This is a genomic window from Streptomyces sp. CB01201 (assembly GCF_002803085.1).
Taxonomy (GTDB): domain Bacteria; phylum Actinomycetota; class Actinomycetes; order Streptomycetales; family Streptomycetaceae; genus Streptomyces; species Streptomyces hundungensis.
In genome coordinates this window covers 167,136-282,478 of record NZ_NNBJ01000009.1, presented here as the reverse complement: position 1 = coordinate 282,478, position 115,343 = coordinate 167,136, and the positions used below count along the sequence as shown (strand labels likewise).

The 115,343-nt window shown below is 70.9% G+C and carries 68 protein-coding genes, 1 tRNA gene and 4 pseudogenes (2 of these 73 cut by a window edge); 47 read left to right on the top strand and 26 right to left on the bottom strand.

The genetic code is table 11. The features are described 5' to 3' along the window. A protein-coding gene (locus CG740_RS20370) for a helix-turn-helix domain-containing protein (RefSeq protein WP_100576607.1) crosses the window boundary here: on the top strand, nucleotides 1-1,025 show its 3' portion. It extends 607 nt beyond the left edge of the window; 1,025 of the gene's 1,632 nt are visible here — the last part of the coding sequence; the start codon falls outside the window, past its left edge; it ends in the stop codon at nucleotides 1,023-1,025. On the opposite strand, the gene CG740_RS20365 is transcribed toward CG740_RS20370, so the two are convergent. From CG740_RS20365 to CG740_RS20350, 5 genes are all read right to left on the bottom strand, one after another. Then, nucleotides 1,010-2,590 carry a serine hydrolase domain-containing protein gene (locus CG740_RS20365; protein WP_100576606.1) on the bottom strand — a complete coding sequence of 527 codons (1,581 nt, stop codon included), beginning with the start codon at nucleotides 2,588-2,590 and terminating at the stop codon, nucleotides 1,010-1,012. The genes CG740_RS20370 and CG740_RS20365 overlap by 16 nt on opposite strands. Next, nucleotides 2,590-4,038: an APC family permease gene (locus CG740_RS20360; RefSeq protein WP_159030367.1), complete on the bottom strand. Its 1,449-nt coding sequence runs from the start codon at nucleotides 4,036-4,038 to the stop codon at nucleotides 2,590-2,592. Before CG740_RS20360 ends, CG740_RS20365 begins: the two co-directional genes overlap by 1 nt. Before the next feature lie 234 nt (nucleotides 4,039-4,272). Beyond that, nucleotides 4,273-4,410 (bottom strand): hypothetical protein, encoded by a 138-nt coding sequence (locus CG740_RS39775; protein ID WP_159030366.1) that lies wholly within the window; start codon nucleotides 4,408-4,410, stop codon nucleotides 4,273-4,275. Then, nucleotides 4,407-5,936, bottom strand: a complete 1,530-nt coding sequence (locus CG740_RS20355; protein ID WP_100576604.1) for a hypothetical protein — start codon at nucleotides 5,934-5,936, stop codon at nucleotides 4,407-4,409. Before CG740_RS20355 ends, CG740_RS39775 begins: the two co-directional genes overlap by 4 nt. A 149-nt stretch (nucleotides 5,937-6,085) precedes the next feature. Beyond that, nucleotides 6,086-6,466: a hypothetical protein gene (locus CG740_RS20350; protein ID WP_159030365.1), complete on the bottom strand. Its 381-nt coding sequence runs from the start codon at nucleotides 6,464-6,466 to the stop codon at nucleotides 6,086-6,088. A gap of 1,501 nt (nucleotides 6,467-7,967) precedes the next feature. Here CG740_RS20350 and CG740_RS20335 point away from each other — a divergent pair. The 5 genes from CG740_RS20335 to CG740_RS20315 all read left to right on the top strand — a co-directional run bounded on the left by CG740_RS20335 (nucleotide 7,968) and on the right by CG740_RS20315 (nucleotide 11,227). Beyond that, nucleotides 7,968-8,225, top strand: coding sequence for a transposase (locus CG740_RS20335; protein WP_234376388.1), 258 nt, complete (start codon nucleotides 7,968-7,970; stop codon nucleotides 8,223-8,225). 507 nt (nucleotides 8,226-8,732) lie between these two features. Next, entirely contained in the window at nucleotides 8,733-9,521 is a 789-nt protein-coding gene (locus CG740_RS20330; protein ID WP_159030364.1) for a heavy metal-binding domain-containing protein, read from the top strand. A gap of 1 nt (nucleotide 9,522) precedes the next feature. Next, nucleotides 9,523-10,386 (top strand): heavy metal-binding domain-containing protein, encoded by an 864-nt coding sequence (locus CG740_RS20325; RefSeq protein WP_199846520.1) that lies wholly within the window; start codon nucleotides 9,523-9,525, stop codon nucleotides 10,384-10,386. Continuing rightward, nucleotides 10,379-10,771 (top strand): hypothetical protein, encoded by a 393-nt coding sequence (locus CG740_RS20320; protein WP_100576601.1) that lies wholly within the window; start codon nucleotides 10,379-10,381, stop codon nucleotides 10,769-10,771. The genes CG740_RS20325 and CG740_RS20320 overlap by 8 nt, the downstream gene beginning before the upstream one ends. A gap of 201 nt (nucleotides 10,772-10,972) precedes the next feature. Beyond that, the gene (locus CG740_RS20315; RefSeq protein ID WP_159030363.1) at nucleotides 10,973-11,227 is read left to right on the top strand and encodes a hypothetical protein; all 255 of its coding nucleotides are present in this window, start codon (nucleotides 10,973-10,975) and stop codon (nucleotides 11,225-11,227) included. A 31-nt stretch (nucleotides 11,228-11,258) separates the two neighbouring features. Here the strand turns inward: CG740_RS20315 and CG740_RS39770 are convergent, their stop codons facing one another. Together CG740_RS39770 and CG740_RS20310 are read right to left on the bottom strand one after the other, a co-directional pair. Next, on the bottom strand, nucleotides 11,259-11,429 hold the full coding sequence (locus CG740_RS39770) for a hypothetical protein (RefSeq protein WP_159030362.1): 171 nt from the start codon (nucleotides 11,427-11,429) through the stop codon (nucleotides 11,259-11,261). 84 nt (nucleotides 11,430-11,513) lie between these two features. After that, nucleotides 11,514-11,745, bottom strand: a pseudogene (locus CG740_RS20310) (IS5 family transposase); the annotation flags it as partial. Nucleotides 11,746-12,150: 405 nt separating this feature from the next. On the opposite strand from CG740_RS20310, the gene CG740_RS39765 reads away from it, so the two are divergent. The 5 genes from CG740_RS39765 to CG740_RS20290 all read left to right on the top strand — a co-directional run bounded on the left by CG740_RS39765 (nucleotide 12,151) and on the right by CG740_RS20290 (nucleotide 18,694). After that, nucleotides 12,151-12,312: a hypothetical protein gene (locus CG740_RS39765; protein WP_159030361.1), complete on the top strand. Its 162-nt coding sequence runs from the start codon at nucleotides 12,151-12,153 to the stop codon at nucleotides 12,310-12,312. A gap of 91 nt (nucleotides 12,313-12,403) precedes the next feature. Next, a complete protein-coding gene (locus tag CG740_RS20305; protein WP_159030360.1) occupies nucleotides 12,404-14,833 on the top strand; it encodes a DUF4135 domain-containing protein in 2,430 nt (809 codons plus the stop codon). Nucleotides 14,834-14,928: 95 nt separating this feature from the next. After that, complete coding sequence (locus CG740_RS20300) at nucleotides 14,929-16,110, top strand: hypothetical protein (protein ID WP_100576597.1); 1,182 nt, start codon at nucleotides 14,929-14,931, stop codon at nucleotides 16,108-16,110. Continuing rightward, entirely contained in the window at nucleotides 16,107-17,420 is a 1,314-nt protein-coding gene (locus CG740_RS20295; protein ID WP_100576596.1) for a JmjC domain-containing protein, read from the top strand. Before CG740_RS20300 ends, CG740_RS20295 begins: the two co-directional genes overlap by 4 nt. 578 nt (nucleotides 17,421-17,998) lie before the next feature. Further along, nucleotides 17,999-18,694 (top strand): pentapeptide repeat-containing protein, encoded by a 696-nt coding sequence (locus CG740_RS20290; protein ID WP_100576595.1) that lies wholly within the window; start codon nucleotides 17,999-18,001, stop codon nucleotides 18,692-18,694. Nucleotides 18,695-18,959: 265 nt separating this feature from the next. On the opposite strand, the gene CG740_RS20285 is transcribed toward CG740_RS20290, so the two are convergent. Beyond that, complete coding sequence (locus CG740_RS20285) at nucleotides 18,960-19,451, bottom strand: DUF6924 domain-containing protein (RefSeq protein WP_100576594.1); 492 nt, start codon at nucleotides 19,449-19,451, stop codon at nucleotides 18,960-18,962. A 913-nt stretch (nucleotides 19,452-20,364) separates the two neighbouring features. After that, a complete protein-coding gene (locus tag CG740_RS20280; RefSeq protein ID WP_100576593.1) occupies nucleotides 20,365-20,871 on the bottom strand; it encodes a hypothetical protein in 507 nt (168 codons plus the stop codon). A gap of 530 nt (nucleotides 20,872-21,401) precedes the next feature. Between CG740_RS20280 and CG740_RS20275 the strand changes: the two genes are divergently transcribed. Continuing rightward, nucleotides 21,402-21,830 carry a DUF6086 family protein gene (locus CG740_RS20275; RefSeq protein WP_100576592.1) on the top strand — a complete coding sequence of 143 codons (429 nt, stop codon included), beginning with the start codon at nucleotides 21,402-21,404 and terminating at the stop codon, nucleotides 21,828-21,830. A gap of 185 nt (nucleotides 21,831-22,015) precedes the next feature. On the opposite strand, the gene CG740_RS20270 is transcribed toward CG740_RS20275, so the two are convergent. Further along, complete coding sequence (locus tag CG740_RS20270; protein ID WP_100576675.1) at nucleotides 22,016-22,465, bottom strand: hypothetical protein; 450 nt, start codon at nucleotides 22,463-22,465, stop codon at nucleotides 22,016-22,018. A 961-nt stretch (nucleotides 22,466-23,426) separates the two neighbouring features. On the opposite strand from CG740_RS20270, the gene CG740_RS39760 reads away from it, so the two are divergent. Next, nucleotides 23,427-23,921 (top strand): hypothetical protein, encoded by a 495-nt coding sequence (locus CG740_RS39760; RefSeq protein WP_159030359.1) that lies wholly within the window; start codon nucleotides 23,427-23,429, stop codon nucleotides 23,919-23,921. An 82-nt stretch (nucleotides 23,922-24,003) separates the two neighbouring features. Here the strand turns inward: CG740_RS39760 and CG740_RS20260 are convergent. After that, a pseudogene (locus tag CG740_RS20260) lies at nucleotides 24,004-24,246 on the bottom strand (ATP-binding protein); the annotation flags it as partial. Nucleotides 24,247-24,854: 608 nt separating this feature from the next. Between CG740_RS20260 and CG740_RS41930 the strand changes: the two are divergent. Further along, a pseudogene (locus CG740_RS41930) lies at nucleotides 24,855-25,326 on the top strand (transposase); the annotation flags it as partial. Between the two features lie 201 nt (nucleotides 25,327-25,527). Continuing rightward, the gene (locus CG740_RS20240) at nucleotides 25,528-25,884 is read left to right on the top strand and encodes a hypothetical protein (RefSeq protein WP_100576589.1); all 357 of its coding nucleotides are present in this window, start codon (nucleotides 25,528-25,530) and stop codon (nucleotides 25,882-25,884) included. Here the strand turns inward: CG740_RS20240 and CG740_RS20235 are convergent. Beyond that, nucleotides 25,874-26,694 (bottom strand): annotated as a pseudogene (locus CG740_RS20235) (IS5 family transposase). The gene CG740_RS20240 and the pseudogene CG740_RS20235 sit on opposite strands and share 11 nt — an antisense overlap. Before the next feature lie 197 nt (nucleotides 26,695-26,891). Between CG740_RS20235 and CG740_RS20230 the strand changes: the two are divergent. From CG740_RS20230 to CG740_RS20200, 6 genes are all read left to right on the top strand, one after another. Beyond that, nucleotides 26,892-27,125, top strand: a complete 234-nt coding sequence (locus tag CG740_RS20230; RefSeq protein ID WP_159030358.1) for a hypothetical protein — start codon at nucleotides 26,892-26,894, stop codon at nucleotides 27,123-27,125. A gap of 174 nt (nucleotides 27,126-27,299) precedes the next feature. After that, entirely contained in the window at nucleotides 27,300-27,806 is a 507-nt protein-coding gene (locus CG740_RS20225; RefSeq protein WP_100576587.1) for a hypothetical protein, read from the top strand. Between the two features lie 357 nt (nucleotides 27,807-28,163). Continuing rightward, entirely contained in the window at nucleotides 28,164-29,471 is a 1,308-nt protein-coding gene (locus CG740_RS20220) for an MFS transporter (protein ID WP_100576586.1), read from the top strand. 3 nt (nucleotides 29,472-29,474) lie between these two features. Continuing rightward, nucleotides 29,475-30,647, top strand: a complete 1,173-nt coding sequence (locus CG740_RS20215) for an anhydro-N-acetylmuramic acid kinase (RefSeq protein ID WP_100576585.1) — start codon at nucleotides 29,475-29,477, stop codon at nucleotides 30,645-30,647. A gap of 663 nt (nucleotides 30,648-31,310) precedes the next feature. Further along, nucleotides 31,311-31,384: transfer RNA gene (locus tag CG740_RS20205), tRNA-Met, on the top strand. Between the two features lie 350 nt (nucleotides 31,385-31,734). Next, nucleotides 31,735-33,366: a molybdopterin-dependent oxidoreductase gene (locus tag CG740_RS20200; protein WP_234376387.1), complete on the top strand. Its 1,632-nt coding sequence runs from the start codon at nucleotides 31,735-31,737 to the stop codon at nucleotides 33,364-33,366. 176 nt (nucleotides 33,367-33,542) lie between these two features. Here CG740_RS20200 and CG740_RS20195 read toward each other — a convergent pair whose 3' ends face one another. Then, nucleotides 33,543-34,187: a fasciclin domain-containing protein gene (locus tag CG740_RS20195; RefSeq protein ID WP_100576583.1), complete on the bottom strand. Its 645-nt coding sequence runs from the start codon at nucleotides 34,185-34,187 to the stop codon at nucleotides 33,543-33,545. A 487-nt stretch (nucleotides 34,188-34,674) separates the two neighbouring features. Here CG740_RS20195 and CG740_RS20190 point away from each other — a divergent pair, with 487 nt between their 5' ends. Beyond that, nucleotides 34,675-35,379, top strand: a complete 705-nt coding sequence (locus tag CG740_RS20190; RefSeq protein ID WP_199846519.1) for an aminoglycoside phosphotransferase family protein — start codon at nucleotides 34,675-34,677, stop codon at nucleotides 35,377-35,379. A 449-nt stretch (nucleotides 35,380-35,828) separates the two neighbouring features. On the opposite strand, the gene CG740_RS20185 is transcribed toward CG740_RS20190, so the two are convergent. Further along, nucleotides 35,829-36,767, bottom strand: a complete 939-nt coding sequence (locus CG740_RS20185; RefSeq protein ID WP_100576581.1) for a LysR family transcriptional regulator — start codon at nucleotides 36,765-36,767, stop codon at nucleotides 35,829-35,831. A gap of 92 nt (nucleotides 36,768-36,859) precedes the next feature. On the opposite strand from CG740_RS20185, the gene CG740_RS20180 reads away from it, so the two are divergent. After that, the gene (locus CG740_RS20180; RefSeq protein ID WP_100576580.1) at nucleotides 36,860-37,714 is read left to right on the top strand and encodes an alpha/beta hydrolase; all 855 of its coding nucleotides are present in this window, start codon (nucleotides 36,860-36,862) and stop codon (nucleotides 37,712-37,714) included. Nucleotides 37,715-37,889: 175 nt separating this feature from the next. Here the strand turns inward: CG740_RS20180 and map are convergent, their stop codons facing one another. After that, on the bottom strand, nucleotides 37,890-38,672 hold the full coding sequence (map, locus tag CG740_RS20175) for a type I methionyl aminopeptidase (protein WP_100576579.1): 783 nt from the start codon (nucleotides 38,670-38,672) through the stop codon (nucleotides 37,890-37,892). A gap of 64 nt (nucleotides 38,673-38,736) precedes the next feature. On the opposite strand from map, the gene CG740_RS20170 reads away from it, so the two are divergent. Continuing rightward, complete coding sequence (locus tag CG740_RS20170; protein ID WP_100576578.1) at nucleotides 38,737-39,048, top strand: helix-turn-helix domain-containing protein; 312 nt, start codon at nucleotides 38,737-38,739, stop codon at nucleotides 39,046-39,048. A 614-nt stretch (nucleotides 39,049-39,662) separates the two neighbouring features. Further along, on the top strand, nucleotides 39,663-40,199 hold the full coding sequence (locus CG740_RS20165; RefSeq protein ID WP_100576577.1) for a hypothetical protein: 537 nt from the start codon (nucleotides 39,663-39,665) through the stop codon (nucleotides 40,197-40,199). 242 nt (nucleotides 40,200-40,441) lie between these two features. Here the strand turns inward: CG740_RS20165 and CG740_RS20160 are convergent, their stop codons facing one another. The 4 genes from CG740_RS20160 to CG740_RS20145 all read right to left on the bottom strand — a co-directional run bounded on the left by CG740_RS20160 (nucleotide 40,442) and on the right by CG740_RS20145 (nucleotide 47,157). Next, nucleotides 40,442-43,210 (bottom strand): N-acetylmuramoyl-L-alanine amidase, encoded by a 2,769-nt coding sequence (locus CG740_RS20160; RefSeq protein ID WP_234376386.1) that lies wholly within the window; start codon nucleotides 43,208-43,210, stop codon nucleotides 40,442-40,444. 553 nt (nucleotides 43,211-43,763) lie between these two features. After that, nucleotides 43,764-44,342, bottom strand: coding sequence for a GNAT family N-acetyltransferase (locus CG740_RS20155; protein WP_100576575.1), 579 nt, complete (start codon nucleotides 44,340-44,342; stop codon nucleotides 43,764-43,766). Nucleotides 44,343-44,614: 272 nt separating this feature from the next. Next, nucleotides 44,615-46,027, bottom strand: a complete 1,413-nt coding sequence (locus tag CG740_RS20150; RefSeq protein ID WP_159030357.1) for an RICIN domain-containing protein — start codon at nucleotides 46,025-46,027, stop codon at nucleotides 44,615-44,617. A gap of 206 nt (nucleotides 46,028-46,233) precedes the next feature. Then, nucleotides 46,234-47,157, bottom strand: coding sequence for a LysR family transcriptional regulator (locus tag CG740_RS20145; RefSeq protein ID WP_100576674.1), 924 nt, complete (start codon nucleotides 47,155-47,157; stop codon nucleotides 46,234-46,236). Nucleotides 47,158-47,237: 80 nt separating this feature from the next. Between CG740_RS20145 and CG740_RS20140 the strand changes: the two genes are divergently transcribed. The 3 genes from CG740_RS20140 to CG740_RS20130 all read left to right on the top strand — a co-directional run bounded on the left by CG740_RS20140 (nucleotide 47,238) and on the right by CG740_RS20130 (nucleotide 50,410). Continuing rightward, nucleotides 47,238-48,515 (top strand): MFS transporter, encoded by a 1,278-nt coding sequence (locus tag CG740_RS20140; protein WP_100576573.1) that lies wholly within the window; start codon nucleotides 47,238-47,240, stop codon nucleotides 48,513-48,515. Between the two features lie 149 nt (nucleotides 48,516-48,664). Next, nucleotides 48,665-49,315 (top strand): cyclase family protein, encoded by a 651-nt coding sequence (locus CG740_RS20135; RefSeq protein WP_234376385.1) that lies wholly within the window; start codon nucleotides 48,665-48,667, stop codon nucleotides 49,313-49,315. Nucleotides 49,316-49,405: 90 nt separating this feature from the next. Continuing rightward, nucleotides 49,406-50,410 (top strand): LysR family transcriptional regulator, encoded by a 1,005-nt coding sequence (locus tag CG740_RS20130; RefSeq protein ID WP_159030356.1) that lies wholly within the window; start codon nucleotides 49,406-49,408, stop codon nucleotides 50,408-50,410. 77 nt (nucleotides 50,411-50,487) lie between these two features. Here the strand turns inward: CG740_RS20130 and CG740_RS20125 are convergent, their stop codons facing one another. Continuing rightward, nucleotides 50,488-51,078 (bottom strand): pyridoxamine 5'-phosphate oxidase family protein, encoded by a 591-nt coding sequence (locus CG740_RS20125; RefSeq protein ID WP_100576570.1) that lies wholly within the window; start codon nucleotides 51,076-51,078, stop codon nucleotides 50,488-50,490. A gap of 329 nt (nucleotides 51,079-51,407) precedes the next feature. Here CG740_RS20125 and CG740_RS20120 point away from each other — a divergent pair, with 329 nt between their 5' ends. Genes CG740_RS20120 through CG740_RS20110 form a run of 3 tightly spaced genes read left to right on the top strand, consistent with a single transcriptional unit; the run spans nucleotide 51,408 to nucleotide 53,740 of the window. Further along, the gene (locus tag CG740_RS20120) at nucleotides 51,408-52,364 is read left to right on the top strand and encodes an iron-containing redox enzyme family protein (protein ID WP_234376384.1); all 957 of its coding nucleotides are present in this window, start codon (nucleotides 51,408-51,410) and stop codon (nucleotides 52,362-52,364) included. Between the two features lie 48 nt (nucleotides 52,365-52,412). Next, a complete protein-coding gene (locus CG740_RS20115) occupies nucleotides 52,413-53,369 on the top strand; it encodes a fatty acid desaturase family protein (RefSeq protein WP_100576672.1) in 957 nt (318 codons plus the stop codon). Continuing rightward, the gene (locus CG740_RS20110; protein ID WP_100576569.1) at nucleotides 53,366-53,740 is read left to right on the top strand and encodes a hypothetical protein; all 375 of its coding nucleotides are present in this window, start codon (nucleotides 53,366-53,368) and stop codon (nucleotides 53,738-53,740) included. The genes CG740_RS20115 and CG740_RS20110 overlap by 4 nt, the downstream gene beginning before the upstream one ends. Nucleotides 53,741-53,842: 102 nt before the next feature. Here CG740_RS20110 and CG740_RS20105 read toward each other — a convergent pair whose 3' ends face one another. Continuing rightward, on the bottom strand, nucleotides 53,843-54,838 hold the full coding sequence (locus CG740_RS20105) for an NAD(P)H-dependent flavin oxidoreductase (protein WP_100576568.1): 996 nt from the start codon (nucleotides 54,836-54,838) through the stop codon (nucleotides 53,843-53,845). Between the two features lie 307 nt (nucleotides 54,839-55,145). Here CG740_RS20105 and CG740_RS20100 point away from each other — a divergent pair, with 307 nt between their 5' ends. Continuing rightward, complete coding sequence (locus CG740_RS20100) at nucleotides 55,146-56,654, top strand: cryptochrome/photolyase family protein (protein WP_100576567.1); 1,509 nt, start codon at nucleotides 55,146-55,148, stop codon at nucleotides 56,652-56,654. Nucleotides 56,655-56,751: 97 nt separating this feature from the next. Here the strand turns inward: CG740_RS20100 and CG740_RS20095 are convergent, their stop codons facing one another. Then, nucleotides 56,752-58,344: a beta-N-acetylhexosaminidase gene (locus CG740_RS20095; RefSeq protein WP_442802840.1), complete on the bottom strand. Its 1,593-nt coding sequence runs from the start codon at nucleotides 58,342-58,344 to the stop codon at nucleotides 56,752-56,754. Between the two features lie 459 nt (nucleotides 58,345-58,803). Between CG740_RS20095 and CG740_RS20090 the strand changes: the two genes are divergently transcribed. Continuing rightward, nucleotides 58,804-60,063 carry a phospholipase D-like domain-containing protein gene (locus tag CG740_RS20090; protein WP_100576565.1) on the top strand — a complete coding sequence of 420 codons (1,260 nt, stop codon included), beginning with the start codon at nucleotides 58,804-58,806 and terminating at the stop codon, nucleotides 60,061-60,063. 75 nt (nucleotides 60,064-60,138) lie between these two features. Here CG740_RS20090 and CG740_RS20085 read toward each other — a convergent pair whose 3' ends face one another. Continuing rightward, the gene (locus CG740_RS20085) at nucleotides 60,139-60,867 is read right to left on the bottom strand and encodes a hypothetical protein (RefSeq protein WP_234376383.1); all 729 of its coding nucleotides are present in this window, start codon (nucleotides 60,865-60,867) and stop codon (nucleotides 60,139-60,141) included. A 1,873-nt stretch (nucleotides 60,868-62,740) separates the two neighbouring features. On the opposite strand from CG740_RS20085, the gene CG740_RS20080 reads away from it, so the two are divergent. The 11 genes from CG740_RS20080 (at nucleotide 62,741) to CG740_RS20030 (ending at nucleotide 107,555) form a co-directional block, all read left to right on the top strand. Further along, nucleotides 62,741-63,952 (top strand): cytochrome P450, encoded by a 1,212-nt coding sequence (locus CG740_RS20080; protein WP_100576564.1) that lies wholly within the window; start codon nucleotides 62,741-62,743, stop codon nucleotides 63,950-63,952. Nucleotides 63,953-64,054: 102 nt separating this feature from the next. After that, nucleotides 64,055-65,410 carry a serine hydrolase domain-containing protein gene (locus CG740_RS20075; RefSeq protein WP_100576563.1) on the top strand — a complete coding sequence of 452 codons (1,356 nt, stop codon included), beginning with the start codon at nucleotides 64,055-64,057 and terminating at the stop codon, nucleotides 65,408-65,410. Between the two features lie 235 nt (nucleotides 65,411-65,645). Then, nucleotides 65,646-84,197 (top strand): non-ribosomal peptide synthetase, encoded by an 18,552-nt coding sequence (locus tag CG740_RS20070; protein WP_100576562.1) that lies wholly within the window; start codon nucleotides 65,646-65,648, stop codon nucleotides 84,195-84,197. A gap of 13 nt (nucleotides 84,198-84,210) precedes the next feature. Next, nucleotides 84,211-104,157, top strand: a complete 19,947-nt coding sequence (locus CG740_RS20065) for a non-ribosomal peptide synthetase (RefSeq protein WP_100576670.1) — start codon at nucleotides 84,211-84,213, stop codon at nucleotides 104,155-104,157. Between the two features lie 140 nt (nucleotides 104,158-104,297). Continuing rightward, a complete protein-coding gene (locus tag CG740_RS20060; RefSeq protein ID WP_100576561.1) occupies nucleotides 104,298-104,501 on the top strand; it encodes an MbtH family protein in 204 nt (67 codons plus the stop codon). A 140-nt stretch (nucleotides 104,502-104,641) separates the two neighbouring features. Beyond that, entirely contained in the window at nucleotides 104,642-105,196 is a 555-nt protein-coding gene (locus tag CG740_RS20055) for a GNAT family N-acetyltransferase (RefSeq protein ID WP_100576560.1), read from the top strand. Between the two features lie 108 nt (nucleotides 105,197-105,304). Beyond that, on the top strand, nucleotides 105,305-105,511 hold the full coding sequence (locus CG740_RS20050) for a hypothetical protein (protein ID WP_100576559.1): 207 nt from the start codon (nucleotides 105,305-105,307) through the stop codon (nucleotides 105,509-105,511). Nucleotides 105,512-105,666: 155 nt separating this feature from the next. After that, complete coding sequence (locus CG740_RS20045; RefSeq protein ID WP_100576558.1) at nucleotides 105,667-105,999, top strand: hypothetical protein; 333 nt, start codon at nucleotides 105,667-105,669, stop codon at nucleotides 105,997-105,999. A 175-nt stretch (nucleotides 106,000-106,174) separates the two neighbouring features. Beyond that, on the top strand, nucleotides 106,175-106,594 hold the full coding sequence (locus CG740_RS20040) for an ATP-binding protein (protein ID WP_100576557.1): 420 nt from the start codon (nucleotides 106,175-106,177) through the stop codon (nucleotides 106,592-106,594). Between the two features lie 83 nt (nucleotides 106,595-106,677). Continuing rightward, on the top strand, nucleotides 106,678-107,028 hold the full coding sequence (locus tag CG740_RS20035; protein WP_100576556.1) for an STAS domain-containing protein: 351 nt from the start codon (nucleotides 106,678-106,680) through the stop codon (nucleotides 107,026-107,028). Nucleotides 107,029-107,129: 101 nt separating this feature from the next. Further along, on the top strand, nucleotides 107,130-107,555 hold the full coding sequence (locus CG740_RS20030; RefSeq protein ID WP_100576555.1) for an ATP-binding protein: 426 nt from the start codon (nucleotides 107,130-107,132) through the stop codon (nucleotides 107,553-107,555). Between the two features lie 117 nt (nucleotides 107,556-107,672). On the opposite strand, the gene CG740_RS20025 is transcribed toward CG740_RS20030, so the two are convergent. Beyond that, nucleotides 107,673-109,310, bottom strand: coding sequence for a PP2C family protein-serine/threonine phosphatase (locus CG740_RS20025; RefSeq protein WP_442802835.1), 1,638 nt, complete (start codon nucleotides 109,308-109,310; stop codon nucleotides 107,673-107,675). Between the two features lie 720 nt (nucleotides 109,311-110,030). Next, complete coding sequence (locus CG740_RS20020; RefSeq protein ID WP_100576553.1) at nucleotides 110,031-111,203, bottom strand: PP2C family protein-serine/threonine phosphatase; 1,173 nt, start codon at nucleotides 111,201-111,203, stop codon at nucleotides 110,031-110,033. A 57-nt stretch (nucleotides 111,204-111,260) separates the two neighbouring features. Between CG740_RS20020 and CG740_RS20015 the strand changes: the two genes are divergently transcribed. From CG740_RS20015 to CG740_RS20005, 3 genes are all read left to right on the top strand, one after another. Beyond that, nucleotides 111,261-111,797: a MarR family winged helix-turn-helix transcriptional regulator gene (locus tag CG740_RS20015; RefSeq protein WP_100576552.1), complete on the top strand. Its 537-nt coding sequence runs from the start codon at nucleotides 111,261-111,263 to the stop codon at nucleotides 111,795-111,797. 786 nt (nucleotides 111,798-112,583) lie between these two features. Further along, a complete protein-coding gene (locus CG740_RS20010; RefSeq protein ID WP_100576551.1) occupies nucleotides 112,584-113,840 on the top strand; it encodes a PP2C family protein-serine/threonine phosphatase in 1,257 nt (418 codons plus the stop codon). A gap of 202 nt (nucleotides 113,841-114,042) precedes the next feature. Beyond that, nucleotides 114,043-115,242, top strand: a complete 1,200-nt coding sequence (locus CG740_RS20005; protein WP_234376381.1) for a PP2C family protein-serine/threonine phosphatase — start codon at nucleotides 114,043-114,045, stop codon at nucleotides 115,240-115,242. A gap of 50 nt (nucleotides 115,243-115,292) precedes the next feature. Here CG740_RS20005 and CG740_RS20000 read toward each other — a convergent pair whose 3' ends face one another. Then, nucleotides 115,293-115,343: the end of a MarR family winged helix-turn-helix transcriptional regulator gene (locus tag CG740_RS20000; protein WP_159030355.1), read on the bottom strand. It continues 384 nt past the right edge of the window; 51 of the gene's 435 nt are visible here — the last part of the coding sequence; its start codon lies beyond the right edge, outside the window; it ends in the stop codon at nucleotides 115,293-115,295.

Sequence of the window (115,343 nt, the reverse complement as noted above, 5' to 3'; positions counted from 1 at the left end):
AACGGCTCCATGCCAGCTCCGAACCGGTGTACATGGAGGCGACCGGCGCCGGTCAGCTGGCCCGGGTCGCCATCGCGGTGCGGGCCGGTTCGGACGTCCTCGGCTACATCTGGGCCGCCGTCCCCGGACCGCTCAGCGAGGCGGCCACCGCCCGGCTGCGCGAATTCGCGCCCGTGGTCGCGCTACAGCTGGTCGCCCTGCGCACAGAGACCAGCTACGCCCGCCGCCAGCGCGGCGAGCTGGCCGCCGCGGTCCTCGGCGGGGCGGCCGACCCGGTGGAGGCGAGCCGGTTGCAGTTGGGCTCCGGGCCGGTCTGCGTCCTGGCCGCGGCCCCGCGGATGGCCGGGAGCCGGCGGTCCGACGCGCTGGACGCCGCCGGACTGCGCCGGTTCGCGGACACGCTGGAGTACTTCCTGGCGGCCGTACACCCCCGTTCTGCCGTGGTGGCGGGCACCGGAGCGGTGTACGTCCTGGCCGCCTGGCCTTCGGAACACGCCACGCCGCTGGCGTCGGCCGTCGCCCTGGCCCGCGACTTCCTCGCGCGGACCCCGCTGGCCGGCGACTACGTGGTCGCCGTCGGCGGCCCGGCCGGATCGATGGGCCGGATCGCCGACGTACGGGCTCAGACGGACGCGGCGCTGCGGGCCCTGCGGCACCCGGCCGTTCGTGGACCGGTCGTGCGCACCGTGGAGGACATGGCGCTGGCGGTGCTCCTGCTGCACCTCGCGGACGTGACCGAGACGCTCGGTCTGTCGGACGCCGGCGGCGCGCTGCACCGGCTGCGCCAGAACGAGGGCCAGGACGGTCCGCTGGCCGCGACCCTGGCCGCCTACCTCGCCGCCGCGGGAGCCACCGACAGTGCGGCGGAGGCCCTGCACATCCACCCCAACACCATGCGCTACCGGCTGCGCCGTATCCGCGAGGTCTCGGGACTGGACTTCGCGGATGCCGACGCCGTGCTGCTCGCGCACCTCCAGCTCAGGGTGCGCGAGCTGCGGACGGGCGCCGCTCAGGGCTTCGTGTGATCCCGGAACGAGCGCGTGTAGCGGCACCCGTCCAGGTCGACCCAGAGCACGGCGCCGGCCGGGGCGGGCCCCGACGTCAGACGCTCCGGCAGCCGGGGGTCGGCTCCTACGCGGAACGTCCCGTCGTCGAGCGGAACGAGTTCCGGTTCGTCGCAGGGCGCTTCCACGCCGGTCGCGGCGATCATGTGCAGTCGTCCCGCCCGCTGCACGATGCTGAAGCTGGGATACCAGGGGGTGTAGCTGCGGTAGTGGCCGGTCAGCGGATGCGGGGGAGTGGTCGGACCGGCGGAGCCGGGACCCAGTGACTCGGGCCCGTAGAGCCAACGTCCGTCCAGGGAGTGGTGGTAGGCGGACCATCCCGGGTGATCGCACACCAGCCGGCCGTCCCCCGCGTCGTACAGCCTGCCGCTCACGCCGTCCGCCGTCAGGGAGAGCCGGTCGTCCCCCCTGGCCTCGACGCGGATCTGACGCGGCGCCGTTCCGTGGACCCCGACGTAGCGCTGGGCATCGGGGATCCGCTCCGGGTCGAACAGCGCCGGGTCCGCCGGGGCTCCCTGGACGACGTCGAGCACGTGGCGGGCGAAGCGGTCGATGATCTGGCACTCGCCGGGCGCGTTGGTCAGCACGGCGACACCGTGCCCGCCGTCGATGTCGGCGGCCAGGTACGAGCGGTATCCGACCATCCCGCCGGCATGCGTGAGCCAGGTGCGGCCGTCGATCAGTTCCACGTCCACGCCGAGCGCGTAGCCGGAACCGACCTCTCCGGCCGGCAGCGTGACGATCTGCCGGAAGAGCTCAGGCCCGACGATCCGGGTTCCGTCCAGGGTGCCCCGGCCCAGCAGCATGCGGGCGAACAGACCCAGGTCGGAAGCGGTTGCCAGCACGTTTCCATCGGCCGACGAGTACTCGAAGAAGCCGGCCGGCGCGAGTGGGGCCGAGGGCAGGGGCGGGCGGTCGTCGCGCAGGAACCGGTACCCGGCCGCGAGTTCGGCGATGTCCTCATGGGTGATCCGTGCCGCCGATTCGCTCATGCCCAGGGGCCGCAGCAGCCGCCCGGCCATGGCGTCCGCCAGCGATTCCCCCGTCGCCTGCTCGACGATCAGTCCGAGCAGGTTGTAACCCTCGTTGGAGTAGTGGAACAGCTCACCGGGTTCGGCCCAGGTCCTGGCATCGCGCAGCGCGTAGCCGCGTGCGGCGGCATCGGGCAGCGCGTCGGCGCCGGCCACCAGGCCGGAGGTGTGCTGGAGAAGGTGCCGGACGGTGATCGCGCGGGAGCCGCCGTTCGGGGCGAACCAGGGGAGGTGGTCGGCGACCGCCGCGTCGAGGTCCACCTTCCCCTCCTCCGCCAGTCTGCCGAGCAGGAAAGAGGTGAAGGTCTTGCTGACGGAACCGATCTCGAACCGCGTGCGAGGGGAGACCGGCACCAGTCGCTCCGCGTTCGCGAACCCTGCTGTGACGAACGCCGACTCGCCGGTCCTGTCGACAACGCTGATCGCGATTCCCGGCACCGGCCACCAGGTCCGCACCTGCTCCGCAAGTCCAGTGAGTACCTGTTGCACATCCATCAGACGCCCGCCTTCCGCGAACCGAATCCCGCGAACCGGTCCGGACCCAGTTCGAACCGGGACGAGTCGATCTCCGCGTCCGGCCGGTCGCCCTTGACGAACCGCTGGCACAGCGGGTACATGAGCACGGCCAGCAGGGCCACCGCGAGACTCGTACCGAATGTCACGGCCTCGTCGACCGCGGTACTCCACACCAGGTACACGATCATCGCCGTGGGAAGCACGACGACCAGGACCGCGCCGGGCCAGCCGCCCGGCACCCGAACGGGCCGGAGCATCTGGGGATACCTCCAGCGCAGCACGAGGAAGGCCACGAACTCCAGCAGGATCGAGGCCAGGGTCAGCAGCACCGTGGCCCGCAGGATCGAGCTGAAGTCGACGGCAGAGAGCACGATGACGATGGTGGTGCTCGCCACCAGCGCACCCACCGGCGTGTTGAACCGCCGGCTGTCCCGGGCCATCCAGCGGGGCAGGTACGCGTCCGCGGCCAGTGCCCGCGGGACCCGGGTGCTCGTCAGCAGGATGGCCATGAACAGCCCCACCAGGGAGAGCGCCGATCCCAGGGAGATCAGCACCTTCAGCCAGAGGCCGCCCAGTGCGTCCCCGACCACGATGAAGTCCCCCTGCACCCAGTCGCCGGGCGAGCCGTGGTGCAGTCCGCTGCCGATGGCGGCCACGGTGGGCAGCAGATAGGCGGCGATGATCAGCGGAACCGAGACCATCAGGGCCCGGGTATAGGTCCGATGCGCGTCGGCGACCTCACCCAGCACCGTGCTCGGGCCGTCGAAGCCGAGGTACAGCCACACGATCACGCTGAGCGCACCGGCCACCGACGAGTGGACGCTCTGCCCCGGCACCATGAAGGGCGAGAGCACATTGATCCCGTTGCCGACCGCGTGCCAGATGCCGAGGACCGACAGCACCGCGAACGGTGCGAGGATCAGCACCATCATCCCGACCGAGTACTCACCCACCGCTTTGGAGCCACGGTAGTTCAGGTACGCCATCGGGACGACGAGGGCGACGGTGACGACCCAGTGCAGGTCCACGACGAAACCGCCGTGGAAGAGATCCACGATCACCAGCCCCTTGCCGCGGGCGATGTCCGGGACCCAGGTGCCCAGGTAGTCGACCAGCAGAATCGGATAGAGGGCAAGGTTCAGCACAGAGCCGATCGAATTCCAGGCCCCGAACACGAAGGCCGCGCCTCTGCCGAGCGCGATCTTCGTCCAGTAGTAGTAGCCACCGTCGACAGGTATCGCGGCACTCAACTCCGCTGCCACCAGTGCGTTCGGGACGCCGAAGACCACCGGGACCAGGACGATCATCAACACGGTCATGCCCGGACCCGCGCTGGAAAGCGAGGCTTCGAGCCCGAAGGGGCCACCGGACACCGTGAAGAAGAAGATTCCGACCAGGGCCAGCACGCCGAGCTTGCGTTTGCTCACCCCGGGCGCCGACCGTGTGACTTCCGACGGCATCAGTTCGGACATCTGGGCCCCACTCTCCGTTCGTGCCCTCTGGTCGGCACAACGTACGAGGCATCACCGGGACCGTCCTCGTCGCGGGCGTCAAAGCCGGGGGCCGTCGCTTGTTGCGACCGTCAACATCGCCCTGCCTCGCCCGTTCTCGGGGCACCCAGACCTCGACGTCGAGCGGCCTGGAGATGAGGAACGCGGCCGTCAGTAGCAGACCCCGACCGCTGCCTTGGCTCCGCACCCATTGATGTGCAGGGCGGTGATCGCGTCGTGCGCCGAGTCGAAGGTGAAGGTGAGCGGGCCGGCGGGCAGCAGCGGACCGTCATGGGTGGCGGTGATCACGCCCGTGGCGACGGTGCCCGAGACGGTGCCGAACCTGCCGCTCGCCTGAGCCCCGTCGGTGATCTGCCCGACACCGCCGGCATCGCCGCGAACCGGTGCTCGGAGCGGCGCCACAACCGGACCCGGCCGTCGGCCACGACAGCGAGCAGAGCATTGCTGACCGCCACGTGCAGCACGCCGGGCGCGGCGATCGTCCCGGGCAGGCGGACACCGGTGGTCAGGGCGTCGAAGGCCTCGACGGTGGGAGCGGTGCGGAACGCTGCGATCCGCAGCTGCTTGGCGACGTCCGGCTGGGACTGGTCCAGCAGGGCCGCCTGGGCGGCCAGTTGCCGCGACCGGGCCTCCGCGTGCTGCCGGGCGCTGTTGCCGTGCTCGTGGACGGCCACCCCCGTACCGGTACTGCCGACGGCGACCAGGGCCAGGGCGACCGCGAGGCGACCCATGCGGTACCGGCGTGCGTAACGGTCGGCCTGACGCACCGTCCGGGCGAACCTGACATCACCGGGCTCGGGCGCCTTGACGACGTCCAGCCGGTCCGCCTCGGGGACCACGAGCCGCAGACCACCGCGGCGAGCGGCCAGCAGTTTGGCCTCCAAGTCGCCGATCCTGACGAGGTGTTCACTTCCGTCGAGAGCACCGGTGACCGCCGTCCGGGGCCGCAGCCCGCGGAAGAGCCGGCGCAGCCCGCCGAAACCGGGCCGTCCGGGCCGCCGGTTGCGCATCAGCTCGCGCAGGCCCAACGCGAAGGCCAGGCCGAGCGACGGGCCTTCGAGCCGGGCCGGGGCCACCTGCCCGTCGGACAGGACGACGCGCCACAGTACGCAGCGCCGCTCCCCGGCGAACCGCCAGGCATGGCCCAGCGCGGCGGCGAACTCACCGTTCGGGCTGCGCACGCCGTCCATCGTCCGCGGGTCGGGATACAACCCGGGCGGTCCGGCGGGGAATTCCCTCAGCTCCAGGACGCCGGTCACCCCCTGCGGGCCCTGCGGGTCGGAGGCAGGTGCGTCCACCGTGGCGGTTCCGGACGATCGGGCGAAGACGACAGCAACCCGAACGGCCCGCTGCCCGCGCGGTTCGACCCCTGCCAGCATGAGCGCGGCGATCGTGAGTACGCCCTTGGCGGCCAGGCCCGCGCCTGCGGTCTGCTGGATCAGGTCCAGCATGGAACTCAACGAGTTGGCCAGCCGCGGGCTGAGCCCGGCCAGCCCACTACCCGAGGGACGGAACGGCCCCGGCGCTGCGTCGGCGCAGAGCAGACCGCTCCGCTCCCAGGCCGTGGTCAGCTCCCACACGCCCGGGTCGTGCTCGGAGACCCGGCCCGCGGGCGCTGCGAGCGCCCGGGCCAGCAGGAGCGGATGATCGACCGACCCGACGGACCCGGCGCCCGAGTCCGGTGCCGTCGCGTTCAGCCAGTCACGCAGCTCCGCGCAGCGCGAGCCCGACAGCCATCCGGGGTCGACCCGTGCCGCCTCGCCGCAACAGCTCCACCACAGTGGCGGATCCCCCAGCAGCACGTGCCGGATCACGGACTGCGGGCTGGTGGCACCTCTCAGCAGGCGCTCCAGCGCCGGTCGGGCCGCGCGTTGCCGGGCAGAGCCCGCCGGCCTGTGCCACGGTCGGTCCGGCTCCGGTCTGCCGCCGGGCGGCTCGGCGCGCGGGCCGCCCGCCCCACTGCTCACCGCAGCCCCCGGTCGACCACGGCTCGCAGGCCCTCATCCACGAGCACCTCCCGTACTTGCCGCCAGGCCTCGCGCGTCGCCTCGTTGAGTGCGGCCCCGACCGAGGCCGCGACCCGCGCCGCGGCCCAGGAGCTGTCCGAGGTGACCGGGACGGCTTGGGAGGCTGTCAGAGTCGACGCGCCGTCGAAGCCCAGCAGGCGCACGTACGAGGCGGGCGGCCCGAACCGTCCGCGTATTACCGGCACGAGCAGTGACTGCTCGGTGCCGTCCGGCCGGGTATACCTGACCACCGTCATCGAAGGACGGCCATCGCCAATGGTCTCCAGGACCAGCTCCAACCGGTAGTCGAGGCTGGTGCTGCCAGGCCCGCGCACCAAGAACCTAACGTGGCTATCCAGGACGGCTCCGACGCCGTGATCACACCAGCCACGCCAAGATCATCTCAGTCGCCCTATCATCCGATCCAACGAGATGAGCACCGTGAGGGGGCCGATAGAGATGACTGCAGCACGCATGGCAGCAGCCGTGCTGGCCACATGGGCCACACTGATCTTGCTCCTACTCGCGCCGTCGCCTCTGCCAGAGCATTGGCGCTGCTACATCTACTCTCCAGCGAGCGTGGGCCTGTGGCTGTTGGCCATGCTCGTTGCCCCTGTCGTGGTCTGCATCGTCAAATGGCCATGGATCAAGTCGGGCGGCAGGTGAACCCAGACTTGCATACGAGCTCGCGGACTACCCCTTAGCACCGGTTCTTCAATTACGGGACAGCCCTTAGCAGGAGTGGTTCGACCGGCCGTGGGCCAACTGCGATCAGGCCGTGAAGGTGGCCGACGAAGAAACCGCCGCCAGCTACGAGCGCCAGCGGAGCTCCACGGTCGGACATTTCAAGAACCTTAATCCGGGCCTGTCGAGGATAGCTCTCGAAACGGTGTAAACCACAGCTCGAACTGTGATCCTCTCTTGAGGATCACTCATTGAATGCGTTGAACGCGCACAAAACACGTCGTCTATAGGCCCGACACCGAAAGGCCCGCCGCTGAGGCTCCCATACGGGAACTCGTCGACTGCGACGTCTGTATCGTCCACGGCGGTTTGAGGACTCCGGACTGTCTACTTCCTCAAATAGGCCGAGACCGCGCTCGAAATCCGTATCGTTGAGACGAACCATTTCGGTTACGGCGCCTCGGTCCCCGCCGACGGATTCGTCACGCCGACCATCGGCAAGGACGGCCAGGCTCTGTATTCGGCGGGGTGGTGCGGGTGCATGCGGGTTGCGGCCAGGCAGTACCGGATGGTGGGACGGATGAAGCGGCCTCAGTTGGCGGAGGCGCGTCATGTTCGAGCGGTAGAACTGCGCGAGGAGAGCCTCTCGAATATGAAGGTCGCGCGGGCAGCGGGGGTGTGCGCGGAGAGTGTGTGGCGTTGGCGTCGGTGTGGGAGCAGGGCGGCATTGCGGCGGCGTGCGGCGATCGGGCGGCCGCCCAAGGTGGACGACACACAGGTCGAGGTGGCCGGGCCGCGCTGGAACAGGGTGCCCGGGCGCATGGTTTTGAGGTTGACTCGTGGCCCCTGGAGCGGGTCGGGGCCGTCGTGGAGCGGGAGGAGGGGGGGTGGTGTTGTCGCGGGCGTCGTGTGGCCGCTGCTGACCGGCCGGCTGGGATGGAGTGTTCAGCGGCCCGAGCGTCGGGTGGTGGAATGGGACGAGTCGGAGATCGCCTGATGGGTCTCCCACGAGTGATCGCGTTTCAAATGAGGGCGGTGCACACACGTTTCTGGATTTCGTTCCTCGATGAATCAGACGTCTCATTGTCGCCTCGGGTCCGTCGCATCTAAGTGGGTCCGGTCTGGGACGGCCTGTCGGCCCACTGGAGCCGGGTGATGCGGGCGTGGGTCGCCGAGCAGGACTGGCTCACACTTGAGCGATTACCCGCCTACGCACCCGAGCTGAACCCGGTGGAACTGCTGTGGTCCTCACTCAAGAAGCGTGAACTCGCCAACCTCGCCAGCGACCACCTCGCCGATGTCGCCGACGCCACCGAACAAGGCATCCACCGCATCAACAACAACCCACAACTCCCCTGGTCATTTCTCACCCACACCGGACTCACCATCCACCCATCACACCCATCGAATTGACGAAAAGATCGGCAGTATACGAACTGCACCGTCGACACCGCGGCCGGTACGGAAATGGAGGTCCAGAAGGCATCTGAATGCGGACGTACGATCCCGAGCGCCACAACGAATTCCTCGCCGGGCTGCGGCAGTTCTCGGCTTCCGCGTCACATTCGGTCTAAGGCGCGCAAGACCGGCTCGCATGCACTCGCTGCGATCAGCTTTCGGCCGCGGTGGCGCCTCCTGATCGGGAGCGCAGGGCGCGGCTGCCCGTCGCCATCACAGGGGCGCCTGAACTGTGGCGTCCATGCCCCAACTTGAGCCAGTAGGGACAAGGCCGCTGGAGCCCAAGGCCACCGTTCCGCTGATTTCCTCGATGGCATACGCTGCCGAACGGCGACGCGATCCGCGCGGTGAGCCGAGAGGTCAGTGGCACGGGAGTCGATGACGTACTCAAGGGGAAACGCCGGTACGCCGGGGGCTGCTGCCGACGGGATGGTGGAGCCCCGGGACGGCACATGGGACTCGGTGCTGTCGGCGGAGGAATTCGCCGCGGTCAAGGGTGTCGGGTTCGAGCCGGTAAGCCAGGTCCTCGGCACGGCCGTGTTCAACATCGGGTACTCCGGCGTCTGGGGCTGCCCGGGCACGTGGTCGGCCGCGGACGGCAAGAAAGCGCAGTCCTCGGCATGGGGGTCGTCGTTCGCCCCGTTGGTGAGGACGATGTACACGGCGCGCAGGCTGGCGCTGTCCCGCGCGGTGGACGAGTGCCGGGCGCTCGGCGGTGACGGGATCGTCGGAGTGAACCTGAAAGTCGGCGCGTTTCCGGCGGGGGGTCTTGAGTTCACCGCGCTGGGCACCGCGGTGCGGGCCCACTCGCGTGTCCGGCCGCGTCAGCCCTTCACGTCACACCTCAGCGGCCAGGACTTCGCCAAGCTCCTGCACAGCGGATGGGTGCCCACCGGTCTCGCCTTCGGTATCGCTCTCGCGACGCGGCACGACGACTGGCGTACCTCCAGCCGGGTCCCTTGGACAGCGGGGAATCAGGAGGTCGATGGCTACACCCTGCTGATCAATCATGTCCGCCACGATGCCCGGGAACAGCTGGCCCTGGATGCGTCGAAGCACGGCGGCGACGGGATCGTGGTGGATGACATGACGTTGCGGGTGTGGGAGCGCGACTGCCTCACGATCGGAAGCACGCGCGACCTCAGCGCGGAAGCGGTCTTCGTCGGCACCTCGATTGCCAAGTTCGACCACACCGAGCGGCACGGTGGACCAAGACCACTGACCATCATGAGATTGGAGCGCGAGAGCTGACATGACCGAGCGAACGGGACAGGAACCGACCGGGGCAGCCGCACAGACGGCCAGGGACGGCGTACCCGAGGACGCGATGCGGCGGCTCGCTCAGCTCCAACCGGGAGAGAGGGGCTCACTGTTCACCTCGGACCTGACGGTCAACGAGTTCCTGCTGGTGCGCGAGGTCGGCTTCCGCCCGCTCGGGCTGGTACTCGGCTCCTCCGTCTACCACGTCGGCATCCAGCTCGGCCGTTGGTCGAAGAATCAGGAGTTGACCAAGCTGTCACAAGCCATGTACCACGCGCGCGAGCTGGCGATGAGCCGGATGGAGGCGGAGGCGAGCGCCTTGGGGGCGGATGGCATTGTCGGGGTGAGACTGGACATCGAATTCAAGGAATTCGGCTCGGACATCGCCGAGTTCATCGCCGTCGGTACGGCGGTCAAGGCGGACGGTGCGGATCCGGGGCCGACCGGAACCTGGCTCAACAACAAGGGCAAGCCGTTCACTTCCGACTTGTCGGGCCAGGACTTCTGGACACTGATCCGGGCCGGATACGCACCGCTGGACATGGTGATGGGCTCGTGTGTCTACCACGTGGCGCACCAGCGCTTCGCCCAGGCGCTGAGCACCACGGGCCGCAACGTCGAGATCGAGCCGTTCACCCAGGCGCTCTACGACGCGCGCGAGTTGGCGATGAGTCGTATGCAGGCGGAGGGGCAGGCCCTGGAGGCCGAAGGGATCGTCGCGGTCCAGCTGAGGCAGCACTCGCACACCTGGGGAACCCACACCACAGAGTTCTTCGCAATCGGCACGGCAGTGCGTCCGCTGCGCGACGACCACGTGATCGCCCGTCCGACCATGGTGCTGAGCCTCGATGCCTGAGACGGATGTGGAACTGCTGGCCGCTGCGCTCCGCCAGGACAGCGCGGACCTGAACCTGTACGCCAACGTGCTTTCGACGAACCTGGCGGGTTCACTGCCGCCCGGCACTGTGCACGTCAAGCGCAGGCGATCCCTCGCGGAACGGTTGGCCGGGCGGGAGGGTTGGGTCGCCGAACTGGACGTCGCCCTCGGGGAACAGCGGCTCACGCTGCGGACGAGCCCGGGACGGGTGGCCTGTGAGATCTGCCATGAGGTGCGGGGAATCGTACTCTCCCGGCGCCAAGTGGGCCTGGACGAGTGGATCGATGCCCTGGCACAGTCGCTGGCGGACGCGGCGGTCACGAGCGCCCGGGCCCGCGAGGCGATCGAGCGCTTCCTGACCTGACGGGCACCCATGCACGTACCAGTGCCGACTCACGTTCGCAACAGCTCTCCCGGCCGGCCTCCGGCGCTCGGATGGCGGATCACAGATCTCGGACGTCGGACGTCGGACGTCGGACGTCGGACCTCGGATCTTGGACCTCGGATCTTGGACCTCGGATCTTGGATCGGCCATGAGGCATCCCAGGGAGGCGGCAGGGGTGATTTGCAGTACCTCAGGAACTCGGTCGGACCGGGGGTGCCTCCACAGCGTGCGGAGCAGGACGAGCCGCTGGTCACGAATCTCGTCGCGGCGTGCAATCAGCTGGCGAAGGCCTGCGACAGCTATGCGGGGCATGGCCAAGACGCCAAGCGGAAGGTCGAGCAGCATCATCTTGATCCCTTCACCTTCAGCTTCAACATGCCTTGGGACCAGGCGCTGTTCGGTAGCAACGGATGTACGGAAGTGACGGCGGGCTGAAGGGCACGGTCCTTGATGACCCCTGCATTCGTCAGCTCGGTGACGTTGCCCATGCCCTGGACGCCTGAGAGGGCCGCATCATCTTGCCGCCGGGCTTGAGGTAGCCATCCCTTCCGGGGCCGCCCTTCCTTCTGCCGCTGCCCTTGCCACTGCCCATGACGATCCCGATCCCGATGGTCCTGGCCTCCTGCCAGAGCAGCATGCCGGCATCCTGCCCACCGTTTATCGGGACCCGGACCCCTCGGTGCCGTGGCGGGTTCCCCTATCGCCAGCGTTCGCGTTGGAAGATGCCGATACCGAGGCGGGCGCCGTGGTTGATGGCTATGGTGCGGTAGCCGGAGTCGGCCCCATGCTTTGGTCGCGCGAGGGTGGGGGTGGCGATGCGGGACATCAGATGTATGCCGCCGACGTCGTCGGAGAACACTCCCCGCAGTGACCCGGACGGCCAGGAGCAGAACGGCGGTTGGCTCACTATCGCGGCCTTCGGCTTCTCGCACCAGGCGACATAGAAGGCCATTGCGGGGCGTCTCGGGCCTTGGGGGGATGGGCGGGCCACGCACGACGGGGCCCGGGAATATGTGGGAGCGGCGGGTCCGGGTCTGGCCGTGCCGGTGTTTGTGTCGGCTCGCCGAGGTACGGATCGGCGCCAACTCGGTTGCACTCAGAGCCGATCGGCAGGTTCGGCCGATGAGGCAGGTGCCCCGCTTTCGTATGAGCCCGACCGATCGGGCGCCCACCGGGGCGTGTGGCCGACGCCGGTGAAGTGGGCGAACGAACCCTTGACAGGTGCATGGGCCATTGCAAGGCTGTCAGCGGCCAACGGCCTTGTGATCTCCAGCAAGTCTTGCGTACGACCCCGCTCTCCGGCCGGGACATCCGGCCGGTCGTGGTTCCGTGTGTCCTTGATATGTCGGGAGGAAACGATGAAAGCTGTTGCGGTGCAGGACCCCCAGAGCACGGCGCCGGTCGGCGACGATGAGTTCGACCTGGTGATCGGCGATCTTGAGCAGGAGCTCGTGCAGAGCCCGGCGGCCGACGCCCCGCAGGCCAGCACCTGTATACGGGTCTACTGCATCCTCGACTGACCGTCACACGACAGCACGGGCGGTGCCCTCGGCAACGGCGGCCCCGCCCGTGCCTTTATGCCAGTGCCGGGCGCGGACGGGTGGGGATGCGGTGCCGGACGTCTTGTGGGAGCTGCCCGCCCCGGGCTCGGCGGGAGCGCCGGAGGTGGAGCGGAGCCAGGGCGGTCAACTCCCGTACGGCGCAAGGAAAGTGCTGGATTCCGTGGCCGCCGGAGGCGCCCAGGGGATGTTCCCGCCCGTCGTGACGGACGGGCCGGAGGGAACCGTTGTCGTCCTGCGGCACCTGAGTGGCGCGGCGGAGGCCGAGGCGCTCGCCGACGCGCTGGCCGATGCCCGCTTCGCGCCCCTCACCGCGGCCATGGAGCGGCTCGACACCTGGTGCCTGCGGGCCGCGCCCCGGTGGGCTGAGCTGATCGCACCCCGAGTGCTCGACGTGGCCCATGGAGACCTGTTCGGCCCCCTGAGCACGGAAATCTTCGAGGCGTGCGTGACCTGGAGCAAGCGGCGGGCCGCCGACTTCGCGGCCCTGCGCGTCGCTCAGTTCCAGCATTTCCTCGATCTCTTCCTGACCCGCCTCGATCGCGATCTGGCGGCGGGGCTGCCCGATGTGCCGGGGCTCGACGGCCCGGTGAGCGGGATCTGGGCTCACGGCGATGAGACGCACAACGGCGGCGGGCGGGTCCTGCGTGTGGAGTTCGCCGGAGGGGGTCGGCTCGCCTACAAGCCCCGGCCCGCCTCCGGCGAGGTGCTGTTCCTGGCCGAAGGCGCCGACGAGGCCGATGAGGCCGACGGGGCCCCCGCCGGTTCGGTGTTCGCACTGCTCAACAGCCTGCCGATGGCTTCCGGGCCGGTCCGGCTCCCGGTGCTGCGCTGCCGGATGGGCCAGGGCCCCGGCGGGGCGGACTACAGCTGGCACGAGTGGATCGATCCGCCCGGGACCATCGGCGTCCTGCGCGCCGACCAGGAACTCGCCCTGCGGGGAACGGTGTTGGAGCCGGCGGCGGCCCGGCGCTTCTGGCACCGGGCCGGTGCGCTCGCCGCAGCCGGCTTCGCGTTCGGGATCGCCGACCTCATCGGACCTAATCTGCCGGCCGGGACGCGGCCGGGGGACGACGAGCCGCTGCTGTACCCGGTGGACCTTGAGGTGTACTTCACCGACTCGGACCGGCTGTCCGCCACCGGCCTGGTGCAGGATCCGGCCGGCGGCCCGCATCATGTGGGCCTGGAGAGCGTGCCCCGCTGGTGCGATCTGGACGGGCCGCCGACCTGCTGGACCACGGGAAGCGACGGAACTCTGCGCCTGGCACGCAGAACTCGCCCACTGGCGCGCACCTGGACGCGGTCGGTGGTCGCGGACACCCAAGGGCGCGTCGGCTACGGGCCTTACCTGGACGCGATGCTGCGCGGCATGTTCGACGCCTGGACCCTGATGTGCCGCAATCGCGAGCGCATCGCCGCATTCGTCGCGGAGCGCGCACCGCACCATGTCGTACGCGTCCTCGCCCGGCCCACCCGGGAGTACGCCGACGCCCTCACCGCGGACCGCGACGATGCCGCCGCTGTCTTCACCCCGGATGAACGTGCCCAGTTGGCGCGAGGGGACGTGCCGTACTTCTTCCGCACGGCCGCCGGAGGGCCACTGCAATTGCTCCCGGAGCCGGGTGGACCCGCCGTGCAGGCCGAGCTGCCAGACTCCACCGGCTGGACACCGACAGCCGTCGTGCGCGAGGGGCGCAGGCTCGACCTGGCCCGGCTCGGCCTCGCGCTGCGCGGCGCCGTCGAGCACGTTTTCGCGGACCTGGCCGGGCCGGATGTCTGCCTGCACGGGGACGGCGTACGGATTACCCTGCACGGCTCGCACCACGGCGAGGTGTCCTTCGACTGGGTAGGGACCGGGCGACGGATCACCTACACCTGGGACGAGACCAAGCTCCGCCTGCGGATCGACGAGATGGGTGAGACGGATGGGCCGGATGCGGACACTGCGCGAACGCCCGACGGCATCCGGGAGCGGCTGCTGCGCCTCGGCCGGGTGGACGCGGCTCTGCGCACGCCGTGGGCCGCAGGGGGCTTCGCGGACGTCGAACTGGAAGAGAAATTAGGGCGGTTGACCGCCACCGCGGCCACCTGGCTCGATGGCGTGATCGCGGAACACGGCTGGCCGGGGCAGCGGCTCGTGGGTCCCGAAGCCTCGGCCGTAGCGAGCGGGCTGGTCCAGCACGTGGTGGCGCGGACCGATTTCCAGCGGCGCTGCCTGCGGCTCGTGGAGGCGGCTGCGGCGGACGGCGACGTTCCGTTGCGTGAGGTGGCGTATCTGACCGACGCACTGCGCTGGCAGGAGGGGCGGGAGCAGGTGTACGGGACGAAGTTCCGCAAGGTGGCGGGGGAACTGGTGCCCTGCCCCATCGAGGACGTGTCCCGAGTGGACGCCCGCCGGGCCGGTGTGGGCCTGGGGCCGCTTGAGGAGTATGCCGCGCGGCTGCGCGAGCGCTTCGCGAACACCGACGGGGTGTCGGTGTGAGGGAGACGGCAGGCCTGAGGGAGACGCACGGCCTGAGGGAGACGCACGGCCTGTCGGAGACGCACGCCGTGAGGGAGACGGAAGGACAGCGCCACGTGACCTGGGACGGATTCGCCGCACAGTACTGGGGGCAACGGCCGACCCGGCTGACCGCTCCCTCGCCTCTGGACGCCGCGCGGGCCCACGAGCTGATCGTCGAGTCGGCCGAGCCGTTCCGCGCGGGAACCGTCTACCGGGCGCTGCCGAAGGTCCGCCTGCACACTTCGCGCGGGTGGCTGGGCGCGCCCGGACGGCTGCTGCCCGACGCCGATGACAAGAGCGCGCAGCAGTATCTGGCGCGCGCCGGTGGGGAGTTGACCGTTCCCGGACTCCTGCTGAGCGTGCGCCAGCCGCTGCACCTCGACCACGGTGTGTGGACGGCCGTGCGGGACGAGCTGGCCGGACTGTGGCGCGCGGTCGGCTGGCCGTGCCTGCCCGTGGAGTCCGAACTGACCGAGGCGCAACAATTCACCTGGGACCGGGGCATGGGCGCCCCCTGTGAGCACGCGGTCCTGATCTGGGTCATCGAAGGGGCCATGGAGGTGGAACTGTGGCCCGAGGCGGGAGGTGGGCCCGTCGAACTGGCCGCGTCCGCAGGTGAGTTGCTGTACTGGCCGGAGGGGTACCGAAGCCGGGAGCGGCACGCGCAGCGCAGCGTGACCCTGCGCGTCCAGGTGCCCCGGGCGCGGCATCTGGCCACGGCGGCGGTCAGAACCCTGCTCGCGGACGCCGTGCACGACCGCCTTGGCCACGACGGATCGGTGCCCCTCCTGCCGTTCCCCGCGCCCACCCCGCCCGACGGCCCGACAGCAGTCGCGCCCGAACTCGCGCGCGTCGGCGAGGCCGCAGGAGCAGCCCTGGCGCAGGGAGGCCCGGCCCGCACGCTCCGGCTGCGCTGGGCCGCCCTGCGTTCGGCGGCCGGGCTCGACCCCGCGCCGCCACCACGCCCGAGTACCCCTCCGGCTGTCGGTCGACGCTTCAAAGTGGTGGCGGAGATCGTACGGATACCCGACGGTCCGGGCCGGTGGATCTGGGCCGCCGGCGGACACGCTTTTCCCGTGGGTGGCGCCGCGGGGGAGCGGATCGCCGAACAACTCATCCCGGACAGGGAGTTGACCGTCGCCGAACTCTGCCGCGCGGTCGGCGCGGACGAGCACAACACCGCCGTGCCCGCCCTCCTCGGCAAGCTGGTGGGGCTTCGGGCGGTCGAGATGCTGGACGACCGGGGGCAACAATGACGCGCACGGAGCTGCACCAGGGGCACGGGGTAAGCGTAGAAGAGCGCTTCGACTGGGCCGAGTTCATCGAGCGGTACTGGGACCGGCGGCCCGTGCTGTACAAGTGCGTCCGCCGGGCCCCCTTCCAGGAGGACGAGGTCTTTCAGGCCGCATTGCGGGCCACCCGTGCCCCCGACCCGCATCTCATCCCGTCCCACACCCAGTTCGCGGTCGGTCGATTCCAGCAGACAACCCCCGGACAGTGGCTGCCGCGCGCCGCGGACGGCACGTTCACGGGCTATGGGAAACGTCTGGCCGCTTCGGCCGAGGAGGTCCGTGAGGACGGGTACGCGCTGATCGTGCACGCCTTCCACAGCTTCCATGCCCCGCAGTGGGAACGGGAGCGGGCGTTCTTCGCCGGGCTGTGGGAACAGGTGGGCCTGCCGACTACGGGGGCGATCACCACCCTCTTCCACGGCACGTACGAGCACACACCGGTCGGCGTGCACAAGGACCGCTTCGCCACCTTCCTCTTCGCCCTGCAAGGCCGCAAACGGATGCGGTTCTGGACGCACCGCCCCTGGACACACGGGGCGACCACGGTCCTGGACTACGACCCCTACCTCACCGAGTCATTCACCGCCGAGGTGGAGCCCGGAGACCTCCTGTACTGGCCCGCCAGCCACTACCACGTCGGCGAGAGCGTGGGGAAGTCGATGGCGACCAGCGTCAACGTCGGGGTCCCCCGGGAAAACCACCGTGCCGTGTACGACCTCGACGACCTGCTCGTCGAGCATGACGCCCGCTCCCTGATGGATCCTGACGTCGGACTCGCACGGCTTTCCGCCACCGCCGCACCCCTGTCGGTCCCCGACCCCGCGACCGCCGCACTGCCGGCCGTCTTCGAGCAGGCCCTCGCGGAATTCGGGACGTACACCGAGCCCTCGCGCATGCGGGACCGGGCTGTGGTGCAGTCCCTGCGGACCTGGACGGCCGGGGGCCTGCGCCCCGCCCCGCCGCCCGACGAACTGCGCCCTCTGAGCGACGAGGTCGTCGTACGAGCCCCCGCCCCCGTGCTGTGGGGCGAGACCGAGGGCGCGCGGGTGTGCGCGGCCAACGGCCATGCGGTGACCACTGCCCTGGACGCGGAGTACGTGCGCCGCATGCTGCACCTCCTGGACGGTCCGGGCGTCGCGGTGCGGGACCTGCTCGCCGCCCTCCCGGACGACGGCGTCGCGACGTGCACCGACGAGACACTGCCCGCGAGCAGGCCGGGCGCCCGCCGCCTCCTGGAGGTGCTGGAGAGCTTCCGGGGGGTCCTCCGGCTTTGACCGCAGGACATCGTGGCGCCGTGGCCGGCGGCGCGGTCGGGGGCAGTGACCGCCGGAAGCGCTCCCGCTGCTTCCTCTCCGCACGCAACTCAGACCTCCCAGCGTGGAGGCGGCAGGCGACGCTGCGATTCGCGCAGGCCTTCCCTCATCGGTGCCGGCTTCCGCGCACTCACCATGGCACTCGTCAACGACAATCCCCTGTGGCCGGCGCTGAGGCTTTTCCTGGTGTCGGCCCTGATCGCGACCATGGTCGCCGCGGTGCGCCTGTGAACTGTCGTAAGGACGGCAGCGGTGGGCTGTGTGACAGGTAGAGCCGTCGCGTGCAGGCACCCGCAACCGTCGCTCATTTCGCCGCCCCAGCAGGCAGCTCCCTTTGTAGTGGGCATCCCGGCCCTACGCGCCCGGCTGTTTGCGAGCGCGTACAACCCGGCACGACATACGGGGACCTGAGTGGAGACGTTCTCCGAGCAGATTGGCACCACGCACCGTGTAGTCATCATCGGCATCAGTAATGCGGATCGGGCGGCGACCAACAGCATGCATCAAGGACACTGTTGAGAGCCACGGTTGGGGAGAAGATGTCATCTGGTACCCGCGAGGACTGGCACCCGAAGGAGTTACCGGCCGATTCCGAGGTGGCGCGCCAGTTGCGGGAATGGCTCACCGGGGAAGAGGGCTACTGCCTCTTCGGCATCGAGCAGGACTTCCGGGGCGCGGATCTGTCCGGCGGCGACTTCACCAGCTCGTGGTTCACCCGGGCCAACCTGACGGATGTGCGGCTGGTGGAGGCTGTCCTCTACCGCGCCGATCTCCAGTCGGCCGACCTCACCAGCGTGGACCTCACCGGCGCCGACCTGGTGAGGGCCAACCTCAATGAGGCCGTGCTCCGTTCCGCGCGCCTCGACGGAGCCGACATGGTCAAGGCATCCCTGCACGGGGTCGACGCGTCCGGAGCGAGCTTCAGGGGAACGCGGATCATGGGCGCCTCGCTCTTCCACGTCGATCTGAGCGGCGCAGACCTCACCGACGTGACCCTGGTGCACAACAGCTCCAGGGTCACGGTGGACGACGCCACCGTGGTGCGAGGCCTGTCCGGCACGGTGTTCGGCCCGATCACCGTACGCAATGGAGAAGACGTCCAGGAGTTGGCCGGCCGGGAACTCCAGACGCGGATCAATGAGCGGGGCGGAGGGATCGAAGTCATCGCTCCGCCGGACCGCGCTGGGCCGGCGCCGGGGCCGTGCTGCCCGGCTGTGCTTCGAGATGGTGCTTGACCTGATGGAGGCGGAGCGCCGATCCACCGAGGAGTAGTCCGAGTTCCGCTTACGGGTCGGCGCGTTGGCCACGGACTTCGTCGGCAGAGCACGGGCCGACCGGGTACTCCCTGGCGCGTGGCCGATCCGCTCGTCCAGGTCTTGATCCGTGAGGGGATCTTCCGCACAGGGGGGCCATCCCCGCGTGTGTGAGGAGAGGCTCCGTGCCTGTGGCTCCGCAGAGCGGCGGCCACGAGTATCGGTGAGGGGATCAGTAATAGCGGGTTCAGAAAGACCGGAAGATGCGGTTGGGATCGTCGGAGGCCGCGTCTGCGAACTCCGCGAAGTCCATGTTGCCGATCGACAGATTTGCGTGCACGTCGTGGACGCCGGCGGGGGCGGTCCGGAACTCCCGTGGCAGCGATGGGGAGTCGATGAGCTCCTGGTAGTACATAGGGTCGAGGTCTTCCTCTTCGTCCTCGGTGATATCGAGGACGAGCAGTGCGCGATGGGCAGACTGCATTGTGACGCGGTCGGCGAGAAACACCACCATTAGGTTTTCGTCCCGCCTCGCCTCGGCGAGGACCTCATCCGGCGTGCGATCGGCCCAGACAGGATCGTCGACGAAATGAACAGCGGGCTCAAACTCGCCGTCGTCCCCCCACGGCTGAGTCAGTTCCGCGATCACCGCCTGCCACGCAGCCTCGTCGCCATAGTCGGTCCGGACGATCAGCGCATCGAACTCGTCCCGCCCCGCAATCTCCGGCAGTGCCTTCACTCGAACCCTCCCACAATGCTGCCCGGCAACGCCTGACTGTCTCACGAGCCACCGACAACGCCTCCTGCTAAGCCTTCGCCGGCCCATCCCTACAAACGCGGCGCGCAGCCGACGGTTGACGCCAACGGAAGGGTCAAGGCGCCCATCCCCGCGTGCGCAGGGGAGCGGGAACGGCACCGGCTTGGTACCGGGGCCGAGATGGGTCCATCGCCGTGCGGGCAGGCAAAGCTGAGCGGCCTCTCGCAGTGCAGCGGACATGCGGGCGGCCTTCACCCGATCCTGTGCCCGTTAGGCGGCCTGGCTGACGCACCCGGACGCGCTTCCGATTATCGAGGCACCGTGATCCGGCTCAATGCTGATCGTCTGCCCCATAGTGCATAGTGCGGAACCCGAGCCGGTCTGGCTGTGGTGGTCGGGCACCGGCGCGAGCGAGACGGATACGACTTGCTCCGGCCTGCGTTCTTGAGGAGATTCGATCTGGAGCGCACCTCCAGACTGATCGAGCAGATACTCGGCTGGACCCGCCCGAATCTCCGCGATCCCGGGGCCGCAGAACGATGAATCTGACTGATCGTCGCCGCGGCCGCCCAACTCGGCCTTGTCAGGCACATGGTTACCCGACCTCCGCCACCTCTGGGAACGGCGGGCTCTACCAACAAGCTCCATCCCGCCGGGGCGAGACGGGGGCAGGAACCCGCATGAAGTGCCCCTGCCAGCTCGTGCACCCAAGCCCACCACGGTCGGCCCCATCCGCCGGCCCGGCGTGAAAAACCAACAGAAACAGAGAAGGGCCCCGTCCAGGACATTGGGCTAGTCCTCAAAACCGGCGAACCGCACTCGCGCCCCAGCCATTACAAGAGGGGCACCAAGCCCGGACGCATCACCCCGTAGGGACAAGCTCAATCATCCCGGATCAGGAGGGGAGCAGTGAGGCATGGATGCGGGTAATGGCCCGCAGCACCTCGTCGCGATTCTTGGCCTGCTTCATCCACGCGGGCAGGCGCGCCACCACCGTCATCTTTCGGCCGTGGTCGTGCCAGGGAATGCCTTCACGCAGCGGCGCCTGCACGAATCGCCCGATCAGGTCCAGGTGTTCCAGGTTGTAGGCCCACACCCACCCGTGCCGGGTCTCGGTCTGTAGCCACAGACGGACGCCGAAGTACGGGTCTGTAGCCGGCGCGTTCCGGTCCCGGTGCAGGGTCACACCTCCACGGCTCCGTTCCTTCGCCGCTCCGCAGTTCCGGCAGACGAGACGCCGTGCTGCAAAGAGGTCTGGATGGTGCACCCCAGCCGGGGCCGGTCCTGGCGCGACGTGAGCGATCTTCTCGCAGCCGGGACAGCACACGAGGACCGACGCAAGGAAGTCGTACTTCGTGCTGCCTGGGTCCCGGAACCGGCGGTGTCTGGAGATCGAACTCATCAGATCACTATGCGGGCAGAGCGCCTACGGCCCCTACGGGATAAATCTCAAGCTAAAGGGTTCTCAGGCGAGCCTGACCGTTTGTCGACAGGCATGGCTGGTGCGCCATCGCCGACAGACAGACCTCCTGATGAGGTCCGTACCGGCCCATTGGGGAGGTAGGCGTGGGAATTACCGGACAGGGCTGAGGGCAGTGGAAGGGCTAGGTAACCGGCAGCGGTTTTCTTCGCTGGTGCACGGCCACGCATGACGAGGACCCCGGCGGACGAGGCGATCGTGCACGTTCCGGACGAAGCCGTCTTCCAGCTGCCGCCGGTTCCCGGCGTGACTCGGTACACCCTGGCCCTGGGCCGCAGCCTCCTGGATGTTGTCGCTGAGTTTCGAGAACACCTCGGTACTGCTTCGGGACCATGGTTGTGCTCTGCACGACGAGGGGGCCCGGGTGCTGCCCAAGTTCAAGGTCGATCTGATGTCGGCTGGGCCCTAGGATTGCTCGCGTTGTGGCAACTTGACCGGCGGAGAGGTGTTTGATGAGTCAGTACTTCTCGCTGGGGGACGTGACCCTGTGGAATCCGTCGAACGGTGTGTCGGCGGTCTTCCTAGGGCAGACGGCGGTCTTTGCAGAGGTGCTCGGGTTGTCGTCGGGAATCGGCCCGATGGAAGAGGATGAGGCCGAAGTAGCTCCGGATTCTCTGGCAACGTTTGTCCGCGCCCTGCTCGCTTGGCGGGCCGGTTCAAATCATGCCGTTCTGGAGGCGCTGTCTGACGGATTCATCGCGACGATGGTGGTGCTGGCCGAACGGGCGGGTGTCGAGGTGTGCTGGCCAGGCCAGCCAGATCCTGCCCAGGCTGGCCTGCACGATGTCCAGGTGGCTCCGGCGAGGGCTGGTTCCGGTGTCGATTGGGCGGTACGGGTTCGAGAGCAGGCTCGGCAGCTGGATCTCGCGATGGTGCGCTGAGAAGGCGCGTCGGCATAGCCACAGGCCGTCGAGAAACGCGAGGATCGTGTCACCAGGGCGGTAGCGACCCCGCTTCGCGCTGACCGGGGCGGCGCGCGCGAGCGCTTTCTCCTTGACGCACAACGCTGGCACGGCCTTCCACGGTGCGGTCGACGGTCGCCGAGTCAGCAACGACGGGCCTGCGGTCAGACGGGACGGCAGGCCGCACATGCGTGGTTGTCGATCGCGGCCATCAAGTCCTGAGCCGCTGCCTGCACGGCGGGATCTCCGTCATCGGCCAGCCTGTCTGCCAGGCCCCTGCCGTCGAGTACGGCCTGGTGGGCCGCGTATTGGACGTCGAGCCGAGGAGGATTGGCCTGTGCGAGGACCGTCATGAGCAGCTGGATCACACCGGAGCGGCCGACGACAGCGTCAGTCACCGCGAGATCCCACAGGAACGGAACCGCCTCGGCAGTAGCGTCGAAGACGGACAGCTCACCAAGCCACAGGCTAAGATCACTCAACGCTGAAGCGCTGGTCAGTGCATCGCCCCACGCCACCCGTGACAGCCGGCCCGGAACCTCTTCCGCTGATCCATACGCGTGCGTCAGCTCGTGCCACCGAACGCGGCCCATGCCCTTGAGGATCGTCCCCACCACGTGCCCCCTTTCTGTGGACGCCGGCGACGCCGAGCGCCCTCAGTCCACCTCACGGAGCCCATCGATCGCGAGCCTACCCGGAGGGCGTTCCAGAACTCGCCTACATCTCGCCCACCGCCGAGGCCAGAATGTCCGCCCAACCCGCCCACATGTGTTCTTCGCTCTCACTTACGTAGCCAAGTAGCCGTGTTCGCTGGCGCCCGTCTGGTGTCAGTGCCTGCTGGCAGGATCATCGGCATGACACCGTTGCTTCTCACCGACATCGAACGCGCTGTTGGCAGTAGTTGGGGTGCCGAGACGTGCTTGCCCGGATACCGGTCGCGCTGGACTAAATCGTGATTCCCCGCCCGCCCGTGCCCGAGTGGCGCAGGCTCCGCTAGGAGTACGAGCTTCTCCGCGGCCGTGCCTTGGAGAAGCTCGATTGGCAGCAGGCGGCAGCCTCTGCAGCCGGGTCTCGTCAGCCGGCTTGAACCTGTTCGGTGCGTGCGCGAGCGCTGGCCAGACGATCGACGATGGCCGCGCAGGGCCGGGGATCGGTGAAGGTTTCGTCCACCCATCTGGGCCGGCAGACCTCGACCTGCCACCCGAACGGTCCGGCTGGGCAAACCGCCGCATCCAGCCCCACTCGACCCAATCGGCTGGTCCGCGCTCCAGCGCTGCGTGGCCCACCGCGACTCTTAGGGCACCAGCAACCCGCACATCATGGTCACCAGGGTTATCAAGATCGGGCAGCAGCCTGCATCGACGGCCTACCTCAGTGATGTCCTGGACCACTGTGGGGTGTCCCTCCCCGGACCTTCCGCGGTACCCGCCTCGCCGACCTGGTCAACATCCTCGACCCGAAAATCGTCGCCGCGGCCTTCGGTATGGATCCCGAAGGCGTCATGATCTACCTCGCCGACCACATCGATCCCGGACGCCTGCCCGAACGGGGCACACCTCGACGACTGGAGAACTCGTGAGCACCAAGCCGCCCGACCAGGAACTGTGGGACTCGTTCGTGGAGGCCAAGCGCGAACTGCACCGCCGGCAGGCCGACTTCTATCAGCAGGCGAGTGACCGGCAAGCCGTACTCCGAGCTGCCCTCGCTCCGGAGAGGGGGGCCTGGCAGCAGGGCACCGCCTTCGACTATCTCAACGCCTTCCACTACGACGTCATCCCGCTGCTGCCCGAGTTGTTCCGCTGGGCCGTCAAATCCGAGCGATGGGCCGGCCCCGCCCGCGAGGTCATCGCCGGCATCCCGAGCGATCAGCGCATACCGCTACTGGAACCGCTCTTCCTGGACCAGCTCGCAGCGGCCGAGGACGACGACTATCCGAACCTGGCCAGCCTGGCGGTCCGCTGCGAGGCCTGGCCTCTCCTGAAGCGACTAGTCCAGCAGGCCGGGAACCATGCCAACCCCGACGTCCGCGAAGTCGTCGATCACTGCAACCAGACCTACAGCCCCATGTAGCAGCGCAAAGCCTGAGATGCTCTCCCCGACCCGTGAAGTTTCGGCACCCCGTTGCACGGGTTCGCCGGAACAAGTGCGCTCTGCCGAACGCCTCGTTCGAGGCGATGGCGACGCTGATCTTCTCCTCGCGCTCGGTCAGAACCTGGAACAGCAACTCCGCGCTGCGGCGGTTGAGTTCCATGTAGCCGAGTTCATCGATGGATAAAGGATCGATGCGTCCGTAGCGGGCGACGGTCTTAGTGACCTGCTTCTCGTCGGCGGCGTCGGCCAGCTCGGTCACCAACTTCGTGGCCAGCGTGTAGCGAACTCGGTTGCCCTGCATGGAGCGTCATGCGATGCACGACCAGGAGCCTTCACCAGAAACAAGCCGATGCTGACCTGGCAAGCGCACCATTGCCTTCAGAACTCGTGAATATCACTCGACCGTGGAAGCTGGCGCCTCCCAAACTCATGTACAACCGCTGTCACGACTCGGGTTCTGGCGAACGTTCCGTGGATTGGTTACGGAGGGTCAGATTTTCGGGGCCATGCGATGACGGTCTGGATGGGCACGGAGTCGAGGTGAAGTGAGTTCGAAGTCCCGGTTGTCGCGTCCGGCGCTCTTGGGGTTGAGCCAGCGTTCGTACCAGTCGAGGAAGTCGGTGGAGGAGGAGACGTTGGGGCCCAAACCCGTCGCTGTCGCCAATCAGGATGCGACCGGTGAGGAGACCGGTCACTGGGATGAGACATACGTCGGTGCAGCCCATCTCGATAACGTTGAGAAAGAGGTCGTTTGTGATTTCCGGGTCCTGCGTCGTCGAAGCCTCGGGGTGTTCCTGGCTCTTCGAGCGGATTCATGACCAGCAGGGAACATTGACCCACCGGCAGGAGGCCGTAGAACGGCGCCGCGACCGAGCCGCCGATGTGTGTGAGGAACTGGCGATAGGCGACGGGCTCGCACAGCACGCCGGGGACGGGACCCCGGACGGCTTGCAGCATCTGCTTCCAGGTCCAGGTGGGATGCCGATGCAGTCCGCGATGGTCTCCGCGACTTCCTCAGCGAGCAACTGCAGGACGAAGACGCGGTGTTGATCGTCAATGAGACCGACGATCTCAAGAAAGGCACCGCCACGGTCGGGGTCAGCGCAAATACACTGGCACCGCCGGATGCATCAAGAACAGCCAGGTCGCTGTCTACCTCGCCTACTCCACATCACGGGAGCAGGCGGCGATCGGCGGGGAACGGGACGCGGCCCGTTGCCAGGCCTCCGGAATACCCGGGGCCGTACGCTTCGCCACGAGATCCGCACGCGCCGCCCGCATGATCGCCCGCGCCTTGGACGCCGGCGTCCTCGGGTCCTGGATGGTGGTCGGCGACGAGGTCTATGGGAGCAACCCGCACCTGCGGGCCGAGTTGGAGCACCGATAGCTCGGCTACGTCCTCGCCGTCGCCTGCGATCACCAGAGTGCCGTCGGATCGGCCTGAGCTGGAGGCGACCTGGGAGATCCGGCCCTTGCTTGTGGAGCGAGTATGGCAGTCGGTGTCCTCGGTAGAGGACTGCCGGTCGCCCCAGCTGCTTGGACGTCGTTTCTTATGGCTGTCAGAGCGGGATGAGAGCCTCCTGGCATGAGCTACGACCTTGCTGTCTGGGAAGGCGAGAGGCCGGCGGATGACAAGACCGCCGGCCGGGACTTCGACGACCTGTACGACCGCTACATCGACAGCGAGGTAGAAGAGCCTCCTTCCGAGCGCATCGCGGCCTACGTGGCCGCGCTGCTTGAGCGGTGGTGCGACCTCACCGAGGACGAGGAGGACACCTCCCCCTGGTCAACCGGGCCGCTGATCGGCGAGGCCAGCGGTCCGTTGATTTACTTCCCCGTGCGGTGGAGCATGGCTGAGGAGGCGTCGCCGTATGCGGCGGCCGTAGCGGAGTCCATGGGCCTGATCTGCTTCGATGTACAGCAGAACCGGCTCAGGCCGTGAGAAGGCTGGCCAAGCGGCGGTAGCCGATGAGGGCTGCGGCTATGCCGACGAAGGCGAGGAAGTGCTCGGCCTTCCGTTCATAGCGTCGGTGGAGTCTTCGACAACCGGCCAGCCAGGACACGGTTCTCTCGACCACCCACCGATGCCGGCCCAGCCGCTGCGAGGTCTCGACACCCTTGCGGGCAATGCGATGGCGGATACCGCGCTCGCGAAGCCATCGGCGCAGGTGGTCGTAGTCATAGCCCTTGTCCGCATGCAGCTTCGTCGGCCGCCGACGCCGGGGACCACGGCGGGACCGGATCGGTGGGATGCCGCGCATAAGCGGCTCCAGGCCCAGACTGTCGTGCATGTTCGCGCCGGAGATGCCCAGGGACAGCGGCAGTCCGTTCCGGTCGGTGATCAGGTGGATCTTCGATCCCAACTTGCCGCGGTCGGTCGGATTCGGTCCCGTCAGCGGCCCCCTTTTGCAGCCCGCAGACTGACCGAGTCGATCGCGCACCGCGACCAGTCCAGCTCGCCCCGCGCTCCGAGCTCGTCAAGGATCACGCGGTAGAGCCTTGCCCAGACCCGGTCCCGGCTCCACTGAGCGAACCGGCGGTGGACCGTTTGTCAGGCCGGGCCGAACACCGGAGGCAGTTGCCGCCAGGTGCAGCCCGACGTCGCCACGAAGATGATCGCCGCCAGGGCTTCACGGTCACCTGCCCGGCGTCGGCCACCGCCCTGCGGACGCATCGCCTCAGTCGGTGGCACCACCCGCCGGAACAGCACCCACAACTCGTCCGGAACCAGTCGCTCCACCAGATCCGTCATGCACGGATCAACGAACGATCACGCCATAAGAAACGACGTCTTAGTAGCTGCATGCGCCGTGTAGTCGGCCCGCCGCTCGGCCGGCGCATGGAGCCTGTTGAACCCTTGCCAAGGTCCCGTCCTTCGCGCATACACGGCCAATCCGCGGAACGAACCGAGGCTCGGAACCGACCAGTGTGCAGGCACAGTTCACCCCGGTGCCGACCAACCGCGTCGCCGGCTCCGGCAGGGCCCATGTGACTCTGTGCGGCAACCGGGCCACCGTCGACGTCACCGTCTCCGGTGTGCCGCGCAGAGTTCAGCAGGCCATGCACGTCCGCGTCAATGGCCGGGGTGCCCGCCCCGCAGCCTCCGCGGCGACCCAGCTCAACGGCCGCACCGCACTGTCGACCACAGACGGCCACCCTGCCTCCGGCATGATCGGTAAGTAGCTCACCACCAGGGGCGACACCAGTCCCGCCAGTGCCTTCGCGATCGCCCGCTTCCCCGTTGGCGGGTCCTTCCGCTACCAGCTGCGCACCATCACCCCTGCCCTGTGCGGCGTCCTGCGGGGATTTGATGGCCCTTCGTTACTCGTTGACAGACCAGTTTGGGATCATGCCCGCATGGACTTCAACCTTGCCCCGCCGACGGGCATTGGCCCGTTGCGGATCGGTATGGCTCGGCACGTGGCCAACACGGCGCTGGACTCACTCCGCGATCTCTCTGCGATCTCTGAATCTGATCGTGCGGGGCAGCACGTCTTCCGTCCCAGTGGGCTGATGATCAGCATCCACTGCATGCGAGACATGCTGGAAGCCGTCGAACTGGGAAGGCCGTTGTCCCAGACGGACCGGGTGTTGTTTCAGGGTGTGGATGTGTTCGCGCTTCCGGCCCGCGAGGTTGTCCGGCGCATGGGCGAGTTCACCTCGATCGAGGAGGATCCTGACGACGCTGCCTCCTTCATCGCCCCAGATTTGTTGCTGAGCTTCTGGCGTCCGTTCGCGGCCGACGACGAGCCCGAGGAGGAGCAGGGCTACCACTTCAGCTCGGTTCTGCTGGCACGGCCTGGCTACTACGACACCCCTGCTCAGGCCGCGGAGCGACTCCAGCAGAGCGTGACGGGTCCGTGAAGGCACCAGGTTGACGTGGCCTTCGACGGCACGGAGCTTCACGGCAGTGTGAGGCGGTGAGTGATCCACCCACGCCACCCACGACGGAAATGTGCGCGCCGGCAGGGACCTGCGTCTAACCGGCGCGGGCGTCCGGCTCGGGGGACCTCTGGCTACCCCGTACTCCCGGGGGCGGTGTCGTCGCGCCGGCGGGCCGGTCGGCTGTTTCGCGGCCGATCGGCGTGAAAGCTATTGGCGGTCAACACCCTCTGGTGTGAGGCTCGTTATCCATCTGCCCGTCTCGCCGATCTGCCGGTCTGCGGGCTCGGCGGGGTCGCCCGCCACGAGGGTTCCCCGGTCCTCCAGGAAGGATTCTCCATGACTGCTCCGGCACACGGGCCCGGCCTGCGCCGCCCCCTCCAGGCCGGGCAGTCGCGTCGAGCGCTGGTCGCGGGCTCCGTCGGCAACTTCATCGAGTGGTACGAATTCGGTGTCTACGGCTACTTCGCGACGATCATCGCCGCGCGCTTCTTCACTCCGGAGGGCGGCGGCGAGGCGGAGGCGCTGGTGAAGACGTACGCGTCGTTCGCGCTGGCGTTCTTCTTCCGGCCCGTGGGGGCGGCCGTGTTCGGCCGGCTCGGCGACCGTATCGGCAGGCGTCCCGTGCTGATCGTGGTGATCGCACTGATGACGGGCGCCACGACGGCGATCGGCGCACTGCCGACGTACGCCACCGTCGGCGCCCTCGCGCCCTGGCTGCTCACCCTTCTGAGGGTGCTTCAGGGACTGTCCGCAGGAGGGGAGTTCGGGGGAGCGGTCTCGGTGATGACCGAGTTCGCTCCCCCGGGGCGCCGCGGGCTGTACGGATCTTGGCAGTCGTTCACCGTGGCGCTGGGACTACTGGGTGGCGCGGGCGCGGCGGGACTGCTCGCCACCCTGCTCAGCGAGGAGCAACTGGGCGACTGGGGCTGGCGGTTGCCGTTCTTGCTGACGCTGCCGATGGGGTTGGGGGCGCTGTGGCTCCGGCTCAGGCTGGACGAGACGCCGGCCTTCGCGGCAGAGCGGGAAGAGGGACGGGAAGGGGAGCCTGCGCGGCCTGCCGCGGGTGAGGTGGCGTGGGCTGTCGCCCTCGGTGCCGGACGTGTCATGGGCTGGGCCGCGGCCGGCTACACCCTCCTGGTGGTGCTCCCCTCCTACCTGCAGAGCGCGCTGGACGCGAGCTTCCGGCAGGCGCTGCTGGCCACGGTCCTGGCCAACCTCGGCTTCGCGGCCACGATCATTCCGGCGGGGCTGCTCAGCGACCGGATCGGGCGGCGGCCGGTGATGCTGGCCGGCGCGGCGCTCGTGGTCGCCCTGGCGGTGCCGCTGCTCAACCTCCTTCAGGACAACGGAACGTCGAACGCTGCCAAGGGTGTGGCCGTGTGTGCCGCGGGCGGGGTGGTCGGTCTGATGGCGGGCCCGGGGCCGGCGATGCTCGCCGAGATGTTCCCCACCAGCGTGCGTTACACCGGCCTCGGACTCGCCTACGCCCTGTCCAATGCCGTGTTCTCGGGGTGCGCGGGTCTCATCATCACGGAAACCGTCAAGCGCACCGGGAACATCGACATCCCCGGGTACTACGCGGCGGCGACCTGCGCGGTGAGCGTCCTCGCGCTCGCCAAGGTCCCTTATCGGAAAGGGAGTTGAGTCATGCGGGTGATCGGCCTGATGTCCGGCACGTCGTACGATGCGATCGACGCGGCCGCGGCCGACCTGAGCCTCGTCGGAGACAGTCTCGCCCTGACTCCGCTGGGACTCGTGAGCGAGGACTACGACGACGGGCTGCGGGAGGCGCTGGCGGCGGCCTTGCCCCCGGCGGCCACCCATCTCGCCGAGGTGTGCCGGCTCGACACCCGGATCGGTCAGGCGTTCGCCGCGGCGGCCGTCCGCGCCGACCGCGAACTGTGCCACGGGCAAGCCGAGTTGGTCGCGTCGCACGGTCAGACCTGCTATCACTGGGTCGCCGAGGGGCAGGTGCACGGCACGCTGCAACTGGGGCAGCCCGCGTGGATCGCCGAGGCGACCGGACTGCCCGTGGTCGCCGACTTCCGGCCGCGCGACATCGCCGCCGGGGGACAGGGCGCACCTCTGGTGAGCCTGGTCGACCTGCTGTGGCTGCGCGGCCGGCCGGGGTGCCCCGTCGCGCTGAACCTCGGTGGCATCGCCAACCTCACCGCCCCGGACGGCACGGCCTTCGACATCGGGCCCGGATGCGCGCTGATCGACGCGGCGGCCCGGGAATCCAGCGGCGGTCGGCTCGCGTATGACGCGGACGGGGGCCTGGCCGCTCGCGGCACCGTCCACGAAACGCTGCTGCGGCGTCTGCTCGGCGAGCCCTACTACGCGTTGCCCGCGCCCAAGACCACCGGCAAGGAACTGTTCCACTCCGGGTATCTGCATCATGCGGTGGCCGGTCTGGGCCCGCTGGCCGCCGAGGATGTGATCGCCACCCTCACCGCGCTCACGGCACGAACGGTCGCGGACGCCGTTGTCGCAGTCGGCGCGTCCGAGGTGATCGTCTCGGGCGGCGGCACCCGCAACCCCGTGCTGATGGCGATGCTCGCCGCACGGCTTCCGAACCTGGCGCTGCGCCGCTCCGACGAACTGGGTCTGCCATCCGATGCGAAGGAGGCGTACGCCTTCGCGGTGCTCGGCTTCCTCACCGCACACGGCCTGCCCGCCACCCACCCGCGGAGCACCGGGGCCCGCCATGCGAGCATCCTCGGCTCGATCACTCCGGGCCGGGAGGGCCTGCGACTGCCACCACCCGCACCGCGGCCACCGGCCCGACTGGTGCTGGAGACGCCCCAGCAAGCCAGTTGAGGACGTTGCCTTCGCTTCAGTGTGTCGGAGCGGGATGCCATTGGCCGACATCGTGGGCTGTGGAGAGAACGGCGGCGTACCGGTCTCGCCGTGAACGTCTGCCGACTTGTCGGTCTCCCTGTCTGCCCCGTGCGGCCTTGCGGTGTCGAGGAGATTGCCCACGGAGGTGGCCGACGTGGGAAATGCGGCGGCCTGTATCCGCCCATGCCATTCGAGGCACAGGGCAGACCTTGCAGTAACTGGCTGTCGACACCGCGGGCGATGCGGGTGCCTGGTTTGTCGAACGGCGCGGGGAGGGGCCAGTGTTGAAGTCCGGCACCCGGCACGCCGATGCGTGGGTGACCGGCCCGGCACGGTCACTCCTGCTGACCTTGACCCGACGACTCCCTCTCGCCGACCGCGAAGCCGCCGGCTGTTCGCCGGCCAGGGCTCGCTCCGCGCAGGTTCAGGTCGCGGATGCCGCGCGTCGACGAAGGCATCACGCGGTCAAGATGCCGTTCTGACGGACCGGTGGTGGTCATGCGGGCGGCTTCGTGTTGGGTCGCACGCAGCAGGGAACTGTCACCTGCCTGCCTGCCTGCCTGCCTGCCTGCCTGCCTGCCTGCCATCGCAGAGCAAGTGGTCGGCCGGGTCCCGCCGGTGGCGTAGGGTTGTGTTCACCGACGCGGGGTGGAGCAGCTCGGTAGCTCGCTGGGCTCATAACCCAGAGGTCGCAGGTTCAAATCCTGTCCCCGCTACTCACTACGGCCCCTCGACGTGATGTCGAGGGGCCGTAAGCATGTCGGCACCCCGGCCATCACGGTGAGCACCCGACACGGATGGCTCGGCGTATACGAGCGCGCCCGGCACCGGAGCCGTCTCCTCGCGAGCCACCTTCCGGCGCCCTTCTCCGGCCCGTGCCGCTCGGGGCGCAAGAAACGGGGGGCGCTCGGGTTGTCCAGCGCCTTGACGAGCGGACCGCCACGGCCCACCACCCTTCACACTCTCCGCCGCGCTGCGCGAGTCCAGCGGCCATCCGTGTGGCTCCTGGCTCCCATGGACACGCATCTGCGTCCTTCCGGGGCGCGCACAGTGTCGAATGCGGTCTATGTCGAAGCTGTGGAGTCTCTGGATTCGAGTGGGCCTGGCCGCGTTGAGCGGGCTGCTGTCGGGATATGCGGCGTTGGCGGTGGCGGAGCTGGTGTCGGCCGCGGTACGCCCCCAGGCGAGCCCGGTGGTGGCGGTAGGAGGTGCGGCCATCGACCGGACGCCCCCCGCGGTCAAGGACTGGGCGATCCGTCACTTCGGCACGAACGACAAGCTGGTCCTCCAACTGGGCATCCTCGTGGTCCTCGCCCTGATCGCGATGCTGCTCGGGGTCATCGCGCTGCGCCATCGGCGGATCGGCGCTGCCGGCGTGCTGCTCTTCGGCGTGGTGGGGGCGCTCGCGGCGATCAGCCGTCCCGACTCGACCGGGGGAACGGACGCGCTGCCGTCGATCGTCGGGACGGTGGTCGGCGCTGGGTTGCTGTTCTGGCTGATCGGCCGCCTCCGTACGGACCGTCCGACCTTCCACACCGTCGGCGACGATGAAAACGCGGGCCGCCCACCGGCGGCGGTTGGCGCGGCGGGTGATGGCTGGGACCGCCGTGGTTTCGTCGTGGCGGCGACCGCGGCCGCGGCGGCGTCCACGGGGGCGGGCTGGCTCGGCCTGGCACTGAACGGCTCCAGCGGCCAGAGCGCGGTCGCATCTCGTGCGAAGGTGATCCTGCCGCGCCCGGCTTCTCCGGCCCCCCCGGTGCCCAAGGGCGCCGAGCTCCACATCCCGGGAATCAGCCCTTTCTTCACTCCGAACCCCGATTTCTACCGGGTCGACACCGCGCTGGTGGTGCCGAAAGTCGATGCGACCACCTGGCGTCTGACGATCCACGGCAAGGGCGTGACACGGCCGCGCACGGTCACCTTCGACGACCTGATTCACGGCCGGGCCGGGGAGCTCATCGAAAGGGACGTCACCCTGGCCTGCGTGTCCAACGAGGTCGGCGGCCCCTACGTCGGTAACGCCCGATGGATCGGAGTACGGCTCGCTGACCTGCTGCGCGAGGCCGGCGTGGTTCCGCCGTCGAAGGGCGGGCCGGCCGATCAGTTGGTGGCAAGGTCGGTGGACGGGATGACGATCGGCAGCCCGGTCGACGACGTCATGGACGGCCGTGACGCCATGCTGGCGGTCGGTATGAACGGCCAGCCTCTGCCCTTCGAGCACGGCTTTCCCGTTCGCATGCTCGTCCCGGGCCTCTTCGGCTACGTATCGGCGTGCAAGTGGATCGAAGACATCGAGCTGACGACGTTCGATGCCTACGACTCATACTGGGTGAAACGCAGTTGGGCACGCCGCGGCCCGATCAAGACGGAGTCGCGGATCGACACCCCCAAGCCTTTCGCCCGTCCCGCGCAGGGCACGGTGATGGTCGCCGGTGTCGCCTGGGCCCAGCATCGTGGCATCGACCGGGTCGAAATCCGTGTCGACGACGGACCGTGGCAGCGGGCCGACCTGGCCGCGCAGGACTCCACCGATACCTGGCGCCAGTGGTCCTTCCCCTGGAAAGCCGCCACTTCCGGCAGCCACACCCTCACCGTCCGCGCCACCGACCGCACGGGCACCGTTCAGACCGAGCAGCGCACGCCCACCATTCCCGACGGCGCCAGCGGATGGCACTCCGTCGTCGTCACCGTCCAGTAGGAGTCCAGCAGGAGTCCAGTGGGAGAACGCCTCGACGAATCGGCTCCAGCCCACTTCACAGGTTGGTTGAACGCGGCTGCGCCCCGCAGACCGCGTCGGGCGGCCAGAGCGCGCTTCTTCCGCCCGGACTTGCGGCGAATGGGCGCGGCCTGCGGGGACAGGGGCCGGCTGAGGGCCTACTTCATGGTGCCCATCATGTCGGAAGGCATGAGGACGCTGTCGATGATGTAGACGGTCGCGTTGGCGGTGGGCACGTTGCCGCAGACCACGGTGGCGGTCTTGTTGACCTTGTACGTGGTTCCCGATGCCGAGGTGGTGACCTTGCTCTTCTCCAGGGTGGTGAACGAGCCGTTCTTCAGCTGGTCCGGGGTGAGCTTCTCACCGACGACGTGGTAGGTGAGGATCTTGGTCAGGTCCGCCTTGTTGGCCAGGACCTTGTCCAGCGTGGCCTTCGGGATCTTCGCGAACGCCGCATTGGTCGGTGCGAAGACCGTGATGTTCTTGGCGTTGTTGAGGGTGTCTACGAGACCCGCCTTCTTGACCGCGGTCACCAGCGTGGACAGGGCAGGGTTATTGGACGCGGCGGTTGCCACCGGGTCCTTGGCCATGCCGGAGAAACTGCCCGCGCCCTGCTTGGGTACGGAGGAACACCCGGACCCAAAGGGCTGCGTGGCCGTGTCGGCGGCACTGGCTGCCGACGGGGCGAGGAGAGCCACCGACAGCGGCAGTGTGAGTGCTGCGGCCCAGGTCGCAGCACGGCGTGTACGTGTGGAGGTCACTGATTTTCCCTTCGTGGCAGTGGCAGGAAGGGGCGGGCACATGCTGCCCGTCGCGGGAGTCAGCCGCCTGCCGGAGGCTATGGCGTGAGCCGGAGGACGTGGGGGCCGCGACCGCCATGTGGGGGCGCTCCTCATCCAGGCGCCATGAAAGAAGCCGACGCACTCGCACTCTCATTATCTCCCCGCCCATCGGCGTTCTGTCCACCGCAAGCCCTGGCTGAAGCCCCCCGCTCGATACGACAGGGCGGGTGCGGAAGCGACTCGACGGGGCCGATTTGGCTCTGGTCGTCGAGTCCCGGTTGCGTGCTCGCCGCGCTTGCGCTGCCGCGGAGTCAGCTGCCCGAGCTCTCGGTGCGGGTGGCAATGCGTCGACCGCCTGGCGAAGTTCGTCCTGTACGAGGAACACCCATAGGGAATGGCCGACTTGGAGTACGTCGCGCAGCTGTGTGTCCACGCCGGGGAGGGGAGCGCCGCACACCGAAGAAAAGTGGTTGAGCCTCGGGTTGGACGAGTGGCAGGCTCGCCCGTCGTGACCGAGATCGCCAAGCTGCACGACGACGAAGTGGACATCGACGCCTGCCTGGTGGCGCGTCTGATCTCTGCACAGTTCCCCCAGTGGGCGGACCTGACGATCCGAGCCGTCGCATCCTCGGGTACGGACCATGTGACTTTCCGGCTCGGCGCCGATCTGGGCGTACGCCTGCCTCGCACCCCGTGGGCGGCAGGTCAGGTGGAACAGGACACCACGTGGCTGCCGCGCCTGGCCGCTCAGTTGCCGCTGGCCGTTCCCGAACCGGTGGCGATCGGGGCTCCCGGCCAGGGGTACCCATTCAGCTGGGGGGTGTATCGGTGGCTGGACGGGGAGGCGTTCCAGCTCGATCTCGTACGCGATCCCGCTCAAGCGGCGGCAGATCTCGCCGGATTCATCGGCAGCCTTCAGGCACTCGATGCGACCGGGGCACCGGTGCCGGCGGACGATCCGTTCAGTCGCGGCACTCCATTGGCGCCACGCGATGCTCTGTTCCGCGAAGCGCTGGACGAGCTCCGGGACGAATACGACACCGGGCTGGTGCTCGCGGCATGGGAAGCGTCGTTGGCGGCCGAAGCCTGGCGCGGCGCTGCGGTGTGGATCCACGGCGATCTGCTGCCCGGCAACTTGCTCGTGGCCGAGGGCCGGCTGTCCGCGGTCATAGATTTCGCCACGCTGCGCGCCGCCGACCCGGGTGATCGGTGAGCCTGACAGTCCTGGTGCGGCCAGGTTTGCCCTGTTCGATGTTGACGGCACGTTGATCGATGCCGCGGACAACGAGCTGCCGGTATGGCTCACGTGGGCACGGCGATAGGGTCTGGACCCCGCTGAGGTCTGTCAAGTGGTGAGGTCTGTCAAGTGGCGCTGTGGAAGCGGCACTTGGAGACGTTCGCGCAGGTTGCTCCGGACCAGGACCCCGGGGAGTGCGGCCGCACCGCATGCGTGGGAGGAGAACGAGGACGTCTGTTCCCGGCACCTGTGCACCCGTCGATGGTGCCTCGGGAACTGCTGAGTTCTCTGCACCCCGACGCGTCGGTGCTGGTGGCGTCGAACTACGAGCACCGGGTGCGCGGACGTTTCGAGCCCGGCGCACGGCTGCCCCGCAGCGTGCCCAGCGCAAGCGGCGGTGGCCCACCGGCAGGCGGGTCGGATGCTCACTGTGGTCCGCGGGGGCCGAGCCGGTGGTCGAGCGCGGCACCGACGTCGGGGCAGTTCGTGCGGATGACGTCGAGGAAGGCGTTCAATGCCGGGGAACGGTCCCGGGCAGTGAAGGACAGGACCAGATCGGGTAGCGGCGTGCGCGGGGTCACCTCGCAGAACCATGTGCCCGGTCGCGGGGCCGCCAGCATGCGCGAGGGGCCCAGGCCGACGCCCACCCCGCAGGCGGCGAAGCCGATGATGGTGTGGATGTCTCTCGCGACGGTCGCGCCGGAGAGCGCCGGGGAGTCCTTGCCCAGGAGGGTCCGCAGCGCGGTGGCGATGGCGGGCTCATCCTTGCCCGACGCCACGATCAGCGGCTGTCGCCGCAGTTGGTCCACGTCCACCGCCGGCTGCCCCGCGTACGGGTGCGTGCCGCTCACGACCGCGACCAGGTGGTCGTGTCCGACAGGCACCGATACCAGCTGCTCGGCCCCGACGCCCCGCGGGCGGCCGAGGCCGATCGCCAGGTCCAGTTCGCCGGCGACGAGCGCGGCCGTGCTGCGGTTCGTCGCCATCTCATGCAGCTCCAACCGCACGTCGGGCCGTTCCCGGCCGAACCGGCCGAGGACGTCCGGCAGGGGTTCGAGCAGCGCCGAGCCGATGAAACCCAGGCGCAGTCGGCCCGTCTCGCCGCGTGCTGCCCTGGCCGCGTCGACCGCGGCCGCCGCGATCTCGTCGAGCGCTCTGCGCGCCCGCGAGAGGAAGGCCGCGCCCGCGACCGTCGGAAACACCCCCTGGCGGGTGCGATCGAACAAGCGGGTACCCACCTCCCGTTCGAGGTCGGCGATCTGCTTGGACAGCGGAGGCTGCGCGATGCCCAGCGCACCAGCCGCTCGGCCGAAGTGTTCGTGCTCGGCGAGGGCCAATGCGTACCTCAGATGCCGCGCCTCCACGTCAGCCTCCCGGCCATATCTCACAGGTATCGCCAGCCAGCTTGTCAGATCTTTTGCTGGATGATCGGGGATGGGTCGCGTGGAATGCGGTCATGACCGATTCTTCCTTCCCAGGCACCGTCCGCACCGTCTTCGTCTTCGTGCACGGGGCCTGGCACGGCTCCGGGCAGTGGGCGGCGACGCAGCGCGCACTCGCCGGACTCGGCGCCGCGAGCATGGCCGTCGACCTGCCGGGACACGGCCTCGACGCGCCTCTGCCCAGCGGATACCTCCAGCCGGGCCAGCCAGGCCTGCTGACCGAGAAGTCCGCGCTCGCCGGCGTGACGATGGACGACTGCGCCGAGGCCGTCCTCGACACGCTGCGCCAAGCACGCCACCACCGTCGCGTCGTGCTCGTCGCGCACAGCGCGGGCGGCGGCCCCGCGTCACTGGCTGCCGAGCGCGCCCCCGACCTCGTCGACGAGATCGTCTACCTCTCGGCCTTCGTGCCCGCCGCGCGGCCCCGCTTCTTCGACTATCTCGACTCGATTCAGAACGCCACGGCACGAGGCCGGAGCCTCAACCTCGGCGACCCCGCAGTACTGGGCGCCGTGCGCATCAACCCGCTCTCACAGGACACCGCCTACGTCGAGGAACTGCGGCAGACCCACTACCACGACACCCCTCTGGACCGCTTCGACCGCTGGCGCTCGGCGCTGAGCCCCGACCTGCCGCTGGCGATCCCCACCACCCCGGTCATCGTGACTCCGCAACGGTGGGGCCGCGTCCCGCGGACCTTCCTGCGCTGCGCCGACGATCGAGCGCTGCCGACAGCCGTGCAGGATCTCATGATCGCGGAAGCCGACCGGGCCATGCCCGCCAACCCGTTCACCGTACGCACCCTCCCGGGCAGCCACAGCCCGTTCGCCGCCCGACCCCGTGAACTCGCCGCGGCCCTGCTGACGTGAGCAGTGGACGCCTCGTGCCGGGGGCGGCGACACGGTTCCCATGGGGAGCCGTGCGGTAACCGGCGCCACTGCACGCCACGTCGGTGCGGTCCGCGTACAAGATCGCGTTGCTGATCTCGCGTAGGTCGGGCTCGGCCGGTCCGGCCGAGCCTCAGCGCCCTGTTGCGGAGCCCTCCTATGGGCGTGCCTGCGTGGGCAGGGTGAGAATTTCGGCTCCGTCGTCGGTGATGGCGATGGTGTGCTCGCTGTGCGCGGTCCGGCAGCCCGTCGCGCTGCGCAGCGTCCACCCGTCGGCGTCGGTGACGAGTGTGGCGGTGTCGGCCATGACCCAGGGTTCCAGGGCGAGCAGCAGTCCGGGGCGCAGCTTGTATCCGCGGCCTGGCCGTCCGGTGTTCGCGATGTGGGGGTCCTGGTGCATGGTCGAGCCGATGCCGTGGCCTCCGAACTCGGTGTTGATCGGGTAGCCCGCCTCGCTGAGAACCGTGCCAATGGCGTGGGAGAGATCCCCGATGCGCGCGCCGGGCTTGGCGGCGGCGATGGCGGCGGCGAGTGCGCGTTCGGTCGTCTCGATCATGGCGACGCTCTCCGCCGGCCTGGCCTTGCCCACCAGAAAACTGATCGCGGCGTCCGCGGCCACCCCGCCCCTGGCGACGGCGAGGTCGAGAGTCAGCAGATCCCCGTCCGCCAGCGTGTAGTTGTGGGGCCGCCCGTGGAGCACTCCGTCATTGACGGCCGTGCAGATGTAGTGACCGAAGGGGCCGCGCCCGAAGGAAGGCGCGTAGTCGACGTAGCAGGACTGTGCTCGCGCCTCGGTGATCATCTCCTTGGCCCACTGGTCGATGTCCAGCAGGTTCGTCCCGACCGTGCTGCGCTGCCTCAGTGCGTGCAGGATGTTCCCGACCAGGGCGCCGGTGTCCTTCGCTCGCTCAAGTCGCGCGGAGTTCAGGATTTCAATCATGGGGACCTCGCAGGTGTGTCCAATAACTATACCGGTGTAACTGTACCGGTATTAGAATGGGGTCATGGTCAGGTTGCCGCTCACCCCCGCCGAGGTAGAACGCGGACAGCGCCTGGGCGCCCTGCTCCGTCGGGCCCGGGGCTGCCGCTCCATGCTGGACGTGGCGCTCGCCTCGCGCATCTCGCCGGAAACCCTGCGGAAGATCGAATCGGGCCGTGTGGCCACCCCTGCCTTCCCGACCATCGCAGCGATCGCCGACACCCTCGGCCTGTCTCTCGACGCCGTCTGGGCCGAGATCGAGAGCGGTCGGACGGAGCGAACCGCGGAGGATCAGCCGGCCCTGCCTGCCGTACGGCATCGCTCGCTGGTGTCGTAACACCCGCTCCCCACGGAAGATGACGCGCTGGACACATGGAGCCATAGGCGGCGCGGACAGTGAGTTCGTCCGCCGAATACGGGCCGAGACCGACTTCATCGTGGACATCACGCCGAGCGGTGCTGACTAACCGCGGTGAGTGACGCTTTCGACGAGGTCATCTCGCCGCTGCCGGGACAGTGCTCGGCGCGGCGGCAGCCGCCGACGGACGATGGGCGGTGGCAGGTGCGACCGCAGGTGTCACGGTCCTGCCCCATCTCGGCCAGAGGGTGAACCAAGCCCGCCGACTGAAGCGCGAATCCCCAGTGGCCTATCTGCTCGCGGCCGACCGTATACGGCGAGGGGGGAGTGACCGACGCGCACTGGGGCCACGCGTGGCCCCGTTTCTTCACCGCGGCTGGGGGGCGCTCTCCTGTGAGGGGCTGGCCGTTGTGGATGAATGCGGACCCAAGGGGGCCTCAACACCGGGTCAGGGCCGCCCCATGAAGGGGTAAGGGTTGCGCAGGTTGCCAGTTGTTCATCTCCCGGCTCTACTCGCATAGACCGCGCCGATGGTGTCATGCCGTCAGTCGCCCGGCACACGACGCCGAGCACCGACCGACGGAGCCCCCCACATGCACCACATACGCCAACTTGCCGCCGCCTCCTGCGCGTTGGCCCTCGCAGCGGCAGGGCTGGTCCTTTCGACCGCCACCGCGCACGCCGCCCCGGCCGCCTCCTGTTCGCAGTCCTACCTGCCGCTGCCCGACCCGGTCTGCCAGCCGGGCGCCTACAACCCGGACGTCACCCAGGCGACCATAGGGTCCACGATCTGCGTCTCCGGCTGGACCAGCACCGTCCGCCCCCCGACTTCCTACACCAACCCCCTGAAGGTCCAGCAGATCACGGCGTACGGCTACAGCGACACCTCCACCGCCGACTACGAGGAGGACCACCTCGTCCCGCTGGAGCTCGGCGGCGCCCCCCGGGATCCGAAGAACCTGTGGCCCGAGCCCCGTTACAGCACGGGTGGGAAGACCGCGGGCAACAAGGACACCGTGGAGAACAAGCTGAAGTCCGCGGTCTGCAACGGCCAGGTCGGACTTGACGACGCCCGTCGCGCCATCGCCACGGACTGGACGACCGCGCTGTCCGTCACCGGCGTCGGCTAGGTCTGTCCGGCCGATCATGTTCCTGCTGCGGGTCCAGGTCGTTTCTGCTGACAGCGGCTTCTTCCGGCCGGTGTGATTGACGGTGCGTCAAGGCAGGACGTGAGCCAGGGGCATAGGGCAACCGCCCTGCACGCGCGGGCGTCCTGCACGCGCGGGCGCCCGCCAGACGGCCCCGTGTGAGCGGGTGCCGTGTGGCGGGCGCGGAGGGAGTGCGGTGTGAGCGTTGCAGGCCGGCCGGTGTGTCAGCCGATGAGGGTGTTGTAGATCTGCCAGCCGGTGCCGATCTGGCTGCGGGTGGCGAAGGGGGCGGCGGGGTTGCCGGTGCCGCGGTAGAGCCAGAGGTTGCCCGAGGTGTCGCGGGCGACCAGGTCCGGCTTGCCGTCGTTGGTCAGGTCGGAGGTGCCGACGATGAAATTGTGCATCTGCCAGCCGGTGCCGATCTGGCTGCGGGTGGCGAAGGGGGCCGCGGGGTTGCCGGTGCCGCGGTAGAGCCACAGTTTGCCCGCGGGGTCCCGGGCGATCAGGTCCGGCTTGCCGTCCCCGGTCAGGTCGCCTCCGCCGACCAGCGTGTTGTAGATGTGCCAGCCGGTGCCGATCTGGCTGCGGGTGGCGAAGGGGGCGGCGGGGTTGCCGGTGCCGCGGTAGAGCCACAGTCTGCCTGCGGGGTCCCGGGCGATCAGGTCCGGCTTGCCGTCCCCGGTGGCGTCGCCCACGCCCACGATGCTGTTGTAGATCTGCCAGTTGGTTCCGGCCTTGATCCGAGGGGCGAAGGGGGCCGCGATGTTCCCGGTGCCCTTGTAGTACCACAGCGTCCCGGAGGGCTCTCGCGCGATCAGGTCGCCGGTGGCGTTGGCGCGGAAACCGGACAGGTCGATCAGGGCGTCGTAGGCCTGCCAGCCACCCCCGACCCGATAGCGGGACAGGAGCGGGGCGCCGGCCGCGCCGCTGCCCTGGTACTGCCAGAGCGTGCCGGCGCTGTCACGGGCGAACAGGTCGGAGCGCGTCGCACCGTTCGCCGGCCGGGTGCTGGAGATCTGCTGCACATCGTCGGCGCGGACCCAGGCGAGGCGGTGGTTGTAGCGGATCGGGATGAACTTCGTGGTTCCGGTGACGAGCTTGTGGTCGCCGGGTGCGCTGTTGTCGTAGTTCATCGCGTAGAAGTAGTCCCCGGCCACGGCCGGGCCGGCGGGAACGTATGCCTGGCCCGACTTGACGGCGTACTTCGTCAGCGCCTTGTCCGTGTCCGTCTGGACGGGCACCTGGGTGCCGGCGTAATCGGCGGTCTTCGGGTAGGCCCTGCCGTACACGGGAATCGAGGCGAGCCCAGCCTTCGGTGTCACGACCGGTTGTCCGGTGGTGCCGACGGGGGCGGTGCGCTGGCCGCCGGGATTGTAGAACCAGCCCTGCTTACCGCCGTACCAGATCGCCGTCCAGTCACCCTTGACCGCAGCGATGACGTAGCGGCCTCCGGTGACGGCCTTGGCGGCCCAGTCCGGGCCCTGGGTGGTGCCGGTCGCACCACCGCGCAGATAGGAATCCGAGATCAGAGGTGAACTGGTGGAGGCGTCGGAGTAGAGGTAGAGGAAGTTCGCCGGGTGGGGCGCCTGCGTCGTGCAAGGGGCGGGGGAGCAGTACACGATGGTCGGCTGGTTGGCCGTCGTGAACGGCGCAGCGATGGTGATCTCCTGGCCGACCGCGACCGGGCTGCCCGCACCGCCGTCACCGGTCGGCGCCCCCATCAGGCTGAAGTAGTGGTTCCAGTCCCAGTAGGGGCCCGGGTCCCAGTGCATGCCGGCGACGTTGGCGTCGAGCGGGCCGGGCACTTCGTCGTGACCGATGATGTGCTCGCGGTCCAGCGGAATGTTGAATCGGGTGGCCAGGTATTTCACCAGCGCTGCCGACGATTCGTACTGGGTCTCGCTGTACCAGCTGCCCGCCTTGATGGCGTAGCCCTCGTGCTCGATGCCGATCGAGTGCATGTTGAGGGTCTTGTTGCCTGCCTGCCAGGCGGTGTCCTTGGTGGGGACGAGCTGGCTGACCAGGCCGTCGGAGGCGCGGATGAGGTAGTGCGCGCTGGCGGACTGGGTCGGGTCCTGAAAGACACTCAGCGAGCTGTCGTAGCTGCCCTCGGTGTCGTGGATGACGATGTAGCGGATGTCGACGCCGTCGGCGGGACGGTTGGTGACGTCGTAGTTGCCGTAGTCCGCCGGGTCCTTGCTGTTCTGCTTGAACGCGGCGGGCCGGAAGTCGCAGTTGAGCCCCGCCGGGCACTCGGGCGTCGGAGCGGCTGCGGTACTGGCGAACGTCGTGGCCAGTTTCATCTTCGCCGGCTTGACGGGGGTGACCGACCGGTCGGCGGGCAGGACGACCCGCTGCCCGTCCGCCGTGACCCGGCTACTGCCGCGGTTGATGGTCTGGAAGACCCGCTGCGTGAACAGTTGGGCGCCCTTGGCGTCCGGAGCCTGGCTGTAGCGGGCGACGGCCGCGTACCACTGGCCCGCGTCCTTCGGCAGCGAGCCGGTGGCCTCCTTCTCGTACGCGGCCAGCAGCGCAGCGCCGCCTCGCACGCTTTCCGCCCGGTCGGTGCGCAGCGCCTCGGCCGACTTACCGGTCAGTTCGGCTGCCGTGTCGAGCGTGTGCAACCGGGGATCGGCGGTGTCCGCCTGGTCCTTGTTGGCCTGTAGGGCCCGGGAGGGGTTGAACTTCTTCATCCGGGCCGGATCGCCGCTCAGGTTCAGATGCGACAGCCGCTCCGCCCGGGTGGGCTCCTCCACGTCCTTGGCCGTCACCTGGGTCAGACCCATGACGTTGTAGTTCCCGGCCGTACTGGGCTGCCCCTGGTGTGTCTCCCACCGGGTCAAGTGGTAGGAGACGCCCATCAGTACGCTCTGCGGGACGTGGAACTCCTGCGCGGCGGCCGCGAACTCCCGCTGGAGTCCAGCGGCCGGATCCAGCGCAGCAGCCGCACTGCTGGACGGATCCGCCAGCGCGAACGTTCCGATGGCCGCCACGGAGCCCGCGATGAGCGTCGCCGCTATGCCAATGGGAAGAGCTTTCCCCGACCGGCGGTGTGTACGAGTCAACGACCTGCCTCGATCTTCCGGCGCATCACAGCGCCCCCCTATGTGTCACGTCTGAGACAGTCAGGACGCTAGCAGCGGTGAACACGAGGTGAGATCAAGTAGGTCTGGCTGGGGCCCGGTTACCGGCCACCTGGTGGCTGCCGCGGGCAGCCGCAGTGTCGGTTTCGGCCACCGTGGCGTCCGATTTGGCCCTGATCGTTCCCAGATTCCTCCGTGGAGAGGCTGGTTCCGGCCCCTGGGTAACGATTCGATATGTGTGAGCGCTGTGAAGGCCGTGAAGGGCGCTGAGGGGCGCTGAGGGGTGATCACCTCCCGTCGGAGATCGTCGTTCCACCCCGGCGGGCCACCGTGCCACCGCCCTCGGTGGGCGGGGTGGCGCGACGGACCGCCCATGAGCGCAGCGCCGCCGGGCGCCGGCCTCCGGCGCATCGAGTCACCGCGTCGGCCCCGGTTCGCCGGCCGCCATTGATCCGTGGCGAAGTCACCAGAGCTTGTCGTGCTCGCCTGGATACAGCTCGATGCGGGTGTGCTGGAACGATGCCTGGGCCTGCCTGCTCGCGGCAGAGAAGAAGTCCGCCATGGTGACCTTGTCGAAGCCGAGCCGGTCACTGGGAAAGGGGGCGCGCGGCGTCCCACCTATCACTACCGTGCCCGGAAGAAGGTGCCAGCCCGCGCTCTCGTAGAACGCCTGAAGAGGGCGGTCACAGGTGAACAGCCCCAAGTCCAGATTCCGGGCGATCATCATGTCCCGCGCCGCGGTTGCCAAGCGCCGCCCATGCCCGGACCCGCGTGCCTCCCGATGCGTCACGACCGTGCTCAACCCACCTGCCGCAAACCGTTGACCAGCGTGGACGATTTCCTTGGACAGGATGTCCAGCGCGGAGAGCACACGGCCACCGTCCATGAGGAGCATCGACAACGGCTTCAGCGCCGGGTCGTGGGTCGGCGCACCCGGTGCTGGACCGTCGCCGTCGGACGGCCAGGCCTGGTGCTGGAGCTCCAGCACCTGGACACGCAGCTCGCAGGGAGTGGCTTCTTCGGGGAACGACAGGATCCGCATGCCCTGATTCTGCGTGACGCATCCGAACGCCGATGCGCCATGTATCAGGCGCCATGCGCCATGTGTCAGGCGTCAGAGGCGGATTGGGCGAGTGGTTGAGGGTAGGGGCTAGGACCATGGGAGCCCCAGAGGAGGACCGCCAAGCGGCATCGACGTCCGGGTAGGCCCGCACATCGCGGCAGTGGTGGACAGGCAGACTGCCGCGATGCGCGAGTTGTTCGGGCCGTTCGGGCCGTTGAGGTTGTTCAGGCCGTTCAGGCCGTTCAGGTTGTTCAGGGGACTATGCGCCAGCGTTGTTGGTCGGCGGGGAGGGCGCCGCAAGGGCGGACTTCGGCGACTTGGAGCACGTTGTCGTTGGGCGACAGGTCGGACATGCACCATCCGTCGTCCTTGCTGACCAGGCGGACGAACCCGTCCGCCCCGGCGATCGGCTGGATCGACCACTTCTGGTTGCTCGTCATCTGCCCGTTGATGAGGCTGGCCTCACGCCCGACCGCGCCCCACATCTGAATCTGGTTGCCCTCCCGCAAGTTGTCGATGACGGCCCACGGTTCCGAGGAGGAGGTGAAGGCGAATTCGTCGCGTGGCAGGGGCCGGACGTACCAGTACTGGTCCCACGTGGGGTTGTCCTTGATCTCGCGCCAAGTCGTGACGTTCCGTCCCTCCCGGCTGTCGGATGTTTTCGTCGTCAGGTACATCCCGAGCCCGGACTGGATCCGGACCAGCTTGGTGGGGTCGTACTGCGGCTTCTTCGGACCGCCACCACCGCCCCCACCGCTGCCGCCGCCTTCCGGCTTCGGCTTGGGCGCCGGTGCGGCCGGGGCCGACGGCGGCGGCGGGGCCGGCTGGTTCGACGGGGAGGGCGGCGCGGACGGCAGCGGGCTCTGCGAGCCCTGCGGGAGCGGTATCTGCTTGGCGGGTGCCTGCTCCGCGGCCTGGCTCTTGACGCCGGTGTCGTGTCGCAGCCAGATCATGACGAACACCACGAGCAGTGCCAGCAGGATCGAACCGACCGCGAGGACCCACCGCGGGAACACGGACGGCTGGAGGTAGGTGCCGCGCAGCTCCTGCGGAGCCGGATCGCCGGACCTCAACACCCCCACCGTGAAGGGGTGTTGACGCGTTCCGCCGAACCAGCTCACGTTCACCGCGGTCAGCTCCACCTCGGCGAAACCGGCCCGGCCGGGATCGACCTGCACCGCGGTGGGGTTCGCCTCGACGTTGGCGGCGTCACCGTTGTCGCGGGTGGAGAACGACGCCGTCAGCGGCTGGTTGCCGAGATTGTCGACGGCGAGCCGGCCGCGCGCCCGACGCCGGCCCCGCACCGAGCGCGGCACCAGCTCGGCACGCATCTCGGCGAACGGACCGACGGTCAGCCGCCCCTCGACGACATCGGCCTCATGAGGGTGCTCACGCGGATCGACCCGGATACCGAACACACTCGGCCCGGCGATCGCGTCCGAGGTGCGCGGCGGCGCGAACGTGATGTCGGCGACGCCCTCCGCCCCGGGATAGAGCCGCAGCACGGCCGGCTCGACACGCGCCCACCCGGCCGCGTCACCGACCACCGTAAGCCGGTACTCCTCGACGGTGTCCCCCGTATTGCGCACCCGCAGCCTGACGGCAGCGCTGTCACCGGGGGCGACGGTGGTGGCGGGGGGCTCCAGGGCAGTCCACATACTCATCCCATGTGTGTAGCGACTTCTTCGGCGTGCCTGTCCTGCTGAAAGCTGAATCTCTGTCAGAGGGGCGGCGGGGAACATCAATTGTGCGACGGACGGTCGGCAGGGCGGCACGCGGGGCGTCCCTGGACCGTCATGCGTACTCGACACGGGCAAGGCGACGGCCGCTCGGCGCCGGGACGGCCGGATGGGCCGACGGGCGCTTCTTGTCAGACGCCCGGAACCTTCGCAGGGGCATCGGGGGTCGCCCAGCGTTCCTCGGCGAGTGCGGTCAGCGTCCGCAGGGCGGCGGTGGGCTGCCGGTCCTTGTGGAGGACCAGGTGGACGCCGAGGACCGGGCGGTAGGTCCACGCCAGGGGTGCGAGCTCGCCGCGCCGGATCTCGTCCGCGACCGCGGCCGCGGGCAGCAGCGCGATCCCGAGTCCGGCTGCGGCGCACCGCTTGAGCGCCTCCGTGCTGACGAACTCCATGCGGGCCGGGTGGATGCCGGCCGACGCCAACTCGCGCTCCATCACCTCGCGTTGGGCGCAGCCCTTCTCGATGAGGAGCAGGGTTTCCCCGGCCAGGTCCGCGGTGGGCACCCGGGTGCGCCCCGCGATCGGGTGGCCCGGGTGCGATACCAGCCGCAGCTCCTCCTGGCCGAGCACCTTCGATGTCAGCATGGGGCCGCCGACCTCCTCCTCCAGGAGGAATCCGGCGTCCAGGGTGCCTTCGCCGAGTGCGGCCAGGAGAGCTCCGCGGCTGGCCGGTCCGAAGATGACCTGGAGCAGCGGAAAGCGATCCTTGAGGGCGCGCAGGACGGGCGGCAGGCGGTGGGCGCAGAGGCTTTCGGGCGCGGCGATCCGCAGCGTCCCGCGGACGTTCTCCGGGCTGCCGCAGGCCGCTCTCACCGCGTCGGCGGCCTGCTCGGCGTCGTGCAGCAGGGTCTGCGCGTGGGGGAGCAGTGCGCGCCCGGCGTCGGTGAGCGCGACCCTGCGGCCCAGCCGTTCGAAGAGCGGCGCGTCCAGGTCGCGCTCCAGCCCCTTGATATGCGCGGTGACGCTGGACTGCACATAGCCCAGTTCTTCCGCCGCCCGGGTGAAACTCATGTGCCGGGCCACAGCCGTGAAGGTCGTCAGATGCTTCAGCTCCACGGCGTGATCGTAGATCTCGATCGTTCGCATCGCAATTGTTCGTTGGACGCGATGGATGCAGGGCTCCTAGAACTGGAGGCATGGGCCCCTCCACTCAGCAGCGCATCCGCCGTGCCGGTACCGGACGAGCGGCCGGTATGGGCGGCAGAAGCTTCCTTCTGCTGCTCGCCGCGACGTTCGGGACGTTCTCCAACTACGCGCCCCTGCTCTCCGTAACCCCCCTGTGGTCGGCGGAGGGGGGTGCGGGAAACACCGGGGTGGGCGCCGCGACGGGGATGACGATGGCCACCACGGTCGGCGTTCAGCTGTGCATGCGACGGCTCTTCGCCCGGTTCACGCTGCGCCAGATCCTCATCCAGGGCGCCCTGCTCCTCGGCCTGCCGACGTTCGCCTATCCGGTGTCCGCGGATCTGGGCTGGGTGCTGACGATCTGTGCCGTGCGCGGCGTGGGCTTCGGCATGGTTGCGGTCGCCGGGAGCGCGCTGGTGGCCGAACTGGTCCCGCCGGAAAGGCGCGGGCGCGGGGTCGGCTGCTACGGCATCGCCGTGGGCCTGCCACAGGTGCTGTGTCTTCCGCTGGGCGTCTGGGGCGCCCAGCACATCGGCTTCACCACGGTCTTCGTCGCCGCGGGTGCGCTGAGCGTGCTGGCCGCTCCGCTGGCCGCGGGCATCGGCGTGCGCGAGGAGCGGGCCGGTGCTCAGGCGGGGGGCGATGACCCGGTGGGGGAGGAGTCGGCAGGCGGGGGTTCTTCGCACTTGGCCGGCCCGTTCGTCCTCCTGATCGTCGCCGCCTGCGCGCTCGGCGGTGTGACGTCCTTCCTGCCCCTGGCGCTCGAACGCCCCTCCGCCGCGCCGTGGGCCCTGTTCCTGCTGTCGGCCGCCGTGGTCGCCGGACGGTGGGCCGCGGGTGTCGTCAACGACCGGGCCGGCCTCGGGCGTCTGCTCGTGCCCGGCATGCTGGCGTGCGCGGTGGGCATGGGCGGCTTCGGGGCGGCGGCCGCGCTCGACGGCGGCGCCGTGGTGGTCGCCGCCGTGGCCGCGACGCTGTACGGCGCCGGTTTCGGAGCGCTCCAGAACGACACCCTGGTCGTCATGTTCCGGCGGGCGCGGCAGGGCGGGCACGGGCGGGCGAGCACGCTGTGGAACATGGCGTACGACGCCGGCACCGGCATCGGCGCACTGGCCGTCGGCGTCTGCTCCCAACTGGTCGGCCTGGAAGGGGCGTTCACCGGCTGTGCCGTCCTGATCCTGCTCGCCGCCCACCTCGCGCTGCGGGATGCGAGGTTCGAGCGGCGGGCCGACCGCGCAGCTGCGGGGGAGCGGCGGAAAGGTATGGGCCAGGGAACCCAGGACATCTAGCCAATTCGTACCGGCCGGGGTTGTGCGTGGCGCTCCGGCGCAGTGATCCTTACATTCGATGGACGGGAAAGGCAGCCTTCATGGTGAACAGCTCCTCTTCACCCCGCACGCGGACGGCTTCGCGCCACCCTGGCTCCAGTGGGGTGTTCGTGGACCTGAGCCACGAGATAGTGCCGGGCGCGACCGCCTACCCCGGACTGCCCCAGCCGGTGCTCACCGACCACATCTCACGGGAGCAGTCCCGTGCGAGTTACGCACCGGGCACCGAGTTCCACCTGGGCATGGTCTGCATGATGGGGCAGACCGGTACCTACATCGATGTGCCCCATCACCGCTACGCAGATGGCTACGACCTCGCGGCCCTGGACCTGGCCCGCGTCGCCCATGTGCCGGTGACGGTCGTCGACACCGACCGGCGCGAGATCCCGCCGGAGACCTTCGCGGGAGCGGAGCTGACCGGCCGCGCGGTGCTCATCAGGACCGGCTGGTCCCGCCACTGGGGCACCGACACGTACGGCAGCGGACGTCACCCGCATCTGTCCGCCGCCTCGGCCGCGCTGCTGGCCGAGGCGGAACCGGCCGTGGTGGGCATCGACTCCACCAACATCGACGACACCACGGGCCGCGAGCGCCCCGCGCACACCCGACTGCTCGGCGCCGGCATTCCCCTGGTCGAGCACCTGACCAACCTCTCCGGCGTGCCCGCGCGGGACGGTTGGTTCACCGCGGTACCCGTGAAGTTCGCCGGCCTGGGCACGTTCCCGGTCCGCGCCTTCCTGCAGACCGACCGAGGGGCGTGATCCACGCTCCGCACCGTTCCGAGGATCAGAGCGACATCGGGTGCCACGAGGCACCCGCGCGCGGCGCCCGGCACACACCCGCCGGGCCGCGTGGACGGTTGTCCCGGCGACGCGGACCCGCCGGGCACGACCGTCGCACCCTGCTCGATCCTCTACGAGAGCGGAGCAATGGCCAACCTTCAGCAGTTGCGAACCCTGCACACGGTGCGCAGCCACGGTGGCATCCACGCCGCGGCCAAAGCACTGCACCTCTCACCCTCCGCGGTGTCCCAGCAGATCAAGTCGCTGAGCTCGGAGTGCGGATTCGCCTTGGTGGAGCCGGAGGGCCGGGGCATCCGGCTGACCGACGAAGGCTCGATCATCGCTGAAGTCGCCGCCCGCATAGCCGACTTGTGGCAGACCTCGGTCGCCCGACACCAGACTCCGTCCACCCAGCCGCAGCGCAGACCGACCATCGCCCTCGGCGCCTTCCCCTCCGCGATGGGTACCTGTGTGCTTCCGGCGCTGCGCGGTGAGGACCAACTCCCCTTTCACCTCCAGCTGTTCGAGACAGCACCGTGCGAGGGCCGGGATCTGGTGAAGGCCGGGATCCTCCAGGCCGCGGTGTCGGTGAAGGAGACGGACGGCCTCCCGGTGGCCGAGCTCGACGGACTGCACACCGTTCCGCTGCGCCACGAGCCGTTCGTGCTGGTGGGCCCGCCGGGCCTGGTGTCGATGGCCATCCGATGCGGCCCGGAGGCGCTCTCGGGATTCCCCTGGGTGCTGCCGCGGGTCGGTTCGGACTGCGACCGGCTGATCAGTGCCCACCTGGCCCGGCACGGCGTGCTGGTGCGCCCGGTGGGGCGGACGGACGACTGGAACCTGTCCCAGGACATGGCACTCGCCCTGAGCGCGGTGACCTATGTACCGGCATCCGCGCTGGTCCGCCGCGAGGGGCTCAGCCGCTCGGTGGACGGCGCGGGCATCCCGGCGCCCTCCCGCACCGTCGTCCTGGTCGCCGATGAGGCGGCCGCCGTATCGAGCTGGTTCATCGTTCTGGAGCAACGGTTCAAGCGGACCTGTGCCCGCATGTCGGGTGCTTTGCACGGCAGTTGAGACGGCGTCACGGCCGGACGTGACCGGCGGGCGGCGGCCCGCGCCCCGGACCCCCCTCCGGCCCGGGACGCCCGGGGTCAGCCGTTCTTGCGCCGCACCAGCTCGTCGTACTCGGGCTTGAGTTTCCACTGCGGGTCCGGTGGGGTCCGGTGGGGCCGTGGCACGTAGTCCGAGTAGCGCTCGCACCGCATGTCGTGCAGATATCGCGGACAGTTCTCGAAGACCTGCCGCACTGCGACCTCCACCACGGCGTCCGCGTCGGGGAACGCGTCGAGCAGCGCGGCCTCCGTGGAGATGTGCGCGATACCGTTCACGCGGAGTTTGATGGGTTTGCCGTAGTCGATGAACAGCATGCCGATCCGGGGATTCTCCACGATGTTGCCCAGGCTGCGGAACATTCCGTTCCCGTCGTAGCTGGGAAAACGCAGGAGGCCCGGCGCCACGACGTGGACGAAACCGGGTAGCCCGCCCTTGTACGAGCAGTCGGGGAATCCCTCCGCGTCCGCGGTCGCGAGGTAGAAGCACGGGGCAGCGGACACCATGCCGGCGGCCGATTCGTCGAGTTCCTCGGTGACGTACTTGCCCGCTATGTGGTCGGCCAGCGGCCGGGTTTCCAGTGCGTCCTGAACACGTCGTGCTCCCTGATTGTAGAAAACTCGCTCGGGCATGAGGTCGTCCCGTCCCTGATAGCCGACGTCGTAGGCACCGTCTTGCCCCTGGTGAGCCGCTCACAACAACTGTGCGTGGTTGGTGAACGTTCTATTTTCGGCGGAGTGGGATCTTCCAAGTGCGGGCCGGCCCGGTGGATGCGTCCCATTCGCGCAGATCCCCCGCGCCCGGTCGCCACTTCCGTCCCACGGATGATGCATTGCGTTGGAATCTGACTGTTTCGACCTTCTGAAGTGTGCGGGATCTTGCGTTCGCCGGCGGAACACTCTTGTACGAAGCCGCAAACGTGACCGGGAACCGATCGTCCTTCGATGGAAAGGCAATATCCGTGACCGCAACCGCCGTTACCGCCGTACCCGTCGACAGCTGGTCCGACAGCATTTCCCGCGCATTCCCCCGCACCCGGGAAACCCCCGACGCGGCGGCGCGCGAAACGCTGCTGAGCCGCCTGCACCGCCACTACGTCGACTACATGGCCGGCCCCGCCGACTTCGCGCGCATACCCCGGCTCAACACCGACCCCGCCATCACCGCCATCGAGGAGGCCTGGCTCGCCTGGGAGGACAGCCAGGTCGACCCCTTACAACTCCCCTCCAGCGGAGCCGAGTTCCGGACCTGGTTCCTCGACGTCGCGGACCGGCACACCCAGCCGGAATTCTGCGACTACCTCGCCAGCGAGGCGACCCTCGAACAGATGGCGCTGTTCTTCATGGGCGAGGAGCTCGTCGACAGCAAATTCGACGACCTCATGGCGATGGTCCAGATCGGTACCCAGGGACACACCAAACTCACCATCGCCGAGAACTACTGGGACGAGATGGGTGAAGGCGACATCGATCAGGTCCACACCCGGATGTTCGAGCACTCCGCCGTCTACATGCGGGCCCGGCTCGCCGACGCCGGCATCGGCCAGGAGGCGCTCTTCTGCCCCGAAGCCTTCGAGAACGCGTGCCTGCTCCTCATGTACGGCATCCACCGCCACCTCAACCCGCGCGCCCTCGGCGCCATGGGCGTGCTCGAACAGAGCGCGTCCCCGCGGTTCCAGGCCATGGTCGACGGCTGCAACCGCCTCGATGTGCCGGCCGATGTCATCGACTACCAGCGCATCCACGTCCACGTCGACGCGGACCACGGAGCCGAGTGGTTCGAAGGTGTCTTCGTTCCGCTGGTCGACGAGTCCCCGGAACTCCTGCGCGAGATCTCCCTGGGCGTCGCCACCCGGGTCCGGGTCGCCAACGCCTACTACCGCCGCATCTGGGAGGCCATGCTGCGGCTGCCGCACTGATCCGTGCCGCCCGTCGAGACGAACCGCCTCACCGAGGAAGGAATCACGATGGCCGTCACGGCCTCCCCCCGACCCCCGCAGGAACTCTTTCGCAAAAGCCGGGTCCTGGCCTGGGACCAGACCGTCTTCACCTTCAAACTGATCCTTGCCATCGCCCTGGCCGTAGGCGGTGGTTACCTCGCCCTGAGGCCCAGCCCGGTCCTCATCGCGGCCGGCGTCCTGATCCTGGGCGCCGTCTACACGCACATGGTGGAACTCCAGCACCAGTGCCTGCACCACTCCGCCTTCCGCACCGCCCGCCCCCACCGCCTCGCCGGCGTCCCCCTGGGCCTGCCCCTGCTCGTCTCCTACAGCCACTACCGAGTGCGCCACCTCCAGCACCACCGGTTCCTGGGGACTCCGCAGGACTCCGAGTTCTTCGGATTCGACAGCCGCAAACCCATCACCCCCGGCCTGCTGCTGCGCGGCCTGTTCGACTACGCACGCCTGTTCGTCGTGCTACGCGACGTAGTCGCGAGCTGCACCGGAACCTGGACCTACGACGCCGGGCAGATCGCCGAGCGCAGGCGGCGCGAGGTCGTCAACGAATACCGTCTGTTCGGCCTGATCATGGTGGCCGCCGCAACCGCCGTCGCGCTCGGACATGGTGAGACCCTGCTACGGCTGTGGCTGCTGCCGCTCCTGGTCGCCGTACCCCTGCACTTCCTCGTGGAACTTCCCGAACACCTCCTGTGTGAGACCGAGACCACCGACGTATTGCGCAACACCCGCTCCATCAGCGGGAGTTGGATGACTACCTGGTTCACCAACGGGAACAATCTGCACATCGAGCACCATGCCGCGATGGTCGTCCCGATCAACCGGCTGCGCGAGCGACACCCGGAGGCCGAACGGCACGCGGTGCACATCGAGCGCAGCTACGCCGCGTTCTACCGCAAGGCCGCCCGCACCGCATGGCGCAACCGCGCCGCCTCGGTCCGGCAGCCGGGACGGAGCACCCGGTGAGTGCGGCGGGGCGCCGCCCGGTCGTGGTGAGCGGCAGTGCCATCCGGCACGCGAACCGCCTGTGCGGCGAAGCGGTTCCGGACGCCCGCGGGATGTCCTGCGTGGGGGAGACCATCAGGATCGACGTCCCGGAGGCGGAGTTCCTCATCCGGCTGACCCGGCCGACCGCCACCACGACCCGGCTGCGCATGCAGGCGGTCTTCCGCGAGAACAGGCCTGCCGGGGGCACCTGGTGGTCGAGCTGGGAGGTCGACGTCGCCGCCCTCCCGGGCTCCGCGGAGGTGGGCCGCGCCCTGGTCGCGGAACTGACCCGCAGCCGAGCGTCGTTCACCGCGGCCCTCGCCGATGCGCGCTGGACGGAGGCGGCCTGAACGAAGAATCCCGGAGGGGGCGGCAGCACCTCGCGAGGTGCTGCCGCCCCCTCCCTGTGCTGTGTCCCGGGCCGTGCGGGACGGGCAGCAGCACGGGCCACGTCAGCCGGAGGCGTGTGAGCCGTCCTCGGGCCGGCTCCGCCCGGCTCGTGTCAGTGCGTCCTCGGCCTCGGCGGCCAGCGTGGCGACGAGTTCGGCGGCCGAGGGCAGATCCGTGATCAGGTCCACCGCCTCGCCCGCCCAGACCGGCTCGGGCGGAATCACCCCATGTGCCACATCGTCCCGGTACTTCAGGGGCGCGCTTGCGTCTCCGGCCAACTCGGCCTCCCTGCCGCGCCATTGATCCAGGTAGGGGTGTCCGAGCGTACGAGCCGTGTAGCGCTCGACGGGCCAGCTCGATCCGCGGGCGATGTCCAGCACACCATTGCGTTCGGTGTCCTGTCCACGCCCACCAAGGAGTGCCTCGTGGACCGAGCTGCCGACCGACGCCTCGGCGGTGGCCTGGAAGCGGGTGCCGATGAGCGCACCCGCGGCGCCCAGGGCCAGCGCCGCGGCGACCCCCCGCCCGTCGGCGATCCCGCCGGCGGCCAGGACGGGCACCGGAGCCGCGAGGTCCGCGACCAGGGGGACGAACGGGAAGGTGGAGCGTCCGCGACGGGCACCGTGCCCGCCGCTTTCGGTGCCCTGCGCCACGATGGCGTCGGCTCCCAGGTCCACGGCCCGCCGGGCCTCCTCCAGGTCGGTGACCTGGACGAGTACGGCCGAGCCCGCCTCGCGGACGCGGTCGACGAAGGGGGCCGGGTCCCCGAAGGAGAACATCACCGCCGCCGGACGGAACGCCAACGCGCGCTCCACCGCGCGGACATCGATCGCCCAGGTCAGAAAGCCGACGCCCCAGGGCCGATCGGTTCCCCGGGCCACCACCGACAACTCCCGCTCCAGCCAATCCGGTTCACCGTATCCGCCACCCACGAGGCCGAGCCCGCCCGCGCGGGACACGGCGACCGCCAGCGCGCCTCCGGCCGCACCTGCCATCGGCGCCAGCGCGATCGGATGTCGCACGCCCAGCATCTCGGTGAAATCCGTCGACAAGACCATGGCCCCCATGATTCCTCGCGCACGCCGGCGCCGGGCGGAATCGAGCAACCGGGTCATCCGCACCGGACGGAATCGGCCACACGCCCTACCACGGAGGCTCGCGCCGTCCCCTTGTGCGAAGTCACACCGAGGGCACGCGGTGTGGGCCCGGCTTCCCCGATGGCCGGTCCAGGACCGTGCGGCGCGTGGTCGGTCCGCGCGTCCGACCCGTGTGGCGTGCGTGCCGACGGCGTCCCCGTGCAGTTGGATCGGCAGCGGGCGGCCGCGCCCGAGACAGGAGGGCGTGGCCGGCGACGGACGGAGTGGCATGGCATCCGAAGAACCCGCAGAGGCCCACTGGCTGTTCGGTGATCAGCTCGGGCCGCACTTCCTCGATCCGGCCCGCGGCGGGCCGCGCCGGGACACGCCGGTGCTGATGATCGAGGCGCGCAATGTGTTCCGGCGTCGGCGGTTCCACCGCGCGAAGGCACACCTGATCCTTTCGGCGATGCGCCACCGGGCCGCCGAGCTGGGCGACCGGGTGCGGTACATCAAGGCGGACTCGTACCGGGAGGGGCTGGAAGCGGTGGGGGAGGGGCCCGTGACGGTGCATCACCCCACTTCGCACGCGGCACTCGAATTCGTCCGATCCCTGCCGTCCGTGCGCGTCCTGCCGGCCCGCGGATTCCTCGTCACGCACGACGCGTTCAGGTCGTGGGCGGAGGGCCGCGGCACCAAACAGCTGCGCCAGGAGGACTTCTACCGATGGGTCCGCCAGGGGCACGACCTGCTGATGGAGGGCGACCACCCGGCCGGCGGCCGATGGAACCTGGACCACGACAACCGTCAGCCGCCGCCGCGCGGCGCCACCGCGCTCGGCGTTCCCGCGCCCTACCGGCCGAGGGAGAGCGACATCGACGAGGAGGTGCGCGCCGATCTGGACCGCTGGTCGCGGGACGGCGACGTCCGGTTCGTCGGCGAGGACGCACCGCGCGTGTTCCCCGCCACACGCCGTGAGGCCCTTGCCGCGCTGCACCGGTTCGCCGAGCATCGACTCGCCACCTTCGGCGCGTACGAGGACGCGATCCTGGCAGGGGACGCCACGATGAGCCACAGCCTGCTGTCGTCCTCGCTCAACCTCGGACTCCTGGACCCGGCCGAATGCGTCGAACTGGCCGAGACGCGCTGGCGGTCGGGCGATGTCCCGCTCAACAGCGCCGAGGGGTTCGTGCGGCAGATCGCCGGCTGGCGCGAGTTCGTCTGGCAGCTGTACTGGCACTTCGGTGACGAGTACCGCGGCAGGAACGCCCTGCGGCACCACCGGCAGCTCCCCGACTGGTTCACGGAGCTGTCCTCGGAGGGCACCGACGCCAACTGCCTCTCCCACGTGCTGGAACAGGTCAGGGAGACCGGCTGGACGCATCACATCCCGCGTCTGATGATCCTGGGCAGCTTCGCGCTCCAGCGGGGTTGGGAGCCCCGGGCCGTGACCGACTGGTTCCACCGGAGCTTCGTCGACGGCTACGACTGGGTGATGGTGCCGAACGTGGTCGGGATGTCGCAGTACGCGGACGGCGGACGCATGACCACCAAGCCCTACACGTCCGGGGGCGCCTACATCGACCGCATGAGCGACTTCTGCGGCGCTTGCCGGTACAAGCCGTCCGTGCGCGTGGGCGAAGATGCCTGCCCGTTCACATCGGGATACTGGAACCTCCTGCACCGCCACCGGGAGCGGTTCGAGCACAACGCCCGCATGGTGCAGGCCGTGCGGGGCCTCGACCGGCTCCGCGACCTCGACGAGTTGCTGGCGCAGGAAGCCGCGCGCGAGGACTGAGCGACGCCGGGCGGGAAGCCTATCGGCGCGACCCGGCGGACACGTGCCGGGTTCCGCCTGGTGCCCGTCCGCTCAGGCCGCTCTCTTGCTTGTCCGCTCAGGCCGCTGCGGGAGCGCCGCCGGCAGGAGAGGTCGCGCCGGCCCGAGCGGGGCCGCCGCCCGGGTCGGCCCGAGCCACGAGCTCTTGAAAGGCGCTCCAGGAGCGGGTGGGCTGCCCGGCGTTCCACACCTTCTGCGACAGAGCCGCCAGCGGCATCCGGATCCCGGTCGCCACCTGCCCCTCGGTCTGCGCCTCCGGTCTGTCGCACCAGATGGCCAGACGGCCGCCCAGGATGGAGTCCTGGTAGCGGGCGGCGTCGGGGACCGGCCGGCTGCCGCGCAGCACCGCGGGGGTCCATTCCTCGTAGATCGCCTGACCGGTCGGATACGTGAACGTGTTGGGCTGGCCCAATACGTAGTAGAGGTAGGCGTCGTTGAGGTTGACCACCTTGCGTCCCTCGGCGAGATACCCCTCGGGCAGCCGCGCACCGATCTCCTTACCGGTCCAGTACTCGGCCTCGATGGCCGAGTCGGCCTTGGCGATGCCACCGGTGTAGAAGCCGTCGTTCCACGCCTTGAGCTGCTTCTTGGAAGGGGCCAGCGCCCGTGCCCTGTCGTCGAGCCAGCGGGTGGCGAGGTCCTTGACCGTGCCACCCGGCCCGTACAGTCTGTGGGCCGCAGCCGCGAGGTTCGGGAACGATGCCTCCGGATTGCGCCAGGTCAGGGCCTGGTACTCGTCGCCGCCCAGATGCCAGGCACCACCGGGGAACAGCGGCAGGAACTCCTTGTACAACGCGTCGACCACCGGGCCGGCACCGGCTTGGGAGATGTCGATCGCACCTTGCACGATCCGGCCGTTCACGTCCTTCAGCCGCAGATCGGGGAAGGACTTGAGCACCGCTCCAAGATGTCCGGGGGAATCGATCTCGGGCACCACCGTGATGTGGAGGGACCCGGCCAGCTTGACGATCCCGGCCAGTTGCGCCTGGCTCAGGCGGGTCGTCGACACGCTCTTCGCATACCGCGGATCCTTGATCTCGATGCCGAAACCCTGGTCGTCGGATATGTGCAGGACCAGCTGGTTCAACTTGAGGTCGGCCATCGCGCGCAGCCGTGCCTCGATCCACCCCGGGGTGAAGTACTTGCGGGCGATGTCGAGGTTCAGGCCCCGCTGAGGCTTGGCCGGGCCGTCCGTGACGGTGCCCTCGGCCAGCGCTCCCGTGGTGCGCACGGCCTGCTTGACGGTACGGGTGCCGTAGAAGACGCCCGCTTCGTCCGGGCCGGTGACATCCACCCGGCCACCACTCACCGTGATCCCGTACGACTCCGCCGGGCCCGAGCCGGACCCGGACAGGGCCAGGCGTATGTCCCCGGACGCGGGAGCGGCGGTCTTCCCGTACGCCAGCCCCAGCTCCCGGGCCAGGAGCTCGCCCTCGTCCGCCAGGCCGGGACTCTTCGCGTCGATCACCACACGCGACCCGGGTTGCGGGCGCCAGCCAGGACCGGAAGCGGCCTTGAACGCGCGGACGGCGGGCACCACGTTCGGCGGACCGGTGGCCGTCGCCGCCGCGGGCCGTTCGGGTGCCATCGGCACCACCGCGGAGGCTGTCCCGGAACCGGCGACGAAAAGCGCCGCGACGGCGATCGTCATCACGGTGCAACGGTGGTCATTCCTGTGTACGGACATGGTCCTCCGCTCCGCTTCATTCGCCCTACCACGCTGGCACGCGGGCCGGGAGACCGCGACCGGGGCGGGGTGCCGCACGGTGGCGTACGGCCGGGGGCGTAGGGCCGGGGGCGTAGGGCTGGTGGCCACGGCCGGTGGCCTCTGCGCGCCTGCCGGGGACGCGCCGAGCGGAAGCCACCCGGAACACGTCGACCATGCCGGAGGTGCCGCCGCGGGTGGCATCCGGGACGCCGACGGGCGCGCAGGCAGACCGATGGCCGACGGCGCATCCGCCCCTTTCCGGCACATCGGCTTCCCGAAGCGGAGGGTTGACCGCCCCGCTGGATCGGTGCGCCGCACAGGTCCATACAGTCAGCTGTCTGGCGATCCCGGCCACGGTCGGCCCGGTTCGTCCTCTTGGCCACCGTTTGGAAGGGTCCGACCATGACGCACGCGCACAGTGCTCCCGCAACGCCCGCAGAGGCAACCGAGCCTGTCCGGCCACCGAGCCCCGCGGACACCGCAGTCGCGGAGTCGAGCCCGGTTCTTGAGGAACGGGCCCGGCGCACGAGACGCAGACTGGAGAGACTGATAGGCATCGCGGCGACCGAGGGCAACTCCTTGGTGCCGCTGCGCAACGGTGACGAGATCTTCGCCGCCATGCTGGACGCGATCGGCTCCGCCAGGCACACGGTCGACATGATGACGTTCGTGTACTGGAAGGGCGACATCGCGCAGCGGTTCGCGGATGCCCTCGCCGACCGGGCACGGCACGGAGTGCGGGTGCGGCTCCTTTTGGACGGGTTCGGGAGCCGGCTCATCGAGAAGGAGCAGCTGGACTTGATGGAGCGCGCCGGCGTGCGGGTGGCGTGGTTTCGCAAGCCCCTCTATCTGTCGCCCTTGAAGCAGAACCACCGTTGTCACCGCAAAGTCCTGGTCGTCGACGAGCAGACGGCGTTCACCGGTGGTGTCGGCATCGCCGAGGAGTGGTGCGGCGATGCCCGCAACCCTGGTGAATGGCGCGACACCCATGTCCAGGTCCGTGGCCCCGCCGTGGATGGACTGGCTGCCGCGTTCGCGCAGAACTGGGCCGAGTGCCACGAGGAACTCTTCGACGACCGCGACCGGTTCGCCGCCCATGACCCCGAAGGCGACGCTGTCGTGCAGGTGGTGCGCGGATCCGCCAGCTTCGGCTGGCAGGACATGCAGACCCTGTTCCGCGTAGTGATCGAATCGGCGGAGGAACGGATCCGGCTGGCCACGGCCTACTTCGCGCCCGACGCGTACTTCATCGAGCTGCTGTGCGCCGCCGCCCGCCGCGGAGTCGAGGTCGAGATCCTGCTGCCGGGGCCCTACACCGACAAGCGGGTCTGCCAACTGGCGGGGCAGCGCTACTACGAAGACCTGACCGCCTGCGGAGTCAAGATCTTCCAGTACCAGCCGACGATGCTGCACACCAAGGTCGTCACAGTCGACAGGACCATGGCACTGGTCGGTTCGACGAACTTCAACCGCCGCTCCCTCGACCACGACGAAGAGGTCATGCTCGCCGTGCTGGACCAGGCGTTCACGGCGAAGCTGGACAGTCACTTCACGGAGGACCTGGAACACAGCGAACTCATCACGCGCGGACGGTGGAAGCGGCGCTCCACGCTCCAGCGGGCCAAAGAGGCCGCCGTCGCACCGATCCGCCGATTCCTGTAGTTCGTCGCGTCGTCGCGTCGTCGCGTCGTCGCGTCGTCACGTCGTTGTGGCGGCCGTGCGGGCGGCGCAGCATGTCTACGTCGCGTTGGCGACGTAGGGCGCTGCCGCAACGTGGGCCATCGTCCGAAGATGCGCAAAGTAGGAGGCGCAGTACTCCTCGTTGATCAGAGGAACGATCTTGTCGAGATCGGCGATGCAGCCCCAGAGTCCGGCGATGTCAGTGCCGTCGAGCCCTCCCTTCAATTCCCTCTGCACGAAGCCGGCGACCTCGGCGTCCAGAAGGACCAGATCCACGCCGTCGAAGTCCACGCCGCGGAAGCCGTCGGGGAACAACGCGCGCAGGTGGTCCTCCCACAGACGGGCGAGCCCGTCTTCGAGCTGGGATCCGCCCAGGTCGGCGGCTGTCGCCCCGGCCGCGGCCGGCGGGCGAAGGAGCAGGGATACGGCATCGAAGACGGCACGCAGCATGGCGATGGCTCGGATCGGGCGGAGGGCGGCACTTGACTCGGCGCCCTGCGTGAGCTTGTCGCGCAGCAGTCGGCTGCGGTCGAGTTCGATGGCAAGCTCGGCCGTGATGAGCCCGGCGTCGGTGGCCCGCTCGATGAGGACGGGGAGCGGCTCGTTCGTGGCCAGACGCTCAGCGAGGACGTGCTCCAGGGCGAACAGGGAATGCGTGACGGCGACGGTGGCGAACTCGTACCGGTAGTAGGAGTGCCGGACGAGCTCGCGGGAGGTTTCCAACGCGCTCATGACGTACATCGACGCGCCGCTGGGCAGAACCAGGTCGGCAACCTGGGCGGGCATGGCCGCATAGTCGAGAACGAGGTGGCGGGCGCGCGGGCGGAGCCTCTCCGTCGGATTGCCGGCCGGCCTCGTCCCACGCTGTCGGCACCGCGGCTGGGACGGTGTCGAACCGCTCCTCAAGGTCGCCGCTGCCCAGCACCGCGTGTGGTCGCGGAACTGACCGGGACGGGCCGCCGGTACTTCGGCGACCGGCGGCATCTTCGACTCGGGACAGGCTCCCGCCCGAGCTCAGCAGCGAGAGGAGCCGCACCGCCCGAACCGCGGCGACGGCCTCCAGTTAGTGGTGATCAGCGAGGAGGAAGTGGATCGGCCCCCATGCGCGGAGTAGCCGTCTCCCCGGCCGATGGCGGGCCGGCACAGGTGCGTGTATTCGGCGCGGCAAGTGGCCCGTTCGGTAGGCGCTGCCGTCCCGGCGACAGCGGCTGTTGTTTTCGGCTCGATCATGGCCAGAACTCGGCGTACTCGTTCAAGTGCCCAGGCAGGCACGGATGAACGTGCTCAGCATGGCAAACGTCAAATGTCGACCGCGTGAAGGATTGGACGGAGCGGCTGGGGCCGTCATCGATAGTTGGCCGGATAAGTGTCGGTGGCTTACTTTCGGGGCCATCCGTGTTCGCCAGGACTTTGCTGTGATGTCCATCTGTACTTCTCCGTAATGAAGTGCGGCATATGCCAAAGGCGTTGAGATTCGGCATGTGCCGCTATTGGCCGCCGAGTCTCGCGGAGTTCTCGGTCGCGGGGAGGGGCATGCGGCGATCTTGCATCGGCGACGTCTCGCTTCCTGCGATATGACCTTTTCTGTCGTGCTTGCGACTGGTTGGACGGATCATCAGGTTTCGTGTCGGATAGTTCGGTATGCGTCCAGAGCGGCCACTCGGCATCGGGGGGCCTGCCGCAGCTCAGGCCGTTGCTCCAGCCGGAATCGCCGCTCCCGGCCTGGCTGGATGTGACCGCCACGTCAGCGCGACAAGCCGGTTGAGCCGTGTCGGGCTCAACCCGGCAACCGGATCAAGCCACTTCGGCTCATCTGTCGAGAACCCCGGCCGGTTTGGGCCTGCGGAAGCCGGCACAGTTCATTTTCAGCCTTTGGATTCGTTCGAACAGTTTCTTTCGGTTCTGGACGACCAGGCAGTTCGTGCCTGGGTTACTCCTTGGTCACCCCGCTGCGCCGGCCCGATGAAATCGGCCGAGATGGGTTGTCCGGAAACTTCCTGTGCGGTGGACTTGTTTGTCACTGAAGTGGCGGGGAACTCGCGCACCAGCAGTCCAGTCATGGGCTTGTGAACACCGTGACATCACGTCAATGCGTCCTGCTGGGGACGTGGGGGGTAGCGTCAAAGTTTGCGTCAAAAGACAAGGGTTGCGTCAGAATGAGCCTTGTGTGGAGACTGTGGCCGAGTTTGGATGGAGCGCAGCTGTGCAGGATGCTTTGATTTTGCCAATCCTGATCCTTACCGAGGCGTAAATAGGTACGGTCACGCTTCGGGGATGATTTCTACTGTCTGGTCGATCACTGGTGGGACGCCCGCGTGACCGTCACGCGTTGGCATCGCCGAGGGGGATATGTCATGCCGGGTGGAGTTGCCGCGCCACATGCGCTCCGCAGGAGTCAGGGAGACTTCGACTCGTCGCTCCGGGAGTGTTGACGTCCGGTCGGGAGATCTGCACGGGATCTCCGCGCCCCTGACGCGCTTCATCGGCGTGTGTCAGGCGGGTCGTTCGCCGTCGGTGCGGGCCACCGGCTCAGGCGGGGCCCGTCACGCCGACGGTCTGCGCTCCATCGTCCAAGCCACACACCGAACCGCTCTGTCCACTTTCCCTGTCGCGTGCGTATGCGGCAGGGCCGTGTCCGCGTGCCGTTAGCCGAGGAGTCATGGTGTCCACCGACCAGAAGACGAGCGATGCCTTTCTGCTGGATGAGTTACCCGGTCGCTGGCGTGACCTGTGTGCGGCCGGCCCGATCCGGCGCGACGAGCGGCAGGGTGTGTGGCAGGTCGTGGATCACGAGACGAGCTCTGCCGTGCTCGCCGATCCGGCCACCTACTCCTCGGATCTCTCCTCCCTCGCTCCCACGCAGGAGGACTTCGCGACCTTCACCCAGGGAAACTTCGTCGGCATGGACCCGCCGGAGCACCGCAAGCTGCGCGCATTGGTGAGCCAGGCCTTCACCCCTCGCGTCGTCCAGGGGCTTGAACCGCGCATCGCGGCCGTGTGCGACCGGCTGCTGAACTCCGTCGTGGACCAGGACCGCTTCGACCTCGTCGAGACCCTGGCGTATCCGCTGCCCATCATCGTCATCGCCGAACTCCTCGGCATTCCGGCAGAGGAGCACCGCACCTTCCAGGACTGGGCGAGCGTCCTGTTCGGAGGGGATCAGCTCGGTGAGGCGCCCGACATGGCCGACCTGGAGCGGGCGCTGGCCGCCATCGCCCCCACGGTCCGGGAAATGAACAGTTACATGCTCGACCACATACGCGGCTGCCGGGCAGCCCCCGGCGACGATCTGACCAGCAGACTCATCGCCGCCGAAGTGGACGGCGTCCGGCTCACCGACCAGGAGATGGTCGGCTTCGTGGCCCTGCTCCTTGTCGCGGGGCACATCACCACCACCGCCCTGCTCGGCAATGCGGTCGTCACCCTCGACCGCCACCCCGAGGCGGCCGCCGCACTGCGCAAGGATCCGGACCTGATCCCCCCTGCGGTCGAGGAGGTGCTGCGCTGGCTGCCCCCCTTCCCCGAGCTGGGGCGCCGCGTCACCCGGCCCGTGGTCCTCGACGGCCACGAACTGGCCGCCGACAGCATGGTGATGGTCCACCTGGGCGCCGCGAACCGGGACCCCGCGCGCTTCGAGCGGCCGGACGTGTTCCTCGCGGACCGACGTCCCAACCCGCACCTCACCTTCGGGCACGGCATCCACTTCTGCTTCGGCGCCCCACTGGCCCGGCTGGAGGCGAGGATCGCGCTGAACATGATGAATGAACGATTCCGCAATCTGGCGATCCCGTCGTACGACGACATCGTCCTCCAGAATCCGGCCGTCCTCATCGGCGTACGCCACCTGCCCGTCGAGGTCGGCAGGCCCTAGCCGAAGGCCGTCCTTCCGTGCACCGCCCCGGCCGGGGCACCGCTCGCCGCGGCCGGAGAAGCCACCCGTACACGAGGAAACTCACTGGGGAGCTCCTTTCTCATGCCCTACTACGTCCCCTCCGTCCCCGCCGCCCCCCGCGCGGCGCGTCCCCTCCGCCAAGACCTCCAGAACAGGCTCGACTCCCTCGCCGAGACACACGGGGTGCCAGGCGCTCAACTGGTCCTGGACACCGGTACGGAGACGATCTCCGTGCACACCGGTATCGCCGACGCGGCCACCGGTACGCCGTTCGCCCCGGACACGGCCGTTGCTCTCGGCTCCCTCACCAAGCCCTACACGGCCGCCCTGGTGCTGCTGCTCGTCGACGACGGCGACCTCGACCTGGACGAGCCCGTCGCCGACCACCTGCCCGCGCTGCGCGGCTTACCGGAGGTGACGATACGTCACCTCCTCAGCCACACCGGCGGGTTGCCCACCGGCCCCGATTCCGACACGGCATCGACGACCGGCGGCACCCGCTACCTCACCTCGCTGTGCACGTCCGAGCAGGCGCTGTTCCCGCCCGGCACCGACTTCTCCTATTCCAACGCCGGTTACGTCGCCGCGGGGCTGCTGGTCGAGGAGATCACCGGCATGCCGTGGCACGAAGCCGTTCGCGTGCTGCTCCTTGAGCCCTTGGGGATATCCGCCGCCTTCATCGGCGACAGCACCCTCAGTCGTCCCTGGGCCGCCGGACACGCCGTCAACACCGCCACCGGGCGGATCCGTCCCGTACAGCAGAACCTGGCCTCGCTGGAGGCCCCGGCCGGGGCTCTGATGGCCTCCGCCGCCGATCTGGCCGCGCTCGGCGGCGCGCTGATCGGCCGCAGTGACGTACTGCCGCCCGCGGTGGCCAAGGGCATGCTCCGCGCGGAGCGCGGTGCCCGGCCCGGAGCCCTGGCCGACGGCTGGGGCCTGGGGGTCGCCCAGTACCGGCAGGGCGACGACCTGTGGTGCGGCCACGACGGCAATGCCCAGGGCACCTCGTGCCACCTCCGGATCGACCCCGCGAGCGGCGTGGTCGTGGCGTTCACCGGCAACGCGGGCGGAGCCACCGCGCTGTGGCGCGAACTCGCCGCGGAGATGGGCGACTTGACCGACGTACGCGTGCCGGCCGGGCCCGCACCCGCCGGCGACCGGGGCCGCCCGGTCCTGCTGCCCGAGTGCTGGGGGACGTACCGCAACGGTGCTGCCGACTATCGCATCGGCGCCGGTGCCGACGGCTGCCCCGTCCTGTCGATAGACGGTGACCTGGCACTGCCGCTGGTCTGCTACGGCGACCTGTCCTACGACCTGGTCGACCCCGCCACCGGTCGTCGCGAACCCGGCGGACGCTTCCACCGCGACCCCGCCACCGGCCGGATCGAACGCGTCCAGGTGTCCGGACGCACGGCGCGTCGCACCGACGACGGCTGAATCACGCCGGGCCGGCATCAGCCGCCGAGCGGAGCGCCGCCGACTCCCCCTGGCCCCGCGCCGTGACAGCGGGGGCAGCTCCCGGCTCGCTCCGGTGGCTGCCCGGCCGAGCCCGCCGCAAGGCGGCTCACTGGCGCCCCGCAGCCCGTCGCACCTTCGCGCGACGCGACCCGCCCGCCCCATCTCGATCTAGCCGCCCACTCGCGCCACCCGTGGCTTTCAAAGGACTGGACCCATGACGGACCCGCACGTCACCCCCCTGCCCGCGACCACGCGTTCCCGGGACGGCGGCCCCGCGCGAGAGCAGGAGCTGCCGACGCTTGAGGAACTCTTCGCGCGGCAGGTGGCCCGCGCACCGCACGCCCCGGCCCTGACCGACGGGCGGCGGACCTGGACCTATGGCGAACTGGCCGAGCGCGCAGGCCGGTTGGCGGCTCACCTGGTCGACTCGGGTGCCGGGCCGGACCGGGTGGTCGCGCTGGTGCTGCCGCGGTCCATGGAGCTGATCGCCGCGGAACTCGCCGTGGCCCTGGCGGGTGCGGCCTTCCTGCCGGTGGACCCGGGCTACCCCGCCGAGCGACGGGCGCTCATGCTCGCCGACAGCGCGCCCGCGGTGATCCTCGACGATCCGCGGAACGTCTCCGAGCTGATGGAGGACGAGCAGCACGCGTCGTCGGGGGAGCGGGCCGCGTGCGGGGCCGGTCCCGACCGGGCCGCCTACGTGATCTACACGTCCGGGTCGACGGGCACCCCGAAGGGCGTGACGGTGACCCACCGCGGCATCGGCGGATTCACGGAGGCCGCCGCCGACCGGTACGCCGTGGGTCCCGGCGACCGGGTGCTGCAGTTCTCCTCACCCAGCTTCGACGCCTCCGTCCTCGAACTGTTCATCTCCGTTCTGGTCGGCGCCACGCTCGTCGTCCCGCCGGACGGCCCGTGGCTCGGTGACGAACTCGCCACGGCCCTGGACGAGCACCACATCTCGCACGCCCTCATCCCGCCGGCCGCGCTGGCGACCCTGCCGGACCCGGCGCAGGGGACCGGACGTCATCTGCGCACCCTGATCGTGGGCGCCGAGGCCTGCCCGGCGGGCCTGGTGGACCGCTGGGCGCCCGGCCGCCGCATGATCAACTCGTACGGCCCCACCGAAGCCACCATCGTGGCCACCTGGACGGGCGAACTGTCCGCCGGGCAGGGCACCCCCGCCATCGGCGCGGCCCTGCCCCACACGCGCGTCCACGTCCTGGACACCGCGATGCGCCCCGTCCCGCCCGGTGCGGACGGCGAGCTGTACATCGGCGGCGATGCCGTGGCCCGCGGCTATCTGGGCCGGCCGGGCCTGACGGCGACCCGATTCGTCGCGGACCCCTTCGGGGCACCCGGGGCCCGGCTGTACCGCACCGGCGACCGGGCCCGGCTGCGCCCGGACGGCGAGCTCGACTACCTCGGGCGGTTCGACCGCCAGGTCAAGATCCGCGGCTTCCGCATCGAACCCGGTGAGATCGAGGCCGCTCTGGGCAGTGACCCGCGCGTGGGCGAGGCAGCCGTCGTGGTCCGTGAGGACGAACCGGGTCGCCCCCGCCTCGTCGGATACGCGACCCCCGCCGAGCCCGGATCACCTCCCGACCCCGCGTCCCTCCGCGCCGCCCTCGCCGCCGTACTGCCCGCCCACATGGTGCCGTCGGCCCTGGTCGTCCTGGAGCGGATGCCGCTCACCCCGCAGAACAAGACCGACCATGCCGCCCTGCCCGCACCGGAGTTGACCACACGTGCCGACCTGGTCGCCGCACGCACCCCGCAGGAAGTGGCTCTCGCCGGGATCTGGGCCGATGTCCTGGGCGTCGACGTCGTCGGTGCCGGTGACGACTTCTTCGACCTGGGCGGCGACTCCATCCTCGCCGCCCGTGTCCTGTCCCGGATCCGGGAAGACCTCGGCATACGGTTGACCGTCCGCGACCTGTTCACCTCGCGCACGGTCGAAGCCCTGGCCCCCCTGCTCGGCGACCCCTCCGCCGCCGTGGCCGCCGAACCGATCCCGGCCGTCCCGCGCACCGGCGGCCTGCCGCTGTCGAGCGCACAGCGCAGACTGTGGTTCCTCGACGACCTCGCCGACGGCGGCCCCGAGTACAACACCGGCCTGACCCTGCGCCTGCGCGGCGCCCTGGACACCGACGCACTGCGCCGCGCCCTGCTCCGGCTCGCCGCCCGGCACGACGCGTTGCGCACCACCTTCCGCACCGACGGCGGCCAGGGCACCCAGCACATCGCCGCCAGCCCCGAACTGCCGCTGAAGATCGCCGACCTCGCCGACGCGCCCGATGCCGACCGCCGACGCGCCGCAGAGGAACTGCTGGCCGACGAGCTGGGCCGCCCGCACGATCTGGCGACCGGCCCCCTCACCCGCGCCCTCCTGATCAGACTCGACGACGCCGACCACCTGCTGCTGCTCGCCCAGCACCACATCGTCACCGACGGCTGGTCCGTCGGCATCCTCACCCGGGAACTGGCCGCGCTCTACCGGGCCGAGACCACAGGCGAGCCGGACGGCCTGGCCGAACCGGCCGTGCAGTACCCGGACTTCGCGGTCTGGGAACAGGCACAGCGGGGCTCGGAGGCAGAGGCCGGCCATCTGCGCTACTGGCGCCGGCACCTGGAGGGGGTCCAGCAACTGGAGCTCCCCACCGACCACCCCAGGCCCGCAGTGCGCACCACCTCGGGGGCCGGACACCGCCGTCACCTTCCGCCCGCCCTGATGGCACGGCTGCGTACGCTAGCCACCGGACGTGGCACCACCGTGTTCACGGTGCTGGCGGGTGCCTGCGCCCTGCTGTTCGCGCGCTACTCGGGACAGCGGGATGTCGCGTTCGGCACCATCACCACCGGCCGCGACCGCCAGGAGCTGGAGGACGTGGTCGGCTTCTTCGCGAACACCGTGGTGGTGCGCGCCGACGTGGACGAGCGGGCCAGCGTCGACCGGTTCGTGGAGCGGATGCGCACCACGCTGCTCGACGCCTTCGCCCACGACGCGGTGCCCTTCGACCGGGTGGTCGAGGAACTGGCCGTGCCCCGCGACCCGAGCCGCACCCCGCTGGTGCAGGCGCTCGTCGTCCAGCAGACGGCGACCGCCCCACCGCGCGCGGGCGGTCTGCGGTTCGACGACCATCCGCTGCCGCGGCCCGCGGCCCGCTTCGATCTCGTCCTGGAGTTCACGCCGGACGCGGACGGCGGATGCGTGCTGACAGCCGAGTTCAACACCGACCTGTTCGAGCCGGCGACCGTGGCCCGGATGGCCCGCCATGTGCAACGACTGCTGGAGGCGATGGCCGACGGCCCGGGACGCACTCTGGCCGAACTGTCGTTGCTCTCCGACGACGAGCAGCGCACCCTCCTGGACTCCTGGAACCCGGCGGTCGACGCCGAACCGGACGACGCCACCCTGCCCGAGCTGTTCCGTGCCCAAGTGGCCAGGACCCCCGGCCGCACCGCCGTCACCCACGGCGGCGAGCGACTCGACTACGCCGAGGTCGAGCGCCGCGCCAACCGCCTGGCCCGCGAGCTGATCGCCCGGGGGGCGGCTCCGGAAACGCTGGTCGCGCTGTGCCTGCCGCGCACCGTCGAACTGCCGGTCGTGCTGTGCGCGGTGCTGAAGTCCGGCGCGGCCTATCTGCCCGTCGACCCGAACTACCCGGCCGAACGCATCCGTTACATGCTCTCCGACGCGCGGCCCGCGCTCGTCGTGGCCACCGCCGAGACGGCCGCCGCGCTGCCGCCGGACTGCGAACCGCTGATCATCGGGGACTTGAGCGCCGGCAGCGGCGCTCCGGCGGACTCCCGGTCCTCGGCGGACCTCACCGACGCCGAACGGTCGCGACCCCTGCTGCCGGATCATCCGGCCTACGTCATCTACACGTCGGGTTCGACCGGCCGGCCCAAGGGCGTTGTCGTCACCCATCGCACGGTGGCCGCGCTGGCGGCCTGGGCGGGGGAGCAGTTCGGGGACCGCGCACCGGAGCCGGTGATCGCCTCCACCTCCCTCAACTTCGATGTCTCGGTGTTCGAGCTGCTCTGCCCCCTGCTGAATGGCGGCAGCGTGGAGGTGGTCGCCGACCCGACCGCACTCGCCGACGCGGGCGAGGGACGGAGCGGGCTGATCAGCGGCGTGCCCTCCGTCATGTCCCGGCTGTTCGTCGGGCACGAGGCACCCGTGGCGGCGGACACCGCCGTCCTGGCCGGAGAAGCGCTGCCCGCACAGACCGTCCAGGACCTGCGGGCCGCCCTGCCCTCCTGCACCATCGTCAATGCCTACGGGCCGACCGAGGCCACCGTCTACGCCACGGCCTGGTTCGCCGGTGACCGGGCGGCCGACCAGGCACCGCCCATCGGCCGCCCGGTGGCGCGCACCCGCGCATACGTCCTGGACGGCCGCATGCGTCCTCAACCCCTCGGTGTCATGGGGGAGTTGTACCTCGGTGGCGGTGGGCTCGCGCGCGGGTACCTCGGGCGTCCCGGCCTCACCGCCCAGCGGTTCGTTGCCGACCCCTTCGGCGGCCCGGGCGCTCGCATGTACCGCACGGGAGACCTGGTGCGGTGGACCGCCGGCGGTGAACTGGAGTACCTCGGGCGGACCGACCAGCAGGTCAAGGTGCACGGCTTCCGCATCGAACTCGGCGAGGTGGAAGAGGCGTTGCGCCGCTGCCCCGGCGTCGCGGAAGCCGCCGTCGCCGTCTCCGGGGACGACGACAACCGCCGTCTGACCGGCTATGTGGTGCCCGTGCCCGGACAAGCGGTCACACCCGACTCCGTACGCCGGACGCTCGCGCAGACGCTGCCCGACTACATGGTGCCCGCCTCCGTGCTGCTCCTGGAGGAGCTGCCGCTCAACCCCAACGGCAAGCTCGACCGCGCCCGCCTGCCGAAGCCCGGCCCCGCGACCACCCGGGCCGCGCGCCACGTCCCGCCCCGCACGGCCACCGAGCGCACCCTGGCGGCCGTCTGGGCCGAGGCGCTCTCCGTCCACCGTGTCGGCGTGGACGACAACTTCTTCGAGCTCGGCGGCGACTCGATCCTCAGCCTCCAAGTGGTGGCGCGGGCCCGGCAGGAGGGACTGACCGTCACCTCCCGCGACATCTACCGCCACCAGACCCTCGCCGCCCTTGCCCGCTGCGCCGACGCCGCCGATCCGCAGCGCCCGGGCCCCGCCCGGGTGGACCCCGAGGGCCCGGCCCCGCTGACGCCCATCCAGCACTGGCTGTTCGCCACCGACAGCGCCCGGGCCGCACACTTCGCCCAGACCCTGTCGGTGCTCGTGCCCGACGACGTGGACGCCGAGGCGCTCGAAGGCGCCCTGAACGATCTCGTCGCCCACCACGACGCCCTGCGCTCCCGCTTCGACACCGGCCCCGGCACACCGCCGGCCTGGCACATCACCGACCGGGACGACCGCGTCACCCTGACCAGGCACCGCGGCCCGGACACCGACAGCCCCCACTTCGGGGCCTTCGACCTGGCGCGCGGTCCACTGCTGCGGGCCGTGCTGCACGACCGGGGCACCGGATGCGCCCCGGCTCTCCACCTCGCGGTGCACCACCTCGTCGTGGACGGCGTGTCCTGGCGGGTGCTCCTGGAAGACCTGGACAGCGCCTACCTCGCCCGCCGCGACGGCAGGAACGGCACGACCGCCCTGCCCGCCAAGTCCTCGCCGCTGCGCCAGTGGGCGCAGCGGCTGGCCGCACACACCAGCGGCGGCGGCTTCGACGACGAACGGGCCTACTGGGCGCAGGCGGCGCTGCCGGCCGGCACCGATCTGCCCACCGACCTGCCGGGCCGCAACACGTACGCCTCCGCCCGCGCCGTCACCGTCCGGCTGAGCGCAGAGGACACCGCGGCCCTGCTGCGCCGGCTGCCCGAGACCTACCGCACCCAGGCCAACGACGTCCTGCTCGCCGCGCTCGGCCGCGCTCTGTCCGCCTGGAGCGGCCAGGAGCGGGTCGTGGTCGACGTGGAGGGCCACGGCCGCGAGGAGCTCTTCGCGGATCTCGACCTCAGCCGTACCGTCGGCTGGTTCACCACCCGCCACCCCGTCGCCCTCGCCGTACCGGAGCAGGCATCGTGGGACGCCGTGCTCAAGCAGGTCAAGGAGCAGCTGCGGGCCGTGCCACGGCACGGCATCGGCCACGACGCGCTCCGCCACCTGGCCGGCCCGGACGCCCAACCGACCGCACCCGCGGCCCGGATCAGCTTCAACTACCTGGGGCGGATGTCCCCGGGGGAGACGGGCACGGGGCTGTACCGGGGTACCTTCCGGCCGCTGGAGCTGGACGCCGACCCGGAGGCCGAGCGCCCGCACGCCCTGGAGCTGGTGGGCCGACTGGACGGCGACGCACTGGAATTCACCTGGTTCTACTCCGACCAGGTGCACCACGAGGACACGGTCGAGGCTCTCGCCCACGGCTACGCCCGTGCGCTGACCGAGCTCGCGCGCTACGCCGCCGGGCCGGCCGCCGCCGGGCGTACGCCGTCCGACTTCCCGCTCGCCCGGCTCGACCAGAGTGCCGTCGACCGCCTCGTGGGAGACGCTCCGGCCGCCGTCGAAGACGTCCTGCCCCTGACGCCGACCCAGGCCGGCATGCTCTTCCACGGTCTCTCCCAGGACAGCGGTGTCTACTTCCAGCAGGTCACCTTCGTCCTGGACGGAGTGGAGCGCACCGACCTCCTCGCGGCGGCCTGGCAGCAGGTCACCGAGGCCACGACCGTCCTGCGCGGCCGGGTCGTCTGGCAGGACGTGCCCGAACCGCTGCTGGTGGTCGGGCACGCCGTGCCGGTGCCGGTGACCGTCCTCGACTGGCGCGGCCTGACCGTCGCCGAGTCCCGCGACCAGCTGGACGCCCTGTTGAGCGAGGACCGTGCCGCCGGGATCGACCTGGTCGGCGGTCCGCTCCAGCGCCTGCTGCTGGCCAGGGTCTCGGACAGCGCCGTCCGCGTGGTGTGGTCCTTCCACCATCTGCTCCTGGACGGCTGGAGCCTGTTCCAGGTCCTTTCGGACGTGTTCACCTGCCACAGCGCCCTCACCGGCAGGCCCGGCGCCACGGCCCTGCCCGACCGGCGGCCCTGGCGGGACTACCTGGCCTGGCTGGGCGAGCGCGACCACGACGAGGCGGAGAAGTACTGGCGCCGGCGGCTCGCCGGACTGGACGAGGCCACCCCGCTGCCCTACGACCGCGAGCCCCGCGAGGCGCACCGCGCCGAGTCCACCGAGGCCGTGACGGTCACCCTGCCCGAGGCCACGACCGGCGCCCTGGAGGAACTGGCACGCACCTCGGGTCTGACCCTCAACACCCTGGTGCAGGGCGCCTGGGCCATCCTGCTGAGCCGGCAGTCACGCCGCTCCGACGTGGTGTTCGGCACCACGGGATCCGGCCGCCCGGCTGAGCTGTCGGGCGCCGAGTCCATCACCGGCCTGTTCATCACCACCGTGCCGACCCGGGTCACCGTCCCCGCCGACGGCACCCTCCGCGACTGGCTGCGCTCGCTCCAGAGCGACCAGAGCGAGGACCGCGGCCACGACCATCTGCCGCTGAACCGGCTGAAGGCGTTCACCGAACTGCCCGAGCGGGCCGCCCTGTTCGACAGCATCGTCGTCTTCGAGAACTATCCGAGGGACGACGACCTCTCCGACCACGGCCTCGTACTGAGCGACCTCGACGGCATCGAGACCACCAACTACGCGCTCGGCCTGGTCGCCTACCCCGGCCCCGCACTCGCGCTGCGGCTCGGCTACGACCCCGAACTGTTCGACGCCGCGACCGTCGAGCGGTGCGCCGAATACCTCGCCGTGCTGCTCACCGGGATGGCCGACGCACCGGAACTGCCGCCCGCCCGCATCCCGCTGCTGGCCGCCGACCGGCGCGAACAGGTCCTGCGCACCTGGAACGACACCACCACCGAGCTGGCCGGGACCACGGTCGCCGAACTCTTCGCCTCACAGGTGCGCCACACTCCCGACGCGATCGCCCTGGAAGCCGGTGACGAGCGGCTCACCTACCGACAACTCGACGCCCGCGCAGGGGAGTTGGCCGAGCGGCTCGCCGCCCTCGGGGTACGTGCCGAGCGAGCCGTGGGCGTCCTGATGGACCGGTCCGCCGACCTCGTCGTCACCCAGCTCGCGCTCGTACGCACCGGCGGGGTGTACGTACCCCTCGACGGCCGGGCGCCGCGCGAGCGGCTGCGCCGCATGCTCGCCGACGCGGACGTGACCCTGCTGCTCACCGACGCCGAAGGCGAGGAGACCGCCCGGGACCTGCTCCCCGGTGACGCCGTGCGGCGCGTGGACGACCGCACGGCGACGCGGGGGGCCGGCACGCCGTCCGGCACCGGTGTGCTCCACCCCGACCAGGTGCAGTACCTGATGTTCACCTCGGGCTCCACCGGCACCCCCAAGGGGGTCGCGGTCCGTCAGCGCGACGTCGCCGCCCTCGCCCTGGACCGTGCCTTCACCGGACACGACCGGGTGCTCGTGCACTCCCCGCACGCCTTCGACGCCTCCACCTACGAGGTGTGGGTGCCGCTGCTGCGCGGCGGCACCGCCGTACTGGCCCCGCCGGGTGACCTGGACGCCGCGGTGGTGCGGCACGCCATCACCGAACAGCACGTCAGCTGCCTGTGGCTGACGGCCGGTCTGTTCCGGCTGCTCGCCCAGGAGGACCCCACCTGCCTGCGGGGCGCCCGCGAGGTGTGGACCGGTGGCGAGGCCGTGCCCGGTGCCGTCGTCCGGCGCGTCCTGGACGCCTGCCCCGGGCTGACCGTGGTCGACGGCTACGGGCCCACCGAGACCACCACCTTCGCCACCCGGCGCGCCTTCCGCGCCGGTGACCCGCTGCCCGCCGTCCTGCCCATCGGCCGCCCGCTCGACAACACCCGCGTCTACGTCCTGGACGACACGCTCCAGCCCCAACCCCCGGGAATTCCGGGCGAGTTGTACATCGCCGGTGCGGGCCTGGCGCGCGGCTACGCGGGCCGTCCGGGGGCGACCGCCGCCGGCTATCTCGCCGACCCGTACGGGACGCCGGGGACACGCATGTACCGCACGGGTGACATCGTGCGCTGGAGCGCGGACGGCGAACTGCACTTCGTTGGCCGCGCGGACGACCAGATCAAGATCCGCGGCTTCCGCGTCGAACCCGCCGAGATCGAGGCGCGGCTCACCGCCCACCCCGCCGTGGCGGAGGCCGTCGTGTCGCCCTACACGGTCGACGGACGCAAGCGGCTGGCCGCCCACCTCGTCCCGGCCGAGGGGGCCGCCGTGCCCGCCGCGGTCGAACTGCGCGCGCACCTGGCCGCCGATCTGCCCGACTACATGCTGCCCGCCGCGTTCGTCACCGTTCCCCGGCTGCCGCTCACCGCGAACGGAAAGGTGGACCGGCGCCGGTTGCCCGACCCCGACTGGGCGGCCGGCGGCGACAGCGCCTACCGCGCCCCCGGCAACGACACGGAGCAGACACTCGCCGGTATCTGGGCCGATCTGCTGGGCGTCGAACGGGTCGGCGTCGACGACAACTTCTTCATGCTGGGCGGCGACTCCATCCTCAGCATCCAGGTCGTCTCGCGGGCCCGTGCCGCAGGGCTCTCCCTCACCCCGCGCGACCTGTTCCGCCACCCGACCGTGGCCCGGCTCGCCGACGCCACCGGTACGGCCGCCGCCGTATCCGGCACCGAGCAGGTCGAGGGCGAGGTCCCCCTCACCCCGATCCAGCACTGGTTCCTCGACCCGGCACCGCACCGGCCGGGCTTCTTCAACCAGTCCGTCCTCGTGGAGACCGCGCCCGACACCGACCCGGACGTCCTGCGCCAGGCCCTCGCCGCCCTGTGGAGCCGGCACGACGCGCTGCGCTCCCGGTTCACCACCGCGGACGACGGCACCTGGCACCAGCACGTCACCGCCGCCGACGCCCCCGACCTGCTGACCGTCTGCCCGCTGGACGGTCTCGACCCGGCCGCGGCACGGCAGCGGGAGGACCGCGCCACCGCCGAGGCGCACGCCGCGTTCCGCCTCGACACCGGACCGCTGCTCACCGCCCGCCTGTTCACCGGCGACGGCGCCGCGACCGCCCGGCTCCTCCTCGTGGTCCACCACCTGGTGGTCGACGGCGTGTCCTGGCGCATCCTCCTTGAGGACCTGGAGACCGCCTACCGGCAGGCCCTGGCAGAACAGCCCGTACGGCTGCCCGCCCGCACCACCTCGGTGCGGGAATGGGCCCGTCGCCTGCACGCCCGCGTCGACGCCGGCGGCTTCACGGACCAACTCGCCCACTGGACGCGCACGGCGGGGCACTGCGCCGAACCGCTGCCCGTGGACGGCGAGGGCGGGAACACCACGGCCGACGTCCGCGAGGTCACCGTACGGCTCGACCGGCGGCGCACCGACGAACTGCTGCGCCAGGTCCCTGCCGTCTACGGCACCCGTATCGACGACGTCCTGCTCACCGCGCTCGGCCGGGTCCTGGGCGACTGGACCGGACGCGAGACCGTGGCCGTCGGCCTGGAAGGACACGGCCGCGAGGACCAGCTGTTCGAGGACGTCGACCTGTCCCGCACGGTCGGCTGGTTCACCACGCTCTTCCCGGTCGCGCTGCGCGTCCCCGCCGACGACTGGGGCAGCGCCCTGAAGGCGGTCAAGGAGCAGCTGCGGTCCGTGCCCGAGCGCGGCCTCGGCCATGGCGTCCTGCGCCATCTCGCGGGCACCCCCCTGCCCGCCATCGCACCGATGCCCGGCATCAGCTTCAACTACCTCGGCCGCTTCGACTGGTCGGCCGACGGCGCCACCCTGATCCGCGGAGTGCGCGGAGGACTCGGCGGCGCGGACGCGCCCGACACCGAACGCGCCCACCTGCTGGACGTGGTGGCCCGCGTCGAGGGCGACCGGCTGGAGATCAGCTGGCACTACAGCCGCGCCCTGCACCACGAGTCCACCGTCACCGGCCTCGCCGAGGGCATGCTGCACGCCCTGGAGGAGATCCTGGCGCACTGCGCCGAGCCCGGCGCGGGCGGTCGCACCCCCTCGGACTTCCCGCTCGCCCGCCTCGACCAGAGGGCGGTGGACCTGCTGGCCGGTGACGGACGGGCCGTCGCCGACCTCCTGCCGCTGAGCCCGATGCAGTCCGGCATGCTCTTCCACAGCCTCCTCGACCCCGACGGGCGCACCTACGTCAACCAGGTGCAGCTGGTGCTGAACGGTGTGACGGACCCCCGGGCCCTCGCCGAGGCCTGGCAGCGGACCGTGGACGCCAACCCGGTGCTGCGCTCCCACCCGGCCTGGCAGGAAAGCGCCGAACCCGTCCAGGTGATCCGGCACCGGGCCACCGTGCCCGTCGTCCACCACGACTGGAGCGGCAGGCCCGCCCACCTGTGCGCGGCCGACCTCGACCGGCTCATGGAGGAGGACCGCCTGGCCGGGATCGACCTGGCCACCGCGCCGTTGATGCGGCTCGTCCTGATCCGGCTCAGCCCCGAACGCGTACGGATGGTGTGGACGTTCCACCACATCCTGCTGGACGGCTGGAGTGCCGCCCAGGTCTTCGACGAGGTGTGCGAGCGCTACGCGGCCCTGACCGCCGGGCGCCCGCCGCAGATCCCGGCGCGCCGGCCGTTCGCCGACTACCTTGGCTGGCTGGCCGGACAGGACACCACCAAGGCGGAGCGGTACTGGCGGACCACCCTCGCCGGATTCCGCGCCCCGACCGAACTGCCCCGCGACCGCCGGGCCACCGCAGCCCACCACAGCGCCTCGTCGGGCACGGTACGGGTGACGCTCGACACCGACACCTCCAGCCGGCTGCGGGGGACGGCCAAGGACGCCGGTCTCACCGTCAACACCATCCTCCAGGGCGCCTGGGCGCTGCTGTTGTCCCGCTACGGCGGCGGGGACGACGTGGTGTTCGGCACCACGGTCTCCGGCCGGCCCGCCGAACTGCCCGGCGTCACCACCATGGTGGGCCTGTTCATCAACACGCTGCCCACCCGCGCCCGGATCGACGGGCGGCGCCAGCTGCTCGACTGGCTGAGCGAACTCCAGGCGGCCCAGTCCGAGGCCCGGCGCCACGACTTCGTCTCGCTGGCCCAGTTGGGCACGTGGAGCGAGGTGCCCGGCGGAACCAACCTGTTCGACTCCATCGTCGTGTTCGAGAACTACCCCTTCGACGAGGGCGCGCTGGCCCGGCACGGCCTGTCCATGGAGACCGAACGGGACCTGGAGCCCACCAACTACCCGCTCAGCGTGGTCGTGGCGCCGGGGGACACCCTCGACGTCAGCCTCGACTACGACCCGGCGGCCTTCGACGAGTCCACCGTCCAGGGACTGGGGGAGAGCCTGCGCACCCTGCTGACCGCGATGGCCACCGCGCCCTCCGGCACGCTGGCCGAGCTGCCGCTCACCGACCCCGCGGACGGCCGCGCGCTGCTCGACCGGTTCGGCGGAGCACTCCTCGCCGTACCCCAGGACACCCTGCCGGAAGCCTTCGCGCGCCAGGCCGCCCTGACCCCCGACGCCCCGGCGGTCCGCCACGGCGAGAACCAGCTCTCGTACCGCGAACTGGACGAGCGCTCCAACCGCCTCGCCCGGCTGCTGATCGACGCCGGAGCCGGCCCCGAGCGGTACGTCGCCCTGGCCCTGCCCCGCACGGGGGACCTGGTCGTGGCGCTGCTCGCCGTCCTCAAGAGCGGCGCCGCCTACCTGCCGGTCGACCCCGGATACCCCGCCGAACGCATCGCGTTCCTCTTCGAGGACGTGGCGCCCCTCGCCGTCGTCACGGCTGCCGCGACGGCCGGACGACTGCCAGACGGCCCGTTCACCAGGATCGTCCTCGACGACCCCGGCCACGCCCGAAAGCTCGCCGCCGCCTCGGCCGCCCCGCTCGGCGACGGCGACCGGCACGCCCCGCTGCTGCCCCAGCACGCCGCGTACGTCATCCACACCTCGGGTTCCACCGGCCGCCCCAAGGGCGTGGTCGTCGCGCACGGTTCGGTGCTCGCGCTGACCGACTGGGCCGCCGGCGAGTTCACCGGGCGCGGTCTGGCGCATGTCGTGGCGTCCACCTCGCTCAACTTCGACGTGTCGGTCTTCGAGATCTTCTCGCCCCTGATGACCGGCGGCTGCGTCGAGATCGTCCGCGACCTGCTGGCCCTGGCCGAGCGGCCCGGTCCCTGGCGTGCCGGTCTGCTTAGCGCGGTACCCTCCGCCCTGGGCCGGCTCCTAGCCGAGGACACCGTGCACGTGAGCGCGGACACCGTGGTGCTCGCGGGGGAGGGGCTGCCGGCCCGGACCGTGCGACAGGTCCGCGCGGCCGTACCCGGCTGCGAGGTGCGCAACATCTACGGCCCCACCGAAGCCACCGTCTACGCCACCGCGTTCACCTGCGACCCCGCCGACCCCGACCGGGACCCGCCGATCGGCCGGCCGCTCGGCGGCGCCCGCGCCTACGTCCTGGACGACCGGATGCGTCCGGTGCCCGTCGGCGCCCCCGGCGAACTGTTCCTCTCGGGCACCGGAGTGGCCCGCGGCTATCTGCGCCGGCCCGGACTTACCGCGTCCCGCTTCCTGCCCGACCCGTTCGGGCCGGCCGGCAGCCGCATGTACCGCACCGGCGACCGGGCCCGCTGGACCGCCGACGGCGACATCGTCTACCTCGGGCGGGCGGACGACCAGGTCAAGGTCCGCGGCTTCCGCATCGAACTCGGCGAGGTGGAGGCGGCATTGACCCGCCATCCCGGGGTTGCGGCCGCGGCCGCCCGCGTGGTCGAGCACGACGGCCACCGCCGACTGATCGGATACGTGGTGCCCGGCCCGGCCGGCGCCCCGGAACCGGCGGACCTGCGCGCCTTCCTGGCCCGCACCCTGCCCGACCACCTGGTGCCCGCGCTCGTGATGACGCTGGCGCACCTTCCGCTCGGCGCCACCGGCAAGCTCGACCGCCGGGCGCTGCCCGATCCCGAGTGGAGCGCGGGCACCCGGTCGGGCCGTCCCCCCGTCACCGCGACCGAAATCGCCCTCGCCGCGATCTGGTGCGAGGTGCTCCGGCTGCCCGAAGTCGGCGCCGACGACAACTACTTCGAGCTCGGCGGCGACTCCGTCCTCGGCATCCAGATCGTCTCCGCCGCCCGCCGGGCCGGACTCGGCCTGAACCCGCGCCACCTCTTCGCCCATCAGACGCTCGCCGAACTGGCCGCGGTCGCAGCGGAGTTGCCACTCTCACCGGTCGTGGCCGAGCAGGGTCCGGTGGTCGGCGAGGTGCCGCTCACCCCGGTGCAGCACTGGCTGCTCGACACCCTTCCCGGCGATCCGTCCGACTTCAGCCAGACGGTCTCCTACGAGCTGGCCGAGGACACGGACGAGTCCCTGCTGCGGGCGGCCCTGGCCGCCGTCCTGGAGCGGCACGACGCGCTGCGGCTCCGCTTCGAGCGGGACGCCGCCGGGGCGTGGCGCCAGCACGGCACCGCCCCCGGCGGGGCCCCGCACCTGGAGGTGCACGACGGGCCGCCGGCCACCGGACCCGAGCACCGCGCGGACGCCGGCTTCGACCTGGCGAACGGGCCCCTGCTGCGGGCCGTCCTGCGCCGAGGTGAAGGAACCGCCCGGCCGGTGCTGGTGCTGTCCGCCCACCACCTCGTCGTGGACGCCGTGTCCTGGCGGCTGATCCTGGAGGACCTCGACACCGCGTACCGCGCCCTGCGCGCCGGTGAACGCCCCGACCCGGGTGCCAAGAGCACGTCCTTCCGTGCCTGGGGGCAGCGGCTCGCCGCCCACACGGCGGGCGGAGGCTTCGACACCGAAGTCCCGTACTGGCGCGCCCAGCAGGCCGAGGGCCCGCTGCCCGTCGACCTGCCCGGGGGCGCGAACACCGCCGCGGAGGAGGCGACGGTCACCGCGGGTCTGGACGCCGAGGACACCCGCAGGCTCCTCCAGGACGTTCCCGACGCCTACCGCACGCGCGTCAACGACGTGCTGCTGTACGCCCTCGGCCGGGTGCTGGCCCGTTGGACCGGGCGGGACCGGGTGGCGCTCGTCCTGGAAGGACACGGCCGCGAGGACCTGTTCCAGGACGTCGACCTCTCCCGCACCGTCGGCTGGTTCACCAGCCTGTACCCGATCGCTCTGGACGTGGCACGGGACGCGGCCACCGGCACCGCACTCAAGGCCGTCAAGGAGAACCTGCGGGCCGTACCCCACGGCGGCATCGGTTACGGAGCCCTGCGCCATCTGCGCCCCACCGCCGCCCGCGACCTGCCGGGCCTGCCGGAGATCAGCTTCAACTACCTCGGACGGCAGGACCGGCAGACGGCCGCCGACGGGCTGCTGCACGCTCCGCACGGCGGCCTCGCCGGCGGGATGGACCGGTCGGCCGAGCGGCCCCATCTGATCGACGTCCTCGGCCATGTGACCGACGGGCGGCTGGAGTTCGGCTGGTCGTACTCGCGGGCCCTGCACCGCCGCGAGACCGTCGAACGCCTCGCCGCCGAGCTGGCCGACGAACTGCGGGCCCTCGTACGGCACTGCGCCCAGCCCGGCGCCGGCGGCCGCACCCCGTCCGACTTCCCGCTGGCCCCGCTCGACCAGGCGGCCGTCGACCGCATCGCCGGTACCGGCCGCGACGTACGGGACGTGTATCCGCTCACGCCCACCCAGACCGGCATGGTCGTGCACGGCATGGACGAGGCGGCCCAGGGCCTGTACGTCGAGCAGATCACCTTCGTGCTCGACGGGGCCCGCGACGTGGACCTGCTCGCCGCCGCCTGGCAGCACGTGGTCGACCGCACGCCGGTGCTGCGCACCGCCGTCGTCCTCAACGGCGTGCCCGTACCACTCCAGACCGTCCACCGGGACGTGACCCTGCCGGTCACCCGGCACGACTGGAGCAGCCTGCCCGAGGACCGGCGACCGGCGGAACTCGAAGAACTCCTGACCGCGGAAAAGGCGTTGGGCATCGACCTGGCACGTCCGCCGCTGCTACGCCTCGCGCTGGTACGGCTCGGCCCGGACGCGGTGCGCGTCGTATGGACCTTCCACCACGTCCTGCTGGACGGCTGGAGCGTCTTCCACGTCCTCGGCGACGTGCTCGCGGCGCACGCGGCGCTCGCCCGTGGCGAGCAGCCCCGGCTGCCGGAGCGCAGGCCGTTCGCCGACTACGTCGCGCACCTCGCCGGGCGCGACACCGGGCGGGCCCGCGACCACTGGCGCGGCGCCCTCGCCGACCTTGCCGCACCGACCCCGCTGCCCTACGACCGCAGGCCCGCGCCGGACACCACCGCCCGCTCCGGGACCTGGCTGTCCGAGCGGCTCAGCGCCGAACGGACCGCAGAGCTGCAGGAGTTCGCCCGCCGGCACCGGCTCACCCTCAACACGCTGGTGCAGGGCGCGTGGGCGCTGCTCCTCGCGCGCTGGAGCGGCACGCCCGACGTGTGCTTCGGCACCACCGTCTCGGGCCGCCCCTCCGACCTGCCCGGCGCCGACACCATCACCGGCCTGTTCATCACCACGCTGCCCGCCCGTGCGCAGATCGACGGGACGGCACCCTGTGCCGAGTGGCTGCGCACCCTTCAGGAGGCGCGCGCCGAAGACCGCCGCTTCGACCACATGCCCCTCAACGAGCTGCACGGACTCACCCAACTCCCGCCCAGTGCGGCCATGTTCGACAGTCTCGTGGTGTTCGAGAACTACCCCGTCGGGGACGCCACGGCCGGGGCCCACGGCCTCACCCTGCGCGAACTCGACGCCCGCGAGGCGACCAACTACCCGCTGACCGTGGTCGTCTCGCCCGGTGACCGGCTCGCCGTCGAACTCGGCTACGACCCCCGCCTCTTCGACGCGGACACGGCCCGCTCCCTCTCCGGGCAACTGCTCCACACCCTGCGTTCCCTGGCCGCCACGGACGGCACCGTCCGCCTCGACGACATCGACATCCTCTCCTCCGAGGAGCGCACCAGGCTGCTGCGCGGCCCGGCCCGCCCGGCGACGGATCCCGTGGCCCCGGCCACCCTTCCGGCCCTGATCGAGACCGCCGTGGACCGCAGTCCGGACGCGCCCGCACTCGGTGACCCCGACCGACTGCTGACCTTCGCCGAGACCGAGGACCGGGCCAATCGCCTGGCCCACCGGCTCATCGCCCGCGGCGCCCGCCCCGGCGCCGTCGTGGCGCTGCTGCTGCCCCGCTCGCTCGACATGGTCCTGGCACAGCTCGCGGTGGCCAAGACGGGCGCGGCCTTCCTGCCCGTCGACCCCGCCTACCCGGACGAGCGCATCGCGCTCATGCTCCGGGACGCGGCTCCGACCCTCACCCTGGACGCGAAGGAAGTCGCCGCCCTGCAGGCCGACTCGGGCGACGACGGCCCCGTCCACCGGCCCACCGACGCGGACCGCGGGCGGCCGCTCGACCTGGACGATCCCGCCTACGTCATCTACACCTCGGGATCCACCGGCACGCCCAAGGGCGTCGTCGTCACCCACCGCGGACTCGCCGGGTTCGCCGCGGCCGAGGCCGCCCACTACCAAGTGACCGAGGGGGACCGGGTCCTGGCCTTCGCCACTCCCAGCTTCGACGCCTCCGTGCTCGAACTGTGCGCCTCGCTGCCGCACGGCGCCCGCCTCGTCGTCCCCGAACCGGGACCACTGCTCGGCGAACCCCTGGCCCGGGTGCTGCGTGACGAGCGCATCACCCACACCCTGCTCCCGCCGGCCGCGCTCGCCACCCTGCCGGACGGGACGCCCGGCACCCTGCCCGACCTCAAGACCCTGATCGTCGGTGCCGACGCGTGCGGCGCGGACCTGGTCGCCCGCTGGGCCCCGCACCACCGCATGGTCAACTCCTACGGCCCCACCGAGGCCACCGTCGTCGCCACCTGGTCCGCGCCCCTGGCCCCCGACGGCGCCGCCCCACCCATCGGCCGGCCCCTGCCCGCCACCGGCGCCTACGTCCTCGACAGCCGGCTGCGCCCGGTCCCCGACGGCGTCCCCGGCGAACTCTGGCTCGGCGGACCGGCCCTGGCTCGCGGCTACCTCGGCCGCCCCGGACTGACCTCCGCCCGCTTCACCGCCGACCCCTTCGGGCCGCCCGGCACCCGCATGTACCGCACCGGTGACCTGGTGCGCCGCGACGGCCGGGGCGAACTCCACTACCTCGGCCGCACCGACCACCAGCTCAAGCTGCGCGGACACCGCATCGAAGCCGGCGAGGTCGAGGCCGCCCTGACCCGCCACCCCGGAGTCCTGGACGCCGTGGTGAGCGTCCGCGAGGACGAACCGGGTCTGCCCCGGCTCGTCGCCCATCTGCTCACCGCCCCCGGCGCCCCGGCGCCGGCGGACGGGGACCTGCGCGCCCTGGCCGCCCGTTCACTGCCCGGCTACATGGTGCCCTCGGCCTTCGTGTCCCTGGAGCGCTTCCCGGTCACCGAGAACGGCAAGACCGACCGGGCCGCCCTGCCCGCCCCGGCTCCCGCCGCCCCGGCGGCCCCGGCCGAGCACGTCGCTCCCCGTACGCCCACCGAAGAGGCACTGGCGGCGCTGTGGGAGGACGCCCTCGGCATGACCGTGGGCGCCGAGGACGACTACTTCCTGCTCGGCGGCGACTCGATGCGCGCGCTGCTCATCGCGTCCCGCGCCAACGACCTGTTCGGGGTGACCCTCACCCCGCGCGACGTCCTGGTCTCCCGCACTGTCGCCGCACTGGCGGAGCAGGTGGAGGAACAGGTGCTCAGTGAACTCGAAGACGCCGCGTACGGCGGCCCCGACCACGACGAACGGTGAGGATCCGACGAACATGACGTCTTCGAAGCCTTCCAGGCGAGACCGCGCCGAAGCCCTGCCCGACGATCTGCGCGAGGCCCTGCGCCGCCGGCTGGCCGGACGTGCCGCGGCGGGCTCCGCCGGCGGCGCGCCCGCCGGCATACCGCGCGCCGACCGCGACCGGCCGCTGCCCCTGTCGTTCGCACAGCAGCGCCTGTGGTTCCTGGACCGGCTGCACCCCGGTGACGCCCGCTACAACAGCGCGGTCGCCGTGCGTCTCACCGGCACCCTCGACCACCGGGCCCTCAAGCGTGCGCTCGCCGAGGTCGTGGCCCGGCACGAGGCACTGCGGACCACCTTCGAGGAGAGCGACGGCCGGGCGTCACAGCACGTGCACCCGGCGGCCCCGGTGCCCCTGCCGGTACGCGACGTGCCGGCGGAGGGCCTGGACGCGGCGCTGCTCGCGGAGTACTCGGCGCCCTTCGACCTGAGTTCCGGGCCCCTGCTGCGGGCCTTGCTGCTGCGCGAGAACGCTGCCTCGCACGTACTGCTGCTGACGGCCCATCACATCACCACCGACGGGTGGTCGATGGGCATCGTCCTGGGCGAACTGTGCACGGCCTACGAGGCCTTGGCGCGGGGCGACGAACCCGATCTGCCCGCGGTGGCGACCCAGTACCCGGACTTCGCGGTCTGGCAGCGCGAGCAGCTCACCGGCGCCCGGCTGGAACGCCAACTGGCCCACTGGAAGGAGCGGTTGACGGGGGCGGTCGTCCCCGAACTCCCGCTGGACCGGCCCCGGCGCGGCGAAGAGGCCGGGGCGGGTGCGGTGCACGCCTTCACCGTCCCCGCCGGGGTGGCCCGCACGCTCCGCGAACTCGCCGGGCAGCAGCACACCACGCTGTACACCGCGCTCGTCGCCGCCGCCCAGGCACTCCTGGCCCGCTGGTCGGGACAGGAGGAGAGCACGGTCGGGTCACTGACCCCGGGCCGTTCGCGCACCGATCTGGAGCGGGCCGTCGGCTTCTTCGTGAACACCGTCGTGCTGCGCACCGCGGTGGCACCCGGCGACTCCTTCCGGCAGCTCCTGACCCGTACCGCCGACACCGTCAACGAGGCCTTCGCGCACGGCGACACGCCCTTCGAGCGGATCGTCGAGAGGGTGGGCGCCCCCCGCGAGGCCGGCCGCAACCCGTTGTTCGACGTGATGGTCCTGCTGCACCCGGACCCGCCCGCGGCGACCGCCCCGCGCGACCTCGGGATCTCCCCGGTCGCCGTGCCGCGACAGTCCGCCACCTTCGACCTGAGCATCGAGTTCGTGCCGGACGGCGAGGCGCTCACCGGGCTGCTCGAATACCGCACCGACCTGATCGACCCGGACACCGCCCGCCGTATGACCGGCCAGCTGCTGCGCCTCCTGGAAGCGGCGACCGACACCCCCGACCGGCCCCTCGGCACCCTGCCGCTGCTGTCCGAGCCCGAAGTGCGACAGGTCACCCGCGCATGGAACGCCACCGCCCTGCCCGTCGGCGAAGCCCTGCATCCGCGGCTCTTCGAGGAGCGCGCGGCCCGCACGCCCGATGCCCTGGCCCTGGTGGCGGGCGACGAGCGCCTCGACTACGCAACTCTCAACACCCGCGCCAACCGGCTCGCCCACCACCTCATAGGCCTCGGCGCCGGCCCCGAACGGCTGGTCGCGCTCCGGCTGCCGCGCACCGCCGACATGATCACGGCGATCCTCGCCGTGTGGAAGTCCGGCGCCGGATACGTCCCGCTGGACCCTGCCCTGCCCGAAGAACGCGTCCGCTTCCTGCTGGACGACGTCCGCCCGGCCCTGGTCCTGGACGAGGCCGCGCTCACCGCGCTGCCCGACGGGCTTCCCGGCACCGACCCCACGGACGACGACCGCCGGACGCCGCTGGACCCGCTGAACACCGCCTACGTCATCCACACCTCCGGCTCCACCGGCCGCCCCAAGGGCGTCGCCGTACCGCACCGGGCCGTCGCCCATCTGCTCGCCGCGCACCGGGCCGGATTCGTCGCCGAGGCGGGGGGCGGCCCGCTGCGGGTGGCGCTCACCGCCTCCTTCTCCTTCGACACCTCGCTCGAAGGCGTGCTGCTGCTCGCCGACGGCCACCCGCTGCACCTGGTGGACGAGACGACGCGGATGGACCCGGCCGCCCTGATCGAGTACGTCGTCGCGCACCGCATCGACTTCCTCGACCTCACCCCCTCCTATCTGCGCCAGCTGCTGCCCGCCGGGCTCCTCAACGACCCGCGCCACCGCCCCAGGGTGCTCATGCTCGGCGGCGAGGCGATCGGCCCGGCGCTCTGGCGCGAACTCGGCGCCCACCCCGAGGTCGCCGCGTACAACTTCTACGGCCCCACCGAGTGCACGGTCGACGCACTGTCCTACCGCATCGACGGAACGGGCCGTCCGCTGGTCGGCCGCCCGCTGCCCAACACCCGCGCCTACGTCCTGGACGACCGCCTGCAACCCGTGCCGCCCGGCGTCGGCGGCGAGCTGTACCTCGCCGGCGAACAGGTGGCCCGCGGCTACCTCGGCCGCCCGGGCCTGACCGCCGCACGCTTCCTGCCCGACCCGTACGGGCCGCCCGCCACCCGCATGTACCGCACCGGCGACCTGGCCCGCTGGACCGCCGACGGCCGCCTGGACTACCTGGGACGCGCCGACGACCAGGTCAAGGTCCGCGGCCACCGCATCGAACCCGGCGAGATCGAGGCCGCCCTGACCGACCTGCCGGGCATCGCCGCCGCCGCAGTCGTCGCCGTGCCCGACCCGCACGGCCACCTGCGGCTCGCCGCCTACCCCGTACCCGCGCCCGGCCATGCGCGGCCCGAGCCCGCCGCGCTGCGGGCCGCGCTGCGCAGGGTCCTGCCCGACCACATGGTGCCGTCCTCGTTCACACCGCTGGACGCGCTGCCGCTCACCGTCAGCGGCAAACTGGACCGCCGCGCCCTGCCCGCCCCCGATCTCGAAGGCCCGGACACGGCAAGGGAGTTCGTCGCCCCGCGCACTCCGGACGAGGAGACCCTCGCCGCGATCTGGACCGAGATCCTCGGTGTGCGCCGCGTCGGGGTCACCGACAACTTCTTCGAGCTGGGCGGGGACTCGATCCTCAGCATCCAGGCCGTCTCCCGGGCCCGGGCCGCGGGGCTCGCCCTGTCCTCGCAGGACGTCTTCCGCCACCAGACCGTCGCCGAACTCGCGGCCGCCTGCGGTCGTGCGGTCGCGGTACCGGTGGCCCGCCGCCCGCAGGAGGGCGGGCCCGGCCCGCTGACCCCGGTCCAGGAGTGGTTCTTCGCCACCCACGGACCGCGGAGCCGCTTCGCCATGTCGATGCTCCTGGACCTGCCGCACGACGTCGACGCCGCGAAGCTCTCCCGCGCTCTGGACGCGGTCGTGGCACAGCACCCCTCCCTGCGCGCCCGGTTCGTCCAGGACGAGGGCTCCTGGCAGCAGCACCCCGGAACCGGCCCGGCCGCCGGCCTCCTCACCCGCCACGACGGCGCGGGCCTCGCCGAGGCCGCCGAGTCGGCCCGCGCGCAACTCGACCCCAGCACCGGCAGCATGCTGCGGGCCGTCCTGCTCCCCGCGGTCGAAGGCGCCCGTCCTCAACTGTTCCTGACGGTTCATCACCTGGTGATCGACGGCGTCTCCTGGCGCGTGCTGCTCGCCGACCTGGAGCAGGCCTACCGACGGACCGAGAACGGTCAGAGCCCACAACTGGAGCCCGAAAGGACCCCGTTCGCGTGGTGGGCCCGTCAACTGGCCGAGCGCGTACGCGCGGGCGCGCTCGACGACGATCTGCCGTACTGGAGCGCCGAGGCCGCCCGCCCGCGCACCCCGCTCCCCGTGGATCTGCCCGGCGCCCCGCTGGCCGGATCCGTGCGCACGGTCCGTGGCCGGCTCGACGAGGCCACCACCGACGCACTGCTGCGATGCGTCCCGGGTGTCTACCGCACGCAGGTCAACGACGTGCTGCTGAGCGCACTCGGCAGGGTCCTGGCTGACTGGACGGGCGCACCGCACGTCACCGTCGCCCTTGAGGGCCACGGCAGGGAGGAGTACCTGGTCGACGGGGCCGAACTGGCCCGCACCATCGGCTGGTTCACCAGCCAGTTCCCGGTCACCCTCACCCCGCAGGGCCCTGCGGGAGAGCCCGACTGGGCGGCGACCCTGAAGTCCGTCAAGGAGCGGCTGCGGGCCGTGCCGCGTCGGGGCCTGGGCTACGAGGCGCTCGGACGTCTCGGATCGCCGGTCCCGGAGGCCGGCGCGCTGGGTGAACTGCCGCTGCCCCAGGTGTGCTTCACCTACCACGGCCAGTGGGAGTCCGGCACCGGCGGCGACTTCGCGCCCGCCGCCGACGTGCCCCCCGGCGACATGGACCCGGCGGAACCGCTGGACCACCTCCTCGACGTGTCGGCCGTCGTGCGGGACGGCGCGCTGGAGATCACCTGGCACTACAGCGACCAGGTGCACCACGAGCCCACCGTCCGTGCGCTCGCGGACGGGATGCTGCGGGCCCTCACCGAGGTGACCGAGCACTGCGCCCGCCCCGACGCGGGCGGCCGCACCCCCTCCGACTTCCCACTGGCCCGGCTCGACCAGGCAGCGGTGGACCGTCTCGTCGGGGACGGCAGGTCCGTGGCGGACCTGCTGCCGCTCACCCCGCTCCAGGAGGGCATGCTCTTCCACCGGCTGGTCGGCGGTACGGACGACGTCTACCTCGACCAGGCCGCCCTGCTCCTGGAAGGAGTGGCCGACACCGAGGCGTTCGCGGCCGCCTGGCAGCGTGTCACCGACCGCACCCCGGCGCTGCGCACCTCGGTCGTGTGGGAGGGCCTTCCCGTTCCGCTCCAGCGCGTGCACCATCACGTGCAGGTGCCGGTCGAGACGCTGGACTGGCGCGCGCTGGACGCGGGGGAGCGGGCCGCCCGTCTGGAGCGGCTGCGTGCCGAGGACCTGGCGCGCGGCCTCGACCTGGGCTCCGCACCTCTGATGCGGCTCACCCTGGTCCGGCTGCCCGACGCCCGGCTGCACCTGCTGTGGACCTCCCACCACCTGATCCTGGACGGCTGGAGCCTGGCCCAGGTGCTCACCGACGTGTTCGCCGAGTACGCGGCCCTCACCACCGGCATCGAACACGCACCGGCTGTACGACGGCCGTTCGGGGACTATGTGCGCTGGTTCTGCGACCAGGACGGCGAGGCCGTCCGCAGGCACTGGCGGGAGGTCCTCGACGGTTTCGCCACCCCGACCCCGCTGCCCGTCGACCGCGCCCGCCCGGCAGGTCACGAGTCGCGCTCGGCGGCCGTGCACACCGCCGCGCTGTCCGACCAGACCTCAGCCCTCCTGGCCCGCACCGCCCGCACCGCCGGACTCACCCTCGGCACCGTGGTGCAGGGCGCCTGGGCACTGCTGCTGTCCCGCTACGCGGCCGAGCCGGACGTCGTGTTCGGCACCACCGTCTCCGGCCGCCCCGACGAACTGCCCGGCGCCGAGGACATGGTCGGCATGTTCATCAACACCCTGCCCACGCGCGTCCGTGTGGCCGGCCGGGGCTCGGCCGTCTCCTGGCTGCGCGACCTCCAGGAGGCGCAGGCCGAGGCACGGCGCTTCGCCGCGGTGTCCCTCGCGGAACTGACCGCCCTGAGCGACGTGCCGTCCGGCAGCCCCCTGTTCGACAGCATGGTGGCCTTCGAGAACTACCCGTTCGACGACACGAGTTCGGCCGGCTCCGGCGTGCGGATCACCGACGTCTCCTCGCGCGACGCCACCAACTACCCGCTGGTGCTCCGCGCCTACCACGGTGAACGCTTCGGCTTCGACCTCGCCTACGACCCGGAACTGTTCGACGCGGCCACCGCGGCGGACCTCGCCGGCCGGCTGTGCCTGCTGCTCACCGAACTGGCCGAGGACCCCGAACGACCCCTCACCGCCCTCGCCCGGACCACCCCCGAGGAGCGGCAGCGTCTCCTCACGGCGGGCGGCGGTACCGAGGAGGGCAGGCCCGCCGAGACGCTGGTCGACCTCTTCGAGGCACAGGCCGCCCGCACCCCGCACGCCGAAGCCCTCACCCACGGCACCGAACGGCTCGACTACGCCGAACTGGACGCGCGCGCGGGCCGCCTCGCCCACCGCCTCGTCGAACTCGGCGCCCGCCCCGAGCAGTACGTCGCCCTCGCCCTGCCGCGCTGCGCCGACCTGGTCGTCGCCGTCCTGGCCGTCCTCAAGACGGGCGCCGCCTACCTGCCCATCGACCCCGCGCTGCCCGCCGAACGCGTCACCGGCATCCTGGACGACGCGGCCCCGGTGGCCCTCGTGACCACTGCGGCCGCGACCGGCTTCGGCGCGGTTCCCGTACTGCGCCTGGACGATCCCGAGGTGCGTGCCGACCTCGCCGGACGGCCCGCCGCCCCGGCGGACCGGGCGTGCCGCCCGCTGCCCGACAGCCCGGCCTACGCCATCTACACCTCCGGCTCCACCGGCCGCCCCAAGGGCGTGGTGATCCCGCACGCCAACGTGGTCCGCCTGTTCAGCCGTACCCACCACTGGTTCCGGTTCGACTCCACCGACGTGTGGACGCTGTTCCACTCCTACGCCTTCGACTTCTCCGTCTGGGAGCTGTGGGGTCCGCTGCTGCACGGCGGCCGGCTCGTCGTGGTCCCCGACGACACCGCCCGCTCCCCGCAGGACTTCCTGCGGCTGCTCGCGGACGAGCAGGTCACCGTCCTCAACCAGACGCCGTCCGCCTTCTACCCACTGATCCGCGCCGACGCGGAACACCCCGAGCACAGCACCCGGCTGGTGCTGCGCACGGTCGTCTTCGGCGGTGAGGCGCTCGACGTGTCCCGGCTGGCCGACTGGTACGAGCGCCATCCGGACAGCGCGCCGCGCCTGGTGAACATGTACGGCATCACCGAGACCACCGTGCACGTCACCTACGCACCCCTGGACCGGGCGACGGCGGCCGCCGGCCCGGCGAGCCCCATCGGCACCGGGATACCCGACCTGCGGACCTACGTTCTCGACGAGACGCTGAGTCCGGCGCCGCCCGGAGCGATCGGCGAACTGTACGTCGCGGGGGAGGGTTTGGCCCGCGGCTATCTCAACCGGCCCGGTCTGACCGCGACCCGCTTCCCGGCCGACCCGTTCGGCAGGCCCGGCACCCGCATGTACCGCACCGGCGACCGCGCCCGGCGGCGGGCCGACGGCACCCTGGAGTACCTGGGCCGCGCCGACCAGCAGGTGAAGATCCGCGGCTACCGCATCGAACCCGGCGAGATCGAGGCGGCGCTGCACCGCCACCCGGGTGTCGCCAACGCCGCCGTCGGTGTCTACGAGGACGCCACCGGGACGCGGCGCCTGGTGGCTCATGTGGTCGGCGCCGAGGACATCCCGCCGTCCGCCGCCGAACTCCGTTCCCAGCTGGCCAAGTTGCTGCCCGCACACATGGTGCCCGCCGCCTACGTGCCCATGGCCGCCCTGCCCCTGACCTCCAACGGCAAGCTCGACCGGCGCGCTCTTCCCGCGCCCGGACCCGAGGGTTTCGCGACCGGCGGCGAGCGCAGGGAGCCGGGCACACCGGCCGAGCGGCTCGTGGCCGAAGCCTGGAAGCAGGTCCTGGACACCGACGAAGTCGGCGCCGACGACGATTTCTTCGCCCTCGGCGGTGACTCGATCCTCGCCGTCCGGGTCGTCTCCGTGCTGCGCGCCGCGTACGGCACGGACGTCTCGCCCCGGCTGCTGTTCACCCACCCGACGCTCGCCGCCCTTGCGACCGCCCTCGGCGACCCGGCCGACGGAACCGGTACCCCGGCCGACCTCATCCCGGCCGCCGCCCCGGGCGCTCCCGTACCGCTCTCGCACGCCCAGCAGCGGCTCTGGTTCCTCGACCGCTTCGAGCCGGGCAACACCGAACACACCATCCTGTCCGTGCTGCGGCTCACCGGCCCGCTCGACCGCGCCGCAATGAGCACGGCCCTCGACGGACTGGTCGCGCGGCACGAGTCCCTGCGCACCACCTTCGCCGAACACGACGGCCAGGCGCGGCAGATCATCCAGCCGGCCGCCCCCGTGGACCTGCGCACGCAGGACTGCGCGGACCGGGCCGCACTCGACGCCCTCGTGGAGAGCGAGGCCGCCCGGCCGTTCGACCTCGCCACCGGGCCACTCCTTCGGGCCCGCCTGGCCCGTCTCACCGGCGGGGACACCGAGGAGCACGTCCTCGTCCTCGCCGTGCACCACATCGTCACCGACGGCTGGTCCATGGGCATTCTCGGCCGGGACCTCGGCGAGCTGTACGCGGCCGCCCTCGACCGGCGCCGGCCCGAACTGCCCACCCCTGCCGTGCGGTACACCGACCACGCCGCCTGGCAGCGTGCGCACACCGAGCAGGCCGAGGCCGACCTCGACCACTGGCGCCGGGCCCTGGACGGTGTGACACCGCTGGAGCTGCCCACCGACCGGCCCCGCCCCGCCGTCCGTACCCGGGACGGCGCGCTGGTCACCTTCACCCTGCCCGCCGCGCTCACCGACCGGTTGCGCGCCCGGGGCCGGGAGGCCGACGCCACCCTCTTCATGACGCTGCTGACGGCCTGTCAGATACTGCTCGCCCGCTGGGCCGACCAGCAGGACATCACCGTCGGCACGGTCACCGCCGGCCGCGAACGCCCCGAACTGCACGACGTGGTCGGTATGTTCGTCAACACGCTGGTGCTGCGCACCCGGGTCCGTCCCGAGCAGTCGTTCCGCGACCTGCTGGCCGAGGTGCGCGGCACCGTCCTCGAAGCCGTCTCGCACCAGGACGTGCCCTTCGAGCGCGTGGTGGACGCGATTCAGCCCGAGCGCGACACCAGCCGCACCCCGCTGTTCCAGGTCATGGTCGCGCTGCACAACCTCGGTGCCGAAGCCCCCACACTGCCCGGGCTCGCCGTGGAGCCGGTCGCCCCGCCGGTCCGGCACGCCACCTTCGACCTGGCCTTCGACTTCGTCGAAACCGACGGAGTCGTCACCGGCCATCTCGAATACAGCACCGGCCTGTTCGACCCGGTCACCGCGGAAGTCCTGGCCGATCGGCTGCGCATTCTGCTGGAGGCTGCCGCCGACGACCCGGGCCGCACCGTCGGCGCCCTGCCCCTCATGACCGACAGCGGGCGACAGCGCATGCTGGAGCTCGGCCGAGGCGTGCCGCTGCCCGTGCCCGACACGACCTTCCCCGCCCTGTTCGAAGCGCAGGCCGCCCGTGCCCCGCACCTCACCGCGCTGGTCGCGCCCGACACCACCCTCGACTTCGCCACCCTCAACCAGCGCGCCAACCGGCTCGCCCACCACCTCATCCGCCAGGGCGCGGGCCCCGAGACCGTGGTCGCCGTCCGCCTCCCGCGCACCTCGGGGCTGCTGGTCGCCCTGCTCGCGGTCGCCAAGGCGGGCGCCGCGCTGCTCTTCCTCGACCCGCGCCTGCCCGACGAACGCGTCCGCGTCCTCCGGGACGACGCCCGCCCGCACACCCTGCTCACCGAGAAGACCCTGCAGGCCGCGGACGCGGCCGACCTGCCCGACCACAACCCCACCGACGCCGACCGCGTCCACCCGCTGCGCCCCGAGAACACGGCGTACATCGTCTACACCTCCGGTTCCACCGGCCGCCCCAAGGGCGTCGCCGTCGAACACCGCCACCTGGTCAACCTGTGCCACGACCACCGCGCGAACCTCGTCCTGCCGCACTCGGGGACAAACACCCGGCTGCGAGCCGCCCTCAGCGCCTCCTTCGCCTTCGACACCTCCTGGGAAGGACCACTGCTGCTCGCCCTCGGCCAGCAGGTCCACCTCATCGACGACGACACCCGCCTCGACCCCGAGGCGTTCTGCGCCCAGGTCGACGCCGACCGCCTCGACCTGGTCAACGTCACCCCCACCTTCCTGCGTGAACTCCTGGCCGCCGGACTGCTCGCCCCCGGCCGCCACCACCCGAAACTGCTGCTCGTCGGCGGCGAGGCGGTCTCCGCCGCCACCTGGCGGGACCTGGTCGCGGCCCACGGCGAAGCCGGCGTCACCGCGTTCAACATGTACGGCCCCACCGAGTGCACCGTCGACTCCGTCTACGGACCCGTCACCGACCGCCCGGAACGGCCCGTCATCGGCCGCCCCGGCGGAGGGCTGCGCGCCTACGTCCTGGACGGGACGCTGCGCCCGGTGCCCGTCGGCACGCCCGGCGAGCTGTACCTCGCCGGCGCCCAGGTGGCCCGCGGCTATCTGAACCGGCCCGGCCAGACCGCGAGCCGCTTCCTGGCCGACCCGTTCGGGGCGCCGGGGGAGCGGATGTACCGCACGGGCGACCGCGCCCGCTGGGACGCGGCCGGGCTCCTTGAGTTCCTCGGGCGCGCCGACGAACAGCTCAAGATCCGGGGCTTCCGCATCGAGCCCGGCGAGATCGAGGCGGCGCTGCTGGCACTGCCGGAGGTCACCGACGCCGCCGTCACCGCCCGCGAGCACGCCGGACGCCCGATGCTGGTCGCCTACGTCGTGACCGGGGACGGGCAGCAGCCGTCGGCCGACGAACTGCGGATGCGGCTGCGCGGCACGCTGCCCGACCACATGGTGCCCGCCGCGTTCGTCCCGCTCGACCGCGTGCCCCGCACCACCGGCGGCAAGACCGACCGCCGCGCCCTGCCGGACCCGCCCGTCCAGCCCGACAGCGACGATCCGTACGTCGCACCGCGGCCCGGCACCGAGGAGCGGCTGGCCGCCATCTGGGCCGAGGTACTGGGCGTCCCGCGGGTGGGGGCCCGGGACAACTTCTTCGCGCTCGGCGGCGACTCCATCCTCAGCATCCAGATCGTCTCGCGCGCCCGCCGCGCCGGACTCGCCCTCAGCACCAAGGACGTCTTCCGGCACCAGACCGTCGCCGAACTCGCCCTGCGCGCAGGCAAGTTGGCTCCGACGACAGACACCACCAGCCCCACCGGCCCCGCCCCGCTCACCCCGATCCAGCACTGGTACCTGGACGGTCTGCGCCCCGGCGATCCCCTGCGGTTCACCATGACCCAGCGCTTCGAGCTGGCGCCGGGCACGGACGGCGAGGCGCTCAGCCGGGCCACCCAGGCCGTCGTCGCCCGGCACGGCGCCCTGCGCACCCGGTTCACGCACACCGCGTCCGGCTGGCACCAGGAGGCGCTGCCCGCCGCGCCCGGTTCCGTGTTCAGCCGGCACGATCTCGCCGGACTCGACGACACCGCGGTCGAGGCGGAGGCGCACCGCCTCACCGACCGCGCGCAGGCGGGACTCGACCCCGTCGAGGGCCGGGTGGCGCGCTTCCTCTTCCTGGACCGCGGCCCCGACCTGGCGGGCCAGCTCGTGATCACCGTCCACCACCTGGCCGTCGACGGCGTCTCCTGGCGCATCCTGCCGGCCGACCTCGCCACCGCCTACCAGCAGGCCGCGGCCGGACGCCCCGTGGACCTCGCGTCCGCCGGCACCGCCTACGGCCACTGGGCGGCCCGGCTGGCCGAACACACCCGCACCGGAGCGTTCACCGCCGACCTGGAGCACTGGCGGCAGGCGGCCGAAGCACCGGCCGAACTGCCCGCGGGCCGACCGGGCCCCAACACGTACGGCACCTCGGCCACCGTCACCGTCACACTGGACGCGGACACCACCGACGCCCTGCTGCGCAAGGTCCCCGAGACCTACCGCACCCAGGTCAACGACATCCTGCTCAGCGCACTCGGCCACACGCTCGCGCAGTGGTGCGGGCGGGACACGGTCCTGATCGGCGTGGAGGGCCACGGCCGCGAGGACCTCTTCGCCGACGTCGACCTGTCGCGCACGGTCGGCTGGTTCACCGCGGAGTTCCCGCTCGCGCTGCGGGTCGATCCCGGTGCCGGATGGCACGACACGCTCCGCTCGGTGAAGGAACAGCTCCGAGCCGTCCCGCTGCACGGCCTGAGCCATGGCGCGCTGCGCCACCTGCTGCCGGACAGCCCGCTCGCCGGGGCTCCCGCGCCGCAGGTCGGCTTCAACTACCACGGCCAGTGGGACGCGGGCAGCGGCACCGGCGACGCCCTCCTGCTTGGCGCCCTGGCGCCGACCGGCCGCGACACCGACCCGGATGCTCCGCGCCCGTACGTCCTCGACATCACCGGCATCGTCCAGGAGGGACGGCTCGAACTGGGCTGGAACTACCCGGCGGCCGTCCACGACGAAGCCACCGTCCGTGCCCTGGCCGAGCGGATGGCCGCCGCGCTCCGGGACATCGTGGCGCACTGCGCGAGCCCCGACGCAGGCGGTCGCACCCCCTCCGACTTCCCGCTCGCCGGGCTGTCGCAGGAGGCACTGGACCGGCTCGTCGGCGACGGCCGGCACATCGAGGACGTCCTGCCGCTCACCCCGCTCCAGGCGGGAATGCTGTTCCACGGCCTGGTGGACACCGATGGCGCCTACTTCGACCGGATCGCGGTCCGCCTGTCCGGAGTGGGGGACCCGCAGGCGTTCGCCGCGGCCTGGCAGTTCGTCGCCGACCGCACCCCGGCGCTGCGCACCAGCGTGCACTGGCGCGGCCTGCCGCAGCCGGTCCAGGTCGTGCACCGGCGGGCCGAACTGCCCGTACGCCACCTCGACTGGCGCGCGCTCGGCACAGCCGAACGTGCCGAGCACACCGAGCAGTTGCTCGAAGAGGACCGCGCCGCGGGCATGGACCTGAACGCCGCGCCGCTCACCCGGCTCACCGTCGCCGCGCTCCCCGACGACGAGGTGCTGCTGCTGTGGTCCACCCACCACATCGCCCTGGACGGCTGGAGCACCGGCCAGCTCCTCACCGAGGTGTGCGAGCGCTACGCCGCGCTCACCGGCGGTCCCGACGCGGAACTCCCGGTGCGGCGCCCCTTCGCGGACTTCCTGCACTGGCTCGCCGAACAGGACCGGCCGGCCGCCGAGCGCCACTGGAGCGACACCCTCGCCGGGTTCACCACCCGCACCCCGCTCCCGTACGACCGCACCCCGGACGAGGCGCACCGGGCCCGCGCCACCGCCCTGGTCCGGCACGAACTGGACGAACACGTCACCGCGCGGCTGGGCGCGGGAGCCGCCCGCGCCGGACTGACCGTCAACACCCTGGTCCAGGGCGCCTGGGCGCTGCTCCTGGCCCGCTGCGGCGGCCGCGACGACGTGGTGTTCGGCACCACCGTCTCGGGACGCCCGGCCGAACTGCCCGGTGTGGAGGGCATGATCGGCATGTTCATCAACACCGTGCCCACCCGGGTCCGGCTGTCCAGTGGGGCGGTCCTGCCCTGGCTGCGCGACCTTCAGGAGGCGCAGACCGAGGCCCGCCGCTTCGACTTCCTGGCCCTGCCCCGCATCCAGTCGGGCAGCGAAGTGCCGTCCGGCGAAGCCCTGTTCGACAGCATGGTCGTCTTCGAGAACTACCCCGTCGACGAGGCGGCCACGGCCCGCACCGGTGTCCAGGTGGCCGAGGTGAGGGCCGATGACGCGCCCACCTTCCCGTGGTGCCTGCGGGCCCACCTCTCCGAGCGGCTCGGTTTCGACCTGGCCTACGACCCCGCCCTCTTCGACCCGGAGACCGTCGAGCGGGCCGTGGAGCGCCTCACGGTCCTGCTCACCGCCCTCGCCGAGGGCCTGGACGGCGACCTCGCGGACCTGGACGCGCTCACCCCCGACGACCGGAGGCTGCTGGCCTCCTGGAACACCCCGGCGCGCGTGACGCGACCGCGCAGCCCCGTCGACCTGTTCGCCGAGCAGGCCGGGCGAACCCCGGAAGCCGTCGCCGTACAGGACGGCGAGCATGAGCTGACATATCGTCAACTTGCTCGATATGCAGCACAGTTGGCGGCACGCCTGCTGACCGACGGTCTCGCTCCCGAAGGTCGGGTCGCGCTGCTGATGGACCGGTCCGCCGATCTGGTCGTCGCTCAGCTCGCGGTCCTCGCGGCCGGCGGAACCTATGTACCGGTCGACTCCCGCGCTCCCGAGGAGCGCCGCCGGGTCCTGCTCGACGCGGCCGGCGTCACGGCCAAGCTCACCGCCGCCGATGTCGCCGCCGCCCGCACGGGCGACGACGGGGCGTCGCTGCCGTCCGGCGATCCCGACCGACTGGCGTACATCATGTTCACCTCCGGCTCGACCGGCCGGCCCAAGCCGGTGGCGGTGCGCCACCGGGACGTGGCGGCGCTGGCCACCGACAGCCGGTTCGCCGACGGCATCAGTGACCGGGTGCTGCTGCACTCCCCGGTGGCGTTCGACGCGGCCACCTTCGAGGTGTGGGCGCCGCTGCTGAACGGCGGCCGTGTGGTCGTCGCCCCCGAGGGCACCGTCGACGGCGCCCTGATCCGGCGCCTCGCCGGCGCGGGGGAGCTGACGGCACTGTGGCTGACGGCCGGGCTCTTCCGCCTCCTCGCCCAGGACGCGCCGGACTGCTTCGCCGGCCTGCGGCAGGTGTGGACCGGCGGTGACGTGGTGCCCGCCGCCGCCCTGCGTCGCGTCCTCACCGCCTGCCCCGGGCTGAGCGTCGTCGACGGCTACGGCCCCACCGAGGCCACGACCTTCGCGACGTCCCACGCGCTGGCCGACGCGTCCGACGTGCCGGACACCGTCCCGATCGGCCGCCCCCTGGACGACATGCGCGTCCACGTCCTCGACGGACGGCTGCGACCCGTCCCGCCGGGCAGTGCCGGTGAGCTGTATCTCGCCGGCGAGGGCGTGGCCCGCGGATACCTCGGGCGCCCCGGCGACACCGCGGCCCGCTTCCTCGCCGACCCCCAGGGCCCCGCCGGCGCCCGCATGTACCGCACCGGTGACCTGGCGCGCCGCCGCCCGGACGGCACGGTGGAGTTCCTGGGACGCGCGGACGACCAGGTCAAGATCCGCGGCTTCCGGGTGGAGCCGGGCGAGGTCGAGGCCGTCCTCGCCGGACACCCCGAGGTGGCGGACGTGGCGGTGCTCGCCGGTACGGGCCGGTCCGGCGCCAAACGGCTGATCGCCTACGTCGTGGGCCCGGCCGGCCGGAATCCGGCGGACCTGCGGGACTTCGCCGGCCGTACCCTGCCCGACTATCTGGTGCCCACCGACATCGTCCCGCTGGACGCGCTGCCCCTGAGCGCCAACGGAAAGGTCGACCGCGCCGCCCTGCCCGCACCCGGGGCCGCCCCGCGCGCGGAGCGCACCGAGCCCCGCACCGAGGCCGAGCGCCGCGCGGCCGAGGTCTTCGGCCACGTACTCGGGATGGAACCGCCCGGTGTCGACGACGACTTCTTCGCCCTGGGCGGCGACTCCATCCTCAGCATCCGGCTCGCCGCCCGCCTCTCCGAGGCCTTCGCGACCGATCTCACCCCCCGGGACGTCTTCACCCGCCCCACCCCGGCCGCACTCGCCACGCTCCTCACCGAGGAGTCCCATGACGCCCGCCCGGCCATCACCCCGGCCGCCCGCGACGCGGCGCTCCCGATGTCGTACGCCCAGCAACGCCTCTGGTTCCTGGAGGAGTTCGCGCCCGGCGGCAGCGAGTACGTGACCGCGCTCGCCCTGCGCCTGCGCGGCCACCTCGACACCGGAGCGCTCGCAGCCGCCGTCGGCTCTCTCGTCGCCCGCCACGAGTCGCTGCGCACCACCTTCGACAGCGCGGACGGCCACGGCGTGCAGATCGTCCACCCGCCGCACTCGGTGCCGCTGCCGCTGCACGACCTGTCCGCGCTGCCCGCGGCGGAACGGGATCCGGCCCTGCGCGCACTGCTCACGAAGGAACGCGAGCGCCCCTTCGACCTGCGCCAAGGGCCGCTCCTTCGCACCAGTCTGGTCCGGCTCGCCGATGACGACCACGCCCTGGCCCTCGGCATGCACCACATCGTCACCGACGGCTGGTCCACCTCGGTCCTCCTCGGTGACCTGGCCCACTCCTACCGCGCGCAACTCGGCCACCACGAAGCCCCGTTGACACCGCTGCCGATCCAGTACGTCGATTACGCGGCCTGGCAACGCACTGCGGGAGCCGCCGAAGCCGACGGCCAACTCGCCTACTGGACCGACCACTTGGCCGACACGGCAGCACTGGACCTGCCCACCGACCGGCCCCGCCCCGCCGTCCGCACCAGCAACGGCGCCACCACCCGCCTCGTCGTGCCCGCCGACACGACCGCACGGCTGACCCGGGTCGCCAGGGAGAACGGCACCACCCTGTTCACCACCCTGGTGGCCGCCGCACAGGCCTACTTGGCGCGGCTCTCCGGACAGCGCGACATCGCCGTCGGCACCGTGACCTCCGGACGCGACCGCGCCGAGACCGAGCACGTCGTCGGGTTCTTCGTCAACACCCTCGTCCTCCGCTCCCAGGTCGACACCGGGCGACCGTTCACCGACTTCCTCGGCACCGTCCGCCAGACGGTCCTCGACGCCTTCGCGCACCAGGACGTCCCCTTCGAGCGCATCGTGGACGCGGTTCAACCGGTCCGGGACACCAGCCGCACACCGCTCTTCCAGGTCATGGTCGTCCTGCAGAACACCCCCGCCGCCGACCTCGACCTCCCGGGCCTCCGCGTCAGCGACGTCGAGACCGACACCCATCAGGCCGCCTTCGACCTCACCCTCGAATTCGCCGAGGCACCGGACGGAGCACTGCACGGCCTGCTCTCCTACAACACCGACCTGTTCGACGCGGCCACCGCGGACCGCCTGGCCGCACACCTCGGAATCCTCCTCGACGCGGTCGCCACCGACCCCGCCCGTCCGCTCGGCGCCCTGCCGCTGACCTCGGGACAGCAGGAGCGCGAGCTCCTCGCCCTGGGCCGGGGCGGCGCCGCCGTACCGGAGTCGTCGCTGCCCGACCTGTTCCAGCGGCAGGCGACCCGCACGCCCGCCGCGACCGCGCTCTGCGACGGCGATCGGGAGCTGACCTACGAGGAACTCGACCGGGCCGCCAACCGGTTCGCGCACCGCCTGATCCACGACGGCGTCGGACCGGAGCGAGTGGTCGCCCTCGCCCTGCCCCGCTCGACCGCCATGGTGGTGGCCCAGCTCGCCGTCGCCAAGGCCGGCGGTGCCTTCCTGCCCGTCGATCCCGACTACCCGGCGGCCCGCCGGGAGTTCATGATCCGCGACGCGGGCGCCCACCACGTCGTGACGGATCCCGCGGAGGTCCTGACGGCGGACGGACCGGACACCGCGCCCACCGACGCCGACCGCACCGACCCGCTGCGGCCCGGACACCCCGCCTACGTCATCTACACCTCGGGATCCACCGGCACGCCCAAGGGTGTCGTGGTGACCCACCGGGGACTCGCGTCCTTCGCCGCCGCGGCGGCCGAGCGCTACGCGGCCGGCCCCGGTGACCGGGTGCTCCAGTTCGCCTCCCCGAGCTTCGACGCCTCCGTCCTTGAGCTGTGCACCTCGCTGCTCAGCGGCGCCACCCTGGTCACCGGGGAGGAAGGCCCGCTGGTCGGCGACCGGCTGGCAGAGGTGCTGGCCGTCCGACGCATCAGCCACACCCTCATCCCCCCGGCCGCCCTCGCCACCGTCCCCGAGGAGAAGGCCGCCGAACTCTCCGCCCTGCGGACCCTGATCGTCGGCGCCGAGGCATGCCCCGCCCACCTGGTCACCACCTGGGCCCCCGGCCGCCGCATGATCAACTCCTATGGGCCGACCGAAGCCACCGTCGTCGCCAGCTGGACCGGCCCGCTCGCCCCCGACGCCGGCACCCCGTCCATCGGCCGCCCCTCGGGCAGCACCTGCCTGTACGTCCTCGACACCGCTCTTCGGCCCGTCCCGCCCGGTGTCACGGGCGAGCTGTACGTGGCGGGCCCAGGCCTGGCCCGCGGTTACCTCGGCCGTGCCGGCCTGACCGCCCAGCGGTTCCTCCCGGACCCGTTCGGGCTGCCGGGGGAGCGGATGTACCGCACCGGGGACCTGGCCCGCTGGGGCGCGGACGGCGAACTCGTCTACGCGGGACGCGTAGACGACCAGGTCAAGCTGCGCGGCTTCCGCATCGAACCGGGAGAGATAGAGAGCGCGCTGCGCCGAAGCCCCCTGGTCCGGGACGCCGTGGTCGTCGTCCGCACCGACGCGTCCCGCCCCGCGACCGACGACGGGCAGCCCGCGCCGACCTCGGGCCCGGCCCGGCTCGTCGCCTACGTCGTGCCGGCCCGGCCGGCGGCCGACCAGGCCGGCGGCCCCGCCCCGCTCCCCGTCGACGACCTGCGCGAGCACCTCGGCGAAACGCTGCCGCCGCACATGGTGCCCTCGCTCTTCGTGCCGCTGGAGCGCCTGCCGCTCACGCCGAACGGCAAGCTCGACCGGCGGGCCCTGCCCGTCCCCGGACCGGCCCTGAGCACCGGCAGGCCCTACCGCGCGCCGCGCACCGACACCGAGCGGCGCATCGCCCGCATCTGGTCCGATGTCCTCGGCGTCACCGACATCGGCATCGACGACAACTTCTTCGCCCTCGGCGGCGACTCCATCCTGAGCATGCAGGTCGTCTCCCGGCTGCGCCGCGACGGCCTCCATCTGGTGACCCGGGACCTGTTCACACACCAGACCCTCGGTTCGCTGGCCTCGGTCGTCCGCACCGCCCCCCAGCAGACCGCCCAGGGCCCGGCGACCGGTGAGGTGCCGCTCACCCCGATCCAGGACTGGTTCCTCACCACACCCCGCGCCGCCCACCACCACTTCAACCAATCGGCGCTGCTCGAACTCGACGGGACCCCGGACCCGAACGCCCTCAACGCCGCGCTCCTCGCCCTCCTCGAACACCACGACGCGCTGCGCATGCGCTTCACGCGGGACGCCGACGGCTGGCACCAGTTCAACCCGCCGCCCGCCGCCGCCCGTCCGGACGAGCCCGACTTCCTCCTCCAGTACGACCTGTCCGGACTGTCCCCGGAAGACGCGGACGCGGTCATGGAGAAGACCGCCGACGAACTGCACGCCGGCTTCGACCTCGCCCACGGCCCGCACCTGCGAGCGGCACTGTTCACCGGCGGCCCCGGCCGCCCCGCCCACCTGCTCCTCATCGCCCACCACCTGGTCGTGGACGCCGTCTCCTGGCGCATCCTCGGCGACGACCTGGAAACGGCCTACCAGCAGGCGGTTCGGGGCGCCCCCGTCGACCTGGGGGAGCGCAGCACCAGCTTCCGGGACTGGGCCCGCCAGATCGCCGCACACGTCCGCGCGGGCGGGCTCGACGCCGAGCTGCCCCACTGGCGCGACATCGTGGAGGCGGCAACAGCGCCCGACCACGGGCCCGACTCCGTCCACACCGCGCCGGCTGCCGTGATCGGCATCGAACTCGACGAGGAGGACACCGAAACCCTGCTGCGTGCCGCGCCCACGGCCTACCGCACCCGCATCAACGACGTGCTGCTCGCAGCCCTGGCCCTCGCCCTGGCCCGCTGGGCCGGTCAGGAACGGGTCCGTCTCGACCTGGAGGGCCACGGCCGCGAGGACCTGATCGACGGGGTCGACCTGACCCGCACCGTCGGCTGGTTCACCAGCGTCCACCCCATCGCCCTCCAGGTCGACGACCCGGGCCGACTCGGGCCCGATCGCGACTGGCGGGCCCTGGTGAAGTCGGTACGACGTCAGCTGCGGGCCGTACCCGGCAAGGGCGTCGGCTTCGGAGCGCTGCGCACGTACGGCACTCCGGAACAGCGCGAACAGCTGGGCGCGGGCGCGCACAGCCAGCTGGTGTTCAACTACCTGGGCCAGTGGGACGCACGCCCCGAAGCCACCGGGAACGGCCTCGTCCGCGTGCAGCACGGCCCCCTCGGCCAGGACCACGACCCCCGTGACGGCGGCTCGCACGCACTGGAGATCGTCGGTTCCGTCGAGCACGGCCGTCTCGCCTTCACCTGGCACCACCGCCCGGACCTGCACGACACGGCGACAGTGAGCCGCGTGGCCGAGGAATTCGCCGAGGCCCTGCGTCACATCGCCCGTCATGCCAGAGGCGGCCAGTGACCGAACCTCTTCGGCGCCGAGGGCCCCAACGGCGGCCCCGGGACCGCAGCCCCCGGCACCCGCGTGCCCCGACCCCGGCCAACACCTCGACCCTCCCGGCCGGCCCGACCGGTCACCCACCCTTCACGAAGGATCGAATCATGGACGAGAACACCCGCTACCAGGTGCTGCGCAACGACGAAGAGCAGTACTCCCTCTGGCCGGTCGACATCGAGGTCCCCGCCGGCTGGCAGCCCGTCGGCAAGGAGGGGACCGAGTCCGAGTGCACCTCGTACGTCGACGAGGTCTGGACGGACATGCGTCCCCGCAGCCTGCGCGAACGCATGGAGAACACCGGAGCCTGAGGCCCGGCCGGCGGGCAGCGCCGGACCGGCCCGACCGGTCCGGCGCCCCGCGCCTGCGCACAGCACGAGCAACCCCGGCCGCGCCACCACAGTGGCCGGGCCCCCGCCTTCCCCGCAGCGCCGACACCGAGGAACCCGCCATGACCCCCGAATTCCACACCGACCGCCTGCACTTCCTCCCCTACCGGCCCGAGGACGAGGAGCACTTCGTGTCCCTGCTGCGCGACGAGGAGGTGTGCCGCTGGATGGGCCAGGACCTCGTGCCGGAACCCGAACTCCGCGCACTGTTCACGGCGATCCTCACCGAGGTGTATCCAGGGCGTCGCTTCGACGTCTGGGGTCTGTGGCAGGACGGCGTGTACGTCGGTCACGCCGAAGTCAAGAAGACCGGCAACGTACCCGGCCACGAATTGGTGGCCGCCCTCCTCCCCGCGTACTGGGGCCGAGGCCTGGGCGGAGAGGTGGTCGGGGGACTGCTGAGACACGCGGCCGACGATCTCGGCCTGACCGAGGCCTGGGGCATGGTCGGTGCGGACAACGCCGCGAGCCTCGCGATGTGCGAGCGGCTGGGCTTCCGGTACGTCCGCGACGTGGTCGGTGACGACGGATCGGTGACCAAGATGCTGAGAATCCCCACGGCCGGCACATCGGAGAGACGGCCCGGGGAAGAGCAGAGGAGGATGTCGCTGGACTGAACCCGGCACGGCTCTCCTGCCGCCCGCCCCGTCGAACTGCTGCGCGCCGATGAGGCACTGGGCCTGTCCGTTGCCGTCGATGCCGGCCGGCATGGGATCCTCGGGGGCATGGAACTCGTCTCGCTCGAACTGGCCTCCAACCGCCTGCGTGACGCCCAGGAGGCGCTCGACGCCGCTCGGGCCGATACCGAACTCGAAGCAGTGGCAGCCCTTCGCCGCGGAGGCTCCGTGGAGGCGATCTGCGAGCTGTCCGGCCTCAACCCGCACGATCTGCTCCGCTTGGAGAAGGTGACCGGACCGATTCCGGCCAGCTGACCCCGAACACTGCCGCTCCACGGACTGTCCCGCCCCGGTGGCGGGACTCTCTGCCGTCCGGCCCCGGCCGTGGGTGGGCCGTTCCCGCTGAAAGGCGCTGCGTCACAGAACCGCACATCCGGCGCGGGCAACGCGGCGAGGTGCGAATCTGGGGTATGACCTATCACTTGGCGCTGTGGGACTCGAACTCGCTTCAGGACACGAGCGAGGCCCGCGCGGCGTACGACGAGCTCCGGGATCTCTATCTGTCGGGTCCGAGGCAGACCGCGACCGCACTCGTCCTGAAGATCAAGGAGGCCCTCGCCTCGCGCTGGCCTTCGGAGACGGACGAGGAGCGCACGGCTGTGACCTCGCAGGCCAGCGGCCCGCTCCTGCTGATCGCCATCAGCGGCCCCGGAAGGGCCGAGGCGGTCGAGTACGTCGCTGGTCTCGCGCGGGCCCATGACCTCGTCTGCTTCGATCCCCAGACCAAACAGCTGCTGCCCTGAGCGCCCACACGTTCGCGCCGGGAACTTGCTGAAGAAGTGTGCGCGGACGCACACGAGGGCGGCTGACGGAAGCGGGGGCCCGTGCGCGAAGATGTGCGAACGCATGGTGCCGAAGGCGTCGGGCAGACGAGACGCGAGACATAAAAGACGCATAACACGGAAAAGGGGGTGCGCCATGTCGGTCCACGAGAGTCCGTCACCGGATGATGTAGCCTCCTCGCCGCCGGACTTCACCTGCGCCCAGGCGCGGACAGAGGCGGGGGCAGCGGTTCTGCCGCTGTGCGACACCCTTCCTCGCCACCAGGCCCGGCGCCTGTACGAGGACGTGCTGCTGGTGGCCAGCGAACTGGTGGCCAATGCCCTGCGCCACGGTGGCGGGATCACCCGCTTCAGCGCCTGGGTACGCGACGACGCACTGGTCCTCCAGGTCGCCGACCGCAGTACGTCACAGCCCACGCGGATTCCACGGGATCCTTCGGTGCCCGGCGGTTTCGGTTGGCTGATGGTGGAGAACCTCGCCCGCTCGGTCTCTGTCGAAACCGGCGCGAGGGGCAAGACCGTGACAGCCGTGCTCGACGGAATCTCCTACAGCTGACGCCGGGCTGCCACTACCGCGAAGATCGGCGTGACCCGATACCGCATGGAGTGGCACGTGCGTGAGCGTGCAAAAATGCCGCCATGCATGGTTTTCCCGACGGTCCGAAGGTGCTCGTCACCAGACTGGACGAGACACTGCTGATCACCGTGAGCGGTGACACGGACGCCGACGACGCCGACGATTTCGCCGCGGTGTGGGAAGCGGCCCACGAGACAGGGCCGACCCTCACCGCGGTGGATCTGTCCGCGGTGCGCTTCGCCGACAGCATGCTGCTCAACGCTCTGCTGGAGGCGCGGAGCCGGCACCGGGCCGCAGGACGGCCGATGGTGCTGCTCGGCCCGCTTCCGCCCGGCGTGCATCGGCTGCTGTCCCTCAGCGGAGTTCTGGAACACTTCACCATCGTCGAAAACGGCCCCACACAGGCCGGCTGAAACCGATACCTCATATATCCCGGCGGATACGGGGTAGGCATTCGTCACGCCAGAGAGACCACATGATCACACGTCAGGGACTACAGCCCAGGAACAGCCTCATGGCCCTCCCGCCCGTATACGACTTCGATGGTTCCCTCAGGGACAGCATCAGCTGGGGCGCAGACGGCCTCCCCATCGCCCACGCGCGCAGAGCAGTACGAGCCCTGCTCGCTCGCGCCGGGCACCCGCCCCACACGCAGACGAGCCAGGACGCCCAGCTCGTGGTCAGTGAACTGGTCACCAACGCCATGCGCCATGCGCCAGGTCCCGGTGGGCTCGAACTGGAACTCACCGTCGGTGCCGAGCAGCTGCGGATCCGCGTGCGCGACAGCTCTCGCCGGGAGCCCCGGCAACAGCCGCGCGACACCACCCGGCCGCGAGGCCACGGACTCCACCTGGTGGCCATGCTCTGCTCGGACCTGCACACCACCACGTCCGACGCGGGCAAGCGCGTCACCGCCCTCTTCCCCCTCAAGCCGCTCTGAACGGCCCGTCCGCCCTCCGAACTCGCGATATCTGCCGGTTCGTCCGCAACCGGCTGGTGCCTGAGGTGGCCGAGCCGGGCGGCCGGGGGCTGGACGGACGGTGCGCAGTGCCGATGCTCAGCCGGTGAATCTGCCGCGCGTGCGGCCGTCCACGGCACTGAGGTGATGTGAGCGCGGTGCGGAGATCACGACGACGGCCATGTCGTCGTGGCGTCGGTTTCCCAGCCATTGGGAGGCCAGCATCTGCACGTGTTCGCAGATGCCCTCGGCGGGCATTCCCGCGCATCGGGACAGGGCCTGCGTGAGGCGTTCCTCACCGAACAGGGTGTCGCCCATCGGGCCCCCCTTGGCCTCGGTGATTCCGTCCGTGTACAGAACGCAGGATTCACCCGGAGCGAGGGTGACCGTGGCTGTGCGGGAATTGATGCGGGGCATGGCCCCCACCAGGGTGCCGCGCGTGTCCGCGACCTCCACCGTGCCGCCGGTGCGGACGATCAGCGGGGGCGGATGACCCGCGCTGGTCACCTTCACGTCCACGGTGCCGCCCCGGCGGATCGCCGAGGCCAGGAGCAGGGTCGCGTAGCGAGTGTGATGGGAGTTCAGCAGCGCGGTGTTGAGGAGGTCCAGCATGCGCTGGTGGTCGTCCGCCAGAGGCAGCAGTGCGTGCAGGGTGTTGCGGATCTTGCCCGTGAGGACAGCGGCCTCCAGACCTTTGCCGCACACGTCTCCGAGCGTCACCAAAGAGGCCTCGCCCTCCACCGCGGCGGGATGGACGTCGTAGAAGTCGCCGCCGATCCGCTCGTCGTCGGCGGAAGGCCGGTAGCGCCCCGCGAAGTCGACTCCGGAAATCCGGTGCAGGACCGGCGGCAGCAGCTCCTGTGTGAGCACGTCGGTGATCGCGGACTGCTCCGCATACAGACGGGCCGCCGACATCGCGGCGCCGGCGCGGGCGGCGAAGAGCCTGGCGAAGACCTCTTCGTCCTCGCTGAAGGCAGCCGTCTCCGCCCTGCGCAGCAGGACCAACGCCCCGGCCGGGACGCCGTGTCCGGGCAGCGGGGTGATCACTACCGAATTGACCGGCCCGAAGCCCTCGGGCACCATCCAGGCGGGAGCCGCGGCCGGATCGATCCACCGGGAGGGGATCGGCGGAAACCCACGCAGCGCCTCCCCGAGACCCGGCACGGCGTCCGGATCCACCGTCTCCTGGGCCGGTACGGGAGAGCCGCCGCGCACGCATCGCACCACCGGCAGTCGACGGCCCCGCGAGGGTGCGATGGCCACGGCGGCGTCCGCGAGGCTTTCAGCGGCCAGTTGCGCCGTCACATCCATGCAGCGCCCCAGGTTCAGTGAGGAGAGCAGCGTGTTGGACGCCTCGGCGAGGAACGCGGTGCGCTCCCGCTCCATCTCCAGTGCCTCGTGGGCCAGTTGGTGGTCGGTGTCGTCCACCAGCCACCAGGCCACCGTGCCGTCGTCGCGCACGGTCGGGTGGGCTTCGAAACGGCGGCCGTCGATGGTGCCCGTGAGCGTCCGCGCAGTTCTTGAGTCCGCTTCTTCCGTGCGTGGTCCGGGGAGTGGCATTGCGTGATGGGCGGACGCGAGCCAGCTCGGGACCGTGTCCCGCAGGAGCGCCCCCGGGACCGCCAGGGGCAGCAGTGCGGCGGCAACTTGGTTGCGCTCCACGAGAATGCCGTACGTGTCAGCGATCAGGACCGGGTAGGGGGCACTGCCCCAGGGAAAGTCCCGTGCCGGCACCACACCTGTCCGTGCTCGGGTGGAAGCCAAAGATCGAGGACCCGCTGTGCGAATCCCTCACCTCATCAACTCGACGGGAATGTTGCCTTTCGGCAACCATCCCGCACCGGGGTGGCTGCTGACAACCCGGCCCCGCTCTCGTTCGCGCGTACGCGGCCGAGTGGCGCGCGTGTTCGTGCCGACCGCGACGGCTCCCCGTGTCCCCGCGGACGTGGGCGGACGGAAGTGGCGCCGATACACCGGGGTCGATTCGGTCAGGTCGCGTCGCCCCGCAAAAATCCTCATTTCGGGGGAACGCGGCGAGAGGCGCGCCGAAGCGGGCTCGCGGCGGGCAACTGGATGGGTGTGTAGCCGAGTTGGAAGGGTGGAGACCACGTGCTGAGTGATCAGGACTGTTCCGTTTGCGCGGAGCTGCGAAGGGAGGCCGAGGCGCATCGAGCGGATGTGGGCGACCTGCTTCTTCGAGTGCAGATCCACGAACTCGGCGCCCATCACGATCGACTGGGGCCGCGCCTTGGTGCACCGGGCCAGGATTCCCTTGCCACCTGAGCCGTGCATCGGGACGGATCTTGACCGTGCGTCATGGCCGCACGGTCGAGGGGCGCCATGCAGGCGAGCCGCGGCCTGCCCGGGACTCCCGCGACGGGAACACCTTTGCGGAGCGGGCCGCGAGAAACACACGTCAACCCCCTTGGTCCGGTGGGGAATTCGTGGGGGCTGTCGCTAGTCTGCCTGGCGCCCGTGCCAGTCGAGGCAGACGACCATGGCGTCGTCGTCCGCTTCGATGGGGCCGCGGTGTCCCGCGAGCTCTCGCAGCAGGGCATGGGGGACCTGGGAGGCGGGCAGGAGACGGGTGTTGGTGAGGGCCCGCACTAGGGCCTTCACGCCCTGGCGCTCGCCGGCGGGGGAGGGCATCTTGTTGACGCCGTCACTGACGAAGACCAGGCGGTCTCCAGGCTGCATGTCAAGGAACTCGCTGGTATAGGGGGTGTCCTCGAACATGCCGAGTGGCATTTGGGCGTCGAGCTGAATCTGCTCGGCCCTCCCCTGACGCAGGCGCCACATCCGAGGGGAGCCGGCATCCACGATCTGCGTCCGACCCGTGTCGAGGTCGAATCGGAGCAGCAGCGTGGAGAGGTAGGCGTCGCCCTGGTAGTGGCCGTAAACGGCCTGGTCGGCCAGGCACGCCTGGTCCGACAGGGACAGCCCGGCCCGGCGCGCGTTGCGCAGCGCGTTGACGGCAAGGTTGGTCAGCAGGGCGGCCTCGATCCCCTCTCCCATGCCGTTGGCGACCACGAGGGTGAGGTGGTCGTCGGACGTCGACCAGTCGAAGTTGTCGCCGCAGACGGCATAAGCCGGCTCCAGCTGGGCCCCGAGGTCGTACTCCGGTCGGGAGCAGGACCGGCCGGGCAACAGCTGCCATTGCATCTCGGCGGCCAGGGTCAGACGATTGGTTCGTCGCGTCCGCAGGTAGACGTCGGTGTCCCGCTCGCCCACGACGATCTCGTGACCCAACACTTCGGCGATGTCCCGCAGTTCGCGCTCCAGTGCGGCGTCGTACGTCTGTTGCGGCAGGGCCACGGAGAGGACACCGATGCGGTCGCCGCGGACACTGACGGGCAGATGGACGGTCAGCCGGCCGGTCCTGTCGTCCGCCACGGCAAACGGCTGCTGCGCGCCGAATGCCCGCCCCGGTGAACTGTTGTGGACAGGAATCGGCTCAGCGGTGTAGGGAGGCTTGCTGACCGGTTGCAGTAGGGTCATCGCGTAGTCGGCCATGAGCAGGTCCACGGAAGCGGCTCCGTAATGCGCTGTGAGAGCGCCTTGTACCGCTTGGAGCAAGGCGTGCGGCGCCGCTTGGCGCAACGCGCGTTCCGTAGCCGTGAATCTGTCCACTGTTCGAATACCACCTGTTCGGGAAGATGAAAGCAGAGGAGCGGGAGGGTCTTTGTTGTGGCTCAGCGACTGCCAAGACGGCTGAAAACCGTGACAGTTGGAGGAGCGGGCTCCGAAGCCGACCAGCAGGCGGCTGCGTTGGCAGCCCGGGAGGCCATCGAGGTGCTTGAGGTCCTGTGGGGCCAGAGCAGAGAGCTGGCGCCGACCGCTCCTGTTTCGATATCTCAACTGCGGGTGCTGTACGTCCTTGCGGGTAAGGACGGCATCAACCAGCGCTCGCTGGGCGAGGAGCTGGGCTCAACCGCGTCATCGGTAAGCCGCATGTGCGACCGTCTGCACGCGCTCGACTTCATTGAGAGGACTCCCAGTTCGGCCAGCAGGCGAGAAGTGGAGCTCCGCCTGTCGAACAAGGGAGTGCGCTACCTCAAGGAGTTGAGGACGCGACGCGAGGAGTCACTGGCTCAGGTGGTCGCCTCTATGACGCCGCCCGAACAGGCCGCTTTCGCGCAGGGTCTCGCATGCTTCCGGACAGCGTTGCTTCGCGACCAGGGCGTCGCCGGTACTGTCCGTGAGGAGGCGGCGGGTTCCGCTTGATCCCGTTTCGCGGCCGGTGCGCCAACAGGTTCACCGTCGTCTGTCCTCCAGTGAGAATGTCCAGTGCGCACGTCGACCGTGAGCCGGGTCTAGAGTGCGACCACACGCCATAGTTGTCAAACGACAAGTGTTTCTCTCCGAAAATGCGGGGTCGTCGCGATCGTGGCGATCCCTTCGCACCGACCTGCCCCGTTCGCCTCCTCGGCGCGACAGCTGCGGGGTACGCGCGGCGAACGAACGGCGAAGCCGCCACTGCGGCTTGTCGCCGCTCCGGGTGTGCCATCCCTCAAGAGCCCGTTGTGGATGGCCAATTGACGGGTCGTCACCGATGGGAGATCGCGGCGCGCGGGTCGGCCGGTCGAGGCGGTGCGCGTGGCCCTGCCCGGTAGCGAAACGCCGGGATCGCCCGGCCGTCCGGCTCTTCGGGTGGGCGCCTTGGCGCTGCAAGGCGACGACGCTCGCCGGCCGGAGCGGTGGACGGTCGGCCGTGGGCAGCTCGATCGGCGGCGCGTAGTTGGCCCATGAGTATATTTGCTATGCGACAACAGTTACGGTGGGGGGCGGTAAGAGCGGTAAGCCCGTGCCCGAAGGCGCCGCACGCAGGTCAGCGAAGGGGATCCAGGTGAGTGTCAGCAGGGCCGCGGCGCGCCGGCAAGTGCCGAAGGCGTGGCGGGGAAGTGCTGGGACGGCGGTCGAGCGGCCCGGGGGAGAGCCTGCGTGCCGCGCCTTGAGCAGGCCCGGACCGGCCGGCCGCACCCCGTTGCGGCGAGCGCAGCGGAGCAGCGCATGAGGGGCACCTTCCGCGCCCTGCCCGCCCTCCGCGAAGCCGTCCGCCGTTCCGCCCGGCATCACGGAGTGCCCGCCGGCCAGCGCTCACGCCTCGTCCTGGCCGTCTGTGACCTGGCTGCCGGCGAATTCGCCGCAGGCCGACCTGTGGACCTCAGTCTTGAGGTCCAGAAGGATCCGGACACCAGTACGCGGATCCTGGTCGCCACCTTGACCGCGCCGGAGGCCGAGGGGCCCCTTCCCGTCACCGACCTGCTCCTGCCCGCCGCTCCGGCGCCGTCGGCCGCCTCGGTGTCCTGGCACCTGCCGCTGACCGAGGCCGACCCGGCCCCGACCAGCGGTCACTACCGTCCGGACGCCCCGCCCCCGAGCGAGGCCGAAGCGGTGGAGGAGGAGCTCCGGGCCGCCCTCGCCCGTGCCGATGCTCTGGCGGCCCAGCAGCAGCTCCTTGAGGAGGAACTGGCCGAAACCAACGGCGGCGTACTGGCCCTCTATGTGCAGCTCGAAGAACGGGACGAGCGGTTGCGCCGAGCGCACGGCGCCATGCTCCAAGAGCTCGAAGACGCGCTGCGGCCCGCCCCGCTGCACGTCGAGGGTCTCGAACTCGCCGTTCACTACGAGCCCGCCGACCCGCTCGCTCCCACTGGGGGAGACCTCTACGACTGGTTCCTCCTGCCCGACGGCACCCTCCACATCACCGTCGTCGACGCCCTGGGCCACGGGGTACGCAGTACTCGCAGTGCCCTCGACGTCACCCACGCGGTACGCACTCTCGCCCTCGAAGGCCATCCCCTGGATTCCATCGTGGCCCGCGCCCACGAGCTGCTCATGCCGCTCGCCCCGGGGCTGATGGCCACCGTCCTCCTGGCCCGCATCGACCCGGCCACCGGCGATGTGCAGCTCGCGAACGGAAGCCACCCGCCCGCGCTGCTGCTCCCAGCGGAAGGCGACGCCTGCTATCTGGAGGTCGCCGGCCGAGGTGTCGGTTTCCCGCTGCCGGGCAGCCAGCTGGTGCGGCAGGCCCACCTCGACCCCGGCGACCTGCTCGTGCTGTACACCGACGGTCTGACCGAAAGCCGCCGGAATCCCATCGAAGGTGAGATTCGGCTCGTCGAGTCGGCCCGCCGGCACGCGGCCGAACCCCTGACGGACATCCCCAGCGCGATCGCCGCCGACATGCGGACCGTGGTGCTGCATCCCGATGACACCCTGGCCCTGGCCATACGCATTCCCCACCCGGAGCCCACAACATCGTGATGACCGGCGTGCCCGGCCGCGGCAGTAGTGTGGGAGATCGGCGCTGCCGTTCGGGCACCGGGTCGTCGGCAGCGCAATGAGATTCCTGACGACCGTGCACACCCGTGCGGAGTGCGGAAGAATGCGAGCGTCACGGGGAGAACGCGCGACGAGGTGGTGAAGCTTCGAAGCGGACTCGCGCACGCAGTGAGGGAAGAAGGACGTGGACAGGCACTCGACAGGCTGGCTGACCCTCGCGGAAAGCTCCCTCAGGCTGGCACCTCCGACGGCACTGCCGTCCACGGCCGACGCGCTGCTCGCCGAGCACGTCAAGGCCCGTCACGTGACGCTGCTGCTGGCGGACTACGGTCTGAGCGAGTTGCGCCCCGTGACACGGCTGCCCCACACAGGCGATGCGATCGACGTCCGCAACGGCAGCGCGGAAGGCCGCGCCTTCACCGCGCAGGCGCCGGTGGTGGAAGTCACCGACGAGCCCGGTGCCGTCCGGACCCACCTGCCGATCACCGTGCGGGGCGACCGGCTCGGAGTGCTCTCCGTCGACCTTCCCGAGCAGGCCGTCCGCGGCCCCTCGGGTGTCCTGGACCTCGCGGCCTTCGCCACGGCGCTGGGACACAACCTGCTCGTGGCGGACCGCGACACCGATCTGTACCGCCAGGCCCGCCGCCAGCGGCGGCTGACCCTCGCAGCGGAGATGCAGTGGCAGCTCCTGCCCGGACGAGGCTTCGAAACCGACGAGTTCACCCTCGGAGCCCACCTCCAGCCCGCTTACACCATCGGCGGCGACAACTTCGACTGGAGCGTCACGGACGACGCGCTCACCGTCACCGTGACCGACGGCCAGGGCCACGGCATCCAGGCCGCCCTCCTGACCAACCTGGCCGTCAACGCCCTGCGCAACGCCCGCCGCGCCGGCATCTCACTGGAGGACCAGGCCTACCTCGCGGACCAGGCCGTCTATGGCGAATACGGTGGCCGACTGTCGGCGCCCAGCCTGCTCCTGCGCATCGACTTGGCCACCGGGCGGGCCCGGGCCGTGGACGCGGGGTCCCCGCAGCTGCTGTGCCACCGCCAGGGCACCGTGCGACGGATCGAGCTGGCTGACCAATTGCCGCTCGGCATGTTCGAGGACACCGAGTACCACGAGGAAGAGTTCGCCCTGGAGGCGGGCGACCGCCTGGTCATCGTGAGCAGCGGCGTCCATACGTCCCAGAACACGGAAGGAAGCTCCTTCGGCGAGCTGGCACTGCGCGAGACCATTGCCGCGTCCCGCAGCGCGTCGACGCACGAAACGGCCCGCGCCGTGGTGGACGGACTGACGCAGTACCACGGAGGCGCGGAACTCCCTGCCGACGCGACGGTCGTCTGTCTGGACTGGAGAGGCCGGCAGCCGACCGCAAACTGATCGACCGGAACGGCTGTCGCGACCACATTCGATCGTGGCCTTCCGGGCGTCTATGCCTCGGAGGCCGCGTTCGCGGTCTCGACCGCCTCGGCGAAGGCGCG

Bases quoted from the DNA above. Each gene is read 5' to 3' on its own strand.
- CG740_RS20365 (WP_100576606.1), bottom strand. From the start codon at position 2,590: ATGGATGTGCAACAGGTACTCACTGGACTTGCGGAGCAGGTGCGGACC.
- CG740_RS20335 (WP_234376388.1), top strand. From the start codon at position 7,968: ATGCGGGCGTGGGTCGCCGAGCAGGACTGGCTCACACTTGAGCGATTA.
- CG740_RS20325 (WP_199846520.1), top strand. From the start codon at position 9,523: ATGACCGAGCGAACGGGACAGGAACCGACCGGGGCAGCCGCACAGACG.
- CG740_RS20320 (WP_100576601.1), top strand. From the start codon at position 10,379: ATGCCTGAGACGGATGTGGAACTGCTGGCCGCTGCGCTCCGCCAGGAC.
- CG740_RS39770 (WP_159030362.1), bottom strand. From the start codon at position 11,429: ATGCTGCTCTGGCAGGAGGCCAGGACCATCGGGATCGGGATCGTCATG.
- CG740_RS39765 (WP_159030361.1), top strand. From the start codon at position 12,151: ATGAAAGCTGTTGCGGTGCAGGACCCCCAGAGCACGGCGCCGGTCGGC.
- CG740_RS20295 (WP_100576596.1), top strand. From the start codon at position 16,107: ATGACGCGCACGGAGCTGCACCAGGGGCACGGGGTAAGCGTAGAAGAG.
- CG740_RS20290 (WP_100576595.1), top strand. From the start codon at position 17,999: ATGTCATCTGGTACCCGCGAGGACTGGCACCCGAAGGAGTTACCGGCC.
- CG740_RS20280 (WP_100576593.1), bottom strand. From the start codon at position 20,871: ATGAGTTCGATCTCCAGACACCGCCGGTTCCGGGACCCAGGCAGCACG.
- CG740_RS20275 (WP_100576592.1), top strand. From the start codon at position 21,402: ATGAGTCAGTACTTCTCGCTGGGGGACGTGACCCTGTGGAATCCGTCG.
- CG740_RS20240 (WP_100576589.1), top strand. From the start codon at position 25,528: ATGAGCTACGACCTTGCTGTCTGGGAAGGCGAGAGGCCGGCGGATGAC.
- CG740_RS20225 (WP_100576587.1), top strand. From the start codon at position 27,300: ATGGACTTCAACCTTGCCCCGCCGACGGGCATTGGCCCGTTGCGGATC.
- CG740_RS20220 (WP_100576586.1), top strand. From the start codon at position 28,164: ATGACTGCTCCGGCACACGGGCCCGGCCTGCGCCGCCCCCTCCAGGCC.
- CG740_RS20215 (WP_100576585.1), top strand. From the start codon at position 29,475: ATGCGGGTGATCGGCCTGATGTCCGGCACGTCGTACGATGCGATCGAC.
- CG740_RS20200 (WP_234376387.1), top strand. From the start codon at position 31,735: ATGTCGAAGCTGTGGAGTCTCTGGATTCGAGTGGGCCTGGCCGCGTTG.
- CG740_RS20195 (WP_100576583.1), bottom strand. From the start codon at position 34,187: ATGTGCCCGCCCCTTCCTGCCACTGCCACGAAGGGAAAATCAGTGACC.
- CG740_RS20180 (WP_100576580.1), top strand. From the start codon at position 36,860: ATGACCGATTCTTCCTTCCCAGGCACCGTCCGCACCGTCTTCGTCTTC.
- map (WP_100576579.1), bottom strand. From the start codon at position 38,672: ATGATTGAAATCCTGAACTCCGCGCGACTTGAGCGAGCGAAGGACACC.
- CG740_RS20170 (WP_100576578.1), top strand. From the start codon at position 38,737: ATGGTCAGGTTGCCGCTCACCCCCGCCGAGGTAGAACGCGGACAGCGC.
- CG740_RS20165 (WP_100576577.1), top strand. From the start codon at position 39,663: ATGCACCACATACGCCAACTTGCCGCCGCCTCCTGCGCGTTGGCCCTC.
- CG740_RS20155 (WP_100576575.1), bottom strand. From the start codon at position 44,342: ATGCGGATCCTGTCGTTCCCCGAAGAAGCCACTCCCTGCGAGCTGCGT.
- CG740_RS20150 (WP_159030357.1), bottom strand. From the start codon at position 46,027: ATGAGTATGTGGACTGCCCTGGAGCCCCCCGCCACCACCGTCGCCCCC.
- CG740_RS20140 (WP_100576573.1), top strand. From the start codon at position 47,238: ATGGGCCCCTCCACTCAGCAGCGCATCCGCCGTGCCGGTACCGGACGA.
- CG740_RS20125 (WP_100576570.1), bottom strand. From the start codon at position 51,078: ATGCCCGAGCGAGTTTTCTACAATCAGGGAGCACGACGTGTTCAGGAC.
- CG740_RS20115 (WP_100576672.1), top strand. From the start codon at position 52,413: ATGGCCGTCACGGCCTCCCCCCGACCCCCGCAGGAACTCTTTCGCAAA.
- CG740_RS20105 (WP_100576568.1), bottom strand. From the start codon at position 54,838: ATGGTCTTGTCGACGGATTTCACCGAGATGCTGGGCGTGCGACATCCG.
- CG740_RS20100 (WP_100576567.1), top strand. From the start codon at position 55,146: ATGGCATCCGAAGAACCCGCAGAGGCCCACTGGCTGTTCGGTGATCAG.
- CG740_RS20095 (WP_442802840.1), bottom strand. From the start codon at position 58,344: ATGACGATCGCCGTCGCGGCGCTTTTCGTCGCCGGTTCCGGGACAGCC.
- CG740_RS20090 (WP_100576565.1), top strand. From the start codon at position 58,804: ATGACGCACGCGCACAGTGCTCCCGCAACGCCCGCAGAGGCAACCGAG.
- CG740_RS20085 (WP_234376383.1), bottom strand. From the start codon at position 60,867: ATGCCCGCCCAGGTTGCCGACCTGGTTCTGCCCAGCGGCGCGTCGATG.
- CG740_RS20080 (WP_100576564.1), top strand. From the start codon at position 62,741: ATGGTGTCCACCGACCAGAAGACGAGCGATGCCTTTCTGCTGGATGAG.
- CG740_RS20075 (WP_100576563.1), top strand. From the start codon at position 64,055: ATGCCCTACTACGTCCCCTCCGTCCCCGCCGCCCCCCGCGCGGCGCGT.
- CG740_RS20070 (WP_100576562.1), top strand. From the start codon at position 65,646: ATGACGGACCCGCACGTCACCCCCCTGCCCGCGACCACGCGTTCCCGG.
- CG740_RS20065 (WP_100576670.1), top strand. From the start codon at position 84,211: ATGACGTCTTCGAAGCCTTCCAGGCGAGACCGCGCCGAAGCCCTGCCC.
- CG740_RS20060 (WP_100576561.1), top strand. From the start codon at position 104,298: ATGGACGAGAACACCCGCTACCAGGTGCTGCGCAACGACGAAGAGCAG.
- CG740_RS20055 (WP_100576560.1), top strand. From the start codon at position 104,642: ATGACCCCCGAATTCCACACCGACCGCCTGCACTTCCTCCCCTACCGG.
- CG740_RS20050 (WP_100576559.1), top strand. From the start codon at position 105,305: ATGGAACTCGTCTCGCTCGAACTGGCCTCCAACCGCCTGCGTGACGCC.
- CG740_RS20045 (WP_100576558.1), top strand. From the start codon at position 105,667: ATGACCTATCACTTGGCGCTGTGGGACTCGAACTCGCTTCAGGACACG.
- CG740_RS20040 (WP_100576557.1), top strand. From the start codon at position 106,175: ATGTCGGTCCACGAGAGTCCGTCACCGGATGATGTAGCCTCCTCGCCG.
- CG740_RS20035 (WP_100576556.1), top strand. From the start codon at position 106,678: ATGCATGGTTTTCCCGACGGTCCGAAGGTGCTCGTCACCAGACTGGAC.
- CG740_RS20030 (WP_100576555.1), top strand. From the start codon at position 107,130: ATGGCCCTCCCGCCCGTATACGACTTCGATGGTTCCCTCAGGGACAGC.
- CG740_RS20010 (WP_100576551.1), top strand. From the start codon at position 112,584: ATGAGGGGCACCTTCCGCGCCCTGCCCGCCCTCCGCGAAGCCGTCCGC.